The organism is Paenibacillus sp. 22594, assembly GCF_052044425.1.
Lineage (GTDB): Bacteria > Bacillota > Bacilli > Paenibacillales > Paenibacillaceae > Paenibacillus_AQ.
The window spans coordinates 1-115,343 of sequence record NZ_JBQENA010000014.1; the positions used below are offsets into that span (position 1 = coordinate 1).

The window sequence follows — 115,343 nt, forward strand, 5'->3', positions numbered from 1 at the left end:
GCGAAGTGGCCAAACGCATCAGACTGTAAATCTGCTCACGTACGTGTTCGGTGGTTCGAATCCATCAGCCTCCACCATTTTTAGGGGCATAGTTTAAAGGTAGAACAACGGTCTCCAAAACCGTTGGTGTGGGTTCAATTCCTGCTGCCCCTGCCAAACTAATTTTAAAAGCTTAATATGGCGGCCGTGGCGAAGGGGTTAACGCACCGGATTGTGGTTCCGGCATTCGTGGGTTCGAGACCCATCGGCCGCCCCATTTCTTTTAAAATGATTGTTTTGTTTGTATTCTAACAGTTTCATATGGCGACTGTGGCGAAGGGGTTAACGCACCGGATTGTGGTTCCGGCATTCGTGGGTTCGAGACCCATCAGTCGCCCCATTTATCTAAATTGAATATTGGGGATTAGCCAAGCGGTAAGGCAACGGACTTTGACTCCGTCATTCATAGGTTCGATTCCTATATCCCCAGCCATTTATGCGGACGTGGCTCAGCGGTAGAGCATCGCCTTGCCAAGGCGAGGGTCGCGGGTTCGATTCCCGTCGTCCGCTCCATAATTTTGCGCCCTTAGCTCAGCTGGATAGAGCGTTTGACTACGAATCAAAAGGCCGGGAGTTCGAATCTCTCAGGGCGCGCCATTAATACTTATAAACAATAATTCGCCGGCGTGGCGGAATGGCAGACGCGCTCGACTCAAAATCGAGTGGGAAACCGTGGAGGTTCGAGTCCTCTCGCCGGTATACCGAAAAGGTTTATAAATTTGCTGATAAGCAGATTTATAAACCTTTTTTATGTTTTTATACATTGATGAGTAATACAGCAGAATATTGATATACATTGATTACGGTTTTTAGCATTAGCCGCTAAGACTATTGGAATAAAGTACGGTGAGCTAAAGAAGGTTTTTTATGGATAAACAGGTTTATGTTATAGTGTAGCTAGACTTTATTTGGGTTATTACTCCAATCTCAGTAAGAAGGTATCGATTATGAAAGACATGTATGCAATGGACAGTAGAGTGGTTGTGCAAAGAATGATTAAAGGTTTTTCTTTGTGCTCCATATTTGCCACCATTATTCAAACATATCCGGCAGATTCACAATCTATTCTGTATCTTATCCTCATTACTGTAGCTTTGCTCGTGAATGATTTCACCAGAGGCAAATTTCAGAACCAGTCTAAGGCTCTATGTTATGTATCCTTTATCGTTAGTAATATTTTAACTGGTTTTTTGCTGTTTAAGGTTTACTGCATAGGCACACAAATTTACATAATTATTTTACTTGTTGAAATTATTGTGAGCACTCAAAAAATCCCTATGTATGTATTATTCCTGCATTTTTCTATCTTCACAGCTTCACTGATAGCAGATCATACTACTCTTAAGGATATCCTGTCATCATATTTAATTATTATCTCCATTGTCTACTTGTTCCGAAATGTATTGATAGAAAAAGCTAGAACCCAAGAACTCAATCAAGAATTACAAATTGCCAATACCACATTGCAGGAGTATTCAGGCAAAATTCAGGAGCTGACTATCTCCAAAGAAAGGACTAGAATTGCCCAAGAGCTTCATGATTCACTGGGTCACTATCTTATAGCCTTAAATATGAATCTTGAATATGCAAATACAGTCGTGGATGTTGATCCAGGTAAAGCAAAGCTTACGATAAACAAATCTCAAGAGCTTTCCAAGGAATGCATCCTCAAGCTTCGTAAAACGGTAGTTCTTCTTGGGGAGGAGCGATCCTCGAAGGAACTCCAGCAATCCCTTCACGAGATCTTTGACAACTTCCTTGAAACGAATAAGATTCATTTTGAACTGAACATGGATGAAGAAATTGAATATGTGGATTCTGACATCAAAAATTGCATTTACAAAACGGTGCAGGAGTCAATTACTAATGGCATAAAACATGGTGAAGCCACACACTTCTCCATTAAAATCCATAAATTCTCTGATCAAATTTCCTTACTCATTCATAATAATGGAGCAGATTGCACAGAGATCAATAAATCGAAGGGGATTCAGGGAATAGAAAACAGGATCGTTGCCCTAGGTGGAAAAGTTGATTTTTACTCGGGGGGATCTACAGGTTTTAGTGTTGAGGCCAGTATTCCTAAAATTGCTCTTGATTTTCTAGGTTAACAAGGAGGCACATTCATGGTGAATATTATTATAGTGGATGATCAGCAAATTGTCCGGGAAGGCTTGAAGATGATTCTTAGCCTGCATGAGGAGATTCATGTTATCGGTGAAGCATCCAATGGAGAAGAGGCCTTGGAGCTTCTCACATACACTTCTCCTGAGGTTGTTCTAATGGACATTAAAATGCCGATAATGAATGGAATCGAAGCTACAAAATTGGTGAAAGCTAAGTACCCCGAGATCAAGGTTATCATTCTTACCACTTTTAATGATAGTGAGTATATTTTTACCGGACTTAAAAATGGGGCGGATGGGTATATTCTAAAAGATTCGGGCTCTCAGGAAATTTTGTATTCCATTAAGACTGCCTGTGAGGGGAACATCCTGTTGAATCCCAAGATTACACGGGAAGTAGTGAATGCGCTGAATTCTGTGAAGAATTCAGGTTCAGAGAACATACAGAATGAGCAGATTCTACAGTTGCTTACGCCACGTGAGCTTGAGGTGGCCAAATGTATTATGAAAGGCAAGAGCAATAAAGAGATCAGTAATGACCTATTTGTTACAGAAGGTACTGTCAAAAATTATGTCTCAAGAATTTTTGAGAAACTTGAGCTGAAGAACAGAACTGAATTAACACTATGTCTGCAAAAATCGCTATAGTCCTCCAACATTGCTTGTCCACATTTTACTGATTCCAATTTCCTCCTGTATGCCGTCCTGCAGTAATCTGTCTGATCTACAGACTGATTACTGTATGGACGGCATATTTTAGTTTCTCCCCACTAAGGCAATGCCCTTCCTATATGACTAAAGTAATGATGTAAATGATAACTAAAGTAATACTCAGATTGAGTACTATAGTAAATATTTTTAAATTGGATGGGGGGTTAGAATGATAACAGAACAAGAAATGAACGAGAGGTGCTTTACTGATGCTTGAATTAACAAATTTGACCAAAAAATACAATGATGTCACTGTAGTTAATAATATTTCGCTACATGTGAAACGTGGTGAAATTTTTGGTTTGTTAGGCCCTAATGGAGCCGGTAAGTCGACGACCGTATCTATGATTAGCACAGTGCTTACGCCAACCAGCGGGAGTATAACGATTGATAACAAGTCTCTTAGGGAAAAACCTATAGATATTAAAAAAATTATGGGTATTGTCCCGCAGGATTTAGCATTGTATCAAGCCTTAAGCGCTAAAGAGAATCTGGAGTTTTTCGGCAGCCTATATGGACTTTCCGGGAAAAAGCTTAAAACCAGAACCAATGAAGTATTGGAAATTATCGAACTACAGGACAAGAAAAACCAGGATGTTGCTGAGTTCTCCGGAGGGATGAAGCGCCGGGTCAATATCGGTGTTGCTCTAATGAATGATCCCAAATTGTTGATTTTGGATGAACCCACTGTAGGTATAGATCCCCAATCCCGTAATCATATCCTTGAGACTGTGAAAAAACTGAATCAGGACAGAGGGATGACGGTGATCTATACAAGTCACTACATGGAGGAAGTGGAATACTTGTGCAAGAATGTTGCCATCATCGACCATGGCTCCTTGATCGCACAGGGAACAAAAGATGAACTAAAGCAAAGCCTGGCGGCGTGTGACACGCTGACCGTTAGTTTTAGTCAAGCGAGTGAGGGTGCACTTGAACAGTTAGACCGGATTCCCGGAATTTCCAAGGTTAGTATAGCGGGCAATCAGATCAGTATGCTGGTTTCTACGAGTGACAAGAATGTGATTGAGATTGTGGATGACATCAAAAAAATAGGACTTAAGCTTACCAGTTTTAAATATGAGGAAGTGAACTTGGAGAGTATTTTCCTACAGATCACAGGTAAGGCCTTAAGGGGGTAATGAGGGGGTGATATTTTGAGAAAGCTATTACGGCTATTTCTATTGGATCTGCGGTTGCTGACTAAAAATAAAACATTTTATCTAAAGCTTATTCTGTTTCCATCCGTACTGATACTCATCCTGGGAACGGTATTCAGTGATTCGAGTTCGCAAATCAAAACATTTAATGTAGCTTTTTATAATTCAGATAAGGGTACTTATGAGGGGACTGAGTTCGTATCCTTGGGGAAAGTGTTACGGGATAACGTATTTAAGCAAAAGGATATGGAGAGAATTGTAAATTTAAAAGAAGCCGCCAGCTATAAACAGGGCAAACAATTACTAAAAGACGGTCAGGTTGCAGTATTTGTATACGTACCGGAAGGCTTCACTAAGGCAGCTATGAAAAATGAACAAACGAATATCGTCTTGATGGGTGACAACGATAAGCCTCTGGATAAAGAAATAGTCGCTACTATTCTGGACCGGTTCAGTGCAAGTGTCAGGACACAGAATGTTGAACAAAGTACGCTACTCCAGACCATAAGCAGCAAAGGAAATATTCCTAAAGATAAAATTGAGAAGGTTATGAGCCAAATATCAGGAAATAAGGAGCTCAGTCTTAAAATACGAGAGGTGCCAACGAATAAAGCAGCCGTACCCATAGATGCCATGCAGTACTATTCGATCGCTATGGTAGTGATGTTCTCCATTATGACAGCGTTTGTGCTGGTTCATAGCATCGTGGATGAGAAGCAGAGTCACACTCTGTTTCGAATCAAATCTACACCTACATTAAATATACAGTATGTGCTGGGCAAGCTTTTTGGAATAATTTTATCCGTTGTTATCCAAATGGTCATTGTGATCATTATTAGCCGGGTTGTGTTCCAGATGAAATGGGGGAACTATTTTGACCTCCTTGTCATTACTATTGTTTATGCTTTTGCTATTGGCAGCATTATTCTGCTGTGGGGATTTACCGCGAAAGACCATGTGACTGTTTCCAGTTTGGCTTCTCCAGTGCTGTACATTTTCAGCTTTTTGGGCGGGAGTTTTATCACTAAAAGTGGATTACCGGACAGTCTGCGCGTTATTCAAGAGATCATCCCCAACGGTAAAGCAATAAATTCCTATCTAAAGGTATGCCAAGGGGCGGGGCTTGACGGCATGTATATTGATTTGTTGGAGCTTATAGGTATAGGACTGATATTTATTATCTTTAACATTATGGTATACAGCGGAAAAAGGTGGAGTAAACGTGCAATTTATAGTCATGGTAAAAAACCAGCTGAAACTGATGTTTCGAAATAGAATCGCGGTTTTTGCAACAATCGCGGTTCCCTTAATTTTGACCTTCTTGTTCTCCTTTTCACAAGGGAGCAGCCAGGAAAGCTTATATGTAGCTGATGTGGACCATAGTGAGTATTCAAAACAACTTATGGATATGATTCAGAAACATGATGAACTGAAAATTGTACATTCTGATGAAGCCACTATCAAAAAAAAGGTAGATGATCAGGATATTCCCTTTGGTTTGGTTGTGAATCAGGGTTTTGGCAGCCATCTATTATCTGGGTCCGGTGAAGATTTGCGTATTTATTTTGTGCAAAATTATCAAAACGGTGATGGGACTATTTTGGAAGAGATTATTACCGGTGAAGTAAGTACACTCCAAAAAGTGATTCATGACTCCAAAGTGATCTCTGCGGGATTGAATGTAGATGGCCCCGGAATTACAACCAGCGTATTTAAAGGCATCAATGAGGTCTCGAATCTAACGATAGATGACCAAACTTTAAGTAGTGGAGAGAAGACTCATGACAATGCCACAGCAAGGCTAATCGGTTTTCTAGTTATGTTCATTTGGTTCGTTGTCATTCAGGGATTAAGGACCTTAATTGATGAAAGAGAAAACAATACCTTAAGCAGATTATTAAGCACACCAATTGATTATAAGAAATATCTGCTGGCAAAAATGACGGCGACCTATCTGTTCGGGGCTGTTCATGTTCTGGTCATTTTGGCTGCCGGTAAATATTTGCTAAAGATTAGTATCGCAGACAACGCGCTTGCGGTCGGAATTCTTTTCGCTGCTTATTTATTTGCACTGACCAGTATCACTATGATTGTTATCCCATTTATGCGGAATCAGAAACAGTTTACGTCCTCTGCTTCAATCATCATAGCGGTAACCGGTATGCTTGGAGGTTCCTTCTTCTCTATGGAAATGGCACCAGGATTCATGCGGATCATATCCAAGTTCACTCCGGAATCGTGGGCTATACAATCGTTATCGGCCGTGATTTTCGACCATCAGGCGATTACTTCAGAATGGGTTCCATTAGCTGTATTTGTAGGGATTGGAATTGTAGGGTTCGCAGCCGGCCTCTTATTTATGAACAGAGAACTTAAGGTATTGAAGGGCTGAAGGAAATTCAAAATATAAATTGGGAAGCGATTAGATTGGGTACAGTGGAACTAATAGGGATTGTGGAGCTTATTGTTGGAATTCTTATTAACGTGTTTATTGGAACTCTTGGTCAGGCTATTTTTAGAAAAGACGACAGAACCTCCAGAGTCATACTGAGAGTCATAGGGGTTTTCCTAATAATTAATGGGATTTCAAGAGCATTTCACATCTGAAAAAACCCGTAAAAACCTTGTTTATAAAGGTCTTTACGGGTTTTGTATTTTGGTGGGCTGCTTACGGAAGTATGTTGCCTGCCGCCCGGTATATTTCGTACCATTCTTCTCTGGATAGGGTAATGTCCGAAGCCTTGGCGATGTCCAGCAGGCGCTTGGTATTGGTAGTACCTACAATCGGCTGCATCTTGGCAGGGTGTCTGAGGAGCCAGGCGATAGCGATGGCGGTGTCGGCAACACCTTTTTCGTCAGCCAAACGGTCTATGACCTTGTTCAGTTCAGGAAACTTGTCATTGCCCAAGAATACGCCTTCAAAGAATCCGTATTGGAACGGCGACCAGGGCTGAATGGTCATGTCGTGCAGCCGGCTGTACTCCAGGATGCCTCCATCATGTACCACGGAAGCAGAGTTGGTCATATTGACGTTGAAGCCGGAATCAATCATGCCGGAAACCATAATGCTAAGCTGCAGCTGATTGAAGAGCAGCGGCTGTTTGACATTTTTTTTGAGCAGCTCAATCTGCAGCGGGTTCAGGTTGCTCACACCGAAGTGTTTAACCATGCCTTTCTGCTCCAGAACATCGAAGGCTTCAGCCACTTCCTCAGGCTCCATCAGGGTGTCGGGACGGTGCAGCAGAAGTACATCCACATAGTCGGTTTTGAGGCGTTTCAGGCTGTTCTCTACGGATGACACAATATGTTCTTTGGAGAAGTCGAAGAAACCTTGCCGAATCCCGCATTTGGTCTGAATCATCAACTTGTCACGCATACCTGGGCTGCTCGCTACGACTTCGCCGAATACTTCTTCGGCTTTGCCGGCGGCATAAATGTCTGCATGGTCAAAAAAGTCAATGCCTGCATCCAGGGCACTGTGAATATGAACGTCCGCTTCTTTGACCGACAATTCGGCAATCCGCATACATCCTAATGAAATTTGGGCAACCTCCAGCGTACCGTTACCCACGTTAATTGTTTTTACCATGAATCATTCACTCCTTAAATGTAAGGTACAATGTAAAGTGTAGACCTTAGAGCTAGGTGTAAGTCAACAGTTTTGTTAGCGCTCTTTTCATAGATTCGTATTGGTGGTAATTTAGATGTAGATCAACTTGCCGGAGCTGAATCGGCAGAATGGAGCAGAATTATGGGGTACAGCATCAAAACAATAGCACAAAAAAGCGGACTAAGCCAATATACCCTGCGTTATTACGAAAGGGAAGGCGTTCTGCCTGTTGTAGCACGGGATGAGCACGGAAACCGCTGCTTTCAGGACGAGGATTTGGAGTTGATCTCGCTGATCTGCTGCTTGAAGGACACGGGAATGCCGATTGCCGAAATTAAGCAGTTCATCGCATTATCCCAGGAAGGGGCAGGAGCACTGCCCGACCAGCGGAAGCTGCTTCAGGCGCATAAGCTGCAGATCGATGAGAAAATTAAATTTTTTCAGAGCTTTGCGCAAAAGATTGAGCATAAGATTGCTTATTTTTCCTCATTAGAGAGGGAAGCGGAAGCGAAAATCAGGAAATAATATCTGCGCACTCAGCGATACGGTACAGTGTGTCATTTTCTAACCCGGTGTGGGGGTTTTTACCAGTGTACTCTTCTACAAAACCACGCAAGATAAGATTTTGAAGATTTTCGTTAATTTCTGATGTTTTTATGCCCATATTGTTACATTTAAGAGCAGCGAGAATTTGATTAAAATTTCCAATGCTATGGGATAGGCCTGCTTTTAGAGCATAATATACCGGATATGAAGAGTCTCCCATCAATGGTCTATTCATGTTCAGCCTCCCTATCTAAATACTCTACTACTATAACTTGGTGAACAACTTTATTAAGGCGTTCATAGATCAAAGCAGCATCCTCCACAAAAAAACGGGTGAGCTGCCTGGGCATCACAATTTTCAGGCTGAAATTTTTATCATGATTTGTATTGTAAATATCGATCTTGCATTTCTCTTTTTCCAAGGTATCCATATACTGAACTATGCAATTTTTAAAGTATAGGTCGTCGTCCTTGCTAGCTGGCAGATCACAGGGCTGGATGTCGAACAGGACCCCGGTAAAGTCACTATCGTTATGATTATGGTTAAAATGGATAATGTGATGTATAAGATCCCCAATGAGCCAAAGACGCAAGGGATTAGCCCAATCTGGCTTTTGGACATAGACATAGGGTTTATACTCCAGGTTATGTGCTGTATGAGTGAAACTATTTAGATATTGTGATCGGGAGCTCTGTAATTGATAGCTATCGGTCTCTATATACACATCAAAAATACGATTGTAAGCCAAGGTTTTTACGAAAAAGGGGCATATATCCAATAGGGCAGTGTTTTTTGCACCTAGTCCACGTCCGTCTGCTGTTTTAAATATCAATTCCATAATGTATAACTCCTTCATAAAATAGACTAATAAAGAAGGCGGGAGGAGGTCCCGCCTGGTGAGGGCGGCCGGGAGGCCGCTTATAATGAAACAGTCTTGGGAGGACTGTGAAAAGGGGACGAGGCTTTTACTGCCTCACTATCACATACGTAGCCACTCTCTGATTGTTTAGTACCGATTCGGTATACTCTACAAAAAGAGGTGAATGCGAATGCTTGATAAATTCAAAGAGTTTCTCAGCAGGCAAATAACTGTGGAGATTAAGCATCCAATGACGATAGTTGCTCTATTAGAAGGAGATTATAAGGCTCCAGCGAACAATCGAACCTACACATTAATGGAGAACTTAGCGCGTATAGGGGGAGATCAGGTTGTAGTTATTTGTTTGCACCAGGGGGGCGAAAGTGGGGCAGCAGCGCGAGTGAAACCATTCAATAATTTTACGGTTGCCAAAATAGGTTTAGATGTGCGTTCTTTATTTCAAGGCCGTATCATTATGTGGACTGATTCACCAAGGTATGCTGACACACTTAGAACGGCTCACCCTAATTTAATTGTGTATGACGATAGAGAGGATCGTCAGGAGGAAGAGATGTATGATTTAGCGGATATTGTCTTTAGTGATGAGGTGGACCAGGCAGATAGCTATATTCCGGCTAATGCAGCAGGTGCAGGAAAAGCGATTAGAATCATACAGAATACACCCAGCAGAAAGCCGCCACGTCAATAGTCGTTTTTGCAGCTTGGCTGAAGACTTAGACCCAGTACCGTTACGGTGCTGGGTTTTTGTTATATGTAAGAGGAGGAAAAGAGTTGAACTTTTGCAGTGGACTGAGGAAGGACTTATGACATCCATGATTTGTTTCTGTGCGTGGGCATATCTGTATTTTGGCCTAATCTATTTGAGCAGAGAAAATCCAAATTAGGGAGGTTACTATGGTCACTGACCTTTATGCTGAGATTCACCGAATTCTTCGTACAGATTCACAGCTTTTAGAGTTAATGAACCTTGATCCGGCTGATGTATTAAGGGTAGAGAAGCGGATTCAAAAGCGATCACAGCCCTTAGATCTTATCGAAGGCAACCTGCCTTTAATTAGTTTTTATGCAAGCCGGAAGGGCAAAGTCAGCCGAGAGAATGATCTGGTTTATCATTCGTTCATCAAATTCAATACTTACACGATTAATAATGTGGATTTGGCTTTGAAGATCTCTAAACGGATTGTTGAATTATTTCGGAATGTCATAAGTCCGTTTGAGAATGTGGAGAACTTCGAAACAACGCTGTATAAGGAGCATGAAACGCCAACCCTTATGTCTGATGTGTATTGTTTCACTACGGTACTTCACTTTTCTCTATCTTTGGATGGGGAGTGTTAGGGATTATTGCAGCCCGCCTACTCTATGCAGGAAGAATAAATAAGAGCTTCGGGCTTGCTGATCCGCTCACAGATTAGACAAGCTTGATGTATCCATTAAAGGAGTGAATTTTCGAATGGCTAAAAAGATGATTATTAAGGGTGTTGGACAATTTCTTGCAAAGAAATATGCAGCTGATGGTAAAGGTGTTGAGGTGGTATCGCTGGGTACGCTTCAGAATCTGAAAATTGATCTTAACGTAGAGCTGGAAGATGTGTTCGGTTCTGATGGCCTATTCGCGATTGATAATCTGGTGAAGTCTAAATCGATTGAAATTACAGCTACAGACGCAAAATTCGACTTGGCTCAGCTATCCCTAATGATGGGATCTACAGTTAAAGAAGATGTAAATGGTTCTCTCTGGGTACTCAATGAACAGCATGAACTGATTAAAGGGGAGCTTGACCACAGTGCATCTTCCGGACCGGATGTTGCTCTAGCAGAAGTCACATTCGGCAGCACTCTTTACGGCGATGGCAATTTCACTGTGAAGCTGAAGGATGCCAACTCGCTCCTCGAGAAAGTGGCGTACAGCTCAACCGTTGCCCCAACAGACAAACAGTTCATGGTCACTTCCGATGCAGGAAAAACCTATGTGATTCTGAATACATCGCATACCAATAAGGATGTTGTTCTGAGCTACCAGCGTACAGAGATCATTGATGTGGTGGATATTCTGGTTGACGAGGTTCCGTTCCCGGTTCATATCATTCATCATGGATCATTTTTGCAAAAAGATGGTACGTTCCAAGGCATTGAAACAGAGTTGTACCAATGCCGGGCAAAAGGTACGTTCTCTATCGATGCTGCCCGGGCTACTGCATCTACTTCGCAGATCACCCTGCAAGTGCTTGATCCGGAACGTGCGGACCGCAAGCTGGGAAGTATCAAGCGTTATTCGGCAGCCTCGAACGTGTAACTTCTGAAGCTTGCTGCGGATGAACGAGGCCCGGGCCCCCACCCGGGTCTTTGTTTTTTTCAATAAAACACAAAGGAGAGGGATTATGAGCAAGACAGTCCAGGAACTACTGCATGCGAAAGAGATGAATGAGGCTGCACTACGACGGATTCAAGCAGAGAGTACAGAAGAGGAATTGCCAGAAGACAAGGAAGTTCGTTTATCAGAACGTGTGTGGTTTGAAGAGGATGAAGAGATCATGTTGCGGAATGGAGAACTGTACCGAATTCCACCAATGACTTTTGGAGATACAAGAGAGTTCATGCAATACCTGAAAACGGTCAATGTGGGCGAAATCATTCTTAACTTTGCACCGGGCCAGGAAGCCAAGGAAAAAACACTTCATGATATTTTGGGGCTGGCTTTTCAAATCTATCCGGAAATAGCTTACCGTGATAAAGCGGGGAAACTGGTAGTGGATCATTCATTTATTGACCGTAATGTGGATCTTCGCACGGCTAAACGTATTCTGGATGTCATGATGGATCTCAATGGACTAAAAAAGTAGAACGGGCTGAGGGAGAAGAGCCGACAGGGGTAGAAGTCCGCGACACAGAGACAGGAGGGCCTGTCACATGGAGCGAGGTTTTTTTCTATCTTCATAAGCATTGTAACCTCGATAAGTGGGCAATCAGGAGATACACTTACCCGCAGATTCAGGAACTCCTGAAGCAGGTGCATAAATATATTCGTTTTGAGGTAGAGATTGTAACCGCCCCGCTTCGGGCAATGTTTGGGGGAGGCAGTGGGGAGGAGAAGCAGGCAGAAGGTTACAACGATAAAAACTACCGTGAAATTGATGAAGACGGGGTTATGGCGCTGGCGCGTATGTTTGGCGGAGGGTAAAAGTGAAGTCCTGCCTATTCTACTTAGGATGGGCTTTTTTTATTTGATAAGGGGAGGGATGAACTATGGCATCTGATCATGATCAGGAGCAAAGTAATTCGTTAGAAGCCGAGATTCTGCTCAAAATGGATTCTCTTGCAAGGCAAACCGCCTCATTTGCTGAGCAAGTGGATGCACTCATTGCTTCTTTGGGCGATATCTCGAAGGAAGCGGGAGCAGTAGATATCGTCGGCCGCAGACTGGAAGCAATGGTGGATAGGATAAAGGGGATGAGTAGCAGCATAAACGGTGTTGAGACTGCATCAGATGACTCCCCGGCTGTTTTTCTGGCCCGGAAGATGGAAGCTCTGCAACAAACCCTCACGGATAAGGTCAGAATGCTGCTGGACATTCAATTTACCGAGCTTGCCAAAGCATTGAACGAGCTGCAAGCTGTGCCGGTGAGCTTCGGTAACGATGCTGCTGACATTCAGCTAGGCGGTTACCCTCAGTCCGGGCGGGATTCCTTGGGACCACAGCGGAAACCTGAATACATGAGCGGTGAGCTGAACACTGCCGTGAAGATCCTGGCTGACCAAAGCCAAAAATTAATGTCCGCTGTTATGAACGCTATGCAAAATATCCTGGGGGATTCGTTTGACAATGGTGCATCTCTGTTGCTCTCTATGGGGTATGAAGCCAATAAATCGTTTGAATATCAAATGGCACAGGCAGCTTCAAACTTTAAGATGAAGGATAGGGGGGGGCTAAATTCACCAGAGAAGCCGGTTCAAAATATGGCACTTGCCTATGGACTGCCTGTGGAAGATGCCGCTGCGGCCTACCGGTATGCGTCTACGGCTGCAACCGATCCGCTTGAAGCACAGCAGATTGCAGCTCAGGCTGCCAAACTGAAAAATATTGGGGGCATGGATACCCAGCAGTCCGCAAGTGGTCTTGCTTCTATAGCTGCCAAGTGGGGACTTAACGCAGCAGGTGTTGAAGATGCTGCCAATATGATGGTTGCGGGTTCAAAATTAGCTTTTACCCAAATAAGTGATCTGCTCGAAATGCAAAAATCTGCAAATATCGTCCCTGCATTCAATGGATCTGACGAGGATAAGCGGCAGACGATGGCCCAATCTATTGCTGTGTCTTCCATGTACCCCTCAATCCTAAGCAGGACAGGAGATCCAGGGGAGGCGTTCTTTATGAATATGCTAGCCCCACTGGATGATCCTGCCTCCAAGAAATTTGAAGAGATGTCTCAGCGGACGGGGTTTAAGACTCTCGATCCCTGGAATAGAAGCCAAGATGTGAATGGGGAAAGGGGGAAGCCACAAAAATCTGGAATGGATATGCTGTTTGCGATTACAGATGTCATGGATAGACTCGATGCTAATGACCTGAATTATGTTCAACAGAACTATACCAGCAAATTAGGGAATGACTTCGGTGCAGCTACGGCTCTATTAGAGGACATGGCGCGGGTCAATAAAGCCCCAAGTGTCCAGGCAGAGGGTGGTGCTGCAAAGTTTGCAGAGAAATTGCAGGACAAGCAATGGACAGCGGATCAATCCAATCAGATGCTTGCAGAGAGTATGCTGACCTATGAATTCCAGGAGCAGAAGCTGAAGACGATGTGGGAGGTTTCGACACAAGGGATATTCGATCATCTGATGAAAGAGTTCCAAATCGTAAGCTTGAGGGTTATTGCTTTTTTAGATGTGATCCGCAGCCATGCCGGACATTCTTCTGAGGAGATTACAAGTCTCGGGAAGGGTGGGCAGGGATTTGCTGCTCAGCAGGCTCCGAAGGCCGATCAGCAAAATCACATTACGGCTGTACAAAAACGGCTCGATCTCGTAAACAGTAAGCGCAGCGTTCTGAGTGTCGGTCACTTAAACGACAAGCTTGGCACGCAGCGTGAGGAGTATGAACAGCTTAAACTACAGCGTGTTGAGATCGAACGCAGTGGTAAATATGGTTCCGAAGAGCATGTGGACGTCAACCGCCAGATGAACAAAAAGCAATGGGATATCAATCAGACCCGGCGGAGTCTCGTGTGGGCTCAATCGGTTGATCCAAGACTGGACTTAGAAGCACAGCACTTGGAACGTACACTGACAATACTTATTCGCCAAATGAAAGAGATGGAGCGTCAGGCCGACTCCGTAAACACCCGGATGGAACTGCTGGACACCGCCATGAGGGTTGACAGGCTGGATGGAGATTTGCTGGTTAACACAATTGCAAGGATATCCGGAGGGTTTGTCAGCGGGACCATGAATGCCCAGAAATTTGAAGAAGAGCTGAGGCATGTTAGTTCCAGTGCAGGGCATTCAGATCAACGCATCAAGCAGTTCATTAATGACATGGTACAGCTTAATAAAGAGTTCCAAGATACAGGTGATATTCAAAAATATATAAATGCTTTAGCCCGGCTAGAGCATGCCACTCGAATGCAAAATTTAGAAATTATCCATAAACAGGCAACTGGACCTGAAGGCAAGCCTGTCTCCGAAAACAAAGACAAAGACAAAGACAAAGACAAAGACAAAGACAAAAAATCTGCCTATGAAATAGCAAAGGAAATCCGGGAATTCTTCACCGATGATTGGTATAAGGACAAGGATGAAGATAGTGCTAATGGAGCGGACGGCGACGATAGAACGGGTAGAAGAAGCGGCTCTGGCGGCTCGGATGAGGAAGATAGCGGTAGCAGAAGAAGTGACTCGAGTGGCTCGGATGAGGAAGATAGCGGTGGCAGAAGAAGTGACCCGAGTGGCTCGGATGAGGAAGATAGCGGTAGCAGAAGAAGTGACTCGAGTGGCTCGGATGAAGATGATAGCGGAGGCAGAAGAAGCGGCTCTGGCGGCTCGGATGAGGATGGTAGCGGAGGCAGAAGAAGCGGCTCAGGTGGCTCGGATGAGGATGATAGCAGGGGGAGAAGAAGCGGTTCTAGTGGCTCGGATGAGGATGGTAGAGGGGGCAGAAGAAGCGGCTCTGGTGGCTCAAATAGAGGTAGTAGAGGAAGTAGAAGAAGCGGTTCTGGCGGTGGCAGGAGAGGAATCGGTGCAAAGCTAGCAGGCCTGACCAGAGGAGCCGGAAAGCTATTCTCTAAAGCCGGAAAGTTTGGAAAGCTTGCTTCAACGGTGGGGAAGGGGCTGAAGATCGGGCTGAAGAAGGTTCCATTGATTTCAGTAGTTGAAACAGGAATGGACTTTTATAGTGATGTTGTCGCTCCACTCAGCATGACTAAAGAAGAAAGAGCAAAGCAAGATGCAAGCGGGCGGGTTGATCTGCAGAAGAAGGCCCAGGCAATCGGCGACGGTAATTTTTTGACGAAAGCTTTTGGTATTGGTGAAATGATTCTGGATGGCGGTATTCGAGGCGGGATTAATCAAATCTTCGGTGGCACCGGGGTTAAATGGACGGAATATGCGGACGCTCTGAAAATTTCGTTTAGCGGGAAAAAAGGCAAAGATCTTACTAAAGCGCTGGAGCAAAAGTTTAAAGGGAATGCAGACTCTGAGAAAGTAACTAAAAAGGTTGAGGAAAAACCAAAGGAGGCGGATAATCCGCTTGATTCGAATGTAGATAGTAAGAAAGGCGATATAGATTATTCTGATCGGAATCAAGCTGTCAGATATGAGGACGCACAATCGATGATGTCCAGAACGATGAGTCTCCAGCAAAACGAAACCGCAAAAATTCAGGCAACCCATGATGAAAGCTATGCCAAGCTTGTCATGTCCGGCGTTCGCGAGGATTCCGCTGAAATGCGGGCCCTCTTCGAAACTTACTTTAAAAAGAATATTGAAATGCTGGACGGTATCCTAAATGGAACGAAAAATGCGGACGGGAAAATCATTGACGAGGGTTTAATCGCCAAACGCGACCGGCAGCCAGTGGGTTCAGATTCTTATAACGAAATAGATGCCCAGATTGCTAATATACAGGGACAGATCTCTTCACTGAAACTTCAAGACTATCAGATGAGCGCTGATAGTGAGTTCAATGACATCATGGGGCAGCTTAATCATGACTTAAAGATTTCAAATGCGGACTGGAGCATGAAGAGAAGTGATGCTATTCTTTCAGGCGCTAGAGAAGACTCAAATGGTGTCAAACAGATTCAGAACGCGATGTCTCAGGATATTAACTCGCGGATTGGTATCACACTAGGCGATTTGCATGCCCTGCTGGATAAAAATAAGGATAACGAAACTCAGCGTAATAAAATACTGGAGCAAATTAAGGAGCTGGAGGTTCAGCAGAAGAATAACCTGGTAGACATTAAAAATAGCCTGCTGCAAGGGAAATCCACATTCAATCTTCCAGATGGTGTACAGGCCATGAGTTATTACGAAATGAAGGTGAGTGAGGGGACAGCCAAGCAGGTATCCTTTGGTTCTGGAGATGTGAATGTCACCATTCAGGCGAATGTCAGCGGACAGCAGGATTGGACGGCTGTAGGCAATCAGGTGGCAGACATCGTTAAGAATACCAACGTCAATGTCTCTCGCGAGCTCTCGCAGCAGGTAAAGACAGGGATGCAATACAATCATAGATAGGGGGAGAGGCAATGCCTGCTCAGTATCCTTTTGGAACAGCAAATGATCGCTATAAGAAGCGGTTGTTCGTAGAATCAGGACTGAATTTCACAGAAGTAGACGCTAAGATCGTGGAACCCTATGCCCCGCCAAGTCCGCAATTATCGCTAAAAGAGATCAAGATCATAAATGCTCCGAGCCATTTTCACCAGATGGGCATTTCTAGCTACAAGGTTCAGCTCAGCCTGCTCTTCAAAGATAAAGAGGCTTACAGTAATTACCTTACCTACTGCGGCTGGACCCACAAGTTTTATGATGAACGCGGGGTTCTGTATTTGGGATCGCTGGAAAGCATCAACCCCTCGCCAGTATGGCTCAATAATGGTTTGGACAGTAATCAAGACTGCAACAGGGGATATAAGTGCGTGATTGAGCTAGTGCTGATCAAGAAGGATGGGTATGACAAGAAGCACCGTTTTGAATATCAGGATACTGAGGGTCACTGGGCCGAAACGGAGATAGAAGAAATGGCTGACGCCGGGCTAGTTACGGTGGTACAAGCAGACGGTACTCCGGTTCTCTACTTCAGGCCGAACGGATATATTACCCGGGCAGAATTTGTTTCCTTTTTAAACCGGACCCGGCGGTTTGTCGAACGGATGTTGAGAGAGTAGCCTGCAGGCTATTCTCTTTTCCGTTCTATACTATAAGTGAGGTGAGCTGAGATGGCGACTTGGGTAGATGTTACCCCAAATGATTGGTTTTACAACGAGGTTATGGAAGCATCCGGGATTGATCTGGAAGATGGGAATCCTATGATTTCCGGGATTGAGTATGGAATGTTTATGGCTGACGCCCCCTATTTGTACGAAGAGCAGAGCGGTTCAGAGGGGAAAAAGCAATTTACGCTCTCGAAGAAAATCGTCCCCACTCCGGCAAATCCACTATTTGTATATGTAGATGGTGTGCAGACCGTATATAAGAAGGTAAGCAATCCTTCGGCAACATCGACTCTGATTGAATTCTATAGTGCCCCGCGCAAAGGGTCTATCGTGTCATTTGTCAGCCAGGGGAAAGTTCTTACAGACCGTTTTGGCCGTCCGCAGGACCCGGCAAGCTGGTCAGGGTTCGGACATCCGAAGCATGTGCTGGATAATGGGGATGATTACGTCTGGGACCCGTTCAACAGAAGCTATCAGGAATATTGTTATGCGTTCGGCCGACCCTTGAAGCGAATTGTAATTGACGAAGATCTGTGGGGTGTAAGTGTACCCAGCGCGCTTGTCGCCAAATACCTTGGGAACAAAACGGATTCCTATATGGTATCCCCCGCCCCCAATGCCTGTATCTATCTTCCCTATAATCTGAATGGTGTGACCTGCAAATTTAACTATATTGTTTTTAAAGACGGGTACTACCAGCTGAAGGGTGGAGAGTTCAAGGCGACAGCCGGAATGACTTGGCGTAATGACCGTTTCTTCCCCAATGCATACATTACCCGGGGAGAGGCTTTCACTTTAATCGATAGAGTGCGCAAGACGCTGTATAGCCGATTTAGTGATATTGATGCCCCAACCGCCAAGCTGGATCAATACATGTATGCCGAGGAGGGGCAGCGGCGCTTCCGGTTGAATGGCACGTACCCGGCAGGCCAGGGGCTGCTGAAGGTCAAACGTAATGGTGTACAGCTCACTAAAGATGTGAACTATCAAGAGACAGACAACCATACCATTACTTTTGTGAACCCGCAGCCAGCAGGCACTACTTTATATTTTTACTACGAAAAAAAGGTATCTACTAGATTTCTGGATGTGGGTACACTTACCGCACTATATAACAATGAAACTAAAGAGACAATCACCGTAGATGGACGGGTACCGAATGGGGCCTGGTGGGCGGAGCCGGTGCTTTCTATGGAAGGTGAAACCTTTCAGGATGGCCGGTATTTGATTGAAGGCTATGAGCTCTCCCGGTTTGTGAATGGAAATCCTGTAGTGGATAACATGTACACACCGATGGATGCGGTTTCCGAAGGACAGAAGAAGCCTTATTTTCTGCCATCCACACTCTTAAACCGGGCCCAGGCTGTAACATTTCTTAACCGGTTCAGAAAATGGTGCATTGAACGTTTTAAATGAGTAAGGGGGATAAGGATGCAGTATGTGACCGAAGAAATGCAAAAGCTTCTGGCTGATCGTTTAAAGCTCGGAGAATATGCGAAACCCGTGTGCCGGGTTGAAGTAGACCGCATGGCCTTTATTCCTGGACGAACAGAAGAGATTTCCTTTGTGACCGGAGAGGCCTCAAAAGAAGTGAGTCTTCAGCAGACGTTCATTGAAGAGGGATCAGCGGGACAAACGCTGGTGAACTATCAGGCTATAGTGCCGCCAGTTCCATCACGGGGGTCTTTCTCCCCGGACGACATCACCAGTAAATTCGGCATGAGAAATGGGAAAATGCATACCGGCATTGATATAGGCGTATCCGTGGGAGAGACGGTTGTCGTAGTATGGTCTGGACGTGTGTCAGCAACCAATCATAACAAACCCTATACCGGATATGGCTATTATATTGATGTGCAGCATGACAATGGCGTAATGACCCGGTACGCCCACCTTAGTCAGATCCTTATCCAGGTAGGCAGCGTAGTCCAGCAGGGCGATACGATTGGGCTTTCCGGGAATACGGGACATGTGATGTCCGGAGGAAAGGATGTTGAAGGCACTTATGAGGATCCTAACTCGGACCGTTCGAAAGGCAAGGGGGCTCATCTCCATTTTGAAATCAGAGTAAATAATGATCCTAAGAATCCGCAGCCATACCTGGAAGGCACCTCCAAAATGTTCACTTCCTCAACGAATACAGGTGGAGGCCTTACCAACGGAGCAACGATTAAAGGAACCGTAGGGGCGCAGGTGTTCAATCAGCAATTTAAGGATAAACAATGGATTACCGTCCCGGGGATTAAAAATATAAGCCCCGATGCGGTTAACCTAAGTTCTATACAGTATATGCAAAGGCCAAGTTATGACAGTTACTTGGTTTACGATTTTGTAGCCAAGAAGGTGAATGCACCGCGTTCATGCTCGTTCGACATCGAGTTTGAATCGGCAAAGGATTGCCTTCTAAAAGTCGGGTATTTCAGCAATGTGGCGGAAGGTCTCGAGCTCAATATTTATTTCAATACTCAGCTGCAGGTGAAGGTTAAGAAATTCGATGCCGGGAGTTCTATAGAATCTGTTGAAGATGTCCCCTTTCCAGCAGGAACATACACCATCAAAGTCGAGGTTCTATGGTATGGCGGGGTCAGCTGCAAGCTGGGCCTGAATGATATAAGGATTAATGAAGTGGATGGCGGGGTGAACACGGATAAGCTGTCCGCTGCTGATCCTGCGCAGAAAAACGGATACTATGAGACCGCTGAAATCGAGTCTATTGTGTTCAATGAAGTGAAGAAAGAGAACTCCTTGCAGGTGGGCCAGTTCGTGTATATGGATACACTGGTTCTGGACAATATTATTTCGGTTGATATAGATGATCAGCTTGAGATGGAGTCGCATGAAGCCCGAATTGTCATTTCGAACCCCGATGGATACTATTCCCCCGACTATAACCCTTTCTATTTCCCTGAAATGTATCAGGAGTCCCCTTGGAGCTACTATATTAATGGTTATCATGTAGGCGTTCTTTCCGAGAATACGCCAGTGCGTATTTATTACGGGTATGGTCAGAATTTTATTCGTGTATTTACAGGGCTTATTGACAAAGTAGATGGCGTGGCAGAAGACCATCAACTGACCATTACATGCAGGGATATGTATAAAAAAGTGCTGAATCATGTGCTGCTGGAGGATAAAGCCTATCCCAAGGTGAGTGTGCTGGACACTAAAAAAACGGAAACGAAAGTAACAGACGCAGGCAGTGTGACCGACGGATACAGTGGTTCCCGCTTCGAAGAAATTGTGGCGAGGGCTAAGTACAATGCCAAACACCCCAACTTCAAGGGAGCTGCTGTAGATTACCTCTTCTTGCTGGCTATTGCAAAGCATGAAACGAATATGGGTACGACAGGAGCGGGCCGGGAGTCCAGTGGAGGCTATATCCTGGGATATGGTGTGCCCAGTGGCTCAGCCAAACAACCGGAATATGCGGGGATTAACAAGCAACTGTATTTTGGAGCCAAACGCTACGCAGAGGCGTTAAAGAGCCGGAGCTGGCGGATCAACTCGCTCGAAGATGTGGAATACTTCTGGCGGGGAGGAGACAAGGGAAGCTATCAATGGTCTAAAGACACGAACTGGCCAAATCCGGTATGGAGTATCTACCAGAGTTATGTGGCCGACCCTTCACCCTTTGCTGATATACCGCCATATCCGCAGACAACGTCTTCCACAACTGCAGCAACAGGTACGGGACCAGATGATCTAAAGGCCGCATGGCTGAAATCCGCAGTCGTGACAGATCTGATTGTTTCCGCTGGAATGACCGGCTGGCGTCAAGCTCCAAATGATCTCCACTACCCTGATTATGTGATTGAGGAATCGTATTTCATCAGTACTAGCCAAGCTTCTGGTAAAGTTATTCGTGCTGTCCCGAATAAGGAAGGCGAGTTTGAAGAGGTGGACATTAATGCTGTCTTGACACCGAATGGCTGGTTAAACCCTTATATAGAGGAGTATGGCAAGGAGTTCGAGGCCTTCGAGAGCAAAGCTGGGGATGCCATTTCTGAAATTACCAAGGATACCAACTATCGTTCTTACTGTGACCGATACGGAACATATCGCCTGGAAATGATTAATATGAACAAACCCATCGCCGGACAGTTCACCGAATATGACAACCTGGTTTCCTTGGAGAAGTCTACCGACTGGAGCCGGGGCCGCAGCCATCTTGCTGTGTTTGATGATGAAGGGAAATATATGCACTTTGTAGACACGGAAATTCTGCTGGAACTCAAGGGTGAGGTCCGAACTGCGGTCCTTAATGTTCCGTATGCCAAAAGTGAGGCGGAGAAGCGTAAGATTGCCGAAAGATTTTTCTTTGACAATAAATGTATATGCCGTACCCTCCAAATTTCTGTTCCGGGAAATCCTGCACTGGAAGTAATGGATAGAGTATACATCTCCGACCGCAATACAACGACAAGAAGTGTCTACACTATTAAAGGGATCAGATCATCGTTCTCCGTCGAGAATGGTTATTTGCAAATCATCGACCTAACCTGGTCGAGTGGAGAGGGGGCTATTCTCTAATGGCCGGTGTAGCCAATGACTATTTAATTTACCCCATTATGGATCTGATTAAGGCGGAGACAAAGAAGGCTGCTACAAATACAACGGCTGCCGATCCGTTTGCAGGCACTCCTTCTGTCCTGCTGATCAGAGAACATCCTCTTGACGCTGAGAAGGTTACCGGGGCGCACATGCTCTATGAATCAGGGTATGTTACTGATATTTATATGACGTTTGGGTGCGGTGATGATATGGCCGGGGTTCCTGTTAACGTGGACTCGGAGCATGCGGACTGGGAGTACTACACGGTCTGGCGGCTGGGGGCAGTGAACGTGGTCCGCAAGAATCCGGCGGGGGCAACGCTAGAGAATATAATTATCGGTCTAAACTATGATGAGGAAAGCGGACTCTTAAAAGGGACAACCTTAACTCGTATATAGGAGGGGGTGAAGCAGAATGTCTTTTCAAATCACACACCCGGCAGGAGGCACGATTGATAAAGTCCGCGAGCTGCCTTATCCGCACTTTAGTAAATTCACCCGGCCCTTTGTACGCGGGAGAATGATTGATGTGACGGGTGTGGCGAAAATCTATGAGGACACGTACAGTCTTCCTTATGCAACAGAGTTTCTGTCCGTGGCCTTTGCGGCTAGTGAATATTGCATCGGAGATTTCTGGGAGCTGACTGTCAACGGAGATAAGATATGCGAGACAGTTTACACCAAGGAGCTGCCGGAGAGTGTATCCATGGGCAACTCCTTCGGGATCGTCTATCCACTCCCGGACAACGCCGAGATCAAGTTCGAGTACCACAATCTCAGCGGCTCCGCGAAGCAAGTATGGTACAACGTGAAGTTTTTGCGTAAATAAGGAGGGGTGTGTAAGATGCCAAGTAATAGAGTTGCTTGGGTTGAGGGAGAAGCTCAGGCCAAAGATATTATCTTCGCTGTAGCAGATGAGATTGTTGGAGCGAAATTGCCAGACAACGTGAACAATCGCTGGGAAAAGGTGCTGGAGTCCAAGTCTACGAAGTGGGTGACCTACAAGAAGAACTCCAGAGACGGAGTGGCTGGGCTATACAAACACACAAACGGAAAACAATACCCGGTCATTAAACTAAAAAACAACCTTGGCTTAACCATAACCAACTCAGGTACCCCCGTCCAACTGGTAGATGACAATGGATTTGTATACGAGACTGTTCAAAACAGCACAGCAAATGTAAAGACAGGAAGAAAGTTTCAAGTAAACACTTTTACGGTGGACGGGAATACTATTCTTGTGCCTAATGCACTTGCAGTATTAGTGGATGACCCTGAAAACAGACTTTATGAGAAACAGGCGTGGGTTGTCACGCAAAAAAAGCTACCCTTAGAGGGAGGTAATCCTGTATCTGATTCCGAGTGGAATGAGTTTCAGCTTGTTTGTAAAATGCCGGATGACTGGACCTATCTCCTGAAAAATGGAACAGTCAATGTGTATTACAGTTCATACTCAAACGGCTCAAACACTTACTGGGCAAACACAACAATGGGCGCGGGGGCTCCGTACACCTTTACTGAAGCCTTCTACACAGCAGATGTCACAAATACTGCCGATGATGTGGTGGTACTAAAATCAGTACCGGATGTTCCTGCTGGCGTATCCCCTGCGACCTTCTATATCATGCTGCAAGCCCCAATGGGCCAGTATAATTACTTCAACGTATCTCAAGGTGAGGGGTTTAGTGGGGTGGCTGCGGGTGGCGAGTCTGAATCAACCTATATCAAGGCTTGCGACATAAGTACAGTGAAAGTGGGCGGCACTCCCACAATAATTAATCAAAAGGAAGCGGAGAAGCAGTATTTGCTTCAGACAGACCCGATGAACAAGTCCAGGTTTCAGCCTCCTACGGTGTCCTGGGTAATGGACGGGAATATTCCAGTAGTCAGCCCTCCTGCCCACTTCTTCTATGGTGCGGATTCAACGGTTACCTGGCTTTCCAACAAAAAGAGGCGTGCTGACTACTGGGTCGGTTACTGGCTGTCTATTAATAATAATAGAGTGTCCCTTGTGTTGGAAGGGGACCCCGCCCCTGATATGGATGCTTATTACCGGACTTTTGGTTATCTTGGCAAGATCACCCCCTTCGCAGATTACGATCATACAGGCAATTTCGGCATTACCGTAGGTATGGGCCAACTGACAGCAGACCGAACAGGCTTCCTCCCCGAAAATATCAAACCTGATAAAAATACGATCTACGCAGGATATGGACGGTATACCTCCAATGGCATGACCTCTGTTTCAATGCTCCGCACGCGATCCAGTGTCTTATTCCAGGCTTACTATCCCGCATTTATTACGCAACTTCCGAACTATAGCGGTGTTGGTACTATTCCACCAGAACTGTCTACTCTAATTATAGAGAAGAGCGGCTTCCAAGCTTCAGCTTGGACGGACAGATATCACGCCAGCCCCATCTATCTGGTTCATCAGTACGAAGGGTACCGGGGTTATCTCGAAGGTGTAGTAGCTATCAACGATCATAATCTGATTAATATGGATGAGCTTGTTGTAGATACTGAGGAGTGGAAGGACCCGGAAGATCATTCTAAAGGGACATGGACTGAAGTCTACAAGTTCTTTAGCGTGAAGTCCGATGTGAATTTCCTTAAATCCTCTGCGAATCCTGATGAGTGTTCTGTAGCCCTTTTAAAAGAAATCAGATAAGAACTGGCTGTCCATCTCCCTATTCCCCAGTAACAGAATCCCCATTACCAAGGAGGAACCATCCCCAATGGCAAATTTTGCGTACATTGAAAAAATTACTACATCTCAGGAGCTTCTGGATACCCTTAAAACAGAAATCACTACAATTACCAACTATCCTCACAATGCCACAGCAGGAGAAACCCCTACAGCAAATACCTGGGTTGTGGCCAAAGAAGTGGTTGATACCGCCTCTGGAAAAATTAAAGAGCTCACCCTGGAAGGCACGAGTAAGATTGGAGCAACCACGAAAAAGTTTCACGTCGTCTTTACTCACCAAGGATTCACCACAGCAAGCGAACACAGTTCCTTGACTGTTCAGGTGAAGGAGGGCTGGAACGAAACGAAAAACAGCTATGCTAATGAAGGTCATCCTATTAACTTTGAATGGGCCAATGAAGCCTTCTTGGTAGGTGGAAAGCCAACCGACCGTACGATTACAAAGCCTGTATACCTCTATATGAACGTGATGAACAATCGCTTAGCGCTTGTCGTTGTTGGTGATCCGGCGGTTCACTTTGACGATTACCGTAAGTCGTTTCTATATGTTGGTGCTCTGAAACCGTTCCAGTACAACCAAGACGATGTAAGCGGAAATATTATGGTTACAGCAGGAGCGGTAAAAGTTGAGCCAACGACCCCAATGGCTGGATTTGATTTTGGTCAATATACCTCATTCGGTAACAATACACTTCAAATGTTCCAAACAAAATCCGGAATCAAGTTCCAAAAACACTATCCGGCCTTTATTACGCAGGCTCCTACTACAGGAAAAGCTTTTGTCGACACCCAAATCGGTGACACAGGATTGCTTCTGGAGCCGCAAGGGTTTAATGCCAGCTCATGGACTCGTAAATACCACCTTTCTCCGATTTACGTTGTCCATGCTTACGATGGATATCGCGGCCAGCTTGATTCCTGTATTGCAGTATCGAAAAACAACATTCTCCATTTGGATGAACTTATTGTGGATATTCCAGAAAAAACGGAAGGTAAAGCCTGGAAGCAGGAAGTGTACCGCTATTTTGACCATAATACTGAACAGAACTTCATGAATCGTTCGGCTAACGTAAAAATGGGCATTGCGATTCTCAAAGAAGTACGGTACTAAACAATCATATTTCCGAGTCGTATAAAGACCTGGGGACTTCGGTATTCCGCGAAGTCCCTTTTTTTCATAGGTGGAGGTGTGCCCATTGAAGGCAAGTAGCCAGTATAACTTCAAACTTGTAGATTTCCACGTATCCAGTACAGGGTATTTCCTGAAGGTTGCCATGCTTGCTCCGGTATCAAGAAGCTACCGCCTGGTATATATTCCTTACTCCAAGTACCCCAGTGTTGTCATGCTAGAGTACCTAGTTGCATCCATGAAGGAATTGCCTGCGGAATTGAATAGTGCTCTCATACAGGCAGTGCAGCAGGAGTTGTCTGCTGAAGAAGGTATCATCCTCTTGGCAGATGAACCCAAACGGTCAGCAGGATTAGGCCAGGAAATAGATGCCGTGAATCTAGGTAGGGTCGGAACTCAGCCTACATTACTCGACGCTGTACGTCCCTACAATTTCGACGGACAAGTTGATCAGAGCGTACACGAAGCAACCCGTTCGGTAGCCGTTGGGGTCAGCGCTGATCTGGTGCCGTTAGCGATCCGTCCTCAGTTTTATGGATTGGAAATGGAAGAAGAAAAGGGAACGATTAGAGTTGAAAAGCAAGGACAGTATCATAATGTAGACATTGATGGCTCGTTCCGTACAATCAATCAGCCGACGCGGGTATTCCGCGAAGTACACATATCTAAGAATGTGGCGCGAAACTTGAATAATCTGCGACTTAACGATTTGGCATATCGAATGAAGGAACAGCAACTATTCATTGACGTGGCGGATTCCGCGCAGCGTATTGTGACTTCGGATCTCTCTATTCAAAAGGGTGGAGACGGGCACCGTATTTCTAATGCAGATGCCTTAGTGGGCGGAGGTATTCATGGCCATCGGGAGCGTATCGTCAACATACTACATCCTAAGGAAAACTTATTTGCGTCCCGCATAAGCACAGAAGAGGCAGTAATTCCATGGACATCAATTCTAGCAAATCGAATGATGAATAGACATCAAACATCTGTTATCCAGGAACATGTATGGGGACAAACTCCCGAGAGATACTTGCGCAGTTCCATAGGGCGAGGTTTCTTGGCTTCCCGAAATAGCGTGGCCGAAGCATGGATAAACCTCAGTAATGTTCTTGGTGAACGGAAAATTATTGCGCCTGTGTTGCTGGGAGCACAATTGGAAGGTGCAAGGAAGGCCGACCAAAACGGTGTATTACAAAAGATCATTAGGGCAAAAAAGCTATCCTCGCAACTGCTGTTCATCGACAGGAGTATTACCCGGGCCAAGCTGAAGGCGAGACAGTATCCTTCACACCTCATAGCTATGCTGCAGGCAATCCGTGACTTGGAGTGGGACACACATTTAAGCGGTATTTACAAGGCGGGGAGAAAGGGCAACCAGACAACCGTTATTAGCCAGCAGAGTCTAGGGTTCCGACAGAAGCTTATGGCATCAGACATTATAAAGGCTAACATCAACGCTCAAAGAGTAATTACCCGAGGAAAACACCTTTGGATCGTCAAAAATGAGTTAAAAGGCGAACGGATTATTCAGAAATTTATGCCCAAGTCATTGGAGAATAGCATTCTGCGGGAAGTTCTCTGGGGTCGCCGTGAACATGAGGTAGACAGCTATATTGAGCGGAATTTCAGTCTGGCTACCCGGGATGTAAAGACAGATACTTGGGTGATCCGTTCTCTAATGGACGGTGGAGTTAAAGGAAAGCGTGATTTGTTTATTGGAAGGGAGCGCTTGGAGGGAAGCCGTGCCAAAGAGAAGATGATATATGTACCTCGTAATGTTGTGGAGGGCAGTTCCCGCACCCCTAAGCAGACCTTCATTTCTTGGAACTCGCAAGCGACACGTATGGAAGCCAAGGAGATGTACCTGGATTACATCAAGCAGGCACAGAGAGAGAGCAAGCAGCGGGCTTATTTGGACAGCTCCGTTGAATCGGATATGAGGCCAAAGGATTCTGTGATTGATGAATTAATCGACGGAAACGTCCTCTCGCGTTTTGCTCTGTCTGAGGAGGAGATGCTGCTCAGCCAAGGGCACTTTCCTTTAGAGTCATCCATAGGGGAGGATTGGCTGGGCACAAAGCAGCTTATTGAACTGCGGGGGCTTATGGAAGAGGCTCTTACCGCTGAGGTCAAAAAATCTCGGGAGGGTTTAACTGAAGAGGTCTTTGCCGCAGTTAGAGAGAATGAGGGACTGGGAGCTCTTCTGATCGAGAAAATGGTTGTGGCACACATTATCCGTGAGATGCCTGCCTATATACTCGAAGTTATCTACGCTAATAAAGAGTTCCCTGCTGAGTTGATGGATGATGTTCTCGTAGGGATTCGGGATAATTTGACACCTTCCCTTATTGAAATATTCGATATCCTGGCCGAAAAACAGGCGCTTGGAGGGTTCATTGAAGAGTTTATTGTAGGCGCAAAAGCGCGTCTGGAGTCGCTGATTGAGAGCGGTATTGTGGGGTTTCAGGAGTCCAAGCCATCTCTGTTGACATTTGGCTGGGAATCCAGTAGGGAAACCCTTAGCGAAAGTTCCATGTTCACGGAGGAGCCGGTGGCTTATGAAGAAGCAAAACCATCCGTTATTTCCTCTGACAGGCCGGTTGCTGAGCAGGAAGCAAAACCATCCGTTATTTCATCTGACAGGCCGATGGCTGAGCAGGAAGCAAAGCCCTCAATTCTCCCTGAGGGACTGACAGGTATCGAAGAGGGGAAACCGTCAGTATTCTCTGTTAGTATGTCAGCTTTTGAAGAATCGAAGCCGTCATATGTTGGCAAGGACATTCTGGCAGATGATGTATTCCGTCCAACGGTTCTACAGATTGAGAACCCCCTGGGATATTTTGAGCCAGACGAATCTTTTATACCTGAAAGTACTGAGGCAACTAAACCGACCAACCACTCAGCAGAGATTGACAGCAGTGGTAGTATACAGGCCCAAGAGCCGGAGCGACCGGCAGCAATGGGTATGGGAACGGAAGCTGAACCCCCTGTCAGAGGATTTGAGATGATCGACAATCCTTTAGCGGAGAGAGAGGGAAGAGCCTCCTTAGTTGCTGGCGGGGATTACGAGGCTTTGATTAAGAAGCGAATTGCTGAGCTTTCCACAGAATTTGTATTCGGTGCAGGAGGTGCGCGTGCGGGGCACATCGCGGACGTGTATTTCCTTGGGGAAGCTGGTGTCCGAAAAGGTTTTATTCCAGAAATAGAGTGGTCCAATTATGCCAAGCTTGCTCTGGAGCAGGCCATTATCTCAGAAGGCATGTTTGCTACAGACCCGAATAAAGCTGCGCTGCTTGTGGAGAGCATCCTGGCTTATAAAGGGTTAGGGCGCGAAGCTGCCGTAAGCAGTCCTGAACTGACAGGTGACCGGCAGCCAAGTTATGCAGATTTCACGGAAGAGGAAGACGTCTTAGGGAACAGAGGAATGAACAGAGAAGGAGATCTCGATGAGAAAGGCATATCTGGGCAGCCAGAACCACAGCCAACCTATCTCAATCTTGATTTCATTGGATCAAAACTCCCGGGTGCGGTTCAAATTATCGAGGGTATTCTAGCAGATAAAGAACTTGCTGAGTCCATAATGCTTGACTACATTGCAGCCAAGAAGCGCGGGCATGACGCTCTTATGGATGAGCCCTTGAATGCCACGGAACAAATTAAGAAAGCATTTTTGGACCGGATCACTGAAATGGGCCAAGGTCTGAGCTTTGATTATAGAGACGATATTATCGAAGACGGGATGAACCCGGAAGATTGGGAGGGGGGCTTCGGAGTACCTGAAGACTACGACCCGCATAATCCGTTCAACGATTACTACCCTTGGACTGAGGAAAGAGATCAGCTCATGCTTGGTCAAGATGACTGGATACGGATGGATAATGAGCACCAAGAGAACTGGCGCAGGGATAAGGACCTTGGAGAGTTCTATTGTGTTAACGCAAACCCAGGAGTCACTGGATTCTATCGCAACGACTTCAAGCACGGGGATTATGTGTTCGAGGTGAGCTTCAAAGTCAATGAGGCAACGGGCGACGATGGAGCAGGCATTTTATTTCGGTATACAGACCCGCAGAACTATTACATGTTCATGATTCACGGAGGCGATTCGGGCGATACGCTAGGCATGTTGCATCCAATGCAGCTCTTCAGGGTTCGGGGAGGTAAGACCGAAATGCTGGGTTCCCCGATGAACGCTTTCAGCTGGGTACAAGGGAAATGGTACCAACTGCAGGTGTCGGTTATAAGTAATCGCATTAAACTCCTTGTTAATGGGCGTCTTCAGTACGACTTTACAGATTAGAGGTGGAAACTTTGAAATCAACGTTTGGTATCTTTACAAAAGCACAAGGTGAAGTTGTGTTCGGCCGTATGCGGGCGACTCTCGTGAATGACGAGACAGACCCGAACCATCCGGATCATCCAGCCAGCCCTAACAGACCCAGAGTGGACCAACGGGAGCCAGGGTATACCAATCCAGCTCTCGGTGATGAAGGCAAAGGCAAAATTGGGCGCTGGCAGACAATAAATCTGGATTCTCTGGAATCTGTCATAGATCAGATTATCGAGCAATACTTACGGGATAAGTCCTGGTATTCCACTGTCCGCTGCCGGGAGGCCCTTTGGAATATGTATAGACGGCTTGCGTGGTGGGTAAAACAGCAGGTTGACCCCAACCGGAGTGACTACCAGCGGGCTTTATTGTTAATTAAAGACTGCATAAGGCACATATTAGAGGAAGCGCAGGACCCTGAGCTTGCCCACAATGTGAGTCTCCCTACATGCCCGGCCCCGTTTTACTTCCCCTTCAAGGCAGATTATTTAAACCACTTTGATGGCAAGGATGTAGAGCGGACACTATTTGACATGACAGCTCTTCCTAAGTCCGATGACTTTCATGGCCTATTTCGATATGTTTCTTCCGTGGAAGATCAGGAATGGGAGATTATTCACGCTGTTGGTGCTAATGAAATGACAGGCAATGAAAATATTATGAAATTGTCTCTGGCAAAATTGCTGCCGGGCAACTCCTCTAAGATCACGTTCAACTGGCGCTGGAAGCGCATGGGTTATATTTCTTTTAAGTACTGGGCAAGTGCAGCCAATGGGAACGGTCTGAATTTTTTCATCAATAACAACCAGGTGGGTGGGGAATGGTCTGCCGGGGCCGGGTGGCAGGAAGTGAAATTTAATGTGGCTCCTGGACAAACGTATAAGTTCGACTGGTTAGTACGAAGTCAAGTGGGTGAAAATTTCGGGCAAAATGCTGTCTATATTAAAGATGTCAAATGTATTGAGGTCATTCGCAGCCTAGGCGGGGAGACTCCGCCAGACTTCGATACCCTTGATTCAGATGCTTACGGCATACCCGGATTTGACTGGATCACAAACTCCAAGAGCAGTGTCGTAAGAACTCATTTTAATGGTGTAGTCATAGATGAACAACGAGCTCGAACTCTACGCTATCATCTCGATAATGAATGTGACGGTGTTGTCCGTTTTACGTACCTTATGAACTCCGGGCAGCCTGGGCTGGAGAGTGAGAGCTTCGGGATGTTTTCGGACAACTTACAGGATCGTATACAGATGTCCCAAGGGAAACATGGAAGCTCAGTTCAAGCTGAGCACGGTGACGAGTGGGTGCTTGATGGAACAAGCTCCTCCACTCAGACTAACCAGGCTAAAATTATCTACTCATTAATTGTTGGTGATAAATGTACTGTAAATACTATAGGAGCAGTGGAAATGTTCTGTCCTCCTTTGGAGATAGACCATTATGAGGACAGTCTAGTACAGACTTTGGGAGGTACAGGATGGAATCAGACGGGGAATCTTCATTGGCAAGCTCTTGATGGCAGCTATCGCATTGATAACCCTACAGAAGGCAGCGGGCAGATACAGACGAATGTGTATTTGGAGGACGATGGTTGGTTTGAGTTTAGTTTTGACCACTCCCTGCGTCCTTCGGAGCGATTGGAAGCGCTAGTTGATGGCGAGATTGTTTTTGAATCCGGGAACATCAACTCTGGGAATAACATTCTTATTCCCCTAAAGCCCGGATCGCATATAGTTTCCTTCAGATTAACAGATGAGTACACCGAGGAAGGCATCACATCTATCATCGGGCGGGACTATAGCTATGGATCGGCAACAAAGGGCGATCCTTTTACTACCACAGGCCCTTTCAGGAGCGGGTTTACGATAGTTAGAGATTGGGAGATGAGTAATGCAGGAGCATCTACAGATCAAAATGGAAGCCGCATTAGCTATATGGTCAAGCTTAACCCGGGTGCTTCCTTTTATGTGGAAGAGTTGCTTCGGCTTTCTGCTCCGGTAAATGCAAGCGCAAGCAGTGAGGTCTTTAAAGAGTTGTTTAATAAGACAGATGGCAGCTACGATTCACACATTACAATGACTCCGAATTGGGAGTGGCAGGACATCCTGAGTCCACCTCAGGGGGATGGCGTATACAAGGTTGAGGGTAAGGACGGTACCGAGAATACCATCACTTTATCCGGTGTCCCTCTTTCGAATGACGGATTTGTTGAGTTTGAATACGGAGGGATGTTTGGACCTAAGGAAAACCTCATCTTAGTCATTGATGGCGCTACAGTTTGGGCTGACTCTCATTCCGATAGCAGTAGTAAAGGAACCAAAGTCAGGGTTCCTGTTAGTGCAGGAGATCATATCTACAAATGGATATATAAAGATTTGGGGGGGACAGTGTATACCGACCCAAATACTGGAGGAGGAGAGGTGGATAGCGGAGAGGTACGCTATCCCGCGGGAGTCTTTAGCCAGCCAGTAGGTTACAGCCAGAGCGATTGGACTTTGTTGACAGACCGCCACACTCGGCTGAGAAGTGGAGGTACAAACTTTAATCCGGGGGCTTTTTCACAGGCCTCGGGGACCAACGGGGGAACTATTACACGAAATATCTCCTTCAATAACTTTGCTGAAGTTAAATTCGATGAGTCCCTTACTATTATGGCGGGTACTGCAATCCCCCAAGCAAGTCAGAAAAAACCGGTTACAGTTAAACTCTCGCCGATAAATGGAATTTTAGATGAGAGCAAAGAATATTACTACATTACCCTAAAGCAGATGGATTTTCTTAATGTTGCTGGCTGGGCTTCTGAATCATTCTATACACATGGGACGATAGAATTGGACTTTAAATATCTTACCTACCTGGTCGATCCTACTGGCATAAAAATTGATGATGATAAAAATGGGCGGAATATGTCTGGCCTCAATACAGATCACCGGGGGGAGTTCTCTGCTTACATTGTCCCTGAAGTAGGAGGATTTGACGAGGGAATTGAAATTAATTTCCATATTGCTGAAAATGTGGGGACAGAGCGTTTTCCCGAAAGCATTAACAACTGGAGTCAGGCGAAGGATTGCTCTAGAAAGATTAAAGTTTCCCCGGGCAAATACTACATCTATTTTAAATTGTACGATGCCGTTCGTGATTACGACGTTGATGCTAAGCGAAGATACTATTATGCGGCATTTAAAAATGTACGTGTTAATGTCACTACAGCCCCTACAGTTATCTACAACACCTGGGATGACACAGAGGTGAAAGTCGATCTAATCGACGTTTCAGATTGGTCCATCATTGATTCCCATACTTATGGAACAAATGGAGCGAACAGCCGGAGCGTAGCAGTCTCCTTTGACAAAATGAACATGCAGCCAGGGCACGCCTACCAAGTTCGCTATACCCTACTCCAGGGGAAAGGAACAAAAGGAGGGCTATATGATAATGGAGGGACGATGCAGCTTAAGAACGGTCGCTTTTTAGAAACTTGGGACGATTACTGCCGTGACCGTAACGGTAAGTACTACCTGCCAGGTAGCAGTCCGTACCCCCCGCCTACGCCTCCTTCGACTCATTCTCTCCCTAAAGCCGACTCTTCCTGCTGGGTTGACGTCATTAAGTTATATGAGTCCAATAAGCCAATTTGTCCTGGTACGGGGCTTGATGTAAGAGTTACCAGAGGTGGGAGTCTGCTATCACATAATATCTACAGTACACCGGGTCAGCAACCGGTTAAGATCAACCTGATGAATAATACCACAACCACGCAAGAATATGAGATTACTATGACCTTTTTGGCAGGGTGCAGCGGTGACAGGGCTTCTCTATATAAAGGAAATTTCAAACTAAAGGACAAAAGTATTATTGAACCGTCATATGCTCAAATTTCGTCTTTCCAAGCGACCAACCACAAGCCCATTTGGATGGGCGGCTGCTACACGAGTAAGATGCATATCAAAGTTTACAATGATGCAGGTACCTTGGTATACAGCCAGGACTTTATGGGGGAAGGACTACATTCGTTCGATGTTAGTAAACTACCCTTTTCACCCTATTCTAAGTACAGAGTTGAGGTCGAAACGGAACAGGGTGGTCAAATTAGTGCGGTAACCGGAAAACAATATCTTACAACCTTCAAACTCGTCGATTTCAAAGCTTTTGAAATTTGGGCTTTGATTCCCGATCCATTCCAAGGAAAACTTGAGTTTTTCGTAGATGATGTTTTGTTCGACACGTACACCTCACCAGGCGGCTTCTATGATGTTTCTTACCCGGTTCCAAAAGGGGCTCATGAGTTTAAGTGGGTATTCACGGAACTCGGAAACGGCTACAGCTGGGATTACTGCGACATTGATCTCTTGGAGCTAACGAACTGGGTATGTGACAGAGTGCTAGTAACACCGTATTGCGAAAAGGGCGGCGGTGACAAGTGTATTGAAGAATTGATTAAATGCTTACTTAAAATGTGGCGTGACCGGCCGAAAGCCTGCACGATTGGGAGGAAAATATGGCTATTCACGTAATGGGGGGCTTTGTGTGAGTATTGTTTCGCTCAAAAAGAGTGGACTGATTTACTATGACCGTTTTACCGCTCCTGAAATAGATGATCGTTGGGAAATGTCGGGGGATACTTCTGACATTACTTTCTTGAAAGATGGAGGGCTTCGCATTGAGCATGGGGATGCAACGTCCCGTCTTTTTTTTAACCCTCTAACCGAGACAAAAAATTTTGTCATGGATATTCAAAATAGATATAACCCCCTGACTACGGGAGATACTGGGGGGCTCATTGTATATTCAAACGAAGCGGAGTATCTGGCTGCAGAGGAGTATTTCGACGCTACCGAAGGCGTAATAAAATCTTATCCTTGGCTTCGGTTGGTACGGGACAGCAACACCTATTCGATCTACTGGTCGGATGATGGTGTTTCATGGAGTATCCAGGGAATAACGGGATTCGCTGCCTCCAGTCCTAAGATTGGTTTGTTCTTAGGAGGGGCTTCCGGGCAGCCTCTTGATGTACAACAGGTTCGAGTGTATAGAGACCTTGGCATCCTGCTAACAAAATTGGTCCCGGGAACCCGTGTGGCGCTGAGGGACCGAAATGACCAGGTTGTAGCGAGCACTCACTGCCGAACAGGGATGACCGGAATAAAGCTGAATATCTCTTCTCTCCCCCTCCCCTTTCAAGGGAAATTCATGGTGGAATTTCCGGATGGCTCAGTGTACGAATCTTCAGATTTCCTAACCCTATGGGGGGGAGATGAGTATGCTTTTGAACCGTCTGCAGACCTCTATTTCATTGACAGCGATAACCAGGAGCGGAGCTTGTATGCAAATTCCGAAGCCTTCCTGGGTCTGATAAACACTCAAGCATACTTGGATATTAAAATGATTATTCGGAACTCCCTGCTCACAGGTTCTTTGAAGAATGTCGCTTTGACCCTAGTGTCCTACAAAGAATCGGACCAATTCAGCCGTCTGGTGAGTGTAGCTAACGATGCGGGAGGTCAGCCCGGCCCCTTTATCAAAAGTTTGCTATTTTCACAGATTGAAGCCGGTGGGGAGTACACTTTCTGGATCCGGGTACGAAGGGAAAGCAATATGGACTACCTGACAGGTAAAGATACACAAGCTTATTTTGGAATTAATGTAACATCATCCTTTATGAATTGATGTTTGTCTAGTATATAGATTTGAAGGCCTGGAGGTGAAGGGTTTGGCTCTTAGACTCAAGAGGGTCGGTACAGGCAGCGGAGTCGGCAATGTAACCGACCATAACGACCTTATAAACAAGGGGATTCATACCCACGAGGAGATTGATAAGTATCTTCAGGAGGTTGACGATGCCCGTGGCAACTTCCCTGATCTCAACACTCGAATTGAGAAAGGAGGAAGCGAAAGCCCGGAAACATCTCGGGAGGTTATTGAGGCCAGGGTGGACAAGCTGGGGACCAGCTATCCTACCTTGAAAGCCCGTTTGGATGCAACGCAGGGAACAGGCGGTAGCAGTCCGGGCAGCACGGTATTCGACCATGTGGAATCGCCCGCCAATACACGGCTGGGGACACAGCGGGTATTCACGGTACCTGTTCACGAACCAGGCTCGGATGTACTTGAAGTATATGTCGAGGGGGTTCTTGTTTCCCGTCTGTCCGACTATGTAGAGATCGACAGCGCCACGATTAAGTTCAACTATGATATTCCAAGTACAGTCTCATTAATATTTAGAAATTCAGCTGCTCCCCAAGAAGTCATTAGCCGTCTTGATACAAATAAGAGTGCTGTTAAGGGGATTGAGCAGGAGCTTGCTACCGCCCGTGGGCTGTACCCCTCTTTAAATGACCGCATGAACGAACTTACAGGCGGTGCAATTCCTAAAGTGAGCCAGATCGACAAGATCGGGATTACTGCAACACCTTCTGCTCCCTATGTGCTCGAAATCCCTGTACCCAAAACACTGGATTACAAGTTGCAGCCCGCACACGTTCTGAAGTTCATCCCTGGGGATCAGAGCATTGTTAGGACAGAGCAAAGCTTTAATAATGGTGATCGTTCAAGTTTTACGGCAGATCCGCAGGTCAATTTTGATGGACAAATGTCTCTTAATACTGAGTTTCAGATAGATATGGCAGGAAGCGTACTCGGGGAAGGTACGGAGTGGAAAGCGGTAATAGATAAGAGCTGCTACAAATTTTTAGAGAAGATTGAGGTGGTGTAGTGTGGCAGAACCTGCAACTACTGGTCAGCGAAGAACAAATGTAAGTGATATGGAAGTTGGTGACTATATACCGGTGCGATGGGAGAGTCCGGCGTATGTTTTCGGTGAAGTTCCTGTTGGAATAGTGGAGTGCCCAGTCGGAGGGCAGGCAGCTTCTTCAATTACGAATAGGTTCTGGTACATGGTTAAAGTAGATAAAGGTCTGTTAATAAGCGACAGGGTTATTACTAATACCATTTCATGGGACTCTCTTAACACTGGTAAAACTATCCAATGCCTTTCTTGGAGTGGTACCGGTACGATTGCAGCAGGCACAATACGTTCATTGACAGGTGGAGTAGCTTTTGCGACAAAAGACGGTTATAAAGCAACAACTGATCAAGGATTCGGTGCATGGCCCGCCAACAACGAGTGGGATAGATATATATCCAACTACCCTGTGTACAAGATCCAAGAAGGAAAAAATTTAGATGATGTGTTCCACATCAATGGAATATCAACGCTCTGTCAAGACACCCCTATTAACGGAGTTGGTAACGCCGCCACCAGTGCGCACAGAACTCAGAGAAAAGGCGACGTTCATGGGTTCTGGTCTAATCTGTCGAATTACAGCCATTCTCTCCTAGGCTTTCGCCCCGTATTTGGATATAGGGAGGTGTAACGAATGGCAACTTTAGGTCAATCACTAACGGTACCTCAGACAGGATGGCGAAGATTTTCTTTCGATGACAGTGCCATCGGGTATATTGGGTCATGGACGAAGGACAGCAGCATCAAAGCAAATTATGAGTTTACAGATAATAAATCCATGATGTCTACTGTTGTTGGTGACACACTTACATTTTCATTCACTGGGACAAAGTTATTGATTAAGGCCTACGCAAACACGGATACGAGTGGATTCAGTATGAAAATAGACGGGCAATCAGTAGGTAATATTAAGACTAACTACTCAGTCATAAGAACAGCGGTTGTCTATGAGAGTACTTCCTTGTCCCTAGGCCTGCATACAGTAGTCGTTACAGTATTGGACAAAACTTTGTTTACTGGCTCTATCTTAACAAGACTTTTTCTTGATTGTATTGATATAGACACAGAAGGCGATTTAATGGCTTACGTTACACCAGTAGGCAGTACAATACCCGGGCCGGATATTGGGTGGCGACGGTATAATGCCCCCCATCCAATGGTTTCACTTGCGGGAACATGGATACAGTTGTCGGGCGCTAACAATTACAATAATACGTATACGGCATCCAATACCCAAGGCGATTCCTACTCTTTCTCTTTTAAAGGCACAAGAGTGAGACTCATCGCTTATTCTTCCAGTGCTGCTCCTGTAACCACTAATTCGGCGCAAGTCATTATTGACGGCAAAGACATAGGGTTAGTAAGTTTCCGCACAGCAGAAACGGTATATCAAGCGTTGCTGTATGAGAAACAGGGACTGGCTGATACGAATCACACTATTCAAATTATTAACAAAGCAAGCGGCTCCTATCTGATTTTAGACGCGATAGACGTGGACATTGACGGCAGACTGACACATCGGGACGAGGTATTTGATGTTAAGGATCTTACTGTGGGCAAACGAATCCGCTGTAACTACATCGCAGCACCAAACGCAGTAGGTTCCTTTTCGAGACTGGGTGTGGAGACTGCTGCTTTCCTCCCATCAGCAAGTACGTCAACGCCCAGTGGCGACTTTTACTGGATTATGGTAGAGGACCGGAATGGGCAGAAGCGTCTGATCGCCGATCGTAATTTGCAGGCCTATATCAGCTGGGATACCTTAAATGCTGCTGGCATTGCCAGCGGTAGCGGTTTACCCATATCTATTCTCAATAACACCTCTTATATGGAAAACAACAACCTCCCCGTTGGATTTATCACCGCTGCAAGCTCCAGTTACAGTACCTCTTATGATGCATGGACAACCTTCAGCAAAGGTTCAGAGAATGATGGCTCTGGATGGAACAGTTCCTACAGTATTTCAACTGGCTGGCTTAGCTATGAATTTCCAGAACCAAGAAGAATTATAGGATATAGTCTAATGCCTCGTTATAGAGCAGCTTCTCCTGATGTAAATCATATTAGCCAAATGGCAAAAAGCTGGACTTTTGAAGGTCTTAACGGGAATCAGTGGGTAGTACTCGATACACAACAAGGACATATTTGGACCCAAGGGCAGAAAAAAGGCTTTACTTTCGAAAACATCAACAGCTATACGAAGTATCGTATCAATATAACAGATAACGGATCTCCGACCTACGGTATTGCTATAGGCAGGATGGAGCTTTTGGAGGCCGCTTATACGAACTGGGCCTTTACTACCCGGCTAATAAGTGGAGGAACTTCCTCAGCAGACAAGGAGAATGAGTGGGACAGGTACATCGTAGGCTCCACCCTGAACGGTACGATTACAGCAGGGGATAACAGTGTATGGAATGCCTTTAACGGAGGAAACGGTTTTTATACCTGGACAAGTACTACCTCCGTATCTAGCACTACTCGGAACAGGAGGGGGGGAGGAACTCTTATTGTGCACAATGAACAGAGTACCTCGTATTCAGACATTAACTGTAACTTTCGCCCTGTCCTTCTTATTGATAGCTCCCTAACTCCAATAAACCTTTATTTATTTGAGGATGGTTCTGACATTAAAAGTTATGCAAATGGCGCATGGGAGATTGTTGGGTCCGCACCTGTCACCAAAGATATGTATGAAACGAGTGGTATGACAGACCTGTCCCTTCTAACTGATGATTCCTTAAAGTCGCTCACTTCGAATACTCCAATTCTTCACTATTGGACCAATACAGAATCTCCCTCCAAACAACTAAAAGTCAGCTGTATTCCTCCAGCAAAGCTAGTTTTGGCAACTGGAGATATTCATTGCAGGTATACTGCGGGAATTGATTCCTTCACACTAACGGCTGAGCAATTTGGAGGCGGTATTGTGAAAGTGATCGCTTCAGCGGATGGCGGGTCTTCATGGAAAACGTATGAGAATAATACTTGGCAGCTTATCGATGTAACGAATTTGCCTGAGGTTAGAAGTAGTGGGATGCTGCCCACAGATTTTAATAAAGTCCCATCAGAACGTTGGGCTGATCTGATTCTTACTGAAGAAGGGATAGCTGGAAGGGTACGCTTTGGTTACTACCTTGAGATAGAAGGAGCAAATGATAAGGCCAGCACGGATACCTTAGTGTCCCGGGTTAATATGTCGGGGAAGTGGGTTGCCGCTGCACACGGCGTAGTATACGACTACGAATACCCCTCAAATTGTACCCTCCGTGTCCTTCTGTATGCAGACGGGACTTATAAAATTAATTATTAGGAGGTCATATCTTGAATCGTCTTATAAACTTGCTGGTTCTTGATCAGCTTCGTCCCCTTGATCTGGACGTGGGTGAAATTGATGTAACCTTTGTTAAGAACACCAAGGGAGATGTTATTGAGGAGATTTACGAGGATGTGAGCGGGTCCGCCCCGGTTTTATTGAAGAGAGTTGAGTATGGATATGATGCACAGGGCTCTGTTCTGACAGAGACGGTAACCAAAGGCAGTCTGAAGTACCGCAAGACTTTTGAATGTAATGAGCTGGGTGAAGTTCAGAAAATACAGGTACGGCAGGTCGTGGATTAAAAGGGAAATCTGCCTACACTATGAAGTGAGGTGAAGAGCATGGATGTTGTTGTCTCCGGGCAGGTCAAAAAATTGGAGAGAAAAGTAGAGGATTTACTTCAACTAGGACGGATAACAACGATGAAGCAGGTGACGGATGTTATCAATCCCGGCCAGGAAGCAAGCCTTGATCTCTCCATCGGGCCAGACTTAAATAAATATATGATTAAGTATGTCTATGTGGAAGGACTTGAGAACAGCAAAATGGATATTGAGATATTGACCAGTACAGCGGATCACCCGTTTCTTGTATACAAGAATAAAACAAATGGTCATATACTCTACGATGTGCTTGATCTCCCGTATGAGGATGAGGATGCAGCAGGGGCGCTTCATATGAGAATAATGAATTCAGGTTCAATTCCCAGCTCCTTTATAATAAGAGTTTCCGGGCTGGTTTCTAACTAAGGAGGGTTTCACATGTGGTTTGAAGGTGAGTCATCCCCACGAAATATTATTGCAACCCTTGCCAGTTTAATTACGGCAGTGGATGAGAGCTTATCTCCCCCGGCTCCGCTATGGGAGAATATTTCCTCCAACGTAGGTTCAACCCTTATTGATGATGGGTATGTTTTTCGTTCAAGGGGCAGCTCTGGGAAAGATACAATTCTCGTGACCCTAAAAAATGCCTGGATCGGAAATGGTGCAATAGAAAATAGCTTTTCTGCTGGGCCGACGTTTGGTGTCGTCGAATCATATCTACCGAATGAAACAAATGGGCAGAACGGGAGCTTCAGCGGCTATAAATTATCAGAGCTTCTGCGGCTTGCGGTGAATACTTCCTCTTATAACACAAACGTGGATAACTACAGGTTCAAGTACACTTTGTCTGTAACAAAAGATCGAATCATCATAACTATTCGTACAAACCGCCCCGGCCAAGGAACCACCTATGCGGATACTGCAACCATCCGTAATGTGCTCTATGCGGGCCTTATAAAAAGGTACGCTGACGAGAAGGGTAACGGAGCCGTGACATTGTTAAGCAGCTATGCCTCCCAAAATAATGCATATAACTCAGCAAGAACACTGAAGAATCTTCAGAACACGGGAAACGGGCTGTATTCATTTAATAATAGCTTCGTTGTGGAAAATAATCGGGGGTTTGGCGGAAGACTTATGATTGCTGTTCCGATGCCTTTGTACAATAACGTGGAAGGGGTGCGGGGGGAATTGGATGGGGTTCTTACTACGGTTCATAAGCCTCTGGATGGCCCGACTAAATCGACACCAGAAGATGCGTATGTGCTGATTGATGGCAAAGAGTATCTGTGCGTGGTGAAACCATTTTTTAATCAATGGAGCCTGTCTGATAATTTCTCCTCCAGGTCTGGTGTGAGCCAAGCATTATTTATTGAGAAGGTTTAAGGGGGGATAGAGGATGTTTTTTGAAGGAAGATGCACGCTGAGACAGTTGCCTGTTCGAATAAGGGACGCTGTTTTGGCCAAGGACAATAGTCTGCCAACACCGGGCCCTCTCTGGGAGATGGTGTCCAGTAATGTTGGAACACTTAAGACAGATGATGGTTACGTCTTTCGCTCGCAAGGTACAGACGGAAAATCAAATATTGTATGGGGGATCAAGTCTGAGGCAGACGGTTTCTACTCTAATGTAAGTAACTGGACCCGTGGCTACGGTTTATTTATGGCAAAGAACTATACCCCGGGAGCGGCTGGAGTAAATGGCACCTTTGGTAGTTCAATAACTCACGGGACAGTCGTTGCCTTCAACCAAATTTCAGGGGTTTACGCAGATACCATATCCCTAAGATACTGGATCAGCGTGAAGAAGGATCGGGTGCTGCTCGCCTACCGGTCAGAAGTACGAAGCGGCTATTCCCGTATCAACTTCCACTACATTGGCCGTCCTTTACGTCTATTTGATTCGAGTGACAGTGTAAGTTGCTTTGGATCGGCTATCCCCATTGGTGGAAATAATACGTATGGAAATGTATGGGTTAGTAGAAAAACCGCATTTATAGAAGATGCTGACTACCAGTCGGTTGTTTGGAACACGCCCTCAGTGAACCGAATGTTTGGAGGCAAAGTGATGCCTTCCAGGCCGGTTTTAAAGTCGGGACCAAATCTCCGCGGGATTATGGATTATTACATACTCCCGCAGGATGGCAGGCTCCGGGCAATAGATACCCTGACCATTAAAGGCGTAGAGTATGTTGCTCTTGAAATTCCTACTTCTCAGACTACTGAAGTAAACTCAACTTATTATAATAACCTGTCGCCTACCGGTACAACGAATATATACCTGATTCCAAAAGATTAAGGGAGGCTTTATTCATATGTTTTTTACTGAGACAGTACCTCTTATTCAACTGTACGACAAGCTAATTGAAAAGCTGAAGAGTATTGGTTGGGTTGAACGGCAGCATAGTATAAATGCTATACCGAGAATGACAGCAAATACGGCTCCGTCACCTCTGGTCGCTAGTGCCAGTTCTGAGCAGAATAGTGCGTACTATGCGTTCAACGGATCAGGAGGACAGGGTTCAGGGTGGATGGCTGTTAGTACTGCAACTCTTCCTCAGTGGCTGCGGCTGGACTTGGGAAGTTCTGGAGCAAGACCGTATGCTTCATATGGACTTTTCGCTTTGCCGAGCAATCTTAATGCTGCTCCTAAAAACTGGACACTGGAAGGGAGTAACGACAACAGTAGCTGGACAGTGCTCGACACACAGGCTAACCAGCTAAACTGGTCGATGGGTGAGCGCCGAGTATTTAAAATAGCGGCCCCTGCGTCTTATCGCTACTATCGAATCAATATTACAGCGATTAATTCTACCACCACCTCATCCCCGGCGATTGGTAGCTTAGAGTTCTACGAGTCTGATGCTGTCTCCCTGGCATCAGGTAACTACATCACGGTGCTAAGCTCACCTGGTGAAAGCGGGCAGGACTTGGTAAGCATTTATCTGCATCCCCAAAATATCAAAGACCCAAATGGAAACTTCTTTAATATCGCGGCTATTGAGGGGTATAATCCGAACGGAAGCTACCTGAATGTGTCACCTTGTCCTTATTACACTGCAAATACCACCACCCCAACGGCGAATCCGACAAGCATCCCTGTGACCTATTATCTGGAGGCTAATCTGGACCGCATCATCTTAGCCACGGTGATGGACTTCTCGGCCAATTACCCCGGAACTAATGCGGTGTATATAGGGTTTATCAAGCGCTATTCTGCAGACCAAGGAAACGACTCTGTTGCACTTGCTTTAGGGTCTTACAATCCCGCTGGCGCTAATAAAGTTAAGCTTCTGCGAAATAATGCGAACACCTACAATTTTAACTATGATGTTCGAACCATCCCTAACAACTTCAGTCCTTCAGTATGGGGAGATCAAATCTTTGTATCTCCTTGCTTCCTTGAAGGAGATATGGAGGGGATTCGTGGCGAACTGGATGGAGTATACACCTGTCGAACAGAGAACCTTATCAACGAGGATGAGATCGTTGTTGGTAGCGTTACTTACAAGGTGATCTATCTCTCCGCTCTAAGCACTAACTTCCTTCCATACCCTACAATGCTAATGAAACTGCCCACCCCCTAATGGTAGGCATTAAGGCAGGTGAAGCATAGTGAAACATAATTTTCGGTACGAAAATAACTACCTATTCGAAAATCCTAGCGGGACGGATATACTGAATGGAAGTCTTCAGCTCGGTTTCGAGGGATATACTAAAATTAATCTGGGCGGCGGAGCCGGGGGAATACAAGGACAACCTGTGTATACAGCCCCTAACGGGGTAGCAGTAACCTGCTCTGCAGGCCCGCATGCTTCTCCTGACTACAGCATAAAAAACCTGTTTGACGGATGTAAACATGCTGGATTATTAAGCGCGGGCACCATGTGGATGACGTATACCTTGGATGCAACCTTAACCTTTGATTTTAATATGCTAGGGTCAGTCCCAATAAACCGGATTGTACTCTACCCTCATGCCCTTTCGAACCAGTATCTTAAGTACAGAATCTTATCTTCTTCTAATGGTGTCGACTGGGTTGAACAGGTTGGAAATATTAGCACAACAGGAGGAAAGCAGGGGCAAGCTTATGTTCACGAGGTGGAGATCAATAAGCGATATCTGCGGTTTCAGTTTATTGGACTTAATGCAGTGATTTCACTTTATGAAATTGAACTCTACTCGGGGCCAAATACATTAAGTGATGGATTGTCAGGCGGTTCGGGGGGGCAAGGGGCACTGCTTGTTTATACCGCACCTAATGGCGTAATTGTCACCTCCTCTGTACGGAGTATGGGGAGTGCAACAGATTATTGTCTAGCAAATTTATTTAATGATGCAGCTCCGATGGATGGGGGCGCAAATCAAAACCACTGGTTGACAACCTCCGCGGGGAATCAAACGCTCACTTTTAACTTCGGTACACCATCAAATTTTAAAGGGGTACGGGTCGTCCCGCGTTGCCGTGATCAGGCTTCTTCCAACTATCGTATATCGGTATCAGACGATGGGATTAGTTATACGGAAATTGTTCCCTGGGTCGTGACAACATCGGACAAGCAGACTCCTTACGGGGCAGTCAATGAGCACCTAATTCCCATTACCTCTCAGTATGTTCAGTTCGAATTAACCCAAAACGCCTCCTACGGCGTCTTACTGGGAAAAGTCAGCTTTATTAAGCCGTCTCCTCCGTATCGAACGGATAGCGGCTTTTACGTAACTACTTCTGACAATTTCCAGTATAATACCATCCCCGCAGTGATTAGCAAAATCAATCCAGTTCAGCTTGAGCCGGTCGGGACAACTATTCGGTATTTAGTAAGCACGGATAACCGGTCGACCTGGGCAACCTTTGATGGTCAGGATTGGGTAACCGTAGGGCTTGCTACGATCCACACTTCGGGGATGACGGCAGCTCGTCTACGAGCTGTCAAGGTGAGTGACTGGTCTAAGATCACTCGTAATAAGAAGGTCGATCTTGCTATTGGCCTGAGGTCAACTAACTCTAGTCTGACTCCAGTGGTTATGAGCATTCAAGCTACCTCCCGGTCATTAGGGAAAAATACTATGGGTACATTACTGGGACGAATTAAGAAATTCGTACACCGTGGAATCTCTCTTTCCTTGACGGACTCAAGCCTTTATGAGCCCTGCAAGCCTAGAGCTGCAGGGAGTGTACCTACATCGCCCCGTACTACAAAAATAAAACCTCTTATCCATCGGGGAGCTTCTTTTTCCTTAGGACAGGATTCAGCAGTAACCTATATACAGAATGTAGTTCGCCCTTCGGCGGTTTCTCCTGTAGTGCCTATACGGTCAGGGGTTCTCCGAAAATATGTGCATACAGGTACCTGTTTTGTTATCTTTGAATACATCGCAGATACCATCCCATGTAACCGTGTGTTTAACGGGCATCATTTCTCCGTAGGTTTGGAAAATGAAACGATCACCCCCAGGGTCCTCCCGGAGGAATGGCATCCTCTTGATTTGTACGTCAAAATTGAGGAGAAGCAAGTTCGTCCGTACAGGCAAGTGCAACAATATTGGGAGCGGTATCCTCAAAAATGAAGCAGCCCCCGTTTGGGGCTGTTTTTTTGGTATGAGAGCAATCCGCCCAATCGGCCTATCCTAATCATACTAGAAGATCAAAGGAGTGGAGCCGTTGCATAAGCAGCTCAGGAAGTTCATTCACCGGTGTAAGCCTGTAGAGTCATCTCTGGCGTTCATAGCAGGCTTTTGGGGGCTACTGTTACTCACCCCGCTAGACACTTTTGGTGCCGGTGCTGACTACACCAAATTCTTAAAAACTCTGCCCGAAAATACATGGGGATGGATCATGGTGATCCTCTCCCTGGCAACCGTGGCGGGTATGCTCGGTCGGTATTACCACATCAGGAGAGCTGCGCTCTTGGCGTCAACTTTTATATGGTTCTTCATCAGCTCTCTGCTGTTTGCAGGGAATCAAGCATCTACCGGGTGGGGGGCTTACTTGAATTATGCATTATTATCTTCATGGGCTTACGTGAAAGTGGGGGAGCAAAGGCATGGACGTTAATGCGCTAGTAGCCCTGGCGGGCGTGCTTGTTACAGCGCTCGGCAGCGTCGCTGTGACGAAGTTCAATAACCGGAAGGATCTCACGCTCAGCGACCGCCAGCAGCTCTCCCAGGAGCAGAAGCAGATTCGGGATGAACTGAGAGAAGAGATTAAGTCTCTGCGAGATGAGATGAAGATTTGGCGTGACCGCAGTCTGCACCTGGAGGACGAATTGCGGAACTGGAAAGAGAAATATACCACGCTCGAGCTCGATTATATCAAGGCGACTGCCAGAATTGAAGAACTGGAGAAACGTCTGAACCAACGCGAAGGAGGTGATTAATTTGTTAACGATCCAGCATCAGCGAATACCGGTCAATCCATTCTCACGTCCAGGTAAAAAGCTTGTGGCCAAGCGGGGCATCGTCATGCATTACACGGCTGATCCTGGTGCTTCTGCGCAGGCTATCGGCAAGTATTTTACCAGTCTGAAGGATCAGAATCCGGATGACGGAACAGGTGACCGTTACGCCAGTGCGCATATTCAGATCGACCGGTCAACGATTGTCCAATCCCTGCCTTTTGATGAGATGGGCTACCATTGTGGCAGCAAGCAGCCTTACCTTCCGGAAGCTCTTTCAAAGCTTGGCTCGTACCCGAATAATTCCACAGTAGGTATTGAGATGTGTATTGAAGCAGACGGATTGATCCATGAAGATACCTTCAACAATGCCGTGGACATGGTAGTGTATCTCATTCAGCATGAGGGTTTCCCTGAAGTGATTTTTACCCATAAAGAGGTTGTCGGCTGGAAGGATTGTCCACTCCCGTGGGTCAAGAACCCGAGTGAATTTGAACGCTTTAAGCAGGAAGTGCACAGTCAGCTGAATTCACAAGAGGAGGAAGAAGATTTGAACTTGTCAGCGAACCAATGGACGATACTCACTACTCAGCTCAAAGAGCTTTATGATAAAAAACTCATCACGGATTCTACCTGGATCGACAAGGCGGCCGTAAAGAAACTTACGGTTTCCGAGCTGTTATTCATCAATACCGCTATTCTAAACCGGGGTATCAAGTAAAAAGCTTTCTATAGAAGGAGGGATAAGACATGAACGTAATCACTTTAATGGCGCTAGTGGCCTTTTTATCCGAAGCCTTAACTGAGATTCTGAAACAGGCTTTTCCGATTCAAGACAAACAAACCTATCTGCTGTCCATTGTTATCGGTGTGATTCTGGCCTTTGTTTTCGAGGTGGATTTATTCAATCTTACTGGGCCCGGGCACTATGTATCTATTGTTCTGTGCGGTATTCTTGCCTCACGAGGCTCCAACTATATCAACGGATTGTTAAAACATATAGGGATTATCACAGGCAGGTCATAGGGTTGCTGCAATAAAAGCGAAAAACCGAGCAGAAGTTCTCTCGGTTTTTTTGCTTTGGACCACAGTATACTCAGTTATTTCTTATGTTCTTGTCTACTGCCCGAAGAGGAGCGGTCAATGTAGTTATTCAACACTTCCAGGGAGTCCAGGTCGAGAAGAGTTACGCTTAATTTAGAATCCAACAGCAGCTCCGCTACTTTTTTCATAATTCTCCCGGCCCGCATTTGTGAAATGTTTTCCTTTTCTGCTGTCTGGGTCTGATTTAAGCCAGCGACACGATGCTGAAGGACCCGCAGCTCCAACTCGGAAAGATGCTCTTGAATAGAGGCGACTATGTCTTTGACATAACTGCTGTCGGTAGCCTCTTCTTCTGTATTGTCGCTGCTGGTGAGAAAGTCCATATAAGTAGGATCTGAGTCTATGCTGGAGCGATCAGTTACCTTTTCCTGCAAATACTTCACTCTCGATCCAATAAGCATCGCTTTTTTGATCTGTTCCTCTGGTTTCTTCAGATTTTTGGCCAGAAGCTCCACAGATTCCTCTTCGGAACCGTTACCAGTTCGGATGTTAATCTGATTCATTAATTCATGGGCGGTTCGGGTAGGACGGATAATCGGGGCGTTGTCGCGGAGGTAGCAGCGGACTTCGCGAACGATAGAGGGTACTGCGTAAGAGGAGAATTTCACTCCCCGTCCGGTGTCAAAAGCCAGGATTGCCTTAATAAAACCCAGGCGGCCGAGTTGAACAATATCGTCTTTTTCCACGCAGTAGTTCTGAACAAGCTTTTCGGGCTTCCCGATGTATTTGTGTACGCTGTGCCAGATTAAGGTTTCATGAAGGATTAAAAGATCACCCAGAAAGCCTGAATCTCTTTTGGCAAGGTCAATATTAGACATACTAGTTAACGAGTAAAAGTTCTTATCACATTCTAAGTTATTGCGTATATGTTCGGGGTAGCTGCTCAAGTGGGGACACCTCATATAATATGAATAATTTCCTGGAAGGCGGTATTTGAGGGGGGATTATTCTAAACTTCGTTCTGCAGATTTGAGAGAGTGTAGGCCTGCCCGGTGTGATCTTCTTTGTTATCAATGGCTTGATTCGCCAGGTGCTCTGCAAGAATATTGTCGAACTCTTCTTTAGTGATGATTTGAATTTCTAACTCTTCTTTGGAGAGTACCCATCCTGCACCGTCTGTCATAAGCAGATTGATAAATACAAGAGGATCACTCATGAATTCTCCGTTCAAGTAGTCGAATGAGATGACAGCCTTCTCGTAACCGGCGATCTGACCTGTAAACCAGGCATTTACAGATTCTCCGTCCGGTCCTGTGTGCGTATTCTGAGGCACAGAAATATACTTGCCAACTAGGGAGATTACCTCTTCTTCTGTTATGGTCTGATTGTAAATTTGTCTGCTCATACAAGTTCATTCCTTTCATCTGGATGGTGCTCATTTTGCAGCTCCCGCAGTCTTCGGGTGATCGAGCCGGCTGGAGTGGCCTGAATCAAATCCCTTGGCTGCTTCAATTCATCGAACATTACCCAGTAAGCATGCAGGAGCTCGTTCTCTCTTTCGATCAGTGAAGGCATGAGCGATACAAGCAGCTTGACGTTTTCCTTAATGGTTCTCATAACAACCTCCTATCAAATAAAAAATCCCTTCCAATCACTATATACGTGACGAAGGGATGTGAATTTAGGGAGAATATAAAGTAATTACAAGGTCCAGGGGGAAATAAAAAAAAGGCCCCGGATAGGGCGCAATTAAGCAAATGAATTAAATGACTACAGCACACTTTGCTGTGATGCGGCTCCAAATTTGGGACATCCGTCCACGGCTAATGTCGAATACCTGTGCAATTTCTTTGAATTCATATCCCGATATACGAAGACGGAACATCTCTTTCTCGCGTTCTGTCAGTCCCAGATGATCCATAATATCCATCATCAGCTCTGCATTCTCATAACCGAGATCCTTTGCTCCTGCCTCGTAGGTTACTTGTGTATCGTCGACACCTTCGAATATAGCCAAGGGAATAGCATTGACTACCTGTAAGTTGGACTTTGCTCCAGCCTTTTTCAGACAATCCCGGATAGCACTCGTTACGATGCGGTCAAGGTAAGTCGATACTTTTGACTTGCTGCTATCATATTTAGGGAGATACCGGTAGACTTTAATTAGCGCTTCCTGCACAACATCCTCACCATCAGTCCCCGCAAGGCGCATTCCATGTACTCGCTTTTCCACTTTCTCCTTGCTTTTTTGAAAAAAAACATCCATCTCTCCCAGCGCGTAAAGCTCGTCCAGTGTTTCAGTCCCCATGTATATCTACTTCCTCCCAAGTTGATCACTTGTTAATTCAATATCAATATCTATTGAAATTAGGTATAACGTAGCAATAAAGCTGTTCGTATACCTATTATATTATACGAACGGATGTTCGTATATGAAACTATAGTCATGCTTTTTTGTCCTTGATTAACTAAATATACCACTTGCTAAATGTCGATAGCTGTCGCAAAATGCTGTATTTTTACAAGATTGAGCATTATTCATAATCCATACATCTTATTGTAAGGAAGGAAGCCGGAAAATGCTAAATCCAACCATATCCTCCACCTGTTTGTAGTCAAGCTGTTCACTCCTGATTCTGTTCATAGCTTCGTCAATAATACGCTCTATTGGGCTCGTGGTAGTTGAAAATTCAAAAACGATAATCTCTGTTCCGTCGATTGTGTAGGTTACCCGATATGTCTGAAGGCTCATATCCCACCTCCAAAGAAGTTAAGCTGTTTTGCTTGCGTAATCGTGTATTCTGGATTTTGGGTCACTGAGTAATTCCTCCTGATTCGCGGATTCTTATTTGTACCGCTTCCTGTTGTTTTATACGCGAGGTACTGGACGGAATTTAGGGGAGGGATGATTCGGATTAGGAAAAGTTGAGCTGTATGCGGAAGAATGAAGCCAAGTTGAAGCATTTGAGGGGGAAGTAGTGTGGGAATTGGGGGTTAGCTTAAGGGGATACTGTTCTCTTCATCAATTATTTCATTCATTTCTGCCTGCGTAACATGTATGGCTGCAAATTCACTGCAAACCCTTTGGATTGCCTCAAAAAATGTATAGTTTTGCAGAAGGTCTTCGGCATTTAACCCTGCAGCCTGCAGTGTTTCCATCACTTCGTCAAGATCTGAGTCACTTGTCAAAGTTTGTACGGTTTCGATCATCTCTTGAATTGTAGCCATGAGTAAAAGGGCTCGTCTTGCTGGGTTCATTCATTCTCCTCCTTTAATGTAACGCGTTGAATTTAGGAGCGGATCAATTTGGGCATCTCAGTATATCTACATAATGATCATTTGGCAAGTAAACAATTGGACAAATCAAAAGGCCACGATTAGGTGGCCCTGACTTCACTTATGATAGAATTCACCAAATCCTCGTTCATGACTTTCTGTGCTTCAATTAAGACTGCTAAAATTTTCACCTTGTCGCCATAGATCGTAAGCAGAATTTTATTGATATGCTCCGAACTTAATCTACCCGCTTTGGCCATGGAAATTAAAGTGACGACAACAATGTCACCCTCAGCTTCACCAGAATGGACCCGGCGTTGTAGTTCATTAGCGATGGCTGTTACCTGGGTTTCACTCATCAAATTGTCCATTTTAGCAAATCCCCTCGCTATTTATAACTTCTTGTAGGTTCGGCTTTTCAGATGGATTAATATCCACCTCCGATGAAATAATATTCAAGTTACAAGGATCTTCTCGTAATGAAATCGTCTCCTTCCAACATAGTATCATACATCTTCTCTAAATTTTACTCTTGTCTTACTGGTTAATTATTGTAATTATTAGCTCTCGGGGTTTGATTGAAAGATTATTACGAAATTCGGAAAATACTCATAGTAGTATATTTATATAAGAAGGCGGGGAGGGAAGGAGAGGTGATTAACTGAAGCATTACGAGGCAAGATTATATATGTATATATTATAATTTTAATTCATACAAAAGTATTGGTAGCGCGTTTAGAGTTTAAAATTATAAGAACAATGGGCTTGTCCTGGAAAGTTGAGCGGGCGGCTCTTTTTTTGTGACCATATATGCCTAAAGATTCTCTCCGTCATAATTTATGCAAATAAAGGAGCGGGAAAAACGAAAAACATGCTTAATGCAAATTTGGATCTTTTACAGCAAATGCGAAAAATTGTATAGTAATTCCCTGTATTGCGAATGTATGTTCGCATGTTATAGTGTAATTACCTAATTATTATGACTACAGCACTTGGAGGTGCGCACCTTGCCTTATGAATATTTTCCAGTATGTAGCGTATGCGGAGCTGTGGATGAATACGTTGCAAAAACGTCCCAAAAAGACGAAAATGGTAATCATTTCATTCAGACGCTATGTTCTGTATGCGGTCATCCGATCTCAATAGTTGAAGCACAATACCGTTCAGAGAGACAGCTCCAATATTACCCAGTAAAAGAGCGTTCAGAAAATTTCTTTCGTGAATTATCCGGTGATGCTTTGATCAAAGAAGCCTTTTTTTTAGAGAGCTTATATTTAGAATGGATGAGGCTTGAAGAAACACAAGGGAAAGTTGATCGGCGGCTAGTTTTAGCTAGAACCTTCTGTCTTAAAGAACTCCGGCGGCGACTTATTAGCCCTGAATAACATAGATTCAGAATAACGGGGAGAACCTGAAATTCTTCAACTATGTGATCATTGGAATTGATGAACATTGCTTTTCTTGCTCAGTGGTTGCAATGATTGCGAGTATTTACAGACTACGTAGGAATTACAGGCTATTACCCGATTGTACCGGGTAATGGCCTGTTGTTGTATAGAGTCAGAAGATCTCTATTAATGGCCTCTTAATAATCTAGAAGGCGTCCATTGTCATGCCAATGACCGTACATCTTATTTTCTCTAGTGTTTGATATCAATTTTTCTAATCTGCTCTTGAATACATCTGGCTGATTTTTATGGCTTTGTATCGTGTCGCTCCGAACTCTTTGGTAAAGAGCCGGAAATGCCAAGAAATGCTCATATACTTGTCTTTCCTCTTGTAACCTTTGTTCTATGACCCTATCTATTGTAAAAGATTCGTAATCCATATCAGGAAGCGCCTTTCTTCCTTCGTCTGTCATGAATCCCAACTTTTCGAGGCGGCGGACACGTTCTTTGTTCAATTCAGTCCATCCACTTCGTTTGCTTCTGGGAGACAGTCTCTGCGCCAGCTCTGATTCAGATATTTTCTTTTTGACCCCATCAATCCATCCAAAACACAGGGATTCTTCGACCGCATCCAAATAGAGCAGCGTATCCGGGTGTGGTGTCATACTCACTACGACCCAGCAAGATTTTTCAGTCTTGGAGTTTTCCTGCAGCCAAACCCTGAGGGCCTCTCTCGAAACTGCTGTGATTAAATTTTCGATTTCCATATAAAGACAAACTCCTTTCTGGCAGAGCGTCAGTCTGAGGATTCCAAGCGTCTCTCCGCCAGAACTGAATCATCATCGGGTTCCTGATACCAAAAAAGGGCATAGTCGTTCATCGTGGATGCGTGACCCAGTTGACGCAGCATTGTAGAAATATTGCCCCTGTGATAGGTTCCGTGATTAACCAGGTGCAGCACTATTTCGGACAGGCGTGTCTGGCGGATTCTGGCGAACGGATTGTCAAGCAGAATGGTTTGCTCCAAATCCGGTTGGTTTCGGAACCATTCTCTGTATTGTTCTGATAGCTGGGTAAATAGCTGGGAGTATTCGTCTACAGAATGTAGGAGGTTCTTATTAAGCGGTAGGGTTGCCTGCAGCGCCTCTGGCATACCCGTGCCAGTAACAACCAGATACCACATTGTATCTACCGCATAAATGTGACTGAGGGCATGAGCGACGGTGGGGAACGAGCTGTTCACTTCCTGACTCAGCACAGAGGATGGGAGTTCCTTGATCCTCCCCAGGATCGTCTGGTTGGCCCAGGTGTGGTAATTCAACATTTGTAGCAGATGATTCATTTGCAACGTCTCCTTTGGACTTATCATGAATTTGATTTGGTTTCTGTTGTAATCATAAAAAAAGAAGTTTGACAACAGAGTGTCATACTTCTTCATAATGTTTGAGTGTATTTTGAAGCTGCTCTTTTATAATGGCTCGTAGTAGAGGGGGTTCTAGGACTTCGGCACCGCTGCCAAAACTCAGCAGAAGGGTCCAAAGCCATCGTGCGCTCAATGGTTTGTAAACTGGAATTCGCATCGTCATACTCCCATCGGCATGGAATTGCTTATGGACCTGATGAAACTGATCCATCGCTTCCGCCAACGCCTCCGGCCCTACCCGGACCACTACATCCTCAAGCTGATCTTGCTTATCCTTGTTTGAACAAGCAGTCACTTCCGGCACCTCATGATGCGGTTCAAATGATTCCTGTGTCAGACGCAAATTCATCAACCGGGACAGCCGGAACTCCCGGTAATCCCCCCGGGTCCGGCAAAATCCATAAACGTACCAATTACGATATTTAAAATGAAGCCGCAGCGGCTCCATATCGCGGGTAGTACGCTCATTCTCCGCATTGATATATTCAAAGCGGACGATATTACGCTTCGCAATGGCTGTACGTAAATGAGGAAGTACATCGGGCTCCGTCCGGAGGGTTTCAAGGTCCACTGCCAGGCTTGTGGTCAGATGCTCCGGTCCGATCGTCTGAAGTCGTTCGATGGTCCCCTGCGTACGCTCATCTTCAAATACGGAAGAAAGGCTTCTGAGCACGGTAATCAGGGAATTGACATCATAAGAACCGAGCAGGCTTTTATCCATTTTGTATCCGTTCATCATGCCATAACCGCCTTTAGTCCCCTGATAGGATACGACCGGGAAGCCGGCAGCACAGATCACATCGATATCCCGGTAGATGGTTCTTTGGGAAACCTGGAACTCATCGGCCAGCATGGAGGCAGACAAAACTTCGTGATTCAGCAGCTTATAGATTATAGAGATCAATCGCTCCAATTTCATAGATATCCCCGCCTGTTAGTCCGTTTCGTATTACTGCCCGTTATTATATCACAGTATAAAGAAGTCAAGAGAAGCGCTGACGGTATTGGCGCGGGGAAATGCCCTCCAGCTTCATGAAGCTGGAGCTGAAATAAGGAGCCTGGTTGAAGCCGACCTCTTCGGCAATCCGCGCAATAGGGAAGCTGGTCTGCATCAGCAGCAGCTTGCTCTGCTCAATGCGGTAGCGGAGCAGATACTCTATGGGGGAGTAACCGTACTCTCTGTTCATGCAGCGGGCGATGTAGACCGGATGGAAGTTAAGGCTCTCCCCGAGCCTTGCAGTCGTGATTTCCTCACGGTAGTGGGCCCGCAGGAAGGAGGCGGCCTGTTCAGCACAGGCAGTGGACTGGGAACCGGAGCGGCCCTGCTCTATGGAAGCCGCGAGCTGCTGGAGGATTTCCTGAAAGAGGATTTGCTGCCTGAAGCGGACGGAGGTCAGATGGGCATTGCTTTTGAGCATCTCCAGCTGGAGCAGCAGCTCCTCTATTCTGGCAGGCTGGAGCAAGGTGATGTGCTGGGAGAGGCGCAGGCTGAACGGACCGATCCCGAAGTACGCTGCGGGAAGCGGCTCGGCAGATACACTGGCTTCAACAACTGGATCAATCATGGCTCCACCGGCTTCATACAAAACAGAGGAAGATGCACTGTCCACACTCCAGCTGCCGGACGTTTGGAAATGCAGCCAATAATAGGCTGTATCTTCACGGCAGCCCTCACTTCCATAGTGATGGCAATCCGGCCGCAGGATTAGTGCCTCGCCTGCGTTCACTGTAAAGCTTCGGTCTTCCTCGCCGATGTAGAGGCAGCCCTGGCGGACGATCAGCAGATCGAACACCTGAATGTGCTGGCGGTTTGGATGAAGATAGCCAGTCTGGAATTGATTCAGCCCGCTGATAATGTAATGAGGCAAAGGCGGGACGGAAAATTGTAAGATATCCATGGCGTTTTCCTCTCTATTGAAGGTTTGGATATTGAAAGTTTAGGTTTCGTATGTGGTACATTTTTCAGAGTATATCACCTATAATTTAGTTCTGACAAGATGAATTGTATCGATGTGGGCGCAGGACTCGAGTAAGGGCGTGCACCGGAGGAGGGTTGATTTCGTGAAAGCTATAACCGGGAAAGCCGGTCTGTGGATGCTGGCCTGGCCGATCTTCATCGAGATATTTCTGCAGACGCTGCTGGGAACGGTGGACACGATTATGGTCAGCCGGATTTCGGATGACGCGGTTGCGGTTGTAGGGATTTCCAATCAGCTGTTCGGTGCATTGACCACGCTCTTCACCACCTTGGCTGGAGGGGCGGGAATACTGATTGCGCAGCGTCTGGGTTCGGGGCGGTCAGAGGAAGCGCGTACGATAGCTATTATGGGAGTAACGTCCAGCAGTATCCTGGGCTTCGGAGTTAGCCTGCTGATGTTCCTGTACTCGGACCCCACGGCCAGACTGCTGCATATCTCCGAAGAGCTGCTGCCGCTCGCGCATGTCTATCTCACCTATGTCGGGGGCGGATTGTTCATGGTCGGGATGACCGTTGCGCTGGGTTCAGCGATCCGCAATACCGGAAATACCCGTGGTCCGATGTATACGGGAGTGGCGGTGAATATCATTCATATTGCCCTGAACTATCTGCTGATCTTTGGAGTGTTCGGGCTGCCGGAGCTGGGCCTGGCCGGGATCGCGGTGTCCAATATGATCAGCCGGCTGCTGGGTGTCTTCATTCTGCTGTATCTGTTCAACCGGTCCTTTGAACGTACGGTCCGGCTGCGGGATTTCCAGATCTTCAACCGGAGGCTGTTCGGGGAGATCGTCCGTATCAGCTGGCCGCTGGGCCTCAATTCTTCATCATGGGTACTGTCACAGCTGGTGATCTATTCGTTTATGGCGATACTCGGGGCAAAAGAGCTGGCAGCCCGCACCTATCTGAATACGCTGGAATCCTTCTGCTTCACGTTGGGTTATGCCGTAGCGATGGCTGGACAGATTCAGCTTGCGCATCTCTTCGGCGCCCGGCAGATGCAAGAGGTCTATAAAGGGGCTTACCGCACGCTCTATATCGGGTTGGTTATTGTCGGTGCCAACGTGCTGCTGCTGTTTGTGTTCGGGAGAACGCTGCTGGGATTTTTCACAGACGATGAGGCGATTATCTCGATAGGGGTATCCCTGCTGGCCCTGAATCTGCTGCTTCAGCCCTGCAAAATGCTGAACATGGCCATGGGTAATTCGCTCAATGCGATTGGAGATACCCGCTATACTATGTATGTCTCCATCTGCTCTATGTCGCTCATCGGCGTGGGCTGCTCTTACTTCCTCGGGATCAGTGCCGGCTGGGGTCTGACAGGCATTTACTGCTGTATGATTGCCGATGAGGCGGCAAGAGGGCTGCTGGTGCTGCGGCGCTGGCGGAAGCGGAAGGTGCTGAGTGAGGCAGAACGGCGAATGGATGAGGAAACACCGGGGCTGGCGGCGAAACGGGGCAGGGCTCTTTTCGTGGAATCTTAGATTAGTTATGCATATGGTCTTCTATATAATGCTCCGTGGCTGTCCTGATACAGGGGAGTTTACGGGGCTTTTTGCCGTTCAACCTTTGTTTACTCCACAGAAGTCAGAAATGTTCACTAGGCGATAGTCCACAATATACAGGAATACCCTTAAGCTGCACTATTCACCCTGTAAGGTGTCTTCTATACTCAAAACATACATTGGACGGTGCCGCTGAACACAGCTTCAGGCGTCCAAGCGGGGGAGCAGGCATATGCTGCCGCAAATTATTTTATAGGGGTATAGGAGGGTGAAGGCTTTGAGATACCGCAAACGCAAGAGTGGAATACCACTCGCCATTGAGCTTCCTATTAAGGGGGCGGGGCTGCCGTCCGAGACGGGGGCCTGGACACAGAAGAAGAAAAAGAAAGGTTTTCTGCATGAGCTGGTCCATAACCGGATTCTTTTTCTAATGCTGCTGCCTACACTGCTGTTCTTTTTAGTCAATTCGTATTTCCCGATGGTCGGCGTGTATTATGCGTTTACCCAGTTTGATTTCAATTCCGGTTTGTTCGATGCACCCTTTGTGGGTCTCAAAAACTTTGAATTTCTCTGGAAGTCGGGCACGCTGGTGAAGCTTACTCTGAACACGATTGGCTACAACCTGGCGTTTATCCTGCTGGGGAACGTGCTCGCGATTGTCTGTGCGATTCTGCTCAGCGAACTGCGTATCAGATGGTTCAAAAAGCTGACCCAATCCATCATGTTCCTGCCGTATTTCGTCTCCTTCGTTATTCTGAGTGTTATCGTATACAACGTGTTCAATTATGATAACGGTTTCTTAAATACGCTGCTGGCCCAGTTCGGGGCGGGACCTGTCGATGTCTACAATAAACCGTCGGTCTGGATTTTCCTGATCATTCTATTTTATCTCTGGAAGAATCTTGGCTACAGCATGGTCATTTATCTCGCTTCCATTACTGGAATCAGTGAAGAGTATTATGAAGCGGCCAAAATCGACGGTGCCCATATCTTCCAGCGGATCTGGTATATCACCGTGCCGATGCTGAAATCGACCTTTATAGTGCTGCTGCTGTTCTCGCTGGGAAGCATTATGAAAGGGCAGTTTGACCTCTTTTACCAGCTGATCGGCAACAACGGGGTCCTCTACAATACCACAGACATTCTGGATACGTATGTGTTCCGTTCACTGAAGGTTACCTTTGATGTCGGAATGGCGACGGCGGCAGGGCTGTACCAATCGCTGTTCGGTTTCATTCTGATCATGACAGTGAACTACATTATCCGCAAAATAAACGATGATTACGCTTTGTTCTAGGATGTGCTGAACACGATACGGAAGGAGAAATAGAGCATGCATATCAAAGACGATCATTATACAAGGCTGCTGCAGGGTCTTGCCTACACGGTTATTATTCTGGGCTCTCTGGCCTGTCTGATTCCGTTCCTGCTGATTATTTCGGCATCCTTGACTGCCAATGATTCGATCATTAAGGAAGGTTATCATCTGATTCCGGCTGAGTTCTCGCTGGAGGGCTACAAAACGGTGTTTACCTTCCCGGACGAGGTGCTGCGTGCATATGGCGTTACACTGTTCACTACGGTGACGGGCACGATACTGGGGCTGTTTTTTATGACTATGGCCGGATATGTGCTGGCCCGCAAGGATTTCAAGTACCGCAATACCTTCTCATTCTACATCTACTTCACCACCCTGTTCGGTGGGGGGCTGGTGCCCTGGTACATTATGATGACCAAATATCTGCATCTTACCGATTCGTATGGGGCGCTGATTTTTCCGGGGCTGATGACACCATTCCTGATTATTTTAATGAAGAACTTCATCCGTTCGGCCGTTCCCGAGGAGTTGTTCGAATCCGCCAAGATCGACGGAGCTGGTGATTTCAAAATCTATTGGAGGATTGTCCTCCAGCTGTCGATGCCCGGCATCGCCACGGTCGGCCTGTTTCTCGCCTTGGCCTACTGGAACGACTGGTTCTCGTCTTCGCTGTTCATCAATGATCCGCATAAGTATCAGCTGCAGTTCCATCTGTACAATGTAATCAATTCAGCAGCTTTCATCGCCAATATGGGCGCGGGTACCGGTGTCAGCCTGGGCAGTGATTTGCCTACCGAGTCAACCAAGATGGCGATGGCCATCGTCGTTACCGGACCCATTCTGTTTCTGTACCCGTTCATCCAGCGCTATTTTGTAAAGGGCTTGACCATCGGGGCTGTAAAAGGTTAGAACCGTCTGGCAGAAAGCACCATTACCATGCTTCTGTTATTCGGCTAACATAGAGTCATACAAGATAAGGGTAGCTCACCAAACGTAGCGTATGCTTCCAAAGTCAGTTTTGTACGAAACCTGAACAAGGGAGCTGTGCTCACAAAACTTAGCGTATGCTTCCGAAGTCAGTTTTGTACGAAGCCTGAACAAGGGAGCTGTGCTCACAAAACTTTTAGGAGGGTTCATATGAAAAAGAAAGCAGGCAGAAAAACTCTGGTAACGCTTACAACAACTGCGCTGGCCCTATCGCTTCTTGCAGGATGCGGTGGTAACAACAACAGTAACAGTAATGCTAACAAAGACAGCGCTGGAACAGAAGGCAAGACCAATACTGCCGCCACAACAGAGGGTAGCGCAGCCCCCGCAGCTGAAACTGGAATCGATACCTCGAAGAAGGTTGAGCTTCAGTTCTACATGCTTGGAGACGCTCCGAAGGATCTGCCGATCATTCAAGATGAAATCAATAAGATGGCTCAGGAAGATCTGAATGCTACCGTGAAGTTCAACTATACAAGCTGGACGGACTGGGATCAGAAATACAAGCTGCTGCTGTCCTCCGGCCAGGCCATTGACCTGATTTTCACAGCGGACTGGACCCAATATCAATCCTATGCCAAACGCGGCGCGTTCCTGGCTATCGATGATCTCCTGCCCAAAGCTGCACCGGAGCTGCAGAAATTCGTCCCTGAATCGATGTGGGAGGATGTGAAGGTAGACGGTAAAATCTATACGGTTCCTGCGACCTTTAAAGAATATGTAACTAACGGTTTCGTTTATCGCGAGGATCTGCGCAAGAAATATAATCTGCCAGCTCCAAAAGATCTGGCTACCTATGAGGCCTACATGGACGGAATCAAGGCCAATGAGCCGGATATGATGCCTATATCCCTCAACAGCGACATCGGCAATAATCTGCATTACATTTATACGGAGCTGAATAAAATGGTCGGTGCTCTGCCTTATGGTATGGGCGTGAAGTATGAAACACCTACAACAGTCTACTCCTATTGGGGCTCTGATGAGCAAAAAGAAGAGCTGAAGACCATGAAGCGCTGGGCGGACAAAGGGTTTATTCCCAAGAACGTGCTGAACATCAAGGATACGATGCAAGACCCGATTACTTCGGGTAAAGCGGCCAGCATGTTCGGAGATAATCCTAACCGCTTTAACGATATGAAGATGAAGATCAGCACAACACATCCTGAGTGGGAGCTGGCCTATTCTCCATTCGGTAGAACCACAGGTTATGCTACGCCGGTACATCCGATACACAATGGCTTTGCCATTCCAAAGAGCAGCAAAAATCCGGAAAGAGCACTTGCTTTCTATCAGAAGCTGGTCCTGGACAAACGGTATAACCAACTGACGCAATACGGTATTGAAGGCAAGAACTACACTGTAGAGGGCGGTTACTACAAGCTGGTAGGCACTAGTCAATCCAATGGATTCTCCCGTGAGGGAATGAACGGCTGGGCTTGGAGAAATCCGGAATTCATGTTGTTCGACAAGGGATTTGACGGAGTAAAGGCAATCTTCGACGAGCTGGACAAGATTCAGAAACCAGATCTGTTCCTGGGCTTTGCGGAGGATTACAGTTCGTATCAGGCTGAAAAAGCGGCGCTGGAGCAAGTAGAGAAGCAGTACCTGTTCCCGCTGGAAGCCGGGCTGGTAGATGATGTGGATAAAGGGCTCGAAACCTTCATGCAGAAGGCCAAGCAGGCTGGTCTGGAAAAGATCCAGGCGGAATGGACGAAGCAGTGGAATGCTTATACTGCTGAAAAAGGTATTAAATAATTGAGGAGTGCCCCGGCAGCGGTTGCCGGGGCTTCTTTTTGTCTGAATGAAGCTGAAAGTACCTGTTAGGTGTTAGCCGTAACTGCGGGGAGTGTTTGGACTTTCGGCCGCTGTTAGGTTTGGATTTCTTGGATTAGACCGCTATCAGCGGTAGAAATCCAAACCTAAAGGCGGACGCTGTCGCTCCTACAGTTCCAAACCTCCCCTCCGTTACTCTAACCTTAATGGTTCCGCCAAGTTCATCTAACCAGAGCGGGAACCCCTTTGCCGCTTCCGGACAAAGGGGGGAGGGCAAGAAAAGAGCCTGTCTCCAGGTATCTGGAGACAGGCTTATAGAGAAGGGCGGGAGACCTTGAGAGGATATTCCAGGGTGGCACGAGCCTTGGTGAGACTTATCTGTTTACCGAATACGTACGGAGAATATCGGCTGTCTGTTCCAAGGAATACTCGCCTTTTGCGATATCTACAATGAACTCGACGGCGAAAATACGCTCCATTCGCAGATGATATCCATTCAACAGCAAAAAGGACTTTACCGAGAGATAGGCTGTACGTTTATTGCCATTATGAAAGCAGTGATTTTTAACCAGGGATTCCAAAAGAGCGGAGGCTTTATCAAATAATGACGGGTAGGCATCCTCGCCAAAGAGGCTCTGTGAAGGTCTATATACAGCAGATTCGAGCAAGGCTAGATCTTTGATGCCTGCTTGATCTGCGTCGTTCATGGCTCTCATCATATAATAATGGGCGGCAACAATTTCCTCTACAGTCAGAAAGAAAGTCATGTCAGCGATCCCTTAAATCATCGAATATGCCTCTATCCTCTTCAAAAACGTCGTAAAAGGCCTCCAGTACCTCAGGACGGATATGGTCCGGCAGATCTGCGTGCTGTATCTTTCTGAGTATCACTTCGCCTTGGGCGTTTTCAATGAATTCCACTTCATCTCCCTGCACAACATTCATTTTGTCAGCGAGACTTTTCGGCAGGCTCACACCCAGACTGTTTCCCATCCGGCCTATTTTTCTGGAGTAACGTTTCGGCGCTGCTTGGTCCTGATTCAAATCTATCCCTCCGTCCATGGCTTACAGCCATAGTATGATCTATTACGAGAAAGTTATACCTTATAACAGTTATAACCTTCTAATTGTAGATATAGTTTAGCATGAAAGTTGGCAAGAGACATTACAAAGGGTACTTCCAAAAAAAAGACACCCTAAAGGTGTCTTGTAACCTGTTATGCATGCTTGGAGCGGCGGTAATCGGTAGGTGTGGTGCCAAAGCTGCGCTTGAACATCCGGTGCAGGTAGGAGCTGCTGGTGAACCCGCAGCGTTCGGCGATGGTGGTCACAGGCAGATCGGTATTCTCCAGCAGGCTGCAGACTTCGCGCATCCGCACCTCCAGGATGACGTCCACGATGCTGGCCATCGTTTGCTGCTTGTATAGGCGGCTGATATAGATCGGCGACATATCCAGCTCGTCAGCAATCTGATTGAGGCTTAGGCTGGGTTCCATGTAGGTGTCATTTATTTTTTGATTGATCAGGCGGACCAGTTCGTGCTGCTTGGAGCTTTTTTTCTCGGCCAGCTGTTCATGCATTTCATTGAAAAGAGCGAAAAAGGCCTGCTCCAGCTCCGCGACCGTTTCTACCAAGTCCAAAGTGGGCAGTTCGACAGCCCCCTCGTTTTGCAAACGGTTACGTTTTTGGACGTTGATGATAATCTCCTTGATGGTCACACTGAGTCTGGATACAGTCAGCTGTACCGATGAGAACGGATAGGCTGAGGTCTCGCGGATAATGCTGCTGAAATGCTCACGAGCTTCTTCCATTTTGCCGCTCATCAGCGCATCGACGAGTCTTTTTTCTTTTTCCGTAGGATAGTGATAAAGGTTAGTTTGAAGGGCATGGATGGACTGGGCACTGATCATGCAGCCATGCCCGTAGAACAGCCGATGATTGGACGCTTCCCTAACCTGCTTATAGAGCTGGTGCAGTTGCAGGGGATTGCGGTCAATATGACTGTAGGTAAGGGTCAGACTCACCTTCAAGTAGTCGGAGCAGGCCTGCTGAATCTGGCGGAGCAGCGTCTCAATCAGTTCGGTGTCCGTGTATTCCTTGGGATCTACAATATTCAAAAGCACCAGGATGCCGTCATCGTTCATGTCTACAGTCTCCACACGATAGGTCTGACCACAAATTTCTGAAGCGATATTCATAATGGCGAACTTGTAGGCCAGTAAATAAGATGAACGGGATTCCCGGAACTCCTGGTAATTGTCTATCCGCAGCAGAATCAAGCGGTAATCATCATTGAAGGTAAAATGAATACCGAGCTGGCGCAGCTTTTCGACCTGCTGGATGGATTGCAGGGGCTTGAGGCCGAGAATCAAATCGCGCAGCGTATTTTGCCGGATGGTGAACATGCTGTCGCGTTTTTCAGATTCCAGAATATTCATCTCCCGGACAATCCGGTCGATGGGCAGATACAGTCTGCGCGACATGAGCCAGGAGAAGGCGATGCCTGCCACAAAAATCAGTGCGGCAATCAGCAGGGTAGCGTTGCGGATGCTGTTTGTCTGCTTGGTGATGATATCGTAAGGTGTGATGCGCACATACTGCCAGCCTAAAGCATCCTGCGAAGTATACGAGATCAGCGAGCTGACCCCGCCGAATTTACCGATAAAAGAGCCGGAGGCCTGGCCCAGAATCCGGTGTTGAACCCAGTTTGCTTCCAGCGGAGACAATTCTTTCGGCTCAAGACTGCCTACGGACAGAAATCTTCCTTGATCAGCGAGAATAAAGGTAGTGCTCCTAGAGTCTACGGGACTGGTGATTTCTTTGTTAATCCATGGCGCGGAAATGTTGACAATAACGGCAGAATTGATGGCCCGGTCCCAGCCAATGGCATCGTAGCACAGGAAGGTATAGGCCCGGACCCGGTCATTCTCAGCGGCACCATTGGAATACACGCGTGGAATGGGTGTGAACGGCTTGTATTCCTGATAATGATTCAGAATATCCAGAATGCTTGTGTCTACTAATTCCTTCTCGGTAAATACACCGTTCTGTCCGTGTGAAGAGGCGATGTACAGCTTTGCGCTTTTGGGATTGTAGACATAGATAGACTCGATATAAGGCATGGAGCTGAGGTAATTCCCCAGTTCGGACATGGCTGCCGTAACATCATAGATATCCGGTTTGTCGTAAAATACAATTTTGGAGACAGTGCTGTTGCGGTAGATCTGAAATGAAAGCGATTGCGCGGCATCGGTCATGTTGACCACCTCTTTGCTCGTTTGCGTGAGGTTGCCAAGGTCGGAGCGGAAAGCCTGCGTTTTTTCCACACCAATATAATAGTTGTAATAGATGATGGTGGAAACAAGGAAGGTTAAGGACACACATAACGTCATACTGACCAATATTTTGCTGTACAGCGCTCTTTTGTTGCCGATCTTGTTCAGTCTCATAAGCATCCCCCTGATTCACTGTGTATGGGTGTGATGATCACGCCTTCTCTCTATTGTTCACAGTATCAGTATAAGCTTCACACCGTGAACAGAACAGTGGAGCAAGATGAGAATATTGCACAGGCTGAAGTTCAGGGGAGTGAACAAATCTAATATTTATGTACAAAAGCTACTTACAGCGCATTTTGATTTCTTTATATAGTAAATGTACACAATATAATCCAATTGTGCTAGGCTAATTATTATTTATTTAGCTGGTATAATTCTACTCTTGTGGATATGAGAAGGGAGCAGGACGATTGCTGAAAGTAATGCTGGTGGATGATGAGCCATGGGTGCTCGAAGGATTAAGGACTATGGTGAACTGGAAGAAATATGGATTTGAAGTGTGCGGGGAGGCTCTGAACGGCCCGGATGCGTTCAGGATGATTCAAGAGCTTCGGCCGGATTTGGTGCTCACGGACATTAATATTCCTGTGATGAATGGACTGGAGCTGATCACCAGGGCGAACGAAAAGATGGCCAAGGCGCCGCGGTTTGTAATTTTGAGCGGATATGACGACTTCAATTATGCCCGGACAGCCCTGCGTGAGCGGGTCGAGCAATATTTGCTGAAGCCGATTGACGATGAGGAGATAGGGACTCTCTTGGATAAGCTAGGCAGGATGATCCGAAATGAAATCGCTTCCGAAAAAGAAAGCTGGAAGGAACAGGCCTGTTTTACCAGTCATCTGCTCGGCCGTTTCATTCAGGGCGATGACAGCGAAGAACTGCGCCAGCTCTCCAGGGATGTGCTGCAGGTTGGTGACGATACTGAACTAGTGTGCATTTTGATTACAGCCGCTCCTCCTGCGGTACATGCAGAGAGAAAGATGGATGGAGGATTTCCTTGGGAAATCAGTCATGTGTTTCAGGATGGGGCGGGCCGGGCGGGACTGGTCGTGCAGTCCGCTACCTTGTCCTCCGATGCGCTGGAAGGAGCCGTCAGTATGCTGCAAAGGGAACTGGCGGAAGAGCTTCAGGAGCCAGTTATTGTAATGGTCAGCGACCGGCTGACCGGTATCGCCGCCATCCGCGAGAGCTATCTGCAGACTCTTGAGGTGTGGAAGCTTAAGTACCAGAGAGAGCGCAGCGGGATTTTCTATTACAGTGATCTCAAGAAATGCCGGCCGGAGATGAGAATTCATGAAGAAGGGTTCACAGCACTTGTGGACAAGGTCAAGGCGGGTGAAGCAGCGAAGCTGCAGGTTTGTGTCAAGGGGGCTTTTGCAGGGTTTGCCGGTAAGCTGTTCACGGTAGAAGAGGTCCAGGCAGAGATTGCCCATCTGGAAATGACCATATACCGCTATCTCAAGGAGATGAATGGTGATCCTGACATAGTGATGGGCAATCTCCAGGCGGAATTCGGAAATCTCGGAGGGCTAGGTGATTATTTTCTGCTGAGCAGTTATGTATACAGGCTGTGTACGGTGAGTACTGCCTATCTGGCGGAATTGAAGCAGGCCAACCAAGGAAACACCATATTTAACGTCATACAGTATGTAGATCTTGAGTTCAGGGGGAAGCTGCAGCTTCAGGATCTGGCCAGGCAGTTTCACATGAATTCCACTTACCTGGGACAGTTGTTCCGCAAGGAGACCGGGTGTAGTTTCAGCGAATATGTGAATGAGAAGCGGATTGAAGCAGCCAAGGGGCTGCTTAAGCGGACACAGCTCAAAATATCGGATATCGCGCTGCAGGTCGGTTTTTCGAATACGGACTATTTCATCGAGAAATTTAAGGGAATGGTGGGGGTCCCGCCCTCCGTATACAAACATGCGGGCAACAATAAGCAGCTCTAAGAAAGCCGGTGCGTGCCATGGAGAAAAAAAGATACCGATTTGCTCATTTTGTGAATGATATTCCGCTGAACTATAAATTTTTTCTGATTTACTTCGTAGGTGTCCTGCTTCCCATCATGATCATCAACCTGGTCTTCCTGGACCGGATCACCGATCTGATCCGATCGAGAGAACAGCAGAATCTGGAGATCTCGCTGGAGCGGGCCCGGAAAGATATTCATGATTTTATCGAGGGCGGTGTCGCGGTGGCCTACACCCTGTCTACGGATAAGAATCTGTATGAAATGCTGGATCGGGAGTATAAGAATCTCATCGACTTTTATGGTGCCTATGACGAACAGCTCCGGGACCGCTTGAACAGCTATATGCCGGTGAACAACCAGATTGACCGGATCAGTATATTTACGGACAACCGCTCGATCGTATCCGGGGGTAACTATCAGGCCATGAACAATCGGGTCTGGAACAGTGACTGGTATAAGCAGCTGAAGACTTCGCATAATCAGGTTGTTGTAACCGCTTACCGAACGAGTGTGGACGGAAATGCATCCGCTTCCATTCCAGCTCTAAGTGTGGTCCAGATCATGAACAACTTCAGGAATTACAATACATATGAGAAGCTGGTGCGGATCGATCTGGATCTTACTGAAATCTATGATGTGATTGCCCGTGAAAAAGATTATCTCAGTCTGTATCTGGTCAACGAGCAGAATCAGATTGTCATGTCGGCGGATAGCGGCTATCAGCGGATAACCGACGAGCCCTACCCGCTGTTCAAACAGCTGGATGATGGATCCAAGGAGGATGTTCATATCGCACCTTTAGGCACAGCCGTTTACCTGAAGGGCTGGCGGATTGTCGGGATCACCCAGGGGGAGCGGATTACGCAGGCGGTTCTGGATATGCGGCTGTATGCCGCTTTTCTGGCGACCACGATTACCCTGCTGACCAGCGGCTTTATCTATGTGATGCTGAGATCGTATAACTACAGGGTCAAGCGGCTATCCAGACATATGCAGAAGGTGACGAACGAGAAGTTTGAGCTGATCCGCATTGACGAAGGCCGTGACGAGATTGGAGGACTAATCCATAATTTCAACCGGATGACCACCCGGATCAATTCGCTGATCAATGACGTGTACAAGCTGGAAATTCAGAAAAAAAATCTGGAGATGGAACGTGTCAGGGCCGAACTCAATTTCCTCCAGAGTCAGATGAATCCCCATTTTCTGTTCAATACGCTGAATGCGATCCTGGTCGTCTGCACCAAAAACAATTACTCCGATGTGACGGATATTGTGAAAAGCTTGTCCAAGCTGCTCCGGAGGCTGCTGAGCTGGAAGGAGGATCTGGTGTCCCTGGAGGAAGAAATGTCGTTCATTGAGATGTACTTGAAGATCGAAAAATTCAGGTTCAGAGATAAATTCGACTATGTGTTTGAAATCGATGAGCAGTCGAAAAGGTACAAAATCCCCAAGCTGAGCATGCAGCCGCTGGTGGAGAATTCCTGCAAGCACGGACTGCAGACCATTGAGGGCCTGGGTATTATCACGGTGAAAGCGGCTGTAGAGGACAACCGCCTGCAAATTACAGTGTCCGATAACGGCAAAGGCATCGAGGCCGGGCGGCTCAAGGAACTGATGGGTGCTATTAGGAACGAGGATTCTTCGGGAGCAAATGTCGGACTGCGCAATGTATACCGTAGACTGGAGCTGTATTATCAAAATCAGGTCCGATTCGAGATGATGAGTACGCCTAACCAGGGGACCGTTGTGACCTTTGGGATTCCGCTTCGGCTACTGGAACGGTTGTACCCGTTTGAAGGTGAGGGAGACGTATGAAGTATAGAGTACTTTTGATTGATGACGAACCGAGCAGCCTTGAGGGGCTGATGCTGTGGATCGACTGGGATGCTCTTGGCTTCGATGTTTGCGGAACCTGCAGCAATGGCCGGGAGGGAATAGAGCAGATGCGGCAGCTGCAGCCGGATCTGGTGATTACGGATGTGAACATGCCTGTAATGAATGGTCTGGAGATGGTCGCTGCCTGGCGCCGGGAAGAGCCGGAGAAGATCAGATTCGCGATCTTAAGCGGCTATAGTGAATTCGAGTACGCGCAGACGGCCATCCGGTATGGCATCCATCATTATTTGCTGAAACCGATTTTTCCAGAGGAGACCGCAGAAGAGCTGAAGGCCATCCATCAGGAACTGGAACGGGACAACCGCCGGCTGCTGATGAATCAAATGGCTTCCTCCGAAACGATAGCTGCGGGAATGAAGAGGATGCTGTTAAATAAGCCGGATGACCAGCAGGTGCATGAGCCTCCGGCGGGACTGCCCGAGGGAATGGACTGGTGGAATGTGCTGCTGCTTCAGACCGTGAAGGAACTGTATGCCGAGCTGAGGGGGAGAGTGGCGGCACTTATCGCTGAGCAGCAAACGATGTATTTAATTGACCTGGAAGCAAGCAGCTTCGCTGTTGTGTACGGCTATGGAAGCCGCTTCCCGGCAACAGCGGCGGACGTGCTCGCCCCGCTGCAGCAGGAATATGCCGGCAAGCCCATGTTCATTTCACTCGGAGCCGCAGGCAAATCTCCGCTGTACCTGGCAGACTGCTACCGGACGGCGAAGGAAGCGGGGCTGCATTACTTTTACCGGACGCCGCCCACCGGCCTTATATCCTATCAGGAAATTAACAACTATCCGTTTAGCTATCACTATGACCATATCCGGCTTATGGATGCCATTATGGCTCCGGTCAATACGCTGGATCCAGGGGGATTCAGGCAAGCGGTTGATTCGGCGGCCCATGGTTTTCGGGAACAGCATGTGGCACCCGAAGTGGTAAGGAAGCTGGTCATTCATCTCATGTACCAGATGATCGGGCTGACTCCGGAAGGCAGTGAAGTCCGCAGGCCGCTCTTGCCGGGAAGCCTTGACGCTGCTGAAATGCCGCATACCATGCTTAACTTAACGGGGTTAATGAAGCTGTTGTCCACCTGCGGCGAAGCCTGTATTGAATTGCTTATACAGGTGCAGCGCCAGGGCTCGCATGGAATTGTTCAGGAGATTAATCAGTATATCGGAGAGCATTACCGCGAAACGCTGACGATACAGAAGCTGGCAGAGATTTTTTATCTGCATCCGGTGTATCTTGGACAGCTGCTCCGCAAGAAGAACGGTATTCCTTTCAATGAGCAGCTGCATACTCTACGGATTGAAAAGGCGGCGGTTCTGCTCCGGCAGAGTTCACTGAAGCTCTCCGAGATTGCCGATCAGGTAGGATATGTGAATTATGGGCAGTTTCTGAAACAGTTTGAAAAGAAAATGGGCACCGGCCCCGGACAGTACCGCAATCTAAAGTCCTAAACTTTTTGGGGGGTACACCTTTAGTTCGGTCGTATTTTCGATCATGCAGCACCTCTATAATTTATGAATGTAAGTGCTTACAAAGAGGATGTACAAAACCAATATGGAGGTGCCTTATGGGGGGCAAGTCGAAAAATGTGTTCAAGCTATCCCTGATTGTCCTGTTATCCCTGAGCTTCACACTGGCAGGCTGCGGTGGCAACAACAACGGCAATAACGGCAACAAGGGCAATGCAGCTTCAGGTAATGAAAAGGCCGATGCGACGCAGACAGCAGCAGCGGCAACGGATGGAAAGGTGGAGCCGTTCGACATCAGTGTCTTCATCGGAGAAGCCGGACAACAGCCGACACCGGATAACAAAATTTTCAAAAAGATCAAGGATGAAACAGGAGCCACATTTAATTTCGAATATCTGGCAGGTGATATTAACCAGAAGCTGGGCGTTATGATTGCCGGACAGGATTATCCGGATATGATGACCGGGAATACCAAGCTTACAGCGGCAGGCGCCTATATCCCGCTTGAAGATTTGATTGAAAAATATGCACCTAATTTGAAAGCGCATTACGCAGATTACTGGAACATGATGAAGGACCCGAACGACGGACATATCTATATTTTACCGAACTACGGTGTGTTCAACGGTGAAGTAAACAGCGCCTGGTATTCAGGCCCGGCTTTCTGGATTCAAAAAGCGGTTCTGAAGGAATTCGGTTATCCAAAAGTGAAAACACTGGATGAATATGTGGACCTGATTGCCAAATACAAAGAAAAATACCCGAAGATTGATGGAAGCCCGACGATTGGCTTTGAAGTCTTGAACTCTGACTGGAGAAACTGGGGGCTGTTCAACGCTCCTCAGCATTTGATCGGCCATCCGAACGATGGCGGTGTGGTGGTAACAGATGGTGTAGCGGAGATTTTTGCAGACAAGGATTATGCCAAGAAATATTATCAAAAGCTGAATGAAATGAACCAGCAGGGACTGATCGACAAAGAAACCTTCGTCCAGAACTATGACCAGTACATGGCGAAACTGTCCAGCGGTACGGTTCTCGGAATGTTCGATCAGCACTGGAACTTTAGCGCAGCTGAAGATTCCTTGACCACACAAGGCAAGATAGAGCGGACTTATGTAGGGCTTCCTCTCGTCTATGACTCGTCAACCAAAGACTACTACCGGGATCTTGCCCCACTGAACCTTAACAACGGCTTCGGGATCAGTATTAATGCCAAAGATCCTGTGAAAATTATCAAGCTGCTCGATACGTTGATTAGTGAGGATTGGCAGAAGACCTTCGCTTGGGGCATTGAAGGTGAAGATTATATGGTGGAGAACGGCAGATTTAAGAAAACTCAGGAACAACGGGATAATGCCGCTGATCCGACCTGGCAAATGGCGAATAAGGCTAAAACTCTCTTTGGTTACATCCCTAAGCTCGAAGGTAGCTACAGCGATGGAAACTCGACAGATGCATCAGCCCAGCCTGAAGAATATGCAGCCAGTGTGAAGCCGTACGACAGGGAAGTTCTGGATGCATACGGATTTAACAGCTACGTGGATTTCTTCAGCAAACCGCCTGCGAACCCTATCTACTACCCAGCCTGGTCCATTGACTTGGTGGAAGGCTCGGATGCGAAAATTGCCAACACGAAGCTGAATGAACTGTCCACCAAGTTCCTGCCGAAAGCCATATTAGCTGATCCGGGTAAATTCGATTCCATCTGGAGCGATTATGTAGGTGACATCAAGAAGGCCAATGTGAAGGCTTATGAAGACAAGATCAATGAGCAGATCAAATGGAGAATTGATAACTGGAGTAAATAAGCTGCGGTGTTAAGAGGTTGGAATCACCAGGAGGTGCAGGGCCGTCAAGAGGGCTGCTGCACCTCCTGAAATAAATGATTGTGCGGGGAGATAAACCAATATGGATGAGACCTTAGGGAAAGATAGCGTCGCCTTGCATCCAAAGAAAAAAAAGAAGCAGCCCATTACGTGGTCACTGATTAAAAATCAGAATCAGCTGATTTGGATGTCTGTTCCCTTATTGCTGTATATTGTGCTTTTTGCGTATGTTCCTGTATGGGGCTGGACCATGGCTTTTCAGAATTACCGGCCGGGCCGTTCCTTCAGTGAGCAGGAATGGGTAGGCTTCAAGCAATTTAAATTTCTGTTTACAGACGATAATTTCCTTCGTGTGCTGCGCAATACACTGGCGATGGGGATTATTAACCTGGTTCTCGGGTTTGTCACTGCCATAGTCCTGGCCCTGCTGCTGAATGAAATCCGCAAGGTGTTCTGGAAAAGAATAGTGCAAACCATCTCCTATCTGCCTCATTTCCTGTCCTGGATTATCGTAACAGGTATTGTGGCTACGTCGCTCTCCATCAATGACGGGATCGTCAACATTGTTCTGATGAAGCTGCATATCATCAAGGACCCGATTCTGTGGCTCAGTGAGGGGAAATACTTCTGGGGCATCGTCGGGGCTTCGCATGTGTGGAAAGAGGTCGGCTGGAATACCATTATTTATTTGGCCGCCATTGCCTCTATTGACCCTGCATTGTATGAAGCCGCTGAAATCGACGGCGCCAGCCGATACAAGAAAATGAGATTTGTAACTCTCCCGGGGATTAAAGCTACAATTGTTATTTTGCTGATCATGTCTGTAGGACATGTACTCGAAGCGGGCTTTGAAGTACAGTATTTGCTCGGCAACGGACTTGTAATGGATTGGTCGGAAACGATCGATATTTTTGTACTCAAATATGGGCTTGCCCAGGGCAACTATTCACTGGCCACCGCTGGCGGGATCTTCAAGACGGTCGTTAGCGTCACTTTGCTGCTGATGGCAAACTGGACAGCGAAACGGCTCGGGGAAGAGAGGTTGTTATAGCATGGCGAACCAGCAAATTAGCCGAGGCACTACGCCAGGCATATCCGTGAAAAAAAGCTTGAGACCCAGCGGACTGGAACCGGTTCTCTTCCATAGTTTCAACACGATCTTTATGGTCTGTCTGGTGCTCGTTACTCTATATCCGTTTCTGAATACCATTGCCGTCTCATTCAATGCGGGAAATGATACCATCCGCGGAGGCATCTATCTTTGGCCGAGGGTGTGGACCACGCAGAATTACAAGGCCATCTTTGCTTACGGTACCATCTATGATGCGTTCTGGATCTCGGTGGCGCGGACCGTCATCTCGACGCTCCTGAATATTTTTCTGACCACCATGCTTGCGTATACGCTCAGCCGAAAAGATTATGTGTTCCGCAAGCCGATCACTATTATCTTTGTGCTTACGATGTATTTTAGCGCGGGTCTGATTCCCAATTATTTTTTGATTAAGGATCTGAACCTGCTGGGCAGCTTCTGGGTCTACATTTTCCCTACGATGATCAGCGCATTCAATATGATCGTCATCCGCACCTATATTGGCACGATCCCGGAAAGCCTGCTGGAATCGGCCCGTATCGACGGTGCAGGCGACTTCAAAATTTTTATGCGTGTGGTATTCCCCCTGTGCAAGCCGGTGCTGGCGACCATCGCGCTCTTTGTGGCTGTTGGGGCATGGAACTCCTGGTTCGACGCTTTTATCTACACCTCGTCCAAGCAGAGTCTTAGCACACTGCAGTATGAGCTGATGAAGCTGCTGTCTTCCACGATGAACTCCAACAGCAACCCGAACGTTGCCGCAGGTGTGGGGATGGACCGGGAATCCGCCAAAGCGATGGTAACCCCGCTATCCATCCGGGCAGCCATAACCATAGTGGCCTCTGTACCGATCCTGGTCGTATATCCGTTCATGCAGAAGTATTTTGTAGTGGGCCTGAACGTCGGCAGTGTAAAAGAATAAATTCGCCGCAAGTACAGCCGCCGTAAGACTTACGGAGCCTGTACTACACTCCTTATGCTTACACTACAGACATCGCTGATTTCGATCAGCGGTGTTTTTTACATTGGCGGTTGGTATATCATTTTCAGATAATTGATGACACAGCGGAGAAAATACCTTATTATTTAAAGAGATTTTTAATAAAACAGTTTTTAAATATTTGTAATACACTTATTGGAAACAAGGGCTTTAGTCCAGGCGGCCTGGAAGGAGGGCTTCATATTCTATCGCTGAATGGAGTAAGCAAAGGCTTTGATCTGAAGGAAGGACGGTACCTTGCGGTGGATAAGGTCTCGCTCGAAGTCCGGACCGGGGCTATCCATGGCATCATCGGAGCCAGCGGGGCAGGGAAATCAACGCTGCTGCGGCTTATTAATCTGCTGGAGCGCCCGGATGAAGGTACCGTGTCCATAGACGGCAGGCTGCTGACAGAACTGCCGGAGAAGCTGCTGCGTCAGGAGCGGCAGAAGATCGGCATGATCTTTCAGCAATTTAATCTGGTGGGCAATGCTACCGTCAGCCGGAATGTCGCCATTCCGTTGGAGCTGGCCGGAGTGCCGCGGAGCGGACGGATAGAGCGGGTGCGGGAATGCCTGAAGTTCGTGGGACTTATGGACAAAGCAGAGCAGTACCCTGCCCAGCTTAGCGGAGGGCAGCGGCAGCGGGTGGCCATTGCCCGTGCGCTCGCGAATAGCCCGAAGCTACTGCTATGCGATGAGCCAACCTCCGCGCTGGACCCCGGGACCACAGCAGATATTCTGGGTGTGCTCCAGCATATCAATGATGTGCTGGGCGTAACTGTAATCATCGTTACGCATGAGCTGGATGTCGTCCGGAGGATCTGCACCGATGTATCTGTGATGGAAGGCGGACGGATCGTCGATTCCTTCTCCCGGGAAGACGAAGAGTTCCTCGCACCGGAAGATCACATGGGCGGCTACCGTGAACGGATTACGGGCAAAGCGGGGGAAACACATGTTTGAGAATATGCTGAAATACCAGGATCAAATGTGGTTGTCTATCGGGGAAACGTTTGTGATGGTGGGGATTTCGGTTGGCGCGGCAGTGCTGCTGGGGCTTCCGCTGGGGACTGTTTTATACTTTTGCCGCAAGGGCCAGCTCTATGAGAACAAGACGCTGTCGCTTGTACTGAACAGTATTGTCAACGTGGTCCGGTCCTTTCCGTTCCTGCTGCTGGTGGTTGCGCTGATTCCCTTCACCCGATTCCTGGTGGGTACAGCCATCGGTACCATGGCGGCAACCGTGCCGTTGTCCATCGTCGCTATCGCCTATTATTCGCGGCTGGTGGAGCAGTCTTTGCTGGAGGTTCCCAAGGGAACAATTGAAGCCGCGTTGTCCATGGGAGCGTCGAAGCCGGGCCTGATCTTCAAGTTCCTGTACGTGGAAGCCCGTTCGGGTCTGGTGCTGGGACTGACGGCTTCGACGATCAGCTTCATTTCATTCTCAACGGTGATGGGGGTGGTCGGCGGGGGAGGGGTTGGCGATTTCGCCATCCGCTACGGGTATCAGCGTTTTGAGACGGAGGTTATGGTCTATGCGATTCTCGTGATGATCCTCCTGGTGCAAATCATCCAGTTTGCAGGAAGCGCACTGGCAAGGCTGCTGGACAAACGCTGAGAGACCGTGAAGTTTTAGGAGCAGGATGATATCAAAACATAAAAATATAAAAATGGGGGGTTCACTGCACCAATGAAAAAGGCATTGAAATATACACTTATGCTGTTCGTACTAGTCATGATTGCCGCAGGCTGCGGAAACAACAAGGAGGCAGAGGATACTCCGGCAGCAGCCAGTTCCGAACCTGTCAAAATAAAAGTAGCCTCGCTCATCCCGCCGATGACCGATATTCTTGACATCGTGAAGCCGCTGCTCAAGGAAGACGGTGTGGATATGGAGATCGTCATCCTATCTGACAATGTTCAGCCGAATGAGGCATTGGCGAATAAGGAAGTGGACGCGAACTTCTTCCAGCATGTGCCTTACATGGAGCAGTTCAATGCGGGCAAGGGCTCCAAGCTGGTAGCGGTTCAACCCGTTTATGATGCGATCTACGGCGGTTACTCCAAGCGTTACAAGGCTATTGCCGATCTGCCGGAAGGTGCAACACTGGTTATGGCGAATGATCCATCCAATATCGGGCGTTCGCTGCAAATGTTCGCCAAAGCCGGACTGATTAAGCTGAAGGAAGGCGTGGGCATTCAAGCGACCCAGGCCGACATCACCGGGAACGCCAAAAACTTCAAGTTCAAGGAAGTTGACCTGCTGATGCTGGCCCGCACGCTGGATGATGCCGATCTGGTGGCTATGACTCCTGCTTATGCAAGTCCGCTTGGACTGACACCAAAGAAAGATGCGCTGATCACCGAAGGTGAGGATTCCGAATTCACCATTACACTGGTGGCACGCGAGGACAACAAGAACTCCGACGCTATTCAAAAGCTGGCGAAACGCATCAGCGGCCCGGAAGTGAAAAAGTTCCTTGAGGACAATTACGCAGATATCGCTCTGCCTGCGTTTTAAAGCAGTTAGCTGCGGCCCGCTCGGCGCCGCTGTCTGCTTGTGAGAATTGCATAGTATCCAATAAGCAAAGCAGCGCTCTCCATGGATGGGAGAACGCTGCTTTTGTTATAGCGGTTTGACAATACATCAGGCTGTTCTAGGACATGAAAGTCCATGTCTGGATAAGTAAGCCTAGATCAACAGAGATGTCAGCCCAATACTTTACCGGACATAGCAACCTCATACTGCGCCGATTCGATCCAGCTGCCCTTGGTGAAATCCCTTCCCTTTACAAGTACTTTGTCGGGGTAGACCTCCACATAGAAACCTTGACTGCCGTTCTTGTGCTCATCAGCATTCGTCCAGAGGTAGGCCACAGAAGCGCTATTGAACATGGTAGCCGTCTCCCCGTTGCCGGGATACATCGTATTATCTACTTCCAGCTCCCAGTGGGTATGTCCTGTAAAGAGCAGGGTCTGTGGATATTTGGACAGGATGGAGCGCAGCTCCTTGTCCTGTGTGACGCCGTACCACTCCTGAGACTCCAAAGATCCGGCTACGGTATCCTTGAGCGGCTGATGCAGGAAGAGAAAAACAGGCTGATCCAGCTTTTCCCCGAGCTTCCGGTCCAGCCAGCGGAGTTGCTCGTCCGACAGATTGCAGAACGTTGGGAGGCCTTCCTCTGTTCCCATGAAAATAAAATGATAACCGCCGATCCAGTGGTCGTGGTAGGGGCCGGGCATTCCCATACGGGAGTTGTACATCGCCAGGCGCGATTCCCAGTGGCCGAGGCCGACGTCATGGTTTCCCAATGTGTAGCGGATCTCCGGGAGTGCTGCCTGGTGCAGCTTCAGGATACGGTGCACTTCTTCGTACTCTTCCGGGAAGCCGTGATCTGTAATGTCCCCGATATGCATGATCCCGCTGCTGCCCTGAGCATGGTCCGCCAGATCATGCAGCGCCCGCTCGAAATTCTGATTGTACTCATGGGAGGGATCGGCAGTAACATGGGTATCCGTGATGATCTGGAAAGTAAGCAGTGGCTGTTGTCCGCCCGGCTGGTTTGTACTCATTTATAAGAGCGCCTCCTTGGATGTTGTATGGCTGCAAGCTGAATTCTGATACTTACGAATGGTATAACTTCAATTCTATCACGGCCGGTCTCCCTAATGCCCTTTCGAGCTTATGTTCAAGCCCACAATTCCGGCTACAATAACGGTCACCCACAAGAGGGAGGACAGGGTCAGCCGCTCTTCAAAATAAACCGCCCCCACCACGGAAATCAGGATGATTCCTGCACCCGACCACACCGCATAAGCTACTCCGACTTTAATGGAGGTGAGCGCCACGTTGAGCGAGGTGAAGCTAATCCCGTAGAATAGGAACATCAGTACAGAGGGCCAGGGCCGGGTGAAGCCATAGGATATCTTCATGGAGATGGTTCCGGAGAGCTCGAACAGAATCGCCATCGTGAGAAAGAACCACGCCCATGCCCCTTCGGCCCTCACCTTGCGTTCCTGCTAATGCTGAGTTCTGCATAGGACTGCACAATTAAATCGGCATCCGGCAAAATAACGCCCACGTCTGCATCGCCATCCACGCCTGCTGCGTCCGCCTCGCCGGTAATCCCGATGGCTACGGCCGCGCCTGCTGCCTTGGCCATTCTCATATCCCCGTTCGTATCGCCGATGACGGCGGCTGCGGCAGGCTGAACCCCAAGCCGTGTACAGGCGAGCAGCACCATATCAGGGAACGGCTTGCACCGTTCTACCTGATCCGTACCGATCACAGCGGAGAAATAATCGCGGATGCCGAGCCAACGGAGGTGCTTCTCCGCTGCTGTTGTTTCATCGGCGGTCACTACGGCCAGGAGAATGCCGCTGGCTGTGCAGTCATCAAGGAAGCGCAGCAGGCCGGGGAGCGGGAGCACCGGGCGGCTGCGCTCCAGCATGGCATCTGCTTCTCCGCGGCAGTAATCCACTAGTTCCATGGATTCAGCCCAAGACAAGCCAAGCAGATATCCCTGCCAGCACAGAATGGCATACAGGTCGCTCATCGTTCCCATAGCCAGCGGGCCATTGCGGTCATAGTCAATAATTCTGCCTTCTCCATCATGAATCGTCCCCAGCAGGGACGGCAGGTGCTGTGCCGGGAATTCAAGACCGCGTTGTTGCAACTGACGGGTGAACTGTCCCAAGAAACATTCGCCCCAGCTTCCCCAGAGGGAGACAAACTGCAGAAGGGTGCCATCCTTGTCGAACAGGAGCGCCGATATGGATTGATTCCCTTGCGGAGTGATGAGCTCAGGCATGCTGCCGCCCCCTTAGATTAAATAATTCATGTATTTGAATACGATATTGCCGCTTATTTTACCTTATCCAGTGCAGCCTGGGCGGTTTGCTGTGCCTCTTTCAGAGCCTCCGCCGCGGGAATATTCTCAATTTGCACCTTGTCCGCAGCGATGGTCAGCGCATCGTTAATTTTGCCGCCAGTAGGGTCCTGGAAGGGGGCAGAGGCATGCGAGGCCTGCATCAATGGAATTTTGATCTGCGGATTAGTCTTGCTGAACGAGATGAATGCCGGATCTTCGAGCGCAGACTGGCGGACGGAAATATATCCGGTGTTAATCGACCAGAAGGCGGTATTCCCGGTGTTCGTGAAGTAGCTCAGCCATTTCATCGCTGCTTGTCTTTCGGCATCTCCGGCCTTGGCGGGGATCCCAGCCATAATCGCCTGTGCCACCGGCTTGCCTTCGCCAGCGCCTGCCCAGCCCGGCTGCTCCATGGCCGAGACGATGCTGAAATCGAGATCGCCCTGGTCGCCGCTGGAGCCGATGTATCCGGCCGCTTGGCCTTTCATCACATCGTCAATGGTCTTGTACCAGTACTCCCAGCCTTGGCCGCCAGAGTGAATGCGCATGGTCTTGTCCTCATGAATCCATTTGCGGAACAGGTCCCAGGTTTCGATCCACTCAGGAGAGTCGATGGTTACCTTTGTGCCATCTTCGCTAAGGATGCTGCCGCCTTTGCTGAGTACGGCATCGATCATATTGCCCGAGCCCCACATGGGCTCCCAGCCGAAGAAGGTAGTTTTACCGCCTTCTTTGACGGACATTTTCTCAGCGGCTGCGGCCAGGTCTTCCCATGTTTTCAGCTGGCTGGCATCAATGCCGCTTTTCTCGAAAGCATCCTTGCGGTAGTACATAATCTGGGTCGTTCCATACATGGGGAGGAAATATTGCTTGCCGTCAACCTGGCCCTGGTTCAGGAAGGTCTGGACAAAATCTTCTTTTTTAAAATCCGGCTGCTGGGCGATCAGCTCATCCATTGGTGCAAAATAACCTTTGCGGGCCCAATCTATATTGGAGGAGAGCACAGCCGCAGGGACCTGACCGGTGGCAATAGCCGCCTGGAGCTTCTGCTCAGTTTCAGTGTAGTCTGCCTGCACAATACCTTTGACAATGACCTCCTGCTGCGAGGCGTTGAATTTCTGAATGAGCGATTCCATATTTTCACCGAGCTTGCCGCCGAGTCCATACCAGAATTCAATGGTTACCGGTTTGCTTTGGGCTGGAGGGGCTTCTACGGCAGGGGCTGCGGATGCTCCGCTTGCCTCCGTAACCTTATCTGAAGCAGTATTTCCGCTGCAAGCCGTGAGTAATGAGAAACCGGCAATCATGGATACCCAAGGCAACCTTTTTAATACGTTCATCATCATTCTCCTCTTTGTTTGGAAATGTAAGATTTCAGCCTTTACTTGCGCCTGCGGTCATATTGACACTTTGCATAATCGTTTTTTGCGCCAGCAGGAAGACAAGCAGCAGCGGGGCGATGGTGAAGGCGCTGGCGGCCATGATCAGAGGCCATTGTAATCCGTATGCACCCCCTTCCACGAAAAAGCTGCGCAGACCGGCCGAGACCAACTGGAGGTCAGGGTCTTTGGTAATCAGCATGGGCCAGAAATAATTGTTGTATTGTTCAATGAAGGTAATCAGTGCCAGCACGGCAAAGGAAGATCTCGTAACCGGCACAAGCACCGTCCACAGAATCCGCATATGCGAGGCGCCATCCACTTCACCAGCCTCCACCAGCTCATGGGATACCTGAAGGAAAGCCTGTCTTATAAGAAAAATCGAGAATATACTTACACAGTTGGAGAGAATCAGACCGGCATACGAATTCAGCAGATGCAGCTCGGACAGCACGAGATAACCGGGCAGGTACACTGCTGTAGCCGGCACCATATATCCAAACAGAATTATGCCGGCAAAAAGCCCCTTTAGGCGGAATTTCATATGCGTCAGCGCGTAAGCCATCATACCGGAATTGATGATTTGCAGAATGACGATGGAAGTGGCGACAACAATGCTGTTGCCCATGTACCTTGCAAACGGTGCCTCATTCCAGGCTGCAGAAAAATTACCCCAGAGCGGCACTTCAGGCCAGAGCGTAGGCGGGGAACGCCAGATTTCGTCATTTGTTTTCAGTGCGCTGGTAACCATCCAGTAGAACGGGAAAGCCATCAGCAAGGCAAGCGCGGCAAAAAAAAGATGGCGGACCGGTCCGCCTAGCCGTGTGAGCATACGCAAGCGGTGAGACCTCCTTTTCAGGTACATTTGGATTATTGATAATGCGTAGTCCGCTTACTGACGCCAAAAGAAAATACAGACAGCAGCATGCAGATGACGACAAGAACGACAGCTACAGAGGAAGCCTCACCGATCTGGAAGGATTCGAAGGCGGACTGATAATACAGATACAGCAGCGTGCGGGTGGAGCCGGAAGGGCCGCCCTGGGTCAGCACATTGATCTGATCGTAGGCCTGAAGCGCCTGGACAAGCTGCACCACGAACAGAAACAGGGTGGTTGGGGAGATCAGCGGCAGCGTGATGCGAAAGAACTTTTGCGCCGCGCTTGCGCCATCAAGCTCCCCGGCTTCGAGCAGGTCTGAAGGCACATTTCGTAGCGCCACCAGATAAAAAATCATCGCCCAGCCTACCGATTTCCAGGTGGTTACAAGCAGCACGCCAATAAGCGCCCATTTGGGGTCCTGCAGCCAGCCTATTTGTTCTAGTCCGAGGAAATCAAGCACCGTATTGGCAAGCCCGACCTCAGGTTCATAAATCCACGACCAGACAATAGATACAGCAACGGTCGGCGTGACCCATGGGGAGAACAGCAGCACCTGATAGAGCGAGGAGCCCTTCAGCTTGCGGTTCATCAGCAGTGCAAGTCCCAGCCCCAGCAGGATGATTGGCAGCACACTGCCTGCACAGAATAGCACGGTAACTCTCAGCGCTTTGTAAAAGGCCGGGTTGCTAAAGAGATCTAGGTAATTTTGCAGTCCGACAAAGGTTTTCTCCGGGCTCATAAAATCCCATTCCGTGAAGCTGAGATACAGCACATACAGTAGCGGTGCCAGCCAGAACAGAACGAAGGGTACCATCGCCGGCAGCGTGAACAGCACGGGCTTCAAACCGCTAATAACCTTTGAGCGTGTCATTTTCGTTCCAATACCCCATTCCATCACTTATGTTTTGCGGTATAATGCAGAGGAAAGCTCCTCTGTTCAAAAAAAATTGTACACTCAGAAGCGCAGCTTGTGGTCAAGCGGAAGTAAAGATCGTTCGGAAATTGTGTAAAATTTGCAAAAAACCTGCCGTGAAGCTTCAGTTTTGTGTAATGTAGAGAGAACAATTCTAATTAGAGTGAAGGTGCAGCGAGATGAAACAGGCCGCATTTGGCGAGGACAACCCGCATTTATCCCCACGGGAGCAGTTGTTGCGCGGGGTGATTGATGCAATAGCTCAAACGATGGATTTGTATGGAGCGAATTATTCTTTCGGGCAGCTCTACGGGATTATGTTCTTTGAGGACAAGCCAATGACGCTGGAGGAAATGAAGCAGGTCATGAATATGAGCAAAAGTAATATGAGCTACGGTGTCCGCTCCCTGATCGCTTCCCGGATGGTGACCAAGCTGGACGAGAAACGGGAGCGGAAGGATCTGTATGCCGCAGAGATGGATTTCTTTCAGGCGTTCAAAAACTTCTTTACCCTGAAGCTTCAGCGGGAGATCGATGTGATGCAGCAGGCGATGGGTACAGCGATGCCTGAGCTCCAGGCGCTGATTGATGCAGCAGACACTCCCGAAGAAGAGCGGGAGGCTTGCCTGCGGGATTTGGACAAGCTACGGCATGCAGTAGGGTATTATGACTGGCTGCAGCGGTTTGTGTCGGGGCTGGAGGAAGGAACGGTGTTCGGCGGGCTTCCCGGCAAAGAGTAGGGGAGAGTGGGACTATTAATCCCATATTTTAGGGCGGCCAATTCCCATTATTCTCATATAATTTAACAACTGACCAGTATGAACAGATTCGTGGTAAGCAATTCGTAATAACATATCCCCAAGCGGTCTAATATAACCACCTTCATTTAAAAGGTCTATTTCTATATTTTCCAAATCGTTTATATGAATTGTTTTAATATATTTAATGAATTTCTCACGATACGGCTGTGCAAATTCAAGTTCATCATCTACGGATTGGAATTCTTTTGCTTCAAAGGGATTAAACAAATTAGTTAATACGCTACCACCTCTTCCTATAAGGACTTGATGAAAAAGAAACTCACCCTGTAATAAATGTCTAATCATTTCAGCACAAGTAAGAGCACCTTCATCGGGTTTCCAATTTAACATTTCTTCGGGTATAGCTTTCCATATTTTTATACTTCTACGTCTAACTTCTTCAAAATTTAAAATTATTAAATCAATTGCATTCATCTAAAACTCCACCCCTTCGCTTCTCATTTCAGGTAAATCATACCATGTCTGAACCGGAATTAATAAAAATTTAGAGAGGAAGGTGGAGCGTGAAGCAGAAACCTGGTGTGAATTCGGGGTATATGATCGGCATCGCGTTGTTGTCTGTTTATTTATTTTGGGGAGGCACTTATGTCGGGATGAAGGTTGCGATTGAGACAATGCCACCTTTTCTGATGGCGGGAATACGTTTCTTTACAGCCGGAGCTGTGCTATATGTAATCTCCAGATTAAGCGGGGCCAAACATCCGGCGGGACGCGAGTGGAGGTCTTCGGCCATCGTTGGCGCACTGCTGCTGCTTGGAGGCAATGGACTGGTGGCGTGGTCGGAGCAAAGAGTCTCTTCATCCATTGCTTCACTGATCGTTGCTGCTGTTCCTGTCTGGATGATGCTGTTCGGGTGGTTTGGCCGCAGCGGCAAACGTCCTAACACTGGCGTCATCGCCGGGATTGTGCTCGGACTGCTGGGCATCGCCGTACTGGTATTCCAGCCGGGGCAGAGGGATACGGGCACCGCTACTGATCTGACGGGCATCATTACTTTGCTCGTAGCTTCTCTTAGCTGGGCGTCAGGCTCCATGTATTCACGGAGCGCCCGGATGCCGGATTCTCCGCTGATGTCGACGGCGGCGCAGATGCTGACAGGGGGCATGCTCCTGATCACATTTTCCTATTTTACCGGCGACTGGTCCAAGCTGGAAGTCTCGTCAATCTCGCTTCGTTCTTATGCGGCCCTTGGTTATCTGGTTGTGTTTGGCTCGATTATCGGCTACACAGCCTACATCTGGCTGCTAAAAAATGCCGACGCGTCCCTGGCTTCGACCTACGCCTTTGTCAACCCGGTAGTCGCTGTTATCTTGGGCTGGGCTATGGTGGGTGAACAGCTTACCGTGAACACGTTGGCTGCTGCCGTTATCATTATCGCTGCCGTAGTTTTGGTGACCCTATTCCGCGGCAGGCCGCAAAAGACAGGAACTCAAGCAGCGCTTGATATACAAAATCAGCAGCAGTCGCTACACTGAGGACATCACAGCCGAAGGGGTGGTAGCATTGTTCGATATGCTAAAGACAGGCAGGAATATTGTTAGATTAAGAGGGGCCGCAGGACTTACGCAAATGGGGCTCGCGGATAAGCTGGGGATCAGTTATCAGGCGGTCAGTAATTGGGAGAGAGGCACAAGCATGCCTGATATCTCCAAGCTCCCGGAGCTGGCGGAAATCTTCAATGTCGGCATCGACGAGATTCTGGGTGAAGGGAAGGGAACCCGGTTCATCGGGAGTGTGCTGGACAACACAACGGAGGATTATTTCGAGCAGAATAACGTATCCGCCGAAGAGCTTTCAGCGATTGCGCCGTTACTTCAAATGGAGCAGATCGGTGAGGCTTTTGAACATGTAAAAGAGAGTGCGGCTTTCAGCGATCTCCTCGCACTTGCTCCTTTTCTCAGTGAGGAATTACTAGATGAATGTGCGAAACAGGCTTTTGAAAAAGAAGGCGCAGGAGTGCTGCCGCAACTGGCTCCGTTTATCAGCGAGGAGACGCTGGATGAACTCGCGAAGGTGATTCTGGCAAAAGAGGGATCAAAAGCGCTGCCGCCGCTCGCTCCGTTTATCAGCGAGGAGATGCTGGATGAACTCGCCAAGGAGATCCTCGCCAAAGAAGGCGCAAAAGCGCTGCTGCCCTTGGCGCCATTTATCAGCGAGGGGATACTCAGCGAATGGGGCTCCCGGGCGTTTGCCAAATGACCGTTGTCTGCTGCAGTGCCGGGGGTGCGCGATATCGCCTCCGCATCGTCTAACAGCCCAACCCAAAACCGGCTATGCTGCCCCGATAAGGACGGCATAGCCGGTTAAACTTGGGTTTCACCCCATAATATACTTTTCTGTACCTGCTATTTTTCCACAGCCACAAAGTGGAACAGCTTGCTCTGGAAGTCGCCGTGCAGTTCTGGCAGGAGCAGTCCGGCATACATCAGCCGGTCACCGCCATATACGTCGCCAGTCTCCTTCAATAAATAGTCCTTCTCCGGGTCCAGCCCCTGAAGGCGGAGACGCGGGCGGTTCGTATTCGGACTGGCCAGAACGCGGAAGTAGCCCGCCAGTGCTTCGGTTCGGTCTTCATTTACGAACATCCAGGCCGTTTCATTGCCTTCAAACGGCGATAGGAGCCGGTACATGTCGCCTTGCTGCACTAGGGAACGGATTTCCTTATAAAAGGCCACCTGGGCAGCCGCTTCCGCCTGTTCCTCGGGTGTGAAGCGGGTCAGGTCCAGCTCATAGCCGAAGTTACCGGACATCGCCACGTCGCCGCGCATCGTAAGCGAGGTGTTGCGGTGCACCTGATGGTTCGGAACTGCCGAGATATGGGAGCCCATGCTGCTTGCCGGGTAGACGATGCTGGTACCGTACTGGATTTTGAGACGTTCCACGGCATCAGTGTCATCGCTGGTCCAGGTCTGCGGCATGTAATGAAGAATGCCGGGATCAAATCTGCCGCCGCCGCCGGAGCAGCTTTCGAACAGCACATGCGGGAATTTGGAGGTGATTTCCTCCATCACCCGGTACAGTCCCAGCATATAGCGGTGGGCTGTTTCTCCCTGGCGCTCAGGCGGTAAGGCAGCGGAGCCGATCTCAGTCATATGCCGGTTCATATCCCATTTGACATAGGTGATTGGGGCTGATGCCAGCACAGTGCTGACCGAATCGACAATATAATCGCATACCTCCTGGCGCGACAGATCCAGAATCAGCTGATTTCGGGCCTGACTGCGTCTGCGGTCTTGTACATGCAGGCACCAGTCCGGGTGGGCACGGTACAGATCGCTGTCCGGCGATACCATCTCCGGCTCAAACCAGAGGCCGAACTGCATCCCGAGCCGCCGGACCCGTTCCACCAGATCGGGCAGACCCTGCGGCAGCTTGCGGGTATCCACGAACCAGTCACCCAGTGATGTAGTGTCGTCATCGCGGCGGCCGAACCAGCCGTCATCAAGCACGAACAGCTCGATGCCCAGCGCTTTGCCGGCACGGGCGATATCTTCGATTTTGTCGGCATCGAAGTCAAAATAAGTAGCTTCCCAATTGTTAATCAGCACTGGACGGGGCTCGTCGCGGTATAATCCCCGCGCCAGGCGGGTCCGGTATAGCTTGTGGTAGGTCCGGGACATACCGCCGATGCCCTGGTCGGAATAGACGAGCACCGCTTCGGGTGTCTGGAAGCTCTCGCCAGGCGCAAGCAGCCAGCGGAAACCAAACGGATTGATGCCCATCGTTACGCGTGTAGTTCCATATTGATCCACATCGGCATTCGCGCTGAAGCTGCCGCTGTAGACCAGGCTGAAGCCGTAAGCCTCTCCGCTGTCCTCCACAGTCTGCGGGGACAGCAGGGCCAGGAACGGATTCTGCTGATGGCTGCTGGCGCCGCGTTTGCTGTCAATGCCTTGCCGTCCATTGTGCAGAGGAGCGCGAACAAGATGGCGTTCGCGGGCCCAGGACCCGGACAGCTGGATCAGCTCGTAATTGTCATGCGGGAAATCGAGCGCTACCGATAAGGCGCGGTTCAGCTGCAGCGGTCCGCTGCCGGTATTTGTTAGCTGTGCAGAGCGGATAATAGCGTCGAAGCCCTTCAGTATGCTATAGGACAGCACGGCACGTACGCCTGCTGCGGTATCCTCGAGCACAAGCTGCAGCGTTTCGGCTTCATCGCTGCTTTCGGCATATACGGCTGGCAACCCCTCCAGTGCAGGTTTACCCTTGAGAATGCTATGGGATACATAGGTAAGCTCCGTTACAGTGGTTCCGTTCAGCAACTGAGCCTCATATGCAGGCTCCCTGAAGTCCCCCGAGCCATACCCGGGATATTCCTGGGGAAGCGTGTCCAGTGAGAAAGCTGGCTCTTTGGGATCGACCGTGCTGCTGAAGCCCATGGCTCCAGGACCATACAGATCGGAAATAGCGGTGCCACGGATTTTTCGGCCCCAGTGCAGATGCACGGGATAGGCGCCGCGGACAAGGCCGAATACATAGCTGGTATTTGCAGTTTGCAGATGAAAGATTTGATGCTCGGCATCGTAAATGATGGACAAGGTAACAACCTCCTGGGATGTCTGCAGATTTAGAGTGGCGGATGCAGGGACGCATGATATACGGATCATAATGTAAGCATGCCCACTGTCCGTCATAAGCCGCCATTACTGCACGCGGACAGTGGAGAGTCAGCCTCAGTATAAGTCTGTTCTGCACCTAAATCTATGGAGAAAAGCAGAGTCCATATGGACGAATGTCGTTTGTTTATAAAAGAACACTACCTCGTCTTGAGAATACTGAAGCCGTTTTGCTCAAAAAAAGCTACTTGCTAAGCCGTTTGCCGCAGTCGTTCCACAACCGTAGCCTTGCTCAGCATTCTATAGGAGGATAAGGTAACGGTATACGCAATCGCAGCCAGGACCGGAACGACCAGAATAAAGGGCAGCCAGCCCATATGGAATACGGTAAAGGCCATGTTGTCCGCAATGTTCTTGGAAATCCGGTAAGTCAGAAATACGCCTAAGGACGAGGTGACCGACACGGTTAATAGGACATTGAACAGCCCTTCATATACCAGAATCTTTTTCAGTTGCCGCTTGGTCATGCCGATGCTCTCCAGCAGAGCGAATTCATTCTTTCGCGCAATGACTCCGGTAATTACCGTGTTGATATAATTAAGGACGCCAATCAGAGCAATGACGAAGCTGAGGCCGTAGCCGACCGTCTGGAAAACACGGATAAACCCGCCAAGCTCCTGCCGATAGTCCTCTCTTGATTTGTAGGCCAGTTCATCGCTTGATGCTGCAAGAGATTTGGCGGTCTGCATAGCACTGTCGAGCTTGGCCGGGTCGATGTGGAGCGTTGCCGACAGAGCCATAGGCGGATCGCTTCCCGCAGGCAGCTCCCTGGTCAATTCTGAGGAAGGAAAAAAAGCATTATAGCCACAGGCTGTGAAGGATTGGGTAGTTGCGGCATAAAGAGCATCATTATGTAGAACAGCCATGACTTCATAGCTTTTGCCCAGCCCCTCATACTTCACCTGGTCACCGGGATGGTAATAAGACTTATAAGTATCCTCACCCATGATGGCTTCGGTCACCAGCACATAGTTTCCGGAGGCGAATTTCTGCGGATCAAAGCTGCCTTCAAGGACATCCTTCTGCACCAGGTCATACCAGCCGGCATCCATGCCGTAGAGATTGAGCTGAATGAAGTTATTCTTAAGAACCGCTGCAAGTGCCGGATCTGATGGAGCAGTCTCTGCCAAAGGCTTCAGCGCTCCAAGTATAGTGTCATCCATAGTATAGTTCTCAACTTTGAAATAGACACTGTCCACGTGTTCAACTCCGTCAATTTTCTCTAATGCGCCTATAAACGGCCCCGAAAGCTTATAGGGATCACCGGGCCGCTCGCCCGCGCTCTGCACGATAGCTCTGTTGCGGATAACGGCGTCACCGTTTATAAATGTGCTGAGGTACTTATTGACATCCAGCGATGAGATTACGGTAAAAATAATGCTGAACAAGATCATGCTTAAGGAGAGCGAAGTCAGCATAAGGAACAGCTTCTTTTTGTTGCGGAACAGGTTGGCGAAAGCCATGGCGTACAGCTGTGCCCCGCGTTTCGAACGTTTGTGCATCTTGCGCTTAGCGCTTACGCCTGCGAACCGTACAGCTTCTACAGGGGCAATCCGCGCGGCCATCCGGCCCGGTTTGCTTGCCGCGATCCATACCGTCAGGTAGGCGAATACGGCAGCCCCGACAAAGATCCACGGACTGGACGAATAAGCCGTTTCGGTGGGTTCGTCTGAAAAGGTGCCCAGCAGCGGAGACAACAACCGGCCAATCCCGTAACCGGAAGCGAGCCCAAAGGGCAGACCGATCAGATACAGCACTTGGGACTGGATCGTAATGATTCTCTTGAGCTGCCTCGGCGTAGTTCCGATCGCCTTCAGCAGGCCGTAAAACTTGACATCCCGTACAACTGATATGTAAAAGATATTATATATCAGCAAATATCCGCTCAGCATGATGATCAGGATGACCGCCAGATAAGGGACCAGAGTGATGATATTTTCCGAGAGAGATGAAGCGGTGTAGGCCCAATTGACCCCGATCGGCACATTCAGACTCGTATCCGCGAGCACTTTGTTCAGTTTTTTTTCGATATCCACGGCATTGTTGAACATGACGCTCAGCTCTTCGGTGTTCACATAGGAACCGCTGGCCTTTGATTTTACCGGATCAATAGAGGACAGGTTTTTCTGCACCCAAGCATCGGAGACGAATGCCAGTCCTGCGATCGACAAATTTTTGTCCGCCTCATAATATCCAGATACGATAAAAACCTGATGAATCACGCGGTCTCCGATATCAATATCCAGAGTTACCTGCTGGCCCAGCGCATGCTTGATGCCGAGCTTATCCATCACCCAGGTGTTCAGTACAACATCATTCTCAGTGGCAGGCAACCCGCCTTCGATAAAGTTAATAAATCCGTGCCTGGCGTAAGCCTCGTCGATCCGCTTAACCTCAACCGGGCTATCCTTGAAAACCCCATCCTCCAGATCCCCTGCATTCAGGGAAACGGCGTATTCCCGTATAGAGGGATGCTTCTTCAGGATCTCCACCTGGGCCGGGGTAAGATATTTGAAGCCTCCGTGAAAATCGGAGCCAACGGTTTTCATCTGGGTCAATTCCATGGATTTGTTAATGCTCAGGACCATGGTGAAAATGGAGGTGATGAGCAGGGTCGTCAGGATGACAGCACAGATCACGGCCAAATTGCGCATCGGATTGGCTTTGAGGCTTTTCAGGGAGAGTCGGGTTACAATTTTACGGTTGTTTGTGCTGATCATAGCGGACTTGCTCCGCTGGAGGCAGTATGGCCTGAAACGATACGTCCGTCTTCAATGCGGATAATCCGGTCTGCGGTCTGGGCGATAGACTCGTTATGGGTAATCATGACAATGGTCTGATTGAATTTTTCACTCATCTGCTTCAGCAGAATCAGCACCTCCTGGCTGGTTTTGCTGTCGAGATTGCCTGTAGGCTCGTCCGCCAGAATGATCGAAGGCTTGGTGGCCAAAGCTCTGGCAATAGCTACCCGCTGCTGCTGGCCGCCGGAAAGATTCGAGGGCAGATTGTGGATTTTCTCCTGCAGGCCCAAAGCCCGGATCACTTCGTCCAGATAGGTCTGATCGATGCTGCCGCCGTCGAGCTCTATAGGAAGCAGAATATTTTCGAGTACATTGAGGATCGGTACCAGGTTGTAGCTTTGAAAGACGAATCCGACCGACCGGCGTCTAAAAATCGTCAATTTCTCGTCGCTCATCGCAAAAATATCGTTCCCGTCCACAAAAACCTTGCCTGCCGTAGCCCGGTCGAGACCGCCTAGCATATGCAGCAGCGTGCTTTTTCCGCTCCCGCTGGTGCCGACAATGGCCAGAAACTCACCTTTCTCCACAGACAGCGACACATCATCCAGCGCTTTTACAGTGGTCTGCGGATCTTTTCCATAATATTTCTTCAGATGCTCAATTCTCAAAATAGGCATGAGTAAGTCATTCCTCCATCATCTTGGGTTATTCCTTAAGATACCAGACCAATCTAACCGGGCAGTGTCTGAAATCTGTCAGGATTGACACCATTAGACCTGGGGGAGGAAGATCGAGAGCTTCGTACCTGTGCCGACCCCGGATGCCGCTGTAATAAAACCTCCCTGGAGGCTGATAATTTTCTGCGTCAAATAGAGCCCGATTCCGATGCCTTCGTATTCCCGTGCGCTGTGTCCCCGGTAGAACCGTTTGAAGATATGCTCAAGCTCATTCCCCGGAATCCCCATGCCTGTATCAGAGATATCAATACGAGTAAACATTTCATTGCCTTCGGCCGCAATCCGGATACTGCCGCCTGCTTCCGAATACTTCACCGCATTCTCCAGCAGGTTGAACAGTGCTTCGCTGGTCCACTTATGATCGTGGCGTGCTCTTGTCAGCGGATCACATGCAATCTGGATGCTGATCCCCTTATTTTCCGCACGGGTATAGATGTGGGATACAGCGCTGGTAATCGTCGCAATAACAGGGGTGACCTCGCTGTGCAGGGTAATCATACCCGTTTCCAGTCTGGATAATTTGATTAATGAGGTGATCAGCCATTCAAGCTTTTCCGATTGCGATTCGATCTGGTTTAGCAGAAGCCGTGTGTCCCCACCGAGTTCCGGCATTTCGGCAAGCAGCTGACTGTAGAGCAGAATATTGGAGAGAGGGGTCTTGGTCTGATGGGAGATATCTGAGATGAGTTCCTTGATGGTGTTCTTTTCGCTCTCCAGATTCTGCTCATTCGCTTGGTTAATCTCGATGTAGCGCAACAATTTATGCTCCAGGGAAGAGAGGCTGGTCTCGTCAAAATGGGTTAGCTTCTCGCGTCCATGAATCGCCCGGTCCACCATTTCATCTACAGAATTCATAAAGGCTGTAACCTGCCGCCGCAGCATCCAATTCCATAAGGCTCCCAGGATCAGCATACAGGACACGAAGAGGACCGTCAGTTCCGTGAGTGCCGGCTGCTCCCCTTCCAGAAACATGACCCTTCCGGCGTAACCCAGCACCAGAAGCACTAAGATTGCCGAAAAAATGAGGTTCCCTCGTTTGGAGCTCCGTACATCATTGCGGCTGGTCATAGATTCGGTCTCTCCGCCCACATATAACCCAGGCCATAGACGGTTTTAATGTATTTCGGAGCCGAAGGCTCGTCCTCGATCTTGGCGCGCAGCCGTTTGACGGCTACCGTGAGTGCGTTCTCATCCACAAACTCGGCCTCCTGCGACCAGATCTTGTCAATTAACTGTTCTCTGTTTAGAATCATGCCGGGGTTAGCGACCAGTATTTTCAGCAGCTTCAGTTCGGTTTTGCTAAGGGTTAAGGGTTCCGAATTCTTATGGAATTCCAGCCGTCCAAAATCAAAGCTCAAGGGGCCGAGTGTGAATTTATCCCCGCCCCGGGAGGAAGCCCGTTTGAGAACGGCCATGACTCTGGCCCGCAGGATCATCAGGCTGAAAGGCTTAGTGATATAGTCATCGCCTCCAAGCTCAAACCCAGTAACGATATCCGGCTCCAGGTCATTTGCGGTCAAAAAGATAATCGGCACCTGAGAGGTTCTACGGATTTTCTCACAGTAGTCTAATCCGCTACCGTCAGGGAGATTAATGTCCAGAATGATCAGATCTATCTTAATAGAAGAAACGATTTGCTCCGCTGAGGCAATATCGTAGGCTTGCTGTATCGCGAAATCATTCTGGGCAAGGGTTAAGGCGATCCCTTTGTTCAGGCTTCGGTCATCTTCAACGATGAGTAGTGTCTTCATGGGTTATGCTCCTTTGCTGTACCGCTTATAAACAGTAACCAGATAAGGAATATTTCAAGCTCCAGGCTGTTTACTTCCATATTATGTACAACGCTGCAGGATTACGCAAACCGAAGTTGGCGGTGCCGGAGAGTACTCTGCCCCGTCCAGGCATCCTGCAGTCGCATAGCCTCCCCGACTAAGGTCCAGTACACAAAACCGTCCACGGTCTGTTTTGAAAGTCTGCGGTTTGCCCTAGAATAAGGCTATAAGGTTCAAGGTTAACGAAAGGCGGTGAGAAAAAATGCAAAGAAGACAAGGTAACGGACTTGCGATTGTCCTGATCGTACTTGGAGCAATTATGCTGATGGGGATTGCCCTTCCGCTGATCCATGGAATGTTCAGACTTCTGTTCCCGGTATTGCTGGTTGTTCTCGGGTACTACGGAATTAAAAGCGGACGCAAAGTTATCGGCTGGGTGGTGCTGTTCATCGGTATCATGTCCCTGATCGCGAAGCTTTCCTGGATCATCGGACCGCTGCTCGGTATCGCGCTGGTGGTTTGGGGCATATCGGTGCTGAAGGGTAGAAGAAACGGAACATATTAAGCATTCCAAGGTTACTTAATAAGAAGCAGGGAGGGAGCCGAAAATCATGAGTGTTTTTCGCCGCATGAGGGATATTACCGTAGCTAACTTGAATGAACGACTGGAACAGAGCCAGGATCCGGTGAAGCTGATCGATCAATTTCTACACTCAACCCGTGAGGAAATCGCCGAAGCCGAGAGGCTGTACCAGCAATATGCAGCCCATACGAAGCAACTGCAGCAGCAGGTAAATCAGGCGACGGCCATGAGGAACAAACGTGAAGAGCAGGCGCTGCTGGCGCTCAAGGCTGGTGAGGATAACCTGGCTAAGCTGGCGCTTCAGGAAAAGATTATTCACGAGGAAAAGCTGGAGCAGTACAGCGGTCTGCTGGAGCAGAGCCAGCAATCACTTTTTGAGCTTGAAGGCCAGCTGAACGAGCTGAAAATGGAGTATCAGACGGTATACAGCAAACGCCAGTATTATGCAGCACGGATGGAGTCGCTGCGGTTGCAGCAGCGCATGAATCAAAGAGCCACGGCATATGGCAATGGCGGCGATGTTCCCAAAATGTTCGGCCGGCTGGAAGACCGGATGAGCGATTGGGAGCTGGAAGCGAAGAGTCTGCGCGATCTGCGCCGCATGGGCCAGGAATACGCCATTCAGGCTGGAGAAACCGTGGCGACTGTACTCGAAAGAGAAATGGCCCGCCTGAAGGAGAAACTGAACAACGATGGAAAGGAGTAGTTCTATGACCCGATTGTATCGTTCAACCCGTGACAAGGTGATGACAGGGATGGCAGGTGGATTGTCCGAGACGCTCGGCATCGACTCCACCCTGTTCCGGATTCTGCTGGTGGTTAGTATTCCTTTTACCGGCGGAGCTAGCATTCTTGCTTATTTTGTCGCAGCGCTTGTTATCCCTAAAGAGCCGACCCAGTATAATCCTTTCGGACCTGGACCCGGCGCGCCAGGTGGCCCTTATGGCGGCCCTTACTCAGGAAGACCTGAGCATGGACGCGGACCACAAGGACCTCATGGTCCTCACGGACAGGGCGGATACGGCCCTTACGGCAGCCAGCCGGGCTACAACCCCGGTTATGATAAAGCGGGTGCCTATTCGGCACAAGACTCCGGTATTGATGCCATGATGAAGGATATTGAGAAGAAGGCCCTGCAAAAAGAAGTCGAAGAGCTCAAACAAAAACTTGCCAAATACGAGAAGGGAGAAGTGTAAATTATGGGAGTATTTCAACGGATTAAGGATATGACAAAGGCGTCGGTAAATGACTTGCTGGATAAGGTAGAGGACCCAATCGTAATGCTGAATCAATATCTGCGCGATATGGAGGCTGAAATTCACGAAGCTGAGGTAACTGTAGCGAAGCAGATGGCCAATGAGCGCCGCATGAAGCAGCGTGTAGAGGAAGCTGCGAAGGTATCCGGACAACGTGCAGCCCAGGCTGAACTGGCACTGAAGAATGGCCAGGAGGAAGTTACACGCAAGCTGCTGGAAGAAAAAATCTACTTCGACCAGAAGCAAGCCGAATACAGCGAGCTTCATGCTCAGGCGGAAGTGCAAGCCAAGGAATTGGTACAGCAGCTCCATGATATGAAGGACGAATTCTACAAGCTGCGCAACAAACGCAATGAGCTGGTATCCCGTGCACAAATGGCCAAGGCCAAGAAGCAAATGTCGCAAATCAGCAGTGTTCATGCCATCGAGAGCGGCAGCGCGTCCCTGGGCTTCCACCGCATGGAAGAAAAAATCATGCAGCTTGAAGCGGAAGCTGATGTCATGCGTGCCCCTTACAGCCCTTCGGCAACAGCATACAGCAAACCGGTTGATGCTGAAAAGCAGCTGAAAGTGGAAGAACAGCTCGCTGCATTGAAGAGCAAGCTGAACACCTCACCATCTTCCCCTTCTTTGGATAAAAAAGAAGAATAAAGCCTGTTCCTAAACCATAGGCGGATATGATATGCTGATCAAGGTAAAGCCATACGGTATGGATCTTCCATACCGGTATGGCTTTTGTAGCGGGATGCGGGAAACATAAGGGTTATGCTTACGAAGTCAGTTTTGCTTCGCAAAACTTAAGGCTTATGCTTACGAAGTCAGTTTTGCTTCGCAAAACTTATAGGAGGTGCGAAATGGATAAACGGAACCGTATGATTGCCATAGGACTGATCGGCATTGGCTGCTTGATGATATTTGGCAGATGGCTCGGCTTTTTTTCCATTGTCGCGCTTCTGTTCCTGCTGCTCGGGATTTACCGGACAACGTCGGGCAAAGTCAAGCAAGGCTATAAGCTATTGGGGGTTGGCGCAGTACTGCTGCTGCTGGATCACCTGCTGCTGGTGCTCGGGATTTGCCTGATCTCTCTGGGGATGTTTTTTGTCAAATCCAGACGGATACAGCGCAGGGGCGGGTTTATGCAGAAGCAAAGCTTCTCCTCCAGATTTGACTGGGATCTGTCACCATGGGTTATGCGCAGCCTGAGCGCCTGGCATGTGCTGGGTGAGGCGGATATTGACCTGTCGCTGGCGATGGCAGAAGACCGGGAGACCGTGATGCTGTTCCAGGGGATCTTTGGTGATACGGACATACATCTGTCCGAGGATTATGGCGTGGAGATCGAGGCATTTGTGCTGTTCGGCTCCATTGAATTCGGCAGCCACCGAGACGCGGGCATGCTAAACCGGCTGAATTGGAAGTCAGCTAACTACGATAGCTGTGAGCAGAAAGTGAAGTTTAATATTTCTTATATTATGGGTGACCTGGATGTGCGGGCAGATTGAGTGGTCTGACACGGAAACATGGAGGAGGGCTTCCCGGCATGGGCAAAAAAAGCAGTAATATGGTTACGCGCAGCATGGGGGAGGGAGCTCTTTTCTCTTTGGTCATGCTGCTCGTTTTCCTGTACATCATGTATACATATGGATATCTGCAACCGTTTGAGGATTGGAAAATCGGTGTGAGGACAGCGGTATCGCTGATTCTGCTACCGGTAGTGTTCGGCATCGTCTTTGGTTTCTACCAGGGATTCCGGACCAAGCGGAAGCTGGAGCGCCTGCGGGCGACACTGGTGGCCTGGGAGAAAGGGAACCTGACTCCGGCGATGCCGGATCTGGGCAGTGATGAGCTGGGCCGGCTCAGCGAGCAGCTCAGCCGGATCAGCGGCAAATGGGAGAACCAGGTGAATACACTGCAGCGGCTCTCGACGAACAACGCCAAGCTGGCCGAGCAGGCCCGTGTCACAGCGATTATGGAAGAACGGCAGCGGCTGGCCAGGGAATTGCATGACGCCGTGTCGCAGCAGCTGTTCGCGATCTCCATGACGGCAACAGCAGTAGGGCGGACGCTGGAAAAGGACTTTGACAAGGCGCAGCGGCAAATTGCGCTGATTGAGGAAATGTCTGCCGTCGCCCAGTCTGAGATGCGGGCGCTACTGCTGCATTTGCGCCCGGTCTATCTGGAGGGCAAAGGGCTGCGGCAGGGGCTGCAGGAGCTGATCAAGGAGCTGGAGATCAAGGTTCCGATCGACATTGTGTTCGAGATGGACCCGGATGTACAGCTGATGAAGGGCATTGAGAATCATTTGTTCCGCATCGTGCAGGAAGCCATTTCCAACACCCTGCGGCACGCCAAGGCGGAGAAGATGGAGATCCGGCTGCATCGGCGGGGCGACACTGTCCGCCTGACGCTGCGTGACGACGGGGTCGGGTTCGAGATGGATGAGAGCAAGCAGACATCCTACGGTTTGTCGAACATGCAGGAGCGGATTATTGAGACTGGAGGCTCGATCCAGTTCATTACCGCTCCGGGCAAAGGTATGCGAATTGAGATTACCGTACCATTAGTTAATGAATAGGAGGCAAGGGTGCCATGGAGATGGAGGAAGCGGAAGCGATTAAAGTACTGCTTGTGGACGATCACGAAATGGTCCGGATTGGACTTGCTGCGGTGCTCGGCACCGAGGATGGGATCGAAGTGGTGGGTGAGGCAGGAAGTGGAGAAGAAGGCATACGGCTAGCCCAGGAATACAATCCTGATGTGGTCCTGATGGACCTGGTTATGGACGGCATGGACGGAATTGAAACGACGAGACAGCTTCTTAAGCTGTACCCCGATTGTAAAGTGATTGTGCTCACCAGCTATCTGGATGATGAAAAAATGTATCCGGTGATTGAAGCGGGCGCATTCAGCTATTTGCTGAAAACCTCGCGGGCCAGCGAAGTGGCCGATGCTATCCGCGCTGCTGCAAGAGGCCAGTCGGTGCTGGAGTCGCAGGTCGCCTCCAAAATGATGAACCGGTTCCGCACAAATGCGAAAGGTGGCGATGCGCCTGCCTACAAGGAGCTTACCGAACGCGAGATGGAAGTACTGAAGCTGCTGGCTCAGGGCAAATCCAACCAGGATATCGCGGACCAGCTCATTATTGGGATTAAGACCGTGAAATTCCATGTGACGAATATACTGGCCAAGCTGGGTGTAGAGGACCGTACCCAGGCAGCCATTTATGCTTATAAAAACGGACTTGCGGAATAACCGCAGGTATATAATCTCTCTTCTTGGATATCCTGTTTAGTAGATTACTAGACCGGATAGAGAGGGAGATTGACAATGGGGAACAAAGGGATAAGAAGAGGTGCTGGCAAAGGGACACTGCTGATGACCGGATTGTGCTTGGCGGCTGTACTGCTGGCCGGATTCCGCAGTGCAGGTGCTGTAGGAGAAGCGGGCTCAGCTGGGGTGACAACATCGGCTGAAGACACCGCGTTATCCCATCCATCTGCTCCCGCGGCAGCTGCACATACGCCCTCACAAGTTGCCCCGTCCTTCACTCCAACCCAGACTTCATCTAAAGCCATAGCGGACACAGGTACTGACGGTCTCGCTGATTCTCTCGAACGTATGGCAGGCCTTGGCGGTACAGCCACTCTGCCGGATTCACCGCTCCGGCTTGTCTTGAAGTGGCAAGGCGAATACAGTACTGGTACATCCGGCGTATCTACCGCAGAGGCTGCACAGAGCCTCGCGGCGAAGCTTGGGCTTGGAGCTGTCAGCCGGTCTGACGAAGACGGGCATATGACCTCCCGTGCGGCGGCCGTTCTGGCCGGCGCACAGGCCACGCTGTTCTGGAGCGAGCTGGGAGGCGGACGCAGCTATGTGATTGTGACCTTCGAGACGGCGGATCTGCGGAATGCGCCGGAACTTCCGGCCGCTGCAGAAGCGGCCGGACAGCAGATGCATCAGGCGGGCATTGCTGCCGAGTGGAATGCTTCGCTGCAAGGAACCGCTAAGGCTCAGAGCGGGCCGGAAGCCGCACTATTTTTAATAGAACAATCGATCCAAGAACAGCTCCCCGGAATGAACCCAGAAGAGAGCTACGAAGACGACACTACATACAGCCGCTCCTACAGTGTTCCGGGCCTTGAGCGCGCGGTCAGCAGCGGAAGCCATTCCATTGCGCTACAGCTGGCAGTCCATAAGAACGGCAACAACAACACCAACCGGGTGACACTCGGATTCCCTTTAATAACTATTGAATATTGAGCAGGTGATTTCCACACGAACTCCTTGCTATACTATATTTTCCGGAAAAGCCGTTACACGGATATTATACCCCGTAGACGGCTTTTTGTTATATTTGAAGGCTGGTGGCCAAAAACTCCGTATGCGGGCCTGCGTTTGCGGAGCTTTTGGCAGGAGGGTATAATATGTTTGTGAATGCCGGACTGCACCGTCCTATAAGCGGGAGCGCATAAACGGATAAGAAAGAGTAATGGAAATTTGCGAAATCCCGAGAAAAACTGTCAGGAATGTGATAGCATCCTTATCGCGGATATGATAAAATGACATCACGCCGTAGATGTATTTTATGAACTATCCGGCGCTGAGAATGATTGTCAACTATATTACATACAGAGAGATGAGGAGCCATGGCTGAAAATCAAACCCTTGATGCACTGCATACACCCGGTGCTGTATTCTTTATCTTTGGGGCAACCGGAGATCTAGCCCGCCGCAAGCTTTTCCCGGCGATTTACAGTTTGTACCGTGAAGGCAAGCTGACCCATGATTTCGCGGTCATTGGCGTGGCTCGGCGTCCCCGTACCCAAGAGGAATTCCGTGAAGATGTGAAGGAATCCATTTATGAATTCTGCCGCTACCAGGCGGGAGATGCAGACGAATGGAATGAGTTCGTACAGCATTTTGAATACAAGTCTCTGGACATCAACAATATTGACGGATTCCGTGAGCTGAACGAGCAGACCGAAGCACTGGAAGAGAAGTTCCATATTCCAGGGAACCGGATGTTCTATCTCGCCCTTGCTCCCGAACTGTTCGGCAGTGTCTCGTTTAACCTCAAGGCTGGCGGTATGCTGCAGACCCGGGGCTGGAACCGTCTAGTGATCGAGAAGCCGTTCGGCTATAATCTGGAATCCGCAGAACAACTGAACGAGCAGATCCGCCAGGTGTTCAAGGAAGAAGAGATCTACCGGATCGACCATTACCTGGGCAAGGAAATGGTGCAGAACATTGAAGTGATCCGTTTTGCTAATGCCTTCTTCGAGCCGCTCTGGAACAACAAGCATATTGCCAACATTCAGATTACACTCGGTGAAACCGTTGGGGTAGAGGAACGCGGCGGGTACTATGACCATGCAGGAGCGCTGCGTGATATGGGCCAGAATCATATTCTGCAACTGCTGACGATGATTGCGATGGAACCGCCAAGCCGTCTACTGGCGGAAGATATCCGTGATGAGAAGGTTAAAGTGCTGCGCTCGCTGCGGCCTTACGCTTCCTCTGAGGAAGTTCATGAGAACGTGGTGCGCGGACAGTATACACAAGGCCTCTATAAAGGCAAAACCCTTCCGGCTTACCGCCAGGAAGACAAGGTAGATCCAGAGTCGAATACGGAGACGTATTTTGCGGCCCGTGTATTTGTAGACAATTTCCGCTGGGCGGGTGTACCGTTCTATATCCGTACGGGTAAACGCCTACCTGTTAAGACCACAGAAGTGGTGGTGGAGTTCAAGGGTATGCCGACCAACGTCTATTTGGGTCAAAAGCATAAACTGGAGCCGAACCTCCTTGTCATCCGCGTTAATCCGATGGAAGGCATCTACGTGAAGATCAATGCCAAGAAGCCCGGCTCGGAATCGGAAATCCAGCCGCTTGCTATGGATTTCTGCCAGAGCTGCATGGTCGGCATCAACTCGCCTGAAGCTTACGAGCGTCTGCTGCATGATGCCGCGCGCGGCGATTCAACCTACTTTACCCGCTGGGATGAAGTATCGTCAGCATGGTCCTTCGTGGACCGCATTGCGAAGGCATGGAAGGAAGGCACAGGTGATCTGGCATCCTATCCGGCAGGCTCCTGGGGTCCGGTCGAAGCCGATCAGCTTCTGGCCCGTGAAGGCTTCCACTGGTGGCCGGTTAACGGACAGGATGAAGACAACGTGGTATGGCAGACTAACAGCTAGTTCATCGCGTAAATGATTTATGGTATGAAGCGGTTCCCCCTGTAGTTGCCTTTGATGGCTGCAGGGGGATTTTTGCGTGGTTACCGCTTTGCACAGATAATCATTCCCCCGACAATTTACCAACAACTTTGCCTTCAACCGCTTATTATGTAGATAATCTCCCCCGGATTTTGTTATACTGAGAAGGATGCTTTCACCAGAAGAGGAAATGTAACAATAACGGTATGTGACAACGGCAAATTCACCGATAAAGGGGTTTGTACCAATGAGCAGAACACCGATTTGATGGACACCCGGTAATTGAAGCAGAAGCATGAATTTATATATGAAGGGATACGTGCAAACTATATGGCACCGGATCAGAAGCTGCAAAAGGAAGTGGACAAACGCAGAACGTTTGCGATCATTTCCCACCCGGATGCGGGGAAAACAACATTAACGGAGAAGCTGCTGCTGTTCGGCGGCGCGATCCGTTTGGCGGGTTCGGTTAAGGCCCGTAAAGCGAGCAAGCATGCGACTAGTGACTGGATGGAAATTGAAAAACAGCGCGGAATCTCTGTAACTTCCTCCGTGATGCAATTTGACTATCTGGATCACCGGGTGAATATTTTGGATACCCCGGGTCACCAGGATTTCAGTGAGGACACCTATCGTACTTTAACGGCTGCGGACAGTGCAGTCATGTTGATTGACGTAGCCAAGGGTGTGGAAGCACAGACGATCAAGCTGTTCCAGGTCTGCGCCAAACGGGGCATTCCGATTTTTACGTTCATTAACAAACTGGACCGTGAAGGTCAAAGTCCGTTCGAGCTGATGGAAGAGCTGGAGAATGTGCTGGGCATCCGCTCTGTACCGATGAACTGGCCAATCGGCGGAGGGCGTGAGCTCTGCGGCGTATATGACCGGATGAAGAATCAGGTGGAGCTGTTCCAGGGCGACGACCATTCTGTAATCAACGTGCAAAAGGTTGAAAGTTACCGTGACCCAATCATCCGCGAGATGGCCGGAGATTACCTGCATGACCAGCTGTGTCAGGATCTCGAGCTGCTTGACGTGGCAGGGGATGCTTTTGACTATGAAAAAGTACTGCGCGGTGAGCTGACACCGGTATTCTTCGGCAGTGCGATTAATAATTTTGGCGTGCAGACCTTTCTCGACAACTTCCTGGAGCTTGCACCGAAACCGGAGCCGCGTCGCAGTACTGTCGGCTCCATAGAGCCGACGAATGAGAAATTCACCGGCTATGTCTTCAAAATCCAGGCGAACATGAACCCGGCCCACCGTGACCGGATCGCCTTCCTGCGGATCGTGTCCGGCAAGTTCGAGCGCGGTATGAGCGTGAAACATGTTCGTGCAGGCAAGGACATTAAGCTGTCCCAGCCGCAGCAATTCCTGGCTCAGGACCGTGATATCGTCGAGGAAGCTTTTCCGGGGGATATTATCGGGCTGTTCGATCCCGGCATTTTCCGTATTGGGGATACACTGAGTCAAGCCGGAGATATCGAGTTCGATGAGCTGCCGACGTTCTCGCCGGAGATTTTCTCCAAAGTGAGTATCAAAAATGCCCTCAAATCAAAGCAGTTCCAGAAGGGGATCGACCAGCTGACAGAAGAGGGCATGATTCAGGTGTTCCGCACGGTCAACTTCGACGATATTCTGCTGGGTGTCGTCGGACAGCTGCAATTCGAGGTGTTCGAATACCGCATGAAAGGCGAGTATGGCGTAGATGTTCAGCTACAGCGGATGAGCTATCAGTTCGCGCGCTGGATTGTGGACGAGAACAAGCCGGATGCAAGCAAGTTCCGCATCAACTCCACGCTGGTCACGGACAAGAAAGGCAACTATGTTGTGCTCTTCGAGAACGAATACGCGATGCGTACGGCCATGGAAAAGAATCCGACTGCAAAATTCCTGGAGACGGCTCCTTAAATGATCGACCTGTGTATCGGGTCTTAGTACCAGAGAGATGCTCTCTGTCAAAAAAACCTCCGTTTCCACAATGCGCAGCTGCGCTGTGGAACGCGGAGGTTTTTTGCTAGACTAGCGTCACTGCTGGGAGGTGATGGAGCCTGGAGTGATCTTCTCCAAATGCTCGTGCAGCATCGAGACCAGTGCATCCTGCTTGGCGTGGTCCAGATCCTTCCACATCATTTCGAATACAGCACCTAGTCCAGGCAGCGCCGTTTCGGGCCCGTCCACGGAGCCTTCAATCATCTGCCGCAGGTCGGCTTCGGACTGACCGTGCACTTTATGGATAATCGCCTGGCGCAAATCAATGGTAACCGGCATGAATAGAGCCTCCTTAGATATTTTGGGTTATTCCAAAGTTCAACTAATGTTTGCCTCGTTATAAGGTGCCCTGAAAGTGCGCTGGAAATTCAAGTTTGGGGCTCCTTATGCTATACTGTGTGAGATGCAAATTGCTACGGGAGGTACAGAAATGGCTGCAAAAAAACAATATGCCGTAATCGGCATGGGGCGTTTCGGCTCAAGTGTCGCCAAGGCGCTCAGCGGCATGGGATTCGATGTGCTGGCGATCGATGCTGACGAGCAGCGCACGCAAGAAATCTCAAGCATAGTAACCCATGCCGTATCCGCTGATTCCACAGATGAAGAGGCGCTGCGTGCGCTGGGCATCCGCAACTTCGATGTGGTGGTGGTGGCAATTGGTGAAGATATTCAGGCCAGCATTCTGACGACGCTGATTCTGAAGGACCTTGGCGTTCCGGCCATTCTGGTCAAGGCCAAAAGCGAGCTGCACGGCAAGGTACTCAGCAAGATTGGCGCAGACAAAGTGATTTATCCCGAACGGGATATGGGCATGCGGGTGGCACATCACCTGGCTTCGCCCAATATCCTTGACTATATCGAGCTGTCACCGGATTACAGTATCCTCGATATGAAGGTGTCCGGACCGATGCTGGGCAAGAACCTGCAGGAGCTGAACATCCGCGCCAAATACGGCTGCAACGTTATGGCTATCCGCCGGGGTGAGGAAATGAACATTTCCCCCAGAGCGGAAGACCGCCTGGTCGAAGGTGACGTACTTGTCATTGTTGGCCGGAAGGACAATCTGACGAAGCTGGAAATAGCCTATCAATAGGCGCAGCACGGAACAGAAAGGTAGGACCCCTATGGAAATTATGTCTCCCCAAAATACGCGGGTGAAGGAATGGGCCAGTCTTCAGGAGAAGAAGCACCGTGACAAAACCGGCAAATATATTGTGGAAGGAATCCATCTGGTACAGGAGGCGTTGCTTGCTGAAACCGAGGTGGAGTGCCTGGCCTTTGACCTGGATAAAGGCATGCCTTCTGAGCTGAAGTCTCTGCTCCAATCGGTGCAGGGTATGGAGGTCATCGGTGTATCAGCGGCGGTTATCGCCAAGTGCAGCAGCACCGGGACACCGCAGCCGGTATTTGCCATTGTGCACAAGGAGCAACAGGGCCTGGAAGCCATCCTCGCGAAGCCGGACAGCTGGGTTATGGTGCTTGATGGTGTTCAGGACCCTGGCAACGTAGGGACGATTATCCGCAGTGCCGATGCCGCAGGTGCGGACGGCGTGATCCTCGGCAAAGGCTGCGCCGATCTGTACAATCCCAAGACCATCCGCTCCACGATGGGCTCGATGTTCCATCTCCCGGTTGTGGAGGGGGACTTAAGCGCCATTCTGCCGCAGGCCCGGGGACGCGGCGCACTGCTGGTCAGCACTTCACTGACGGGAACGGACTCCTGCTACACCCATGATTTTCACGGTAGCCAGTGGCTGCTGATCGGCAGCGAAGGCCAGGGCATCTCACCACAGACGGCCGCCCTCGTTGACAAAAGCATCATTATCCCTATGGCCGGCCGTGCCGAATCGCTTAATGCGGCGATGGCCGCGACGATTCTGCTGTTTGAGGGGATGCGGCAGCGGGGTTTTAACTAAACAATAATTCCTGTCCATTGTGAGCTGTAATTCATCTAGTCACCGTTTGGAACGTAGTTTGTCACTGGTTTGTAACGATTTTTGGCACAATAATTTAAGTCCTGATGATCAAGAAACCCTTGATTTATCAGGGCTTTTTTGTTGTTCAAGAAATTATACAATACAAAAAAATGTGGATAGCTCTGAAGAAAAAGGTAGGGGGGATGAACATGAAAAACCAAGAAACGTGGAAGAAACGAGGAATCATAAAGCAGATCCTAAAAGACCACTTTCATGGGTTCATGGAAATGCATGGACATCACCTGCCAGAGGACCTTCGCAGTAGTATTACAGTAACGGGAATAAAGCCATGCGCTGTGGCACGCGGGATATGGGCTACGCGAGATATGAATGCAAGGGATGTACAAAAGGCACGCCGGATCCGGTGTGTATTTGTTTTACCTGTAAAAGCCGCTTTTGTCATGGATTCGGGAAAAAGTATAAGGATGAATGGGCAGAAAAGCAGCAGGAACGTATCTTGAATGTGCCTCACCGCCATCTGGTCTTTACGGTACAAGAAGAATTGTATAAGGTGTTTTTCAAGACCGGCATAAGTTAAATGAACTCAGCAACCAAGTGGCTAAAGTGATTCAGTATTACTACCGGCGGAAAAAAAGAGTAAGAGATATGAGTCGGTGTCATAATGGTAATACATACATTTGGACACGATTAAAAGTTTAACCCGCACACCCATTCACTCATTACAGAAGGTACGCTGGACCGGAACAAGGAGTGGATAAAGGCAGAGTTTATCTCGTATGAGTACTTACGAAAGCCGTGGCAAAAGTTTTACGTGAATGGGGAACAACGGATGAAAGATGCGCGGGGAGCCGCAAAATATATTGGGCGCTATTTAGCACGTCCGGCGATCGCGGAGTACTGAGTCGTCAGTTATGATTACCATAAAGTCCATTATTGGTATGCAGATCATCGAACGGGTAAACGAGTCGATGTGGTCTTGCCAGTGGTGAAGTTTATTTAGACCTGGTGCAGCCCATCCCGCCAAAGCATTTCCGGATGGTAGGGCGCTACGGTTTATACAGCCGTGGAAAAAACAAGGAGTCGCAGATGGTTATAAGTCAGTGGCGGTTCATGGTATATAAACAAATCGAGATGATCTTTTCATCCAAATAATAAAAGAAGGAGAGTTGTCGTGAGCGAATGCTGGAAAGTTATGGTCAAGATCCGCTGATCTGTCCCTGCTGTAAGCACCGGATGTTGCTTATGGTGATTTGGCATGCAGAATATGGCCGGATTTATTATGAAGAAGAGCGAGAATATGCAAACCAAAAGAAATGGGGGATAAGGAAACATGAGGAAAGGCGAAGAGAACAAACCGCATAAAATGAAGGATTGTGACCTATGGGAACCGTGGGGAGAAGAAGAGCCCGAGGTATGGATTGACTATGTCTGTGTGGAGTGGGGAATTGGACCTCGTGCCTTAGTTTATCGTGGGCGAGTGTTCATATGGGCTGAAAGCCGGAGAATCGCCGGAGTTTTTCTGTCCTTCTTCAACATTACTTTATTTCCCAGTCATTATTCAATGCATTAACTATAAAAATTATAATTAATTTCCGAAAATATGGGACTTAATCCGAAAAATAGATACTATACTGGGTATTTATAGAGTTATAAAATTGAAATAAAGGAATTTAGAGGAGGATGAAAATTATTTAGTAATGTTAAAAATAAGAAATATTATTCTTACTAAAATAATAAATGTAAAAAACCTTTATGGAGGTTCAAATGAATTTGATTTCTCTTGAAAAAATATCTAAGATCTACCGGCAACCGATAAAAGAAAAAGGTGTTGCGGGGGCAATGAAACATTTGTTCTCACCAAAGTATGTAGATAAAATCGCTGTTAACAATATAAGCTTGTCTATAAGAGAAGGAGAATCTGTTGCATTCTTAGGTTCAAATGGAGCGGGTAAATCAACAGTAATAAAAATGATGACAGGTGTTTTAGTTCCAACAGGCGGAGATATTCTAATTAATAAGCTGATTCCGCATCTGAATCGAATTCAATATACGAAGTCTATTGGTGCAGTTTTTGGCCAGAGAACTCAAATGTGGTGGGATATACCTATCCTTGAATCATTCAGAATGCTAAAGGAAATCTATGAAATTCCAGATTTAATATATGCAGATAATATGAGCACATTTGAAAATATATTGGAACTCGGAGAATTTATTCATTTATCGGCGAGAAGCTTATCTCTAGGCCAGAGAATGAGGGCAGACTTAGCGGCAGCTTTTTTACATAATCCCAAAATTGTTTTTCTCGACGAGCCGACTATTGGCCTGGATATTGAAGTGAAACAAAGAGTTCGGTATTTTATCAAAAAGCTAAATCAGGAAAAGGAAACGACAGTTATATTAACTACGCATGATTTGGATGACATTGATGATATTTGCAGAAGGCTTCTCGTCATTGATCGAGGTAACATTATTCATGATGGTGAATTGCAGCAAGCAAAGGATAACTTTGCAAGGAAACGCGTTATTCATATTAAGCTTAAAGATTCCGTTGATATCAACGCTATTTCGAAAGAATTATCCTATTTCGATGCCTGCTGTATAGATGAAAGACAAATTTCTTTAACTTTTGACCGATTTGAACATACTGCGGGAAGCATTGTGAATACGGTGATGAATTTTTCAGCGGTTGTAGATTTTTCCATCGAAGAGCCTGGAATTAATCAAGTAGTCAGAAATATAAACGACCGATCTCAAAAGAAAATAATATGAAAAATAATAAATACATAGCAATTATGAGGTCTTCAATTCAGGATTCAATAGCGTATAGAACAGCTTTTTTTAGTAATTTGTTATTCAGTGTGGTGAAAATGGTATGCCTTTTTTATATTTGGAAGGCTATCTTTGCAAGTAATGAAGTAGTAAATGGATTTGGGTGGGAAAATTTAAAACAATATTTATTAATATCTTATATATGTAATAACTTGCTGTCCCTTAAAACCGATTATGAAATCTCGAAAAAGATTATGGTAGGCAGTGTCGTTATGGATCTGCTTAGGCCTATTAATTTTCAGAAAGCGAATTTTGCTCAAACTCTTGGTGCAAGCATTTTTGAAGGTACTTTCAGTACTGTTTTTGTCGGAACACTTCTCAAATTCGCTTTTGATATACCGTTACCTAATCATCCACAAACATGGATCATGACTGCAATTAGCATACTTTGCTCCTTATGGGTTCGATACACACTTATTTTTTTGTTCAGTCTCTTGTGTTTTTGGACTACAAGCATAAATGGAATTGTGGCATTTCGTACTGCGCTTATCAATCTTTTTTCTGGTGCGCTAATACCCCTGAATTTTTTTCCTGAATGGTTCAAGACGGTTGCTCTATTTTCTCCTTTTCAATCCCTACTGCATACACCTGCTTCAATTTTCTTGCAGAAGGTCGATATCCATACTGCTATTTCATTGATAGGAGTGCAAATATTATGGTTTGGGGTAATGTGGTTCCTTGGTTCCTTATTTTGGAGAAAAGCAATAAAAAAATTAACAGTATATGGAGGTTAGCCGATAATCTGAGATGGGTGAGTGTATGAAATTACTCAAACGAAATGTAGCTATGTATTTTCGGCTTATGGGACAACAAGTGAAAGTTCTATTGGAATATAAGATCGATTTATTAATTATGTCGCTTTCCTCCATATTCACATGCACATTAGGATTGATATTTCTTGGAGTTATTTTTGAGAAAATACCTCAGATCAACGGATGGTCACTCAATCAAATGCTGTTAATATACGGTATGGTCACATTTTCGGAAGGACTGGCTTCGTTATTATTTGAAGGTGTATGGAGTCTGCCATTTTCAATTAATTCAGGCGGACTTGATAAATATCTTTTGAGACCGCTTTCAATAACGCTACAGGTGATAAGCTCAAAAATTGGAGTTAACGGGTTAGGCAATATTGTAATTGGTCTTGTTATTGTAGGCTATTCGTTAAATAACACTGGCATAGAGTGGACTGCTGGAAAAGTAATTGCTTTTTTGCTTATTTTTCTTTTCGTAAGTATGATATCAGCTTCTATCAATCTGGCTGCCAATTCAATATCATTTTGGTACAAAAATGCAGGCATTTCTCTTCCTGTTTCTATTAATGGATTTCATGAATTCGGAAAATATCCAATAAATATTTATAACCATGCCATACAGTTAATTTTAATTTTTATTCTACCTTATGCATTTATAGGATTTATACCAGCATCATTTCTTTTTGAGAAAACATTATGGAAATACTTGTGGTTTATCTGTCCAATTGCTTCTATATATTGCATGTGGGGTTCGCTTTTTCTTTTTAAAGCAGGTCTGAAAAGATATGAGAGCGCAGGTAATTAATTGGATGTATTCAGTTTAGACGGGAGCGAAGGTATGAGTTCCATTTCTGTGGTAATTCCCACGTACAACAAGTTAAGTGACTTGGAAAGCACTTTGTCAGGCTTTACACAACAAACGAACAAGAATTTTGAGATTGTAATTGCGGATGATGGAAGCACAGATAATACACAACAAATGATTCGATCCTTTTCTCATCAAATGAATATCGTTTATTCTTACGGTGAATCGAAGGGGAGAGCCAGCGCAAGAAATCGGGGAATACAGTTGGCTAGTGGTGATTTAATTGTTTTTGTTGATAGTGACCGGATTCCCTCATCTTCCTTTTTAGAGGAACATTGCAATGCTTTACGTGCAAAAGAGAAGATAGTAAGCATTGGTTCAAAATACTCAATACTAAGAAAATACACCAGTAAACTTCGTATTCCATTTAATGCACAGACAGAATTTTTACGCTTTATAGAACGTAATCCCGGGGTGACCCAAAAATTATTAAATGAAGAAACGCTGTTTACCTCGGAAGTATTAAGACAGAATCTGGATGCGGCTATAAAGACTTTTTATTTATTTGAACCTCCAGATAACTTTAACTCGATTCGTGAAGTTGTTTCAGACCGGTTCAGTGATTTCAGGTTTGCCTGGATAGCGGCTACGACAGGGAATATGGCATTAAGACGCAATGATATAAGGGATTTAAGCTTTGACGAATCAATGATTGGATGGGGAGCGGAAGATACAGATTTTGCTTACCAGCTATATTTACGTGGGTATGAATTTCATTTTACTCCAGAGGCTTCGAACTATCATCAAGAGCACCCAAGAGCACCAGGAGAGTTTGAACAGCTGATAAATAATATAAAAAGGATGTGTGCTAAGTATCCTGATGCTATAGAGATACTTTTATGGCGTAAAGTAACGGAATACAAAGATAACTTCACGTTCTTAGAAGCGGATAAGATGCTGAAAGAGTTTGAGAAATTACCGAGTGGAGTACTGAGAGAGAGCATCTTATCCTTATTACAGGAGAAATACTGTTAGGACGAGGTAGATTTGAATGTTAATTAATGAGTAATACATTATTTGAAAAAGGTGGAGAAAGAATGGTGCCTCATTATTTCGAACAAATATCTACACTCGAGAGTGATTATGATGAAATATTACATTTAACAGCCAATGAAAATGTTATGTCTGACTTAGCGTTACATTTTTACCGCTCCAAATTAGCTCATCGTTACAATATGGGGGAAGGCGTAGACGGTGTCTTTGTTCATAGTAATTTTGCAGCTAAAGGAATGCCAGAGATTTCTGAATTGATAAACGATGCATCTGTTAGATTGAAAGTGATGCTAAATGCAGGTTTGGTCAATTTAAATTGTTTATCCGGTGTCCATGCCATGATTAGCGTCCTTTTAAGTACTACAGATCCAGGAGATCGGATTATGACGGTGTCTTCAAAGCATGGTGGACATTTCTGTACTAAAGGGATTGTGGAGAGAAGTGGCAGGGGGCATGTATTTGCCGAGTATGATCACGCGAATATTACTTTTAGTGTAGATGGTATAGCCGAGATTTTTAAAAAAAATAATTGTAAGGCGTTATATCTGGACACCTCTGTGCTTTTAAAGCCCCATCCCATTAAGCTTCTAAGGGAAGCGCTCGGTAATGAGGCCATTATTATTTACGATGCAAGCCATACGATTGGTTTAATTATGGGCGGTAAATTCCAGTCTCCCTTATTGGAAGGGGCTAATATTATTGTCGCCAATACGCATAAAACTTTACCAGGTCCCCATCATGGTTTAATTGCATTTAGGGATGAAGCAGATGCCCAAGACTTCAATAAAATTATTCATAATAATTTTTACTCCTCTACACATATCAATAGTGTTATTGCATTGGCTATAACAATTATAGAAATGGATATATGGGGTAAAGAATATGCAGATCAAATCGTTAGAAACTCGAATCATTTAGGAAGTTGTCTGGAGCAGTATGGATATAATGTAAGAAAGCTTGGCCAGAACAGATTTACAGAAAATCATCAACTGCATGTTTACATAAATGAAGAGAATAAAATAATTGTAAAAAGATTTCTAGATAACAATATGTCCGTTAATACCAGCAAAGCACTGGGGAATGATTTGTTTTTGAGGTTAGGATTACAAGAAGTAACAAGAAGGGGGATGAAAGAAAAAGATATAGAACAGATTGCAGTATTTATAAAGAAAATTTTAAGAGATGAGTATGTAAAGAAAGATGTTATTGATTTTAATAGCAAATTTATAAATGTGAACTATGGATTTGGTATGGAGCACATTCACAAACCTATGGTCTTTAATAGTTAGGAGGAAATATGATATTAACTAAAACAATTCATGAAGTTACGTATCAGAGATTCAGAGAATATTTGGATTTAACCTATTCTCAAAATATAAAGCAAAAAGTCGTGGCATTATCAACGGGATATCCTGAGCCTGGTGAGTTTCCTTTGCCTAAAGTAATACTTTCCAAGCTGGCGGTTGAAATAAATGGGGTGGAGAAACCAAGACAAGGTTATGGATGGGATGCCGGATCTCAACCACTGCGGGAAATACTGATAGAGCTGGAGAATAGTTTACATAGTACAAACTATTCAATCAGAAATATTTGCATGGTGGCTGGAGCAACCTATGGCTTTAACAGAATATTAGAAGCGATATTCGAAGGGGAGAACAAGGGGAAGAAACTTCTCGTTGTAGGTCCCACATACTATAGGATGCTGAACCGGGTCGAGAGATTAGCACAAATTGATTCCGTCATTGGTTCTGAAAAGAAAGAATTTCAGATAACAGCGGAGGAATTGATAGATTCTATCGATGCGAATACAAAAGCGATATTCATCGCAAATCCGACAAACCCTACCTATTTGTATTATTCCGAGGATTTTTTCGAGAAGATCATTCCATTTTTAGAAGAGAAACGTATTTATTTAATTATTGATGAATCAGGAGATGCTTTTTATCAAGGAGAGGGGAACAAAAGATTAAAGAGGTTTCCAGCCGGTATTAACAATAAATACGTCATTCGTATTGTAACCGCTTCAAAGAAATACCTTCTTGCTGAGTACAGAATTGGCTATGTCTTGGCGGATGAGACTTTTATGGGCGATAAGACTAAAGGGTTTATCAAGATTATTGGTGATGATATAGGAAATGCACCATTAGCAGTCAATGAAGCCTGGGTGGAAATCGCACTACATGAATTAGCCGTTCTAAGAAACGAAAAATGCTCATGTCAACAATGTGACTTTATAACTCAAATGGCAGAAAATAACCGCCGGATGCTCTATTTGAGAAATCTAAGCATGGATCACTTATTAAAATCTCCGAGTGTAGAAAATATCATTATACCAGAAGCGAATTTTAATATTACTTTTAAGATTAATAACTATAAATACAAGAGTGATATAGCTTTATTTAAAGCACTATTGAAAGACAGCAGTATAAGTTTATTACCTTGTTCTGGACTAGGGTTAGATGAATCCTTGATGTATTTTAGGCTGACTTACGGAATAAATGAGGAAGTTTTGATTTATGGATTGGATAGACTGAAAAAATTCTTGGAATAGGTGAATTATGGCGATTAAAACAATTATATGTGATTTATCGGATGTATTAATAAAAGGAATTGAAGGAATAGAGGGCAAGATTTCGAAAAAAATTGGAGTATCTGAAGAAAGAATTTCGGATAAGTTATACATGTATGATTTCTCCCCTTTTTGGCTAGGGAAAGTCACGGAGGATGAGTTCATCCATTCTTTACTATCTTCAAGTCCTCAGTATGATTTATCAGTTACGGATTTTAAACAGATGATAAGAGAGCATTTCATTGAAATAGAAGGAACAAGAGAAATATATGAGAGGTTAGGTTCCAAATATGAATTAATTCTATTATCCGTAAACTCTAAAGAATGGGTTCAGTATATGGAAAATCATTTTGATTATGAAAGATTATTCAATATTATTATTTATTCTTACGATATTGGTTATGTTAAAAGGCAAAAAGAATCATTCAGATATGTACTTTCAAAATACAACTTAAATAGCGAAGAAGTTTTATTAATTGATGATTCCCAGAGGAATATTAATACAGCAGCAACCCTAGGGATCAAAACCTTGAGGTTTGTGAATTCAAATCAATTGAAAAAGGATTTAGAGAGGCTTGCAATATGAAGATAAAGGGGGGAATAAGTTGCTTATTAGCCTATGTATGATTATTAAAAATGAAGAGAAGTACTTAAGTGAACTACTTTTATCCATAAAGCCATATGTTGATGAAATTATAATAGTCGATAATAATTCAACGGACGACAGCTATAATATTGCAATGGAAGCAGGAGCACAAGTAGTAAGAGCTTCAGCTACATCATTAGATGTGCTGCGAAATATCGGACTTGAACTTGCTACTGCGGAGTGGGTCTTAGTGATAGATGCGGACGAGTGCATTCATACACAGGATCTTATAAGAATTAGAGAAATTGTTAAAAAAACAGACGCCGATGCTATTTCATTCCCAAACTACAATTACTACGGAGATGGCCTTTGGGCATTTGTATATAAATTAAGATTGTTTAGAAATGATCCGCAGATTAGATGGTCAGGCAAATGGCACGAATCCGTTCAGCCGTCTATTGATAAGAGCAATAAAACTATGGTTCGGATGACTGACATTACACTTCACCATTTAGAGGTTAGAGGAAGAGATCGAAGTTTGGAAAAGAGACACAGAAATATTGAAAGGATTCAGGAAGCTTTAAATACAGATCCAAATTCCAATTTATATTCTTTATTGAGTCTTGAATTTTTTGTGATAGATAATTTTGAGAAAGCCTTGGAATGCTGCCAAAAAGCTTTCGATTTAGAAGAAAATTATTATCTCGCTCTTAGATTTATGGCTCAATACTACATTATTCAGGGTGAACTAGATGAAGCGGAAAAATTATTAACGAAAGCATTACAGAATAAAAATAATAGCAGAGACCGCCTTTACTTTGCATTGGCCTCAATATATCAAATAAGAGGATCCTATGACATAGCTCTTAACTATATTGATGAAGCGTTAAAAATTGATAGCGGAGCACATCATTTCATAAATAAGGCTTTTTTGGTCATGGAGATGGGGGGGGACCAGACAGAGGTCAATAACCTTCTGAAGTTGGCTTTAATTAAAAATCCTTTATTACTGGAAAAAAGCATATATGCATCGCTGCAAAAGGCAAACATATATGCACCACAGACAAGTCTGCTGCCAATATATCAAAAATTCAATGATAAACCATCTTTCTGGAATAAAATTCAAGGAATGAAAAATGAGAATCTAAAGGAGAGTCTTTGAATGACAATTTCTAGCTCAACACCATTAGTTACGCAATATGGATCTTTTACTGTAACGTTGCATAAATTTGAGCCGAACTATGAATGTGTTACGTTTCATATGGGAGATATTACGGAAGGAACACCATTGGTTAGAATTCATTCTAGTTGCTTATTCAGTGAAGCTTTCCACTCCTTGGATTGCGATTGCAAATTACAATTATCGGGCTGTTTGGAGAGAATAGGACAATTAGGAAAAGGTGTTGTAGTGTATTTATATCAGGAAGGCAGAGGGCATGGTTTAGATAACAAGATAAAGGCTATGAGACTGGAACAAGAATATGAGATTGATACCGTCCAAGCATTTCAAAGACTTAATTTTGAGCTTGATCCCAGAGAATATTCGTTTGCGATAACAGCATTGGGAGACTTAAATCTTTCTAAAACTATAAAGGTAGCCAGTAATAATTTCCGGAAAATTACGGTGTTAAAATCAGGCGGATATAAAGTTATTGAGCAAGTGGAGTTAACTTATCCAGTGAACGAGCACGTTAAAAAATATTTAGAGGTTAAACGTGAGAAACTAGGGCATTCAATAAGTTTTATA

General features: G+C 47.2%; 106 protein-coding genes and 7 tRNA genes (1 of these 113 running past the window's edge). 83 read left to right on the top strand and 30 right to left on the bottom strand.

Translation table 11 applies throughout. The annotated features are described in order from the left end of the window. Positions 1–82: 82 nt before the first annotated feature. From ACTJKB_RS28165 to ACTJKB_RS28220, 12 genes are all read left to right on the top strand, one after another. Positions 83–156: transfer RNA gene (locus tag ACTJKB_RS28165), tRNA-Trp, on the top strand. A gap of 24 nt (positions 157–180) precedes the next feature. Beyond that, a tRNA-His gene (locus ACTJKB_RS28170) sits at positions 181–256 on the top strand. A 47-nt stretch (positions 257–303) separates the two neighbouring features. Then, positions 304–379, top strand: a tRNA-His gene (locus tag ACTJKB_RS28175). Positions 380–397: 18 nt separating this feature from the next. Next, positions 398–472 (top strand) — tRNA-Gln (locus ACTJKB_RS28180). 5 nt (positions 473–477) lie between these two features. Further along, a tRNA-Gly gene (locus ACTJKB_RS28185) sits at positions 478–552 on the top strand. Between the two features lie 7 nt (positions 553–559). Further along, positions 560–636 (top strand) — tRNA-Arg (locus ACTJKB_RS28190). 23 nt (positions 637–659) lie between these two features. Continuing rightward, positions 660–738: transfer RNA gene (locus ACTJKB_RS28195), tRNA-Leu, on the top strand. A gap of 248 nt (positions 739–986) precedes the next feature. Next, positions 987–2,150, top strand: a complete 1,164-nt coding sequence (locus tag ACTJKB_RS28200; RefSeq protein ID WP_440837617.1) for a sensor histidine kinase — start codon at positions 987–989, stop codon at positions 2,148–2,150. An 18-nt stretch (positions 2,151–2,168) separates the two neighbouring features. Continuing rightward, positions 2,169–2,813 (top strand): response regulator, encoded by a 645-nt coding sequence (locus ACTJKB_RS28205; protein WP_440837707.1) that lies wholly within the window; start codon positions 2,169–2,171, stop codon positions 2,811–2,813. Between the two features lie 272 nt (positions 2,814–3,085). Beyond that, positions 3,086–4,018: an ABC transporter ATP-binding protein gene (locus tag ACTJKB_RS28210; RefSeq protein WP_440837618.1), complete on the top strand. Its 933-nt coding sequence runs from the start codon at positions 3,086–3,088 to the stop codon at positions 4,016–4,018. A gap of 15 nt (positions 4,019–4,033) precedes the next feature. Further along, entirely contained in the window at positions 4,034–5,311 is a 1,278-nt protein-coding gene (locus ACTJKB_RS28215) for an ABC transporter permease (protein ID WP_440837619.1), read from the top strand. Continuing rightward, positions 5,259–6,428: an ABC transporter permease gene (locus ACTJKB_RS28220; protein ID WP_440837620.1), complete on the top strand. Its 1,170-nt coding sequence runs from the start codon at positions 5,259–5,261 to the stop codon at positions 6,426–6,428. Before ACTJKB_RS28215 ends, ACTJKB_RS28220 begins: the two co-directional genes overlap by 53 nt. Positions 6,429–6,704: 276 nt before the next feature. Here the strand turns inward: ACTJKB_RS28220 and ACTJKB_RS28225 are convergent, their stop codons facing one another. Further along, complete coding sequence (locus ACTJKB_RS28225; RefSeq protein ID WP_440837621.1) at positions 6,705–7,625, bottom strand: aldo/keto reductase; 921 nt, start codon at positions 7,623–7,625, stop codon at positions 6,705–6,707. Positions 7,626–7,787: 162 nt separating this feature from the next. Here ACTJKB_RS28225 and ACTJKB_RS28230 point away from each other — a divergent pair, with 162 nt between their 5' ends. Then, positions 7,788–8,171 (top strand): MerR family transcriptional regulator, encoded by a 384-nt coding sequence (locus ACTJKB_RS28230; RefSeq protein WP_440837622.1) that lies wholly within the window; start codon positions 7,788–7,790, stop codon positions 8,169–8,171. Here ACTJKB_RS28230 and ACTJKB_RS28235 read toward each other — a convergent pair. Beyond that, complete coding sequence (locus ACTJKB_RS28235; RefSeq protein ID WP_440837623.1) at positions 8,161–8,427, bottom strand: hypothetical protein; 267 nt, start codon at positions 8,425–8,427, stop codon at positions 8,161–8,163. The genes ACTJKB_RS28230 and ACTJKB_RS28235 overlap by 11 nt on opposite strands. Beyond that, entirely contained in the window at positions 8,420–9,031 is a 612-nt protein-coding gene (locus ACTJKB_RS28240) for a hypothetical protein (protein WP_440837624.1), read from the bottom strand. Before ACTJKB_RS28240 ends, ACTJKB_RS28235 begins: the two co-directional genes overlap by 8 nt. A gap of 211 nt (positions 9,032–9,242) precedes the next feature. Here ACTJKB_RS28240 and ACTJKB_RS28245 point away from each other — a divergent pair, with 211 nt between their 5' ends. From ACTJKB_RS28245 to ACTJKB_RS28385, 29 genes are all read left to right on the top strand, one after another. Beyond that, complete coding sequence (locus ACTJKB_RS28245; protein WP_440837625.1) at positions 9,243–9,761, top strand: hypothetical protein; 519 nt, start codon at positions 9,243–9,245, stop codon at positions 9,759–9,761. A 206-nt stretch (positions 9,762–9,967) separates the two neighbouring features. Next, positions 9,968–10,411: a hypothetical protein gene (locus ACTJKB_RS28250; protein ID WP_440837626.1), complete on the top strand. Its 444-nt coding sequence runs from the start codon at positions 9,968–9,970 to the stop codon at positions 10,409–10,411. A gap of 115 nt (positions 10,412–10,526) precedes the next feature. Continuing rightward, on the top strand, positions 10,527–11,369 hold the full coding sequence (locus ACTJKB_RS28255; RefSeq protein WP_074111922.1) for a hypothetical protein: 843 nt from the start codon (positions 10,527–10,529) through the stop codon (positions 11,367–11,369). A gap of 85 nt (positions 11,370–11,454) precedes the next feature. Further along, positions 11,455–11,916, top strand: coding sequence for a hypothetical protein (locus ACTJKB_RS28260; protein ID WP_440837627.1), 462 nt, complete (start codon positions 11,455–11,457; stop codon positions 11,914–11,916). A gap of 167 nt (positions 11,917–12,083) precedes the next feature. Next, positions 12,084–12,254, top strand: a complete 171-nt coding sequence (locus ACTJKB_RS28265; RefSeq protein WP_440837628.1) for a hypothetical protein — start codon at positions 12,084–12,086, stop codon at positions 12,252–12,254. A 65-nt stretch (positions 12,255–12,319) separates the two neighbouring features. Beyond that, positions 12,320–16,810 carry a hypothetical protein gene (locus ACTJKB_RS28270; RefSeq protein ID WP_440837629.1) on the top strand — a complete coding sequence of 1,497 codons (4,491 nt, stop codon included), beginning with the start codon at positions 12,320–12,322 and terminating at the stop codon, positions 16,808–16,810. An 11-nt stretch (positions 16,811–16,821) separates the two neighbouring features. After that, the gene (locus ACTJKB_RS28275; protein WP_440837630.1) at positions 16,822–17,463 is read left to right on the top strand and encodes an S-layer homology domain-containing protein; all 642 of its coding nucleotides are present in this window, start codon (positions 16,822–16,824) and stop codon (positions 17,461–17,463) included. A 51-nt stretch (positions 17,464–17,514) separates the two neighbouring features. Then, complete coding sequence (locus ACTJKB_RS28280) at positions 17,515–18,927, top strand: hypothetical protein (protein ID WP_440837631.1); 1,413 nt, start codon at positions 17,515–17,517, stop codon at positions 18,925–18,927. 15 nt (positions 18,928–18,942) lie between these two features. Next, positions 18,943–22,041 (top strand): M23 family metallopeptidase, encoded by a 3,099-nt coding sequence (locus tag ACTJKB_RS28285; RefSeq protein ID WP_440837632.1) that lies wholly within the window; start codon positions 18,943–18,945, stop codon positions 22,039–22,041. Then, positions 22,041–22,460, top strand: a complete 420-nt coding sequence (locus ACTJKB_RS28290; protein WP_440837633.1) for a hypothetical protein — start codon at positions 22,041–22,043, stop codon at positions 22,458–22,460. The genes ACTJKB_RS28285 and ACTJKB_RS28290 overlap by 1 nt, the downstream gene beginning before the upstream one ends. A 16-nt stretch (positions 22,461–22,476) precedes the next feature. Continuing rightward, a complete protein-coding gene (locus tag ACTJKB_RS28295; RefSeq protein ID WP_074083696.1) occupies positions 22,477–22,890 on the top strand; it encodes a hypothetical protein in 414 nt (137 codons plus the stop codon). Positions 22,891–22,905: 15 nt separating this feature from the next. Next, positions 22,906–24,732, top strand: a complete 1,827-nt coding sequence (locus tag ACTJKB_RS28300; RefSeq protein ID WP_440837634.1) for a hypothetical protein — start codon at positions 22,906–22,908, stop codon at positions 24,730–24,732. 67 nt (positions 24,733–24,799) lie between these two features. Next, complete coding sequence (locus ACTJKB_RS28305; protein WP_440837635.1) at positions 24,800–25,882, top strand: hypothetical protein; 1,083 nt, start codon at positions 24,800–24,802, stop codon at positions 25,880–25,882. 163 nt (positions 25,883–26,045) lie between these two features. Continuing rightward, positions 26,046–30,203 (top strand): family 16 glycoside hydrolase, encoded by a 4,158-nt coding sequence (locus ACTJKB_RS28310; protein ID WP_440837636.1) that lies wholly within the window; start codon positions 26,046–26,048, stop codon positions 30,201–30,203. A gap of 11 nt (positions 30,204–30,214) precedes the next feature. Continuing rightward, complete coding sequence (locus ACTJKB_RS28315; protein ID WP_440837637.1) at positions 30,215–34,750, top strand: hypothetical protein; 4,536 nt, start codon at positions 30,215–30,217, stop codon at positions 34,748–34,750. Positions 34,751–34,763: 13 nt separating this feature from the next. Further along, a complete protein-coding gene (locus ACTJKB_RS28320; RefSeq protein WP_440837638.1) occupies positions 34,764–35,903 on the top strand; it encodes a hypothetical protein in 1,140 nt (379 codons plus the stop codon). Positions 35,904–35,946: 43 nt separating this feature from the next. After that, a complete protein-coding gene (locus tag ACTJKB_RS28325) occupies positions 35,947–36,948 on the top strand; it encodes a hypothetical protein (RefSeq protein WP_440837639.1) in 1,002 nt (333 codons plus the stop codon). Position 36,949: 1 nt separating this feature from the next. Continuing rightward, positions 36,950–37,609 (top strand): hypothetical protein, encoded by a 660-nt coding sequence (locus tag ACTJKB_RS28330; RefSeq protein ID WP_440837640.1) that lies wholly within the window; start codon positions 36,950–36,952, stop codon positions 37,607–37,609. Positions 37,610–37,612: 3 nt separating this feature from the next. After that, entirely contained in the window at positions 37,613–40,291 is a 2,679-nt protein-coding gene (locus ACTJKB_RS28335) for a hypothetical protein (RefSeq protein ID WP_440837641.1), read from the top strand. Positions 40,292–40,302: 11 nt separating this feature from the next. After that, positions 40,303–40,599: a hypothetical protein gene (locus tag ACTJKB_RS28340; RefSeq protein ID WP_074106926.1), complete on the top strand. Its 297-nt coding sequence runs from the start codon at positions 40,303–40,305 to the stop codon at positions 40,597–40,599. A 30-nt stretch (positions 40,600–40,629) separates the two neighbouring features. After that, entirely contained in the window at positions 40,630–41,046 is a 417-nt protein-coding gene (locus tag ACTJKB_RS28345; RefSeq protein ID WP_440837642.1) for a hypothetical protein, read from the top strand. A 12-nt stretch (positions 41,047–41,058) separates the two neighbouring features. Further along, complete coding sequence (locus ACTJKB_RS28350) at positions 41,059–42,006, top strand: hypothetical protein (protein WP_440837643.1); 948 nt, start codon at positions 41,059–41,061, stop codon at positions 42,004–42,006. A 13-nt stretch (positions 42,007–42,019) separates the two neighbouring features. Then, a complete protein-coding gene (locus ACTJKB_RS28355; RefSeq protein ID WP_440837644.1) occupies positions 42,020–42,919 on the top strand; it encodes a hypothetical protein in 900 nt (299 codons plus the stop codon). A 16-nt stretch (positions 42,920–42,935) separates the two neighbouring features. Beyond that, positions 42,936–44,207 (top strand): discoidin domain-containing protein, encoded by a 1,272-nt coding sequence (locus ACTJKB_RS28360; protein ID WP_440837645.1) that lies wholly within the window; start codon positions 42,936–42,938, stop codon positions 44,205–44,207. Between the two features lie 28 nt (positions 44,208–44,235). Beyond that, entirely contained in the window at positions 44,236–46,188 is a 1,953-nt protein-coding gene (locus ACTJKB_RS28365) for a discoidin domain-containing protein (RefSeq protein WP_440837646.1), read from the top strand. Between the two features lie 94 nt (positions 46,189–46,282). Further along, on the top strand, positions 46,283–46,675 hold the full coding sequence (locus ACTJKB_RS28370) for a hypothetical protein (protein ID WP_074111898.1): 393 nt from the start codon (positions 46,283–46,285) through the stop codon (positions 46,673–46,675). Next, on the top strand, positions 46,665–46,997 hold the full coding sequence (locus ACTJKB_RS28375; RefSeq protein ID WP_074083714.1) for a hypothetical protein: 333 nt from the start codon (positions 46,665–46,667) through the stop codon (positions 46,995–46,997). The genes ACTJKB_RS28370 and ACTJKB_RS28375 overlap by 11 nt, the downstream gene beginning before the upstream one ends. 1 nt (position 46,998) lies before the next feature. Continuing rightward, positions 46,999–47,736: a peptidoglycan recognition protein family protein gene (locus ACTJKB_RS28380; RefSeq protein WP_440837647.1), complete on the top strand. Its 738-nt coding sequence runs from the start codon at positions 46,999–47,001 to the stop codon at positions 47,734–47,736. Positions 47,737–47,765: 29 nt separating this feature from the next. Next, positions 47,766–48,041, top strand: coding sequence for a hypothetical protein (locus tag ACTJKB_RS28385; RefSeq protein ID WP_440837648.1), 276 nt, complete (start codon positions 47,766–47,768; stop codon positions 48,039–48,041). Between the two features lie 74 nt (positions 48,042–48,115). Here ACTJKB_RS28385 and ACTJKB_RS28390 read toward each other — a convergent pair whose 3' ends face one another. From ACTJKB_RS28390 to ACTJKB_RS28420, 7 genes are all read right to left on the bottom strand, one after another. Further along, positions 48,116–48,937, bottom strand: coding sequence for a sigma-70 family RNA polymerase sigma factor (locus ACTJKB_RS28390; protein ID WP_440837649.1), 822 nt, complete (start codon positions 48,935–48,937; stop codon positions 48,116–48,118). A 131-nt stretch (positions 48,938–49,068) separates the two neighbouring features. Then, positions 49,069–49,464, bottom strand: a complete 396-nt coding sequence (locus ACTJKB_RS28395; RefSeq protein ID WP_440837650.1) for a hypothetical protein — start codon at positions 49,462–49,464, stop codon at positions 49,069–49,071. Next, positions 49,461–49,676: a hypothetical protein gene (locus tag ACTJKB_RS28400; RefSeq protein ID WP_440837651.1), complete on the bottom strand. Its 216-nt coding sequence runs from the start codon at positions 49,674–49,676 to the stop codon at positions 49,461–49,463. The genes ACTJKB_RS28395 and ACTJKB_RS28400 overlap by 4 nt, the downstream gene beginning before the upstream one ends. A gap of 145 nt (positions 49,677–49,821) precedes the next feature. Further along, the gene (locus ACTJKB_RS28405; RefSeq protein WP_440837652.1) at positions 49,822–50,367 is read right to left on the bottom strand and encodes a sigma-70 family RNA polymerase sigma factor; all 546 of its coding nucleotides are present in this window, start codon (positions 50,365–50,367) and stop codon (positions 49,822–49,824) included. A 246-nt stretch (positions 50,368–50,613) separates the two neighbouring features. Further along, positions 50,614–50,811, bottom strand: coding sequence for a hypothetical protein (locus ACTJKB_RS28410; RefSeq protein WP_440837653.1), 198 nt, complete (start codon positions 50,809–50,811; stop codon positions 50,614–50,616). Between the two features lie 242 nt (positions 50,812–51,053). Further along, on the bottom strand, positions 51,054–51,317 hold the full coding sequence (locus ACTJKB_RS28415; RefSeq protein ID WP_440837654.1) for a hypothetical protein: 264 nt from the start codon (positions 51,315–51,317) through the stop codon (positions 51,054–51,056). 119 nt (positions 51,318–51,436) lie between these two features. Continuing rightward, positions 51,437–51,706: a hypothetical protein gene (locus ACTJKB_RS28420; RefSeq protein WP_074083723.1), complete on the bottom strand. Its 270-nt coding sequence runs from the start codon at positions 51,704–51,706 to the stop codon at positions 51,437–51,439. 636 nt (positions 51,707–52,342) lie between these two features. Between ACTJKB_RS28420 and ACTJKB_RS28425 the strand changes: the two genes are divergently transcribed. Then, the gene (locus ACTJKB_RS28425; RefSeq protein ID WP_440837655.1) at positions 52,343–52,720 is read left to right on the top strand and encodes a hypothetical protein; all 378 of its coding nucleotides are present in this window, start codon (positions 52,343–52,345) and stop codon (positions 52,718–52,720) included. Positions 52,721–52,920: 200 nt separating this feature from the next. Here the strand turns inward: ACTJKB_RS28425 and ACTJKB_RS28430 are convergent, their stop codons facing one another. From ACTJKB_RS28430 to ACTJKB_RS28445, 4 genes are all read right to left on the bottom strand, one after another. Next, entirely contained in the window at positions 52,921–53,490 is a 570-nt protein-coding gene (locus ACTJKB_RS28430) for a YdeI/OmpD-associated family protein (RefSeq protein ID WP_440837656.1), read from the bottom strand. A 29-nt stretch (positions 53,491–53,519) separates the two neighbouring features. Next, on the bottom strand, positions 53,520–54,065 hold the full coding sequence (locus ACTJKB_RS28435; protein ID WP_440837657.1) for a DinB family protein: 546 nt from the start codon (positions 54,063–54,065) through the stop codon (positions 53,520–53,522). Positions 54,066–54,147: 82 nt separating this feature from the next. Beyond that, the gene (locus ACTJKB_RS28440; protein ID WP_440837658.1) at positions 54,148–55,065 is read right to left on the bottom strand and encodes a helix-turn-helix transcriptional regulator; all 918 of its coding nucleotides are present in this window, start codon (positions 55,063–55,065) and stop codon (positions 54,148–54,150) included. A gap of 64 nt (positions 55,066–55,129) precedes the next feature. Next, on the bottom strand, positions 55,130–56,044 hold the full coding sequence (locus ACTJKB_RS28445; protein ID WP_440837659.1) for an AraC family transcriptional regulator: 915 nt from the start codon (positions 56,042–56,044) through the stop codon (positions 55,130–55,132). 163 nt (positions 56,045–56,207) lie between these two features. Between ACTJKB_RS28445 and ACTJKB_RS28450 the strand changes: the two genes are divergently transcribed. The 4 genes from ACTJKB_RS28450 (at position 56,208) to ACTJKB_RS28465 (ending at position 61,689) form a co-directional block, all read left to right on the top strand. Then, positions 56,208–57,605 (top strand): MATE family efflux transporter, encoded by a 1,398-nt coding sequence (locus ACTJKB_RS28450; RefSeq protein ID WP_440837660.1) that lies wholly within the window; start codon positions 56,208–56,210, stop codon positions 57,603–57,605. A gap of 451 nt (positions 57,606–58,056) precedes the next feature. After that, positions 58,057–58,923, top strand: a complete 867-nt coding sequence (locus ACTJKB_RS28455) for an ABC transporter permease (protein WP_440837708.1) — start codon at positions 58,057–58,059, stop codon at positions 58,921–58,923. A gap of 36 nt (positions 58,924–58,959) precedes the next feature. Then, on the top strand, positions 58,960–59,853 hold the full coding sequence (locus ACTJKB_RS28460; protein WP_440837661.1) for a carbohydrate ABC transporter permease: 894 nt from the start codon (positions 58,960–58,962) through the stop codon (positions 59,851–59,853). Positions 59,854–60,081: 228 nt separating this feature from the next. Continuing rightward, positions 60,082–61,689, top strand: coding sequence for an extracellular solute-binding protein (locus ACTJKB_RS28465; RefSeq protein ID WP_440837662.1), 1,608 nt, complete (start codon positions 60,082–60,084; stop codon positions 61,687–61,689). A 392-nt stretch (positions 61,690–62,081) separates the two neighbouring features. Here ACTJKB_RS28465 and ACTJKB_RS28470 read toward each other — a convergent pair whose 3' ends face one another. The 3 genes from ACTJKB_RS28470 to ACTJKB_RS28480 all read right to left on the bottom strand — a co-directional run bounded on the left by ACTJKB_RS28470 (position 62,082) and on the right by ACTJKB_RS28480 (position 65,156). Next, positions 62,082–62,474 (bottom strand): type II toxin-antitoxin system death-on-curing family toxin, encoded by a 393-nt coding sequence (locus ACTJKB_RS28470; RefSeq protein WP_440837663.1) that lies wholly within the window; start codon positions 62,472–62,474, stop codon positions 62,082–62,084. A 1-nt stretch (position 62,475) separates the two neighbouring features. Next, entirely contained in the window at positions 62,476–62,751 is a 276-nt protein-coding gene (locus ACTJKB_RS28475) for an AbrB/MazE/SpoVT family DNA-binding domain-containing protein (protein WP_440837664.1), read from the bottom strand. Positions 62,752–62,924: 173 nt separating this feature from the next. Continuing rightward, the gene (locus ACTJKB_RS28480) at positions 62,925–65,156 is read right to left on the bottom strand and encodes a helix-turn-helix domain-containing protein (protein ID WP_440837665.1); all 2,232 of its coding nucleotides are present in this window, start codon (positions 65,154–65,156) and stop codon (positions 62,925–62,927) included. A gap of 299 nt (positions 65,157–65,455) precedes the next feature. On the opposite strand from ACTJKB_RS28480, the gene ACTJKB_RS28485 reads away from it, so the two are divergent. The 9 genes from ACTJKB_RS28485 (at position 65,456) to ACTJKB_RS28525 (ending at position 76,806) form a co-directional block, all read left to right on the top strand. Beyond that, positions 65,456–66,997, top strand: coding sequence for a response regulator (locus ACTJKB_RS28485; RefSeq protein ID WP_440837666.1), 1,542 nt, complete (start codon positions 65,456–65,458; stop codon positions 66,995–66,997). A gap of 17 nt (positions 66,998–67,014) precedes the next feature. After that, positions 67,015–68,838, top strand: coding sequence for a sensor histidine kinase (locus ACTJKB_RS28490; RefSeq protein ID WP_440837667.1), 1,824 nt, complete (start codon positions 67,015–67,017; stop codon positions 68,836–68,838). After that, on the top strand, positions 68,835–70,367 hold the full coding sequence (locus tag ACTJKB_RS28495; RefSeq protein WP_440837668.1) for a response regulator transcription factor: 1,533 nt from the start codon (positions 68,835–68,837) through the stop codon (positions 70,365–70,367). The genes ACTJKB_RS28490 and ACTJKB_RS28495 overlap by 4 nt, the downstream gene beginning before the upstream one ends. Positions 70,368–70,483: 116 nt before the next feature. Continuing rightward, positions 70,484–72,196 carry a sugar ABC transporter substrate-binding protein gene (locus tag ACTJKB_RS28500; protein WP_440837669.1) on the top strand — a complete coding sequence of 571 codons (1,713 nt, stop codon included), beginning with the start codon at positions 70,484–70,486 and terminating at the stop codon, positions 72,194–72,196. 100 nt (positions 72,197–72,296) lie between these two features. Next, the gene (locus ACTJKB_RS28505) at positions 72,297–73,265 is read left to right on the top strand and encodes an ABC transporter permease (RefSeq protein ID WP_440837670.1); all 969 of its coding nucleotides are present in this window, start codon (positions 72,297–72,299) and stop codon (positions 73,263–73,265) included. 1 nt (position 73,266) lies between these two features. Further along, positions 73,267–74,226: a carbohydrate ABC transporter permease gene (locus ACTJKB_RS28510; RefSeq protein WP_440837671.1), complete on the top strand. Its 960-nt coding sequence runs from the start codon at positions 73,267–73,269 to the stop codon at positions 74,224–74,226. Between the two features lie 260 nt (positions 74,227–74,486). Continuing rightward, positions 74,487–75,248, top strand: coding sequence for a methionine ABC transporter ATP-binding protein (locus ACTJKB_RS28515; RefSeq protein ID WP_440837709.1), 762 nt, complete (start codon positions 74,487–74,489; stop codon positions 75,246–75,248). Next, on the top strand, positions 75,241–75,903 hold the full coding sequence (locus ACTJKB_RS28520) for a methionine ABC transporter permease (protein ID WP_440837672.1): 663 nt from the start codon (positions 75,241–75,243) through the stop codon (positions 75,901–75,903). Before ACTJKB_RS28515 ends, ACTJKB_RS28520 begins: the two co-directional genes overlap by 8 nt. A gap of 72 nt (positions 75,904–75,975) precedes the next feature. Then, a complete protein-coding gene (locus tag ACTJKB_RS28525) occupies positions 75,976–76,806 on the top strand; it encodes a MetQ/NlpA family ABC transporter substrate-binding protein (RefSeq protein ID WP_440837673.1) in 831 nt (276 codons plus the stop codon). A 188-nt stretch (positions 76,807–76,994) separates the two neighbouring features. Here the strand turns inward: ACTJKB_RS28525 and ACTJKB_RS28530 are convergent, their stop codons facing one another. The 6 genes from ACTJKB_RS28530 to ACTJKB_RS28555 form a co-directional block, all read right to left on the bottom strand. Further along, positions 76,995–77,858, bottom strand: a complete 864-nt coding sequence (locus tag ACTJKB_RS28530) for a metallophosphoesterase family protein (RefSeq protein WP_440837674.1) — start codon at positions 77,856–77,858, stop codon at positions 76,995–76,997. 93 nt (positions 77,859–77,951) lie between these two features. Further along, on the bottom strand, positions 77,952–78,293 hold the full coding sequence (locus ACTJKB_RS28535; protein ID WP_440837675.1) for a DMT family transporter: 342 nt from the start codon (positions 78,291–78,293) through the stop codon (positions 77,952–77,954). After that, complete coding sequence (locus ACTJKB_RS28540) at positions 78,290–79,096, bottom strand: HAD family hydrolase (RefSeq protein WP_440837676.1); 807 nt, start codon at positions 79,094–79,096, stop codon at positions 78,290–78,292. The genes ACTJKB_RS28535 and ACTJKB_RS28540 overlap by 4 nt, the downstream gene beginning before the upstream one ends. A 53-nt stretch (positions 79,097–79,149) precedes the next feature. Continuing rightward, positions 79,150–80,496 (bottom strand): ABC transporter substrate-binding protein, encoded by a 1,347-nt coding sequence (locus ACTJKB_RS28545; protein ID WP_440837677.1) that lies wholly within the window; start codon positions 80,494–80,496, stop codon positions 79,150–79,152. 34 nt (positions 80,497–80,530) lie between these two features. Continuing rightward, complete coding sequence (locus ACTJKB_RS28550; RefSeq protein WP_440837710.1) at positions 80,531–81,367, bottom strand: carbohydrate ABC transporter permease; 837 nt, start codon at positions 81,365–81,367, stop codon at positions 80,531–80,533. 38 nt (positions 81,368–81,405) lie between these two features. Beyond that, positions 81,406–82,311: a carbohydrate ABC transporter permease gene (locus ACTJKB_RS28555; RefSeq protein WP_440837678.1), complete on the bottom strand. Its 906-nt coding sequence runs from the start codon at positions 82,309–82,311 to the stop codon at positions 81,406–81,408. Between the two features lie 197 nt (positions 82,312–82,508). Here ACTJKB_RS28555 and ACTJKB_RS28560 point away from each other — a divergent pair, with 197 nt between their 5' ends. Further along, on the top strand, positions 82,509–83,069 hold the full coding sequence (locus ACTJKB_RS28560) for a GbsR/MarR family transcriptional regulator (protein ID WP_440837679.1): 561 nt from the start codon (positions 82,509–82,511) through the stop codon (positions 83,067–83,069). A 15-nt stretch (positions 83,070–83,084) separates the two neighbouring features. Here the strand turns inward: ACTJKB_RS28560 and ACTJKB_RS28565 are convergent, their stop codons facing one another. Continuing rightward, complete coding sequence (locus ACTJKB_RS28565; protein WP_440837680.1) at positions 83,085–83,564, bottom strand: DinB family protein; 480 nt, start codon at positions 83,562–83,564, stop codon at positions 83,085–83,087. A gap of 89 nt (positions 83,565–83,653) precedes the next feature. On the opposite strand from ACTJKB_RS28565, the gene ACTJKB_RS28570 reads away from it, so the two are divergent. After that, the gene (locus ACTJKB_RS28570) at positions 83,654–84,625 is read left to right on the top strand and encodes an EamA family transporter (protein WP_440837681.1); all 972 of its coding nucleotides are present in this window, start codon (positions 83,654–83,656) and stop codon (positions 84,623–84,625) included. A 37-nt stretch (positions 84,626–84,662) separates the two neighbouring features. Continuing rightward, the gene (locus ACTJKB_RS28575) at positions 84,663–85,349 is read left to right on the top strand and encodes a helix-turn-helix domain-containing protein (RefSeq protein WP_440837711.1); all 687 of its coding nucleotides are present in this window, start codon (positions 84,663–84,665) and stop codon (positions 85,347–85,349) included. Positions 85,350–85,495: 146 nt separating this feature from the next. Here ACTJKB_RS28575 and ACTJKB_RS28580 read toward each other — a convergent pair whose 3' ends face one another. The 5 genes from ACTJKB_RS28580 to ACTJKB_RS28600 all read right to left on the bottom strand — a co-directional run bounded on the left by ACTJKB_RS28580 (position 85,496) and on the right by ACTJKB_RS28600 (position 92,995). Further along, complete coding sequence (locus ACTJKB_RS28580) at positions 85,496–87,688, bottom strand: alpha-galactosidase (RefSeq protein ID WP_440837682.1); 2,193 nt, start codon at positions 87,686–87,688, stop codon at positions 85,496–85,498. A gap of 269 nt (positions 87,689–87,957) precedes the next feature. Continuing rightward, positions 87,958–90,486, bottom strand: a complete 2,529-nt coding sequence (locus tag ACTJKB_RS28585) for an ABC transporter permease (RefSeq protein WP_440837683.1) — start codon at positions 90,484–90,486, stop codon at positions 87,958–87,960. Continuing rightward, positions 90,483–91,184: an ABC transporter ATP-binding protein gene (locus ACTJKB_RS28590; protein ID WP_440837684.1), complete on the bottom strand. Its 702-nt coding sequence runs from the start codon at positions 91,182–91,184 to the stop codon at positions 90,483–90,485. The genes ACTJKB_RS28585 and ACTJKB_RS28590 overlap by 4 nt, the downstream gene beginning before the upstream one ends. A 93-nt stretch (positions 91,185–91,277) precedes the next feature. After that, on the bottom strand, positions 91,278–92,312 hold the full coding sequence (locus ACTJKB_RS28595) for a sensor histidine kinase (protein ID WP_440837685.1): 1,035 nt from the start codon (positions 92,310–92,312) through the stop codon (positions 91,278–91,280). After that, positions 92,309–92,995 (bottom strand): response regulator transcription factor, encoded by a 687-nt coding sequence (locus ACTJKB_RS28600; RefSeq protein ID WP_440837686.1) that lies wholly within the window; start codon positions 92,993–92,995, stop codon positions 92,309–92,311. The genes ACTJKB_RS28595 and ACTJKB_RS28600 overlap by 4 nt, the downstream gene beginning before the upstream one ends. 283 nt (positions 92,996–93,278) lie before the next feature. Here ACTJKB_RS28600 and ACTJKB_RS28605 point away from each other — a divergent pair, with 283 nt between their 5' ends. The 10 genes from ACTJKB_RS28605 (at position 93,279) to ACTJKB_RS28650 (ending at position 102,981) form a co-directional block, all read left to right on the top strand. Continuing rightward, positions 93,279–93,581: a hypothetical protein gene (locus tag ACTJKB_RS28605; protein WP_440837687.1), complete on the top strand. Its 303-nt coding sequence runs from the start codon at positions 93,279–93,281 to the stop codon at positions 93,579–93,581. Positions 93,582–93,627: 46 nt separating this feature from the next. Next, complete coding sequence (locus ACTJKB_RS28610; protein WP_074083751.1) at positions 93,628–94,305, top strand: PspA/IM30 family protein; 678 nt, start codon at positions 93,628–93,630, stop codon at positions 94,303–94,305. Between the two features lie 4 nt (positions 94,306–94,309). Further along, the gene (locus tag ACTJKB_RS28615) at positions 94,310–94,795 is read left to right on the top strand and encodes a PspC domain-containing protein (protein ID WP_440837688.1); all 486 of its coding nucleotides are present in this window, start codon (positions 94,310–94,312) and stop codon (positions 94,793–94,795) included. 3 nt (positions 94,796–94,798) lie between these two features. Next, positions 94,799–95,506, top strand: a complete 708-nt coding sequence (locus ACTJKB_RS28620; protein WP_074106958.1) for a PspA/IM30 family protein — start codon at positions 94,799–94,801, stop codon at positions 95,504–95,506. Positions 95,507–95,709: 203 nt separating this feature from the next. Continuing rightward, positions 95,710–96,357 (top strand): cell wall-active antibiotics response protein LiaF, encoded by a 648-nt coding sequence (gene liaF, locus ACTJKB_RS28625; RefSeq protein WP_440837689.1) that lies wholly within the window; start codon positions 95,710–95,712, stop codon positions 96,355–96,357. 38 nt (positions 96,358–96,395) lie between these two features. Beyond that, the gene (locus ACTJKB_RS28630; protein ID WP_440837690.1) at positions 96,396–97,430 is read left to right on the top strand and encodes a histidine kinase; all 1,035 of its coding nucleotides are present in this window, start codon (positions 96,396–96,398) and stop codon (positions 97,428–97,430) included. Between the two features lie 20 nt (positions 97,431–97,450). After that, a complete protein-coding gene (locus ACTJKB_RS28635) occupies positions 97,451–98,107 on the top strand; it encodes a response regulator (RefSeq protein WP_440837712.1) in 657 nt (218 codons plus the stop codon). Positions 98,108–98,182: 75 nt separating this feature from the next. Then, a complete protein-coding gene (locus ACTJKB_RS28640) occupies positions 98,183–99,115 on the top strand; it encodes a YwmB family TATA-box binding protein (RefSeq protein ID WP_440837691.1) in 933 nt (310 codons plus the stop codon). A 386-nt stretch (positions 99,116–99,501) separates the two neighbouring features. Then, the gene (gene zwf / locus ACTJKB_RS28645) at positions 99,502–101,052 is read left to right on the top strand and encodes a glucose-6-phosphate dehydrogenase (protein WP_440837692.1); all 1,551 of its coding nucleotides are present in this window, start codon (positions 99,502–99,504) and stop codon (positions 101,050–101,052) included. 348 nt (positions 101,053–101,400) lie between these two features. After that, entirely contained in the window at positions 101,401–102,981 is a 1,581-nt protein-coding gene (locus ACTJKB_RS28650; RefSeq protein ID WP_074083864.1) for a peptide chain release factor 3, read from the top strand. Between the two features lie 117 nt (positions 102,982–103,098). Here ACTJKB_RS28650 and sspI read toward each other — a convergent pair whose 3' ends face one another. Next, complete coding sequence (gene sspI, locus ACTJKB_RS28655) at positions 103,099–103,341, bottom strand: small acid-soluble spore protein SspI (protein ID WP_440837693.1); 243 nt, start codon at positions 103,339–103,341, stop codon at positions 103,099–103,101. A 124-nt stretch (positions 103,342–103,465) separates the two neighbouring features. Here sspI and ACTJKB_RS28660 point away from each other — a divergent pair, with 124 nt between their 5' ends. From ACTJKB_RS28660 to ACTJKB_RS28725, 14 genes are all read left to right on the top strand, one after another. After that, complete coding sequence (locus ACTJKB_RS28660) at positions 103,466–104,155, top strand: potassium channel family protein (RefSeq protein ID WP_074083759.1); 690 nt, start codon at positions 103,466–103,468, stop codon at positions 104,153–104,155. 31 nt (positions 104,156–104,186) lie between these two features. Continuing rightward, entirely contained in the window at positions 104,187–104,978 is a 792-nt protein-coding gene (locus ACTJKB_RS28665; protein WP_440837694.1) for a TrmH family RNA methyltransferase, read from the top strand. A 46-nt stretch (positions 104,979–105,024) separates the two neighbouring features. After that, positions 105,025–105,303, top strand: coding sequence for a hypothetical protein (locus ACTJKB_RS28670; protein ID WP_440837695.1), 279 nt, complete (start codon positions 105,025–105,027; stop codon positions 105,301–105,303). A 45-nt stretch (positions 105,304–105,348) separates the two neighbouring features. After that, the gene (locus tag ACTJKB_RS28675; RefSeq protein WP_440837696.1) at positions 105,349–105,576 is read left to right on the top strand and encodes a transposase zinc-binding domain-containing protein; all 228 of its coding nucleotides are present in this window, start codon (positions 105,349–105,351) and stop codon (positions 105,574–105,576) included. Between the two features lie 602 nt (positions 105,577–106,178). Next, the gene (locus ACTJKB_RS28680) at positions 106,179–106,361 is read left to right on the top strand and encodes a hypothetical protein (RefSeq protein ID WP_440837697.1); all 183 of its coding nucleotides are present in this window, start codon (positions 106,179–106,181) and stop codon (positions 106,359–106,361) included. A gap of 402 nt (positions 106,362–106,763) precedes the next feature. Further along, the gene (locus ACTJKB_RS28685) at positions 106,764–107,768 is read left to right on the top strand and encodes an ABC transporter ATP-binding protein (RefSeq protein ID WP_440837698.1); all 1,005 of its coding nucleotides are present in this window, start codon (positions 106,764–106,766) and stop codon (positions 107,766–107,768) included. Then, positions 107,765–108,562 carry an ABC transporter permease gene (locus ACTJKB_RS28690; protein WP_440837699.1) on the top strand — a complete coding sequence of 266 codons (798 nt, stop codon included), beginning with the start codon at positions 107,765–107,767 and terminating at the stop codon, positions 108,560–108,562. Before ACTJKB_RS28685 ends, ACTJKB_RS28690 begins: the two co-directional genes overlap by 4 nt. Before the next feature lie 25 nt (positions 108,563–108,587). Next, a complete protein-coding gene (locus ACTJKB_RS28695) occupies positions 108,588–109,388 on the top strand; it encodes an ABC transporter permease (protein ID WP_440837700.1) in 801 nt (266 codons plus the stop codon). A gap of 33 nt (positions 109,389–109,421) precedes the next feature. After that, positions 109,422–110,423 carry a glycosyltransferase gene (locus tag ACTJKB_RS28700; RefSeq protein ID WP_440837701.1) on the top strand — a complete coding sequence of 334 codons (1,002 nt, stop codon included), beginning with the start codon at positions 109,422–109,424 and terminating at the stop codon, positions 110,421–110,423. 26 nt (positions 110,424–110,449) lie between these two features. Next, positions 110,450–111,730, top strand: a complete 1,281-nt coding sequence (locus ACTJKB_RS28705; protein WP_440837702.1) for a hypothetical protein — start codon at positions 110,450–110,452, stop codon at positions 111,728–111,730. Positions 111,731–111,738: 8 nt separating this feature from the next. Continuing rightward, a complete protein-coding gene (locus ACTJKB_RS28710) occupies positions 111,739–112,992 on the top strand; it encodes a pyridoxal phosphate-dependent aminotransferase (RefSeq protein WP_440837703.1) in 1,254 nt (417 codons plus the stop codon). Positions 112,993–112,999: 7 nt separating this feature from the next. Further along, the gene (locus tag ACTJKB_RS28715) at positions 113,000–113,596 is read left to right on the top strand and encodes an HAD-IA family hydrolase (RefSeq protein ID WP_440837704.1); all 597 of its coding nucleotides are present in this window, start codon (positions 113,000–113,002) and stop codon (positions 113,594–113,596) included. Positions 113,597–113,633: 37 nt separating this feature from the next. Continuing rightward, complete coding sequence (locus ACTJKB_RS28720; RefSeq protein ID WP_440837705.1) at positions 113,634–114,758, top strand: tetratricopeptide repeat-containing glycosyltransferase; 1,125 nt, start codon at positions 113,634–113,636, stop codon at positions 114,756–114,758. Next, on the top strand, positions 114,759–115,343 hold the 5' portion of the coding sequence (locus tag ACTJKB_RS28725; protein WP_440837706.1) for a GTP cyclohydrolase II. Its footprint extends 3 nt past the window's final position; 585 of the gene's 588 nt are visible here — the first part of the coding sequence; its start codon is at positions 114,759–114,761; its stop codon lies off the right edge, out of view.

Bases quoted from the DNA above. Each gene is read 5' to 3' on its own strand.
- ACTJKB_RS28710 (WP_440837703.1), top strand. From the start codon at position 111,739: ATGATATTAACTAAAACAATTCATGAAGTTACGTATCAGAGATTCAGA.
- ACTJKB_RS28275 (WP_440837630.1), top strand. From the start codon at position 16,822: ATGCCTGCTCAGTATCCTTTTGGAACAGCAAATGATCGCTATAAGAAG.
- liaF (WP_440837689.1), top strand. From the start codon at position 95,710: ATGGATAAACGGAACCGTATGATTGCCATAGGACTGATCGGCATTGGC.
- ACTJKB_RS28460 (WP_440837661.1), top strand. From the start codon at position 58,960: ATGCATATCAAAGACGATCATTATACAAGGCTGCTGCAGGGTCTTGCC.
- ACTJKB_RS28720 (WP_440837705.1), top strand. From the start codon at position 113,634: ATGATTATTAAAAATGAAGAGAAGTACTTAAGTGAACTACTTTTATCC.
- ACTJKB_RS28620 (WP_074106958.1), top strand. From the start codon at position 94,799: ATGGGAGTATTTCAACGGATTAAGGATATGACAAAGGCGTCGGTAAAT.
- ACTJKB_RS28615 (WP_440837688.1), top strand. From the start codon at position 94,310: ATGACCCGATTGTATCGTTCAACCCGTGACAAGGTGATGACAGGGATG.
- ACTJKB_RS28585 (WP_440837683.1), bottom strand. From the start codon at position 90,486: ATGATCAGCACAAACAACCGTAAAATTGTAACCCGACTCTCCCTGAAA.
- ACTJKB_RS28310 (WP_440837636.1), top strand. From the start codon at position 26,046: ATGCTTGCTCCGGTATCAAGAAGCTACCGCCTGGTATATATTCCTTAC.
- ACTJKB_RS28660 (WP_074083759.1), top strand. From the start codon at position 103,466: ATGCAAATTGCTACGGGAGGTACAGAAATGGCTGCAAAAAAACAATAT.
- ACTJKB_RS28435 (WP_440837657.1), bottom strand. From the start codon at position 54,065: ATGAATCATCTGCTACAAATGTTGAATTACCACACCTGGGCCAACCAG.
- ACTJKB_RS28455 (WP_440837708.1), top strand. From the start codon at position 58,057: ATGCTGCTGCCTACACTGCTGTTCTTTTTAGTCAATTCGTATTTCCCG.
- ACTJKB_RS28565 (WP_440837680.1), bottom strand. From the start codon at position 83,564: ATGAATGCAATTGATTTAATAATTTTAAATTTTGAAGAAGTTAGACGT.
- ACTJKB_RS28225 (WP_440837621.1), bottom strand. From the start codon at position 7,625: ATGGTAAAAACAATTAACGTGGGTAACGGTACGCTGGAGGTTGCCCAA.
- ACTJKB_RS28520 (WP_440837672.1), top strand. From the start codon at position 75,241: ATGTTTGAGAATATGCTGAAATACCAGGATCAAATGTGGTTGTCTATC.
- ACTJKB_RS28400 (WP_440837651.1), bottom strand. From the start codon at position 49,676: ATGAGAACCATTAAGGAAAACGTCAAGCTGCTTGTATCGCTCATGCCT.
- ACTJKB_RS28495 (WP_440837668.1), top strand. From the start codon at position 68,835: ATGAAGTATAGAGTACTTTTGATTGATGACGAACCGAGCAGCCTTGAG.
- ACTJKB_RS28440 (WP_440837658.1), bottom strand. From the start codon at position 55,065: ATGAAATTGGAGCGATTGATCTCTATAATCTATAAGCTGCTGAATCAC.
- ACTJKB_RS28480 (WP_440837665.1), bottom strand. From the start codon at position 65,156: ATGAGACTGAACAAGATCGGCAACAAAAGAGCGCTGTACAGCAAAATA.
- ACTJKB_RS28290 (WP_440837633.1), top strand. From the start codon at position 22,041: ATGGCCGGTGTAGCCAATGACTATTTAATTTACCCCATTATGGATCTG.
- ACTJKB_RS28690 (WP_440837699.1), top strand. From the start codon at position 107,765: ATGAAAAATAATAAATACATAGCAATTATGAGGTCTTCAATTCAGGAT.
- ACTJKB_RS28360 (WP_440837645.1), top strand. From the start codon at position 42,936: ATGTTTTTTACTGAGACAGTACCTCTTATTCAACTGTACGACAAGCTA.
- ACTJKB_RS28575 (WP_440837711.1), top strand. From the start codon at position 84,663: ATGCTAAAGACAGGCAGGAATATTGTTAGATTAAGAGGGGCCGCAGGA.
- ACTJKB_RS28680 (WP_440837697.1), top strand. From the start codon at position 106,179: ATGCTGGAAAGTTATGGTCAAGATCCGCTGATCTGTCCCTGCTGTAAG.
- ACTJKB_RS28505 (WP_440837670.1), top strand. From the start codon at position 72,297: ATGGATGAGACCTTAGGGAAAGATAGCGTCGCCTTGCATCCAAAGAAA.
- ACTJKB_RS28590 (WP_440837684.1), bottom strand. From the start codon at position 91,184: ATGCCTATTTTGAGAATTGAGCATCTGAAGAAATATTATGGAAAAGAT.
- ACTJKB_RS28715 (WP_440837704.1), top strand. From the start codon at position 113,000: ATGGCGATTAAAACAATTATATGTGATTTATCGGATGTATTAATAAAA.
- ACTJKB_RS28350 (WP_440837643.1), top strand. From the start codon at position 41,059: ATGTGGTTTGAAGGTGAGTCATCCCCACGAAATATTATTGCAACCCTT.
- ACTJKB_RS28550 (WP_440837710.1), bottom strand. From the start codon at position 81,367: ATGCTCACACGGCTAGGCGGACCGGTCCGCCATCTTTTTTTTGCCGCG.
- ACTJKB_RS28260 (WP_440837627.1), top strand. From the start codon at position 11,455: ATGAGCAAGACAGTCCAGGAACTACTGCATGCGAAAGAGATGAATGAG.
- ACTJKB_RS28490 (WP_440837667.1), top strand. From the start codon at position 67,015: ATGGAGAAAAAAAGATACCGATTTGCTCATTTTGTGAATGATATTCCG.
- ACTJKB_RS28695 (WP_440837700.1), top strand. From the start codon at position 108,588: ATGAAATTACTCAAACGAAATGTAGCTATGTATTTTCGGCTTATGGGA.
- ACTJKB_RS28245 (WP_440837625.1), top strand. From the start codon at position 9,243: ATGCTTGATAAATTCAAAGAGTTTCTCAGCAGGCAAATAACTGTGGAG.
- ACTJKB_RS28445 (WP_440837659.1), bottom strand. From the start codon at position 56,044: ATGGATATCTTACAATTTTCCGTCCCGCCTTTGCCTCATTACATTATC.
- ACTJKB_RS28305 (WP_440837635.1), top strand. From the start codon at position 24,800: ATGGCAAATTTTGCGTACATTGAAAAAATTACTACATCTCAGGAGCTT.
- ACTJKB_RS28595 (WP_440837685.1), bottom strand. From the start codon at position 92,312: ATGACCAGCCGCAATGATGTACGGAGCTCCAAACGAGGGAACCTCATT.
- ACTJKB_RS28465 (WP_440837662.1), top strand. From the start codon at position 60,082: ATGAAAAAGAAAGCAGGCAGAAAAACTCTGGTAACGCTTACAACAACT.
- ACTJKB_RS28210 (WP_440837618.1), top strand. From the start codon at position 3,086: ATGCTTGAATTAACAAATTTGACCAAAAAATACAATGATGTCACTGTA.
- ACTJKB_RS28390 (WP_440837649.1), bottom strand. From the start codon at position 48,937: ATGTCTAATATTGACCTTGCCAAAAGAGATTCAGGCTTTCTGGGTGAT.
- ACTJKB_RS28235 (WP_440837623.1), bottom strand. From the start codon at position 8,427: ATGAATAGACCATTGATGGGAGACTCTTCATATCCGGTATATTATGCT.
- ACTJKB_RS28355 (WP_440837644.1), top strand. From the start codon at position 42,020: ATGTTTTTTGAAGGAAGATGCACGCTGAGACAGTTGCCTGTTCGAATA.
- ACTJKB_RS28610 (WP_074083751.1), top strand. From the start codon at position 93,628: ATGAGTGTTTTTCGCCGCATGAGGGATATTACCGTAGCTAACTTGAAT.
- ACTJKB_RS28420 (WP_074083723.1), bottom strand. From the start codon at position 51,706: ATGGACAATTTGATGAGTGAAACCCAGGTAACAGCCATCGCTAATGAA.
- ACTJKB_RS28540 (WP_440837676.1), bottom strand. From the start codon at position 79,096: ATGCCTGAGCTCATCACTCCGCAAGGGAATCAATCCATATCGGCGCTC.
- ACTJKB_RS28600 (WP_440837686.1), bottom strand. From the start codon at position 92,995: ATGAAGACACTACTCATCGTTGAAGATGACCGAAGCCTGAACAAAGGG.
- ACTJKB_RS28230 (WP_440837622.1), top strand. From the start codon at position 7,788: ATGGGGTACAGCATCAAAACAATAGCACAAAAAAGCGGACTAAGCCAA.
- ACTJKB_RS28510 (WP_440837671.1), top strand. From the start codon at position 73,267: ATGGCGAACCAGCAAATTAGCCGAGGCACTACGCCAGGCATATCCGTG.
- zwf (WP_440837692.1), top strand. From the start codon at position 99,502: ATGGCTGAAAATCAAACCCTTGATGCACTGCATACACCCGGTGCTGTA.
- ACTJKB_RS28685 (WP_440837698.1), top strand. From the start codon at position 106,764: ATGAATTTGATTTCTCTTGAAAAAATATCTAAGATCTACCGGCAACCG.
- ACTJKB_RS28555 (WP_440837678.1), bottom strand. From the start codon at position 82,311: ATGGAATGGGGTATTGGAACGAAAATGACACGCTCAAAGGTTATTAGC.
- ACTJKB_RS28430 (WP_440837656.1), bottom strand. From the start codon at position 53,490: ATGGAAATCGAAAATTTAATCACAGCAGTTTCGAGAGAGGCCCTCAGG.
- ACTJKB_RS28630 (WP_440837690.1), top strand. From the start codon at position 96,396: ATGGGCAAAAAAAGCAGTAATATGGTTACGCGCAGCATGGGGGAGGGA.
- ACTJKB_RS28280 (WP_440837631.1), top strand. From the start codon at position 17,515: ATGGCGACTTGGGTAGATGTTACCCCAAATGATTGGTTTTACAACGAG.
- ACTJKB_RS28415 (WP_440837654.1), bottom strand. From the start codon at position 51,317: ATGAACCCAGCAAGACGAGCCCTTTTACTCATGGCTACAATTCAAGAG.
- ACTJKB_RS28500 (WP_440837669.1), top strand. From the start codon at position 70,484: ATGGGGGGCAAGTCGAAAAATGTGTTCAAGCTATCCCTGATTGTCCTG.
- ACTJKB_RS28255 (WP_074111922.1), top strand. From the start codon at position 10,527: ATGGCTAAAAAGATGATTATTAAGGGTGTTGGACAATTTCTTGCAAAG.
- ACTJKB_RS28250 (WP_440837626.1), top strand. From the start codon at position 9,968: ATGGTCACTGACCTTTATGCTGAGATTCACCGAATTCTTCGTACAGAT.
- ACTJKB_RS28545 (WP_440837677.1), bottom strand. From the start codon at position 80,496: ATGAACGTATTAAAAAGGTTGCCTTGGGTATCCATGATTGCCGGTTTC.
- ACTJKB_RS28200 (WP_440837617.1), top strand. From the start codon at position 987: ATGAAAGACATGTATGCAATGGACAGTAGAGTGGTTGTGCAAAGAATG.
- ACTJKB_RS28560 (WP_440837679.1), top strand. From the start codon at position 82,509: ATGAAACAGGCCGCATTTGGCGAGGACAACCCGCATTTATCCCCACGG.
- ACTJKB_RS28395 (WP_440837650.1), bottom strand. From the start codon at position 49,464: ATGAGCAGACAAATTTACAATCAGACCATAACAGAAGAAGAGGTAATC.
- ACTJKB_RS28335 (WP_440837641.1), top strand. From the start codon at position 37,613: ATGGCAACTTTAGGTCAATCACTAACGGTACCTCAGACAGGATGGCGA.
- ACTJKB_RS28635 (WP_440837712.1), top strand. From the start codon at position 97,451: ATGGAGGAAGCGGAAGCGATTAAAGTACTGCTTGTGGACGATCACGAA.
- ACTJKB_RS28700 (WP_440837701.1), top strand. From the start codon at position 109,422: ATGAGTTCCATTTCTGTGGTAATTCCCACGTACAACAAGTTAAGTGAC.
- ACTJKB_RS28530 (WP_440837674.1), bottom strand. From the start codon at position 77,858: ATGAGTACAAACCAGCCGGGCGGACAACAGCCACTGCTTACTTTCCAG.
- ACTJKB_RS28705 (WP_440837702.1), top strand. From the start codon at position 110,450: ATGAGTAATACATTATTTGAAAAAGGTGGAGAAAGAATGGTGCCTCAT.
- ACTJKB_RS28410 (WP_440837653.1), bottom strand. From the start codon at position 50,811: ATGAGCCTTCAGACATATCGGGTAACCTACACAATCGACGGAACAGAG.
- ACTJKB_RS28650 (WP_074083864.1), top strand. From the start codon at position 101,401: ATGGCACCGGATCAGAAGCTGCAAAAGGAAGTGGACAAACGCAGAACG.
- ACTJKB_RS28665 (WP_440837694.1), top strand. From the start codon at position 104,187: ATGGAAATTATGTCTCCCCAAAATACGCGGGTGAAGGAATGGGCCAGT.
- ACTJKB_RS28285 (WP_440837632.1), top strand. From the start codon at position 18,943: ATGCAGTATGTGACCGAAGAAATGCAAAAGCTTCTGGCTGATCGTTTA.
- ACTJKB_RS28675 (WP_440837696.1), top strand. From the start codon at position 105,349: ATGGGCTACGCGAGATATGAATGCAAGGGATGTACAAAAGGCACGCCG.
- ACTJKB_RS28525 (WP_440837673.1), top strand. From the start codon at position 75,976: ATGAAAAAGGCATTGAAATATACACTTATGCTGTTCGTACTAGTCATG.
- ACTJKB_RS28385 (WP_440837648.1), top strand. From the start codon at position 47,766: ATGAACGTAATCACTTTAATGGCGCTAGTGGCCTTTTTATCCGAAGCC.
- ACTJKB_RS28300 (WP_440837634.1), top strand. From the start codon at position 22,906: ATGCCAAGTAATAGAGTTGCTTGGGTTGAGGGAGAAGCTCAGGCCAAA.
- ACTJKB_RS28405 (WP_440837652.1), bottom strand. From the start codon at position 50,367: ATGGGGACTGAAACACTGGACGAGCTTTACGCGCTGGGAGAGATGGAT.
- ACTJKB_RS28375 (WP_074083714.1), top strand. From the start codon at position 46,665: ATGGACGTTAATGCGCTAGTAGCCCTGGCGGGCGTGCTTGTTACAGCG.
- ACTJKB_RS28240 (WP_440837624.1), bottom strand. From the start codon at position 9,031: ATGGAATTGATATTTAAAACAGCAGACGGACGTGGACTAGGTGCAAAA.
- sspI (WP_440837693.1), bottom strand. From the start codon at position 103,341: ATGCCGGTTACCATTGATTTGCGCCAGGCGATTATCCATAAAGTGCAC.
- ACTJKB_RS28605 (WP_440837687.1), top strand. From the start codon at position 93,279: ATGCAAAGAAGACAAGGTAACGGACTTGCGATTGTCCTGATCGTACTT.
- ACTJKB_RS28270 (WP_440837629.1), top strand. From the start codon at position 12,320: ATGGCATCTGATCATGATCAGGAGCAAAGTAATTCGTTAGAAGCCGAG.
- ACTJKB_RS28470 (WP_440837663.1), bottom strand. From the start codon at position 62,474: ATGACTTTCTTTCTGACTGTAGAGGAAATTGTTGCCGCCCATTATTAT.
- ACTJKB_RS28640 (WP_440837691.1), top strand. From the start codon at position 98,183: ATGGGGAACAAAGGGATAAGAAGAGGTGCTGGCAAAGGGACACTGCTG.
- ACTJKB_RS28295 (WP_074083696.1), top strand. From the start codon at position 22,477: ATGTCTTTTCAAATCACACACCCGGCAGGAGGCACGATTGATAAAGTC.